This window comes from Hylemonella sp. P2_B10 (genome assembly GCF_056404875.1).
Genome location: NZ_JBFUDE010000003.1, coordinates 1,012,219 through 1,125,545 on the forward strand (window position 1 = coordinate 1,012,219; position 113,327 = coordinate 1,125,545).

A 113,327-nucleotide genomic window follows, 5' to 3' on the forward strand; every position below is an offset into this window, starting at 1 on the left:
GAGCGAGGCGGTGCGCTTCGTCGTTGCCTTTGCGGTGGTGTTCATCCTGGCCGCCTTTGCCGGCGGGCTGGTGGCCAGCCTGGTGAAGAAGCTGGTCGAGGCGGTGGGCATGCGGCCTGTGGACCGCAGCATGGGAGCCTTGTTTGGCCTGGTGCGTGGCGTGGTGCTGCTGCTGGCTTTCACCGTGGTGGTGGGGCTGACGCCCATGAGAGAGAGCGCCTGGTGGCGCGAGTCGGTGGGTGCGGGCCTGCTGACCACGGTGTTGAAGGATCTGCGGCCCCTGCTGCCTGACAGCATGGGCCGGTTTTTGGCTTAGGGCCTGTTCACACGATGGTGAAACTATGTGCGGAATCGTAGGGGTCGTCAGTGGCGCCCCGGTCAATCAGCTGATTTATGACGCTTTGCTGCTGTTGCAGCACCGGGGGCAGGATGCGGCCGGCATCGTCACCCAGCAGGAGCGCAAGTTCTTCATGCAAAAGGCCAAGGGCCTGGTGCGTGATGTGTTCCGCACCCGCAACATGCGCGCGCTGCCGGGCAACTGCGGCTTGGGCCAGGTGCGCTACCCCACCGCCGGCAACGCCTACAGCGAGGAAGAGGCCCAGCCCTTTTACGTCAACGCGCCGTTTGGCATCGTGCTGGTGCACAACGGCAACCTGACCAACGCCCAGGCCCTGAAGGCCGAGCTGTTCACCACCGACCACCGCCACATCAACACCGAGAGCGACTCCGAGGTGCTGCTCAACGTGCTGGCGCACGAGCTGGAGCGCACCACGCGCGGCCTGCCGCTGCAGCCGGCCGACGTGTTTGCCGCCGTGCGCAACGTGCATGCGCGCATCAAGGGTTCTTATGCCGTCATCTGCCTGATCGCCGGCCACGGCGTGCTGGCTTTCCGCGACCCGTTTGGCATCCGCCCGCTGTGCCTGGGCAAAAGCGCCGACGGCACCGTGATGGTGGCCAGCGAGTCGGTCACGCTGGAGGGCACCGGCCACACGTTCGACCGCAACGTCGCCCCCGGCGAGGCGGTCTTCATCACGCTGGACGGCCAGGTGCATACCCAGCAGTGCGCCGACGCACCGGTGCTGAACCCCTGCATCTTCGAATACGTGTACCTGGCGCGGCCGGACTCGGTGATGGACGGCATCTCGGTCTACCAGGCGCGGCTGAACCTGGGCCAGACGCTGGCCAAGCGGGTGGTCTCCACCGTGCCGCCGAGTGAGATCGATGTCGTCATCCCCATCCCCGAAAGCAGCCGCCCCAGTGCTGCCCAGTTGGCACAGCTGCTGGGCCTGCCGTACCGCGAAGGTTTCGTGAAGAACCGCTATGTGGGCCGCACCTTCATCATGCCCGGTCAGGCGGTGCGCAAGAAATCGGTGCGCCAGAAGCTGAATGTGATCGCCAGCGAGTTCAAGGGTCGCAACGTGCTGCTGGTGGACGATTCCATCGTGCGCGGCACCACCAGCCGCGAGATCGTGCAGATGGCGCGCGATGCCGGCGCCAAGAAGGTCTACCTGGCCAGCGCCGCGCCGCCGGTGCGCTTTCCCAATGTGTACGGCATCGACATGCCCACCGCTGACGAGCTGGTGGCGCACGACCGCACGGTGGAAGAGGTGCGCGAGATCATCGGTGCCGACGCGCTGATCTACCAGGACGTGGACGGCATGAAGAAGGCCATTGGCGCGCTGAACCCGGCCATCCAGGGCTTCGACGCCTCGTGTTTTGACGGCATCTACGTCACCGGCGACATCACCGCCGCCGACATTGTGCGCCTGAACGAACGGCGCGTGGTGGCCAACGAGGGCGCCGAAGAAGACAGCTCGCGCCTGGCCCTGCCCAACCTGGCCGATTGATTTTCAAGAAGAAGAATGAAGAAACCCGTACGCACCCGCATCGCACCATCGCCCACCGGCTTCCTGCACCTGGGCACGGCGCGCACCGCGCTGTATTCGTGGGCCTATGCGCGCCACCATGGCGGCGAGTTCGTGCTGCGCATCGAAGACACCGACGTGGCTCGCTCCACCCAGGAATCGGTGGAGCAGATCCTGGCCTCCATGCGCTGGCTGGGCCTGGACTACGACGAAGGCCCCATCTACCAGATGAAGCGTCTGGACCGCTACCAGGCGGTGGTGGACCAGCTGATTGCGCAGGGCAAGGCCTACCACTGCTACAGCACCCCCGAGGAGCTGGATGCGGTGCGCGAGGCCAAAAAGGCGCGCGGCGAAAAGGCGCTGTATGACGGCCGCTGGCGGCCCGAGCCGGGCAAGGTGTTGCCACCCGTGCCCGAGGGAGTGAAACCGGTGGTGCGCTTTCGCAACCCCGCAGACGGCGACGTCACCTGGGACGACCTGGTCAAAGGCCCCATCACCATCAGCAACCGCGAGATCGATGACCTGATCATCGTCCGCACGGATGGCATACCGACCTACAACTTCGCCGTCGTGGTGGACGACTGGGACATGGCCATCACCCATGTGTTCCGCGGTGATGAGCACATCAACAACACGCCGTGGCAGATCAACATCTTCCACGCGCTGGGTGCGCCACTGCCGCTGTTCGGCCACTGCCCCGTGATCCTGGGCGACGATGGGCAAAAGCTGTCCAAGCGGCGTGGCGCGGTCAGCGTGACGGCCTATGAAGAGGGCGGTTACCTGCCCGAGGCCATGCTGAACTACCTGGCCCGCCTGGGCTGGAGCCATGGCGACGACGAGCTGTTCGAGCGCCGCCAACTGGTGGAATGGTTCGACGGCAGCCACCTGAACAAGAGCCCCGCCCAATGGGACCCGGCCAAACTGTTGTGGGTGAATGCCCACTACATCAAGGCCGCCGACAACACGCGGCTGGCCCGACTGGTGGCCGATCAACTGGCCAAGCGCGGTGTGGACGTGGGCAGTGGTGCCAGCGACGCGCGCTTGACGGCCCTCTGCGGCCTGCTGAAGGACCGCTGCGACACCACGGTGGCGCTGGCGGACTGGGTGCAGCGCTTTTACGCGCCGGTGACACCCGACGCCACCGAGCTGGCCACGCATGTGACTGACGCCGTGAAACCCGCCATCGCCCAGCTGGCCGACAAGCTGGCTGCGCTGGCCACGTGGGACAAGGCGGCCATAGCCGCCGCCATCAAGGAAGTGCTGGCCGCCACCGGCATGAAGATGCCGCAACTGGCCATGCCGGTGCGGGTGCTGGTGGTGGGCACGGCCCAGACGCCATCGCTGGACGCGGTGCTGGAACTGGCCGGAAAAGAAAAAGTCATCACCCGGTTGAAAGCGGCGTGAATTTCGGGCTATAATTTGAGGCTCAGAACATGACAATGCAGTAAAACGAGGTGGTCGTTGGGCAGTGTCAGTTTGCGAAACATGTGGGGGTATAGCTCAGCTGGGAGAGCGCTTGCATGGCATGCAAGAGGTCAGCAGTTCGATCCTGCTTACCTCCACCAAGTTTTCGCAAATGGTTGAGGATGCGCTACGCAGAGTAGTCCACAGGTTTTGACCCTATCGTCTAGAGGCCTAGGACATCACCCTTTCACGGTGAGTACCGGGGTTCGAATCCCCGTAGGGTCGCCAGTTTTGCCCAACCGGGCTGACGGCACAAGTTGGCAGCACTTGGCTTGCGCAAGCAGGCGAACGCAGCCTACCAGGAGTGGTAGTTCAGTTGGTTAGAATACCGGCCTGTCACGCCGGGGGTCGCGGGTTCGAGTCCCGTCCACTCCGCCAGAATTGCGAACGCCATCAAGCACTTAACGGTCTTGATGGCGTTTTGCTTTGGAAGTTTGGAATATGTTTTCCGAACTTTGGATGATGTTTTTCACTTGGTCACGTCGATGGCCAATTCCAGCCCTGCTACATAGCCCACTTCACCAAAAGGTGGGAGCCGTACCCCGCCTTTGCGCTGCGGTCCGACGGTGCGGAGCCCTGGCGGGGGTGTCAGGCGCTCACGCTCGCGTCTCGCTCGTCGAGCATGGGGCTGGTGCAGGAGGGCCAGCGCGAGGCGGTTTGGCGTAAGCCGTGCTTGGCGCATAATCCCCCGCCATGCCCTGGTGCAGGGTGCCGTTGGGACAAGACCAAATGAAGTCGCGTATCCGCTTCGTGGTGTGCATGATTGCCTGTTGGGCGGCTGGCCTTGCCCATGCCGCGGAGCCGCTGCAGTGGCTTTCTGGCGGCCTGCCGCCTTTTGCATGGCAAGAGGGGGCTGAGGCCAAGGGCTTTGCCAATGATCTGGTAAAGGCCATGGCGCAAAAGCTGGGGCGCGACAGCCAGGTGGTCTTCTACCCCTGGGCACGCGCTGTGAAGTTGACCACTGAGAAGTCCAATTTCGGCATCTTTCCGCTGGCGCGCACGCCGGACCGGGAGCACGACTTTGTGTGGCTGATCCCGTTGGTGAAGGTGGACTATGTCTTTCTTGAAACCAACACGAACGCTGTCGCCCGCGCGGTGGAAGGAGAAGCCCGGCTTGCACAACTGCGCACGCGCCGGGTGGGTGTGCTGCGGGGCTCGCCCATCATCAACAACCTGCAGGCGCGGCACTTTGAGCACATCACTGAAGGCAAGGACTATGAAGAGCTGCTGCGCATGCTGTCCAGTGGCCTGGTGGACGCGGTGTATGCGGGCCGGCCGATGATTTTGGCCTCCATCGTCCCGGCGGGTTATGGCCAGGGCGCGTTCCGCGTCAACGGCGTGCTGGGCGATGCCACGTTGTACATGGCTGCATCCAAGGGTGTGGCGGCTGAGGAAGCCAGCCTGTGGCGGGGCGCCTACACCACCCTGGTGAAGGATGGCACCGTGTTGAAGCTGCAAAAGAAATACGGCTTGGCCAAGGCACCCGGGGCCAGTGTGCAATAGAACGCGTCTGGTAGACAAAGGCGCTCATCAGCAGCCATTGAAACGAAGTCTGTAAGACAAGAAGCCGTACGCGTATTCAAAGGCGTGAGGTTATAGGCACACCCGATTCGCGTGCTAATTTCATAACACCACAAAGCACCTCACCACGCTTGCAGAGCGCGTGGCGCAACATTAGACTCGCCACGGGAGGCCCTGCATGCGAGTTTCTTTTTCAACAAGTCTTGCCCTGCAATTTGTTGCGTTGCAGACCGTGCAATGCGGTGCATTGGGCAACCGATCTTGACCGTATGCAGGCGCGCCCATGATGGCTGAGACAACGCAGGCGCTGCCTCAGGCCCCACGCACATTGCCACGCTGGCCCTGGCGCCGCCTGTTGTGGGGTGTCGCCGCGCTACTGGCCACCTGGCATGCGGGTCATTGCGCGGCGCAGTCAGACCCGCAAGACACCGAATACAAGGTCAAGGCCGCCTACCTCTACAAGTTCGTCAACTATGTGCAATGGCCGCCGTCGGCCTTGGCCGATGCTGACGCCAGCCTGGTGATTGGTGTGGTGGGCGCAGACCGTCTGGGCGACGAGCTGGCGCAAATGGTGGCCGAGCGCCGCAACGACACCCGCCCGGTGCGCGTGCGCAAGCTGCGCCGCGACGAGGTGGCCACCGGACTGCACATCGTCTTCATAGGCCGGGCGGAGAACTCGCATGCGGCCCAGGTGCTGGCCGGTCTGCGCGGCAAGCCGGTGCTGACGGTGACCGAGTCTGACGCGGGCTTTAACGCGGGCAGTGTCATCAACTTTGTCATCGACGACGACAAGGTGCGTTTTGACGTTGCGCCGCGCCAGAGTGAGGCGGCCAGCCTGAAGATCAGCGCCCGCCTGCTGGCGGTGGCGCGCAAGGTGGTGGGGGGTGGGTCATGAGACTGCTGCCACTGAAGTCGCTGAGGACCAAGTTTCTGGTGGTCATGCTGCTCACTGCGCTGGTGGCCGTGATCTCGGCGCTGCTGGCCATGATCATCTATGACCTGCACGAGTACCACCAGAGCTGGGTGGCCGACATGAACACCCAGGCCGAGCTGCTGGGCCAGACCAGTGCGCCCGCGCTGGAGTTTGACGACGCCAAGCTGGCCCGCGAAAACCTGGGCCTGCTTCGGCTGCGCAAGCAGGTGCGCGCCGCGGCGATCTACAACGCGCGCGGCACCGTCTTTGCCAGCTACGCCATCAGCGGCGCCGTGGCCCAATTGCCCGCGCTGCCGGGCACGGAGGGCGCCATCATTGAAGGCCGCACGCTGGTGGTGTTCAAGCGCATCGTGCAGCATGGTGAGATTCTGGGCACCGTGTACCTGCGCACGGACTACCTGCTGTTTGACCGGCTGCTGAACTACGCCGGCATTGCGGCCGTGGTGACCGTGGTGGCCATGCTGATTGCCTTCTTCATGTCTGCGTTGCTGCGCAACACCGTCACCCGGCCAATACTGGCCATACGCGAGGTGGCGCGCGAGGTGGAGGAGCAGCGCGACTATTCCCGCCGCGCCCCCAAGACCAGTGACGACGAGGTGGGCGAGCTGGTGGATTCGTTCAACCGCATGCTGGCGGAGATTGAGGCGCGTTCGTTGGAGGGCCAGCGCGGGGCCGAGGCCTTGGCGCAGGAAGTGGCCGAGCGGCGCCGCAGCGAAGAAGAGGTGGTGCGCTTGAACGCCCAACTGGAGGACCGCGTGCGCCAGCGTACCGCCGAGCTGGAGGCCAGCAACCAGCAACTGGTGGTGGCGAGGCAGGAGGCTGAGAGCGCCAACCAAGCCAAATCGGAATTCCTGTCACGCATGAGCCACGAGCTGCGCACGCCACTCAATGCCATCCTGGGTTTTGGCGAAATCATGGCTTCGCCGCACATACCCTCAACGCCTGAGCAGAAAGTGGAGTTCACCGGCCACATCCTGAAGGCTGGACGCCACCTGTTGGCGCTGATCAATGAGATATTGGACCTGGCGCATGTGGAATCGGGCCGCGTCACGCTGTCGTTGGAGCCGGTGGCTGTGGCCGAGGTGCTGCAGGAATGCCAGACCATGACCGAGCCCATGGGCAAGCAAAGCGGCATACGCCTGGTGTTCCCGGCCGACAGCGGCTTGCACGTGTGGGCAGACCGGCTGCGCTTCAAGCAGGTGCTGCTGAACCTGGTGTCCAACGCCATCAAATACAACCGCCAGGGCGGCTCGGTGACCGTGGAGGTTAGCGCGCCGGCCGCTGACACCGTGCGCCTGACGGTGCGCGACACCGGCATGGGCCTGAGCCCGGCGCAACTGGGCGAGCTGTTCCAGCCCTTCAACCGCCTGGGCCAGGAGCGCGGCACCACGGAGGGCACGGGCATAGGCCTGTTCCTCACCCGCCGACTGCTGGGCCTGATGGGGGGCAAGATAGGCGTGGACAGCGAAGTGGGCGTGGGCTCGGCCTTCTGGTTTGAGCTGAAATCCGCCGCACCGACTGCGATGGTCGGCCCCGGGTTGCAGACCAAGTCGGCACCGGTGCCGGTGCCCGCCAACAGCGGCGCACAGCCCACGCTGCTGTATGTGGAAGACAACCCAGCCAACCTGAAGCTGGTGCAGGAAATCATAGGTTTTCGCTCCGACCTGCGGCTGCTCTCGGCGCCGGACGGCAAGCTTGGCATCGAGCTGGCGCGCGCGCACCGGCCCCAGGTGATCCTGCTGGACATCAACCTGCCGGGCATGGACGGCCACAAGGTGCTGCAGGTGCTGCGCAGCGACCCGGGTACGGCGCACATCCCTGTCATCGCGCTGACGGCCAACGCCATGCAGCGCGACCTGGAGCGCGGCCTGGCGGCCGGCTTTTTCAGATACCTCACCAAACCCATCAACCTCACTGAATTCGGGGACGCGATAGACAGCGCGCTGCAGGCCGGCCTGCCCGCCGCCGCGGACCCCGACCAGCCAAGAAACGACACCTGATGCCCATTCCCTCAACCAGCCCTTCAGACTCTGAAATATTCAACGCCAGGATCTTGATCGTTGACGACCAGGATGCCAACGTGGTGTTGCTCAAGCATATCCTCATCAGCGCAGGCTACACGGCAGTTGCCAGCACCACCGACCCGCGCGCGGTGGTGCCGCTGCAGCTTGCGCAGGACTTCGACGCCATCCTGCTGGACCTGAACATGCCGCAGATGGATGGTTTTGAGGTGATGCGGGCGCTGAAAGAGGTGGATCCCCAGGGCTACGTGCCGGTGCTGGTGCTGACCGCTCAGCCCGACCATAAGCTGCGCGCGCTGCAGGCCGGTGCCAAGGACTTTGTCTCCAAGCCGTTTGACCACCTGGAGGTGCTGACGCGCCTGCGCAACCTGCTGGAGGTACGCCTGCTGAACCGCAGGCTGCGCGAGCACAACGACCTGCTGGAGCACAGGGTGCTGGAGCGCACCGCCGAGCTGCGCGACAGCTACCGCGAAACCATACACACCATCGCCCGCGCCGCCGAACACAAGGACGAAGAAACCGGGCTGCACATCCAGCGCATTGCCTACTACAGCCGCGAGCTGGCCACGCGCCTGGGCATGGGGGAGGCTTTTTGCGACGAGATTTTCTACGCCAGCCCGCTGCACGACATCGGCAAGATCAGCATCCCGGACCACATCCTGCTCAAGCCCGGGGGTTTCACGCCTGAAGAGTGGGCCGTCATGAAGACCCATGTGCTCGCGGGCGAAGCCATCTTGTCCGGTGGCAAGTCACCCTACCTGGCCATGGGGGCCGAGATTGCATTGAACCACCACGAGCGCTGGGATGGCGGCGGCTACCCCAATGGCCGCGCCGGCGAGGACATACCGCTGGCCGCCCGCATCATGAACATCTGCGACATCTACGACGCATTGCGCAGCAAGCGTCCTTATAAGCCTGCGTTTGACCACGGCAAGGCGATGGACATCATCACCCGGGGTGATGGCCGCACGGACCCCAGCCATTTCGACCCCATCATCCTGCAGGCCTTCTTGCGCCACCACCAGGCGTTTGAAGAGATCTTCGAAACCCGCAACGAGTGACGCGGCCGCCGCGCTACAGGCGCCAGCTGATTTTCACGGCCAGGTTGCGGTCGAATTCGCTGCGGCTGTCGGGGTTGCCAAACTCCACATGTGGCGCGCCGAACAGGTTTTGCGCGGTGACTGACACGTCCAGGCCCGGGTGCACGCGCCAGTTGAACCGCCCATCCACCGTGGTGTAGGCCGGCACGGCAGGGTTGGGCAGGGCGCTGACGCGGCGCAGCGTCAGGTCAAGCTGGTGGCGGGCGCTCAGGTTCCACGCCGAGCGCAGTTGCCACGTGCTTTCAGGGTCATTGCCGAGGGCGCTGGGGCCGGTGGGGTCGGGGCTGCCGGGCTTGATACGCAGGTCTTCGCGCAGCCCGGTCAGGCCCAGGCTCAGGCGCCAGTCTGGCGTGGCCTGGTAGTTGCCCCAGGCCTCCACACCGTGGGTGTTGCCGTCCATCATGTTCTGGATCGTGGCGGCCGGTGGAGGGGCGCCGCTGCGCAACTTGTCGTAGACGCCGTAAAAGCCGGTGATGGAATAGGACAACGAGCGGGTGGGCTGCGCGCGGTAACCCAGTTCCAGCACCGTGGCCACTTCAGACTGAAAGTTTGGGCCCCCCGCGATCACGGAAATCAGCGGCCGTCCGGGCAAGGACAGGTAGACGTAGAAATCACGGTCCAGCCGCGCTGGCGCGCGTACTGCGCGCGACAGCGCGCCCCACAGCAGCCGGTCCTTGTCCAGCTGCCAGGCAAAACGCGCGCTGGGCAGGTATTCCACACCGGTGTAGTCGTTGCGCTCCACCTTCAGCCCCATGGTGACCTTCAGCGTGGGGGTGATGGCCATCTCGTCCTGCACGAACAGGTTGGCCCAGTGCAGCGTGCGGTCGGCCGGCATGAAGACCTGGGGCAGTGGGTAGATGTTGTTGAAGTGGGTTTGCGTGCTGTCTTGCGCGCCCCGGTAGCCGGCGCCCCACAGAAGCTTGTGCGCCGCGCCCAGCTGCAACGCAAGCTGGAACTGGATGTCCAGGATGGTGGTGCGGTCGCGGTAGGTCAGCGGGTTGTCGCGCTCGGTGTGGTCGTAGTAGGCCTGCAACTCGAAACTGGAGCCGTCCGACAATTGCTCATTCCAGCGCGCCAGCAGGTTGGCGCCGGAGAGTTCGGGCGCGCCCAGTGCGCCGGCGGCCATGTTCACGTGGTAGGCATCACCTTGCAGCGTGAGGCCGCGTGGCCTGCTGCCCCAGTCAGCGCGGAAGCCGATTTGTGCGTTCTGCACGCTGTCCACGGCGCTGCGGCCATTGGGCAGCATGGTGCTGTCCTGGTTCATCCGCTGGCCGTAGATGCGGTAGCTGCCGGTCGCGCCATCGGCACTGTCCGAGCCCAATTGGCCGCCGTGACGTACCGCCAGCATGGCCTCCCGTTTGCCGGCGCTGGCCAACACCAGCTCGCCCTGGGTGTCGCGCGCCGCACGCGTGATGACGTTGATGACGCCGTTCACAGCATTGGCACCCCACAGCGTGCCGCCCGGCCCGCTGATGACCTCAATGCGTTCCACATCCTCCAGCAGCACCAGCTGCGAATCCCAGTTGACGGTGGAAAACAAGGGCGTGTAGACCGCCCGCCCGTCGATCAGCACCAGCAGCTTGTTGCCTATGCCGTTGTTGAAGCCACGGGCGCTGATGGCGTAGTCGTGCGCATTCACGCGGGCCACCTGCAGGTTGGGCGCCAGGCGCAGGGCCTCGGGCAGTGTGGCCGCGCCAGAGCGGCGGATGTCTTCACCGGTGATGACGTAGACCGAGGCGGGCGCTTCTGACAGCTTTTCCGCCCGGCGAGACACAGAGGTGATGCTGATGTTGCCCAGCTCTTCAATGCTCAGTTCGTTCAGGTACTGCGCGGTGACCCTGTCGTCGGTATAGGCTGTGCTGGCAGCTGCCGGTGCGGCCAAGGAACATAGACACAGAAGTGCGCGTGTGTTGAGCATGCAATAGTCCTCCCGGCCTCCTGCGCTTGCATACGAGCTTTATTCCACATGATCGTATGCAGGCAAGGAGCTTGACCTTCGGGGCGATTGAACCACAAAACGCGCTGCTGCGCAGGTCATATGAGAGAGTGTTGGCAGCATCACACAATCACCGCTCGGCGCCGTATTTGTGCGTACACATACAGACTGCGGTGAGCTTGTTGTGGCGTGTGTTGCTCGGTACTGTTCCGTTCCATGGCCTGGCCAACGAAGCAGCAATTGCCGGGCTCGTGGGTCGCGCGCTTGGCCTGAGCCAATGAGGCCCACGGCGCTCAAGGCGCCGGCCTGGACGTGGGTCCAGGCCGCAACAGGCTGACATTACGGGATCAGCGCGCGTTTGCGCGCCTCCATGATGGCATTCTCCCGCGTGCGCACGCCCAGCTTGGAAAAAATCGCCTTCAAGTGGTGTTTCACGGTTTCGGGTGACAGGTGCAGGTTCTTGGCGATCAGCTTGGTGGTGTGGTCCAGCGCCAGCTCGCACAGCACGTCCACCTCGCGCGGTGTCAGCGTGCTGGCGTTGGCGCCGTGCACGCGGGTGCGAAAGCGCTCTTCCCAGGTCCGCAGCAGTGACTGCGCCCATGGCACTTCAGCGGGGTGCTCGACGCTGTCCGTACAGGCCAGCCACTTGCGCACCTGGGCCAACAGCTCAGGCCCGAAATCCATGAACATCTGCACGGCCCCGGTCTGAGCGCCGATGCTCAGGCCTTGCAGCAAAGCCTGTTTGGCGCCAGCGCTGTTGCCGCGCAGTTCTTGCGCGCGCGCGGCCATCAGGTGCGCGCAGAGTTCAGACAGCCGGTGGCCGGAACGGCGCGCCGCCGCCAGCAGCGTGCCGGCCACGGTGTCAGCCGCCGATGCATCCCCCAGCGTGATGTGGGTGAAGAACACTGCCCTGGCCAAGGTTTCCACCGACACCCAGGGCAGGGCAAACGGCTCTTGCGCCAACGTCCACATGTCACGCAGCTTGACCTGCTCGGCCAGTGCCTGCATGCCGGCGGTGTCTGCCAGGCGCGCCAGCAGCTCGACCTGGCTGGCGCTGGCCAGCAGCTCCAGGTGCGGCAGCCCTTCTTCAAAGCCCACGTGCCGCGCCACCTCCAGCAATGCCATGGCGCGTTCTGTGTTGCCCAGTGCGAATTCGCACAGCGCGGTCTCCACATGGCCGCTGTGGATCACCTCCAGCAGCCGGATGGGCGCCACCGGTGCCAGCGTGGAGAAATGCTCCAATGCCGTCTCGATGTCGCCGCGCAGATAGGCAATATGTCCTTGCAAGCTGTTGACCAGGCGGTTCAACGAATCCTGCCGGAAGTTCAGGAAGTTGGCATCCTGCTGCACCGACTGCCGTATGCTGCGCTCGGCCAGCGCCAGGTCGCCGCGCGCCAGCGCGCTGCGCGCGTGGTAGGTCCAGACCCAGGGGCTGTTGTAGGTGTAGGCGCCATGGGCGAACACCTCTTCGACCTCGCGGATGCGGCGGTCGCAGCGCTCCACCGGCCCGTAGCGGTGCAGGAAGAAGATCTCGATGGGCACCGTGCAGCCCAATGGCCGCAGGTCCTTGCCAACGTGCTTGCGCGCCAGGCGTCGCGCCTGGTCCAGCACTGACCAGGGCGAGAAGCGCAAGGTCTGCTCCGACGGCGTCATCAGCATGGTGCAGCGTGATATCTCCAGGTCAAAGCGGGCCGGGTCGTCGGCGGGGGTGTCGCTTTCACGTATGTGTTGCTCCAGGCGCTCAAACTCCACCATGGCACCGGAGGGGTCGCCTTCCAGCACCTGCTGCATCAACTGCAGCAGGCGCAGGCGCGGGCGCCGGCTGATGGTGGCCTCGGGCAATTGCTGCAGCAGCAGCCGCGAGCGCACCGCGCCTTCGGTGGCCACCAGCAAGAAGCCGCCCGCCTGCTCGATGATGTCGGCACCCATGTCCAGCCGCCCGCCGGCCACCGCGTGGGTCACCGCTTCGTGCAGTTGGCCGCGCTCGGCCAGCAGCCTGGCGGCGCGCTGGTGCAAACCGGCCATGCGGCCGGGCGTGGCCAGTTCGGCGGCGTCAATCAGGTAGTCGCGCAACAAGGGGTGCAGGCGCGCCGACCACGGTGTTTCGTCCACCACCACGATGGGTTTGATGCGGGCCAGCTGCTGTATCAGCGCCAGGCTGTCGTCGCGCTCGCGCAGGGCATTGGCGCCGGCCACGTCCACCGAATCCAGCACCGCCACATCGGTCAGAAAATCGATCATTGGCGCCGGCAGCGTGGCCAGCACCTCTTCCGCCAGGTAGTCAAAAATCTGGCGCCGGGGGATCTTGGTGCGCACGTCCACGGTCCAGTCGTTGCTGGCCGAGCCGCTGCCGGCACGCAGCCGCGCCAGTTGCAGCGCAAAGGGCCAGCCGTCGATGTAGGCGGAAATCTGCTGCACCGCGCGCTCGGGCAGCGTGTCGCGCAGCAGCAGCGCCGATTCGTCGCGCGTGAAGCGCAGCAGGTCGGCATCGATCAGCCGTACCTTGCCGGCCAGCTGCAGGCGGGTCAGGTGCTGGTGAGGTGCTTCCCGGCTGGCCAGCACCAGGTTGACGTTGGCTGGCGCCGCCAGCGCCAGCTTCTCCAGCACAGCATCCACCGCCACGCTGGAGGCGCATTCGTAGTCGTCTATGCAGACCAGCAGCGGCCCCTGCAGCTCGGCCAGGCGCAGCATGGGCATGGCTGAGGGGGAGGCCCCGCCCTGCATCGCCCCCCGGCTCAGCGCGGTCATCAGGTTCTCCACGAAGATGCCCGGGTCCTTGTCGCGCTCGTCGCAATTCAGCCAGGCCACCTGGGAGCCGGCGGCACGGGCTTGTTGCGCCAGCTGTGCCAGCACCGTGGTCTTGCCAAAGCCGGCCGGGGCGCTGAGCAGCGTCAGGCGGGCTGAACTGGGGGCCGCTGTCAGCAGCCGGTCCATCACCCGCTGGCGCCACAAGGCATCGTCCACGTGGACGATGGGCTCAAAGCGCAGCGCTGGATCGGCGGGCAGGGTCACGTGGGAACAGCGTGGAAGGGTGGGCAGTTCATTGTGCATGACAGCCGCCGGCACAGGGGTGGGGGAGGCCTGGGTGTTGCACCCATCCCCCATTTTTGCCGGCCATCTCCCCCGCCGTTTTGATTGCCCGGACCAGGGCGCACCCCTAGACTGAGCCCACAACATCTCGCACAAAAAAGGACGTTCGCATGACCCGATACGCTTCAGCCCGCCCCCTGATGAAACCAGTCGCCCTGGCCGCCTTGAGCCTGGTGGCGCTGTCCAGCGCACCGGCCTGGTGCCAGGCCAGCGCACAGCCCGCCCCGGCCTCTGCGGACAGCGCGCCGCAGCTGGAAACGGTGGTGGTCAGCGCGCAGCGGCGGCTGGAGCGCTTGCAGGATGTGCCGGTGGCCGTGAAGGCGTTTTCCGCCAAGCAGATCGACAACATGGGCATCGCCAGCACCCAGGACTTCATCAACCTGACGCCTAACATGTCGTTCGACAACTCGTTCACCTACGGCAACTCGTTCGTGGTGTTGCGCGGCGTGACCCAGATCAACAACGCCGACTCTCCGGTGGCTGTGGTGGTGGACGGCGTGCCGCAGAACAACCAGAAGCAGCTGAAGATGAACCTGTTCGACGTCGAGCGCATCGAGGTGCTGAAAGGTCCGCAAGGCGCGCTGTACGGTCGCAACGCCATTGGCGGCGCCATCAATATTGAGACCAAGGCGCCCAGCAACAAGCTGGAAGGCTTTGCGCAACTGGGGCTGGGCAATGGCAACACGCGTGAGTTGACGGGCGGCTTCAGCGGCGCGCTGGTGGATGACGTGGCGCTGTTCCGCGTGGTCGGACAGACCAAGCGCGCGGATGGCTTGATCACCAACACCTTCAACGGCGCCCAGGTGGACGCGGTGGACCACGACAACTCGGTTCGCGCCAAGCTGCTGCTCAAACCCAATGCCAGCACGCAGGTCGACTTGCGCCTCAGCACCACGGACTTTCGCGCCGGCGCGACCTGGGACGCCATCGTGGTGGACCGCAACCCCGCCACCCTCTATGCGCCCCGCTCCAACCTGCTGGGCTACACCACCGGCCGCACGGATGACTTCAGCGCCAAAATCCAGGCCGATTTCAAGTTCGGCACCCTCACCGCCATCACCGGCTACACCAACCTGACTGAGGCCTACCGCGGCGACGTGGACTTCACCAACGCCAAGGACACCCCCGGTGGCTTCCTGGGCCTGGGCTTTCAAGCCGGCCAGGGCCAGAACCTGGGTGTGCGCATGGTCAGCCAGGAACTGCGCCTGACCTCGCCCGACGACCAGCCCGTGCGCTGGATCGGCGGCGTCTACTACCTGGACACCAAGCGCGACCTCGAGACGCGCGTGTTTGTGGATGCCAATGGCTCCAACAACCAGTGGGACGACATGGCCAAGAACATGGTGCGCCTGAGTGAGGCCAACCACAACAAGGCCTCGGCGGTGTTCGGGCAGGTGGACGTTGACCTGGGTCAGCAGTTGAGCTTCTCCGGCGCGCTGCGCTATGACAACGACGACCGCGAGCAGACCGACACCTTGAGTGGCGCAAAACGTTCGGCCAGCTATTCGAAATGGCAGCCCAAACTCACGCTGACGCAGAAGTACGACAAGGACACGCTGGCCTATGCCACCGTCAGCACGGGCTTTCGCTCGGGCGGCTTCAACGCGCCGGGGGTGCCGGACTTCAAGGCCGAAACCCTGACCAACATGGAGGTCGGCACCAAGTCCACCTGGCTGCAGGGGCGGCTGTTGCTGAACGCGGCGCTGTTCTACTCACGCTCGGACAATTTCCAGTTCTTCAAGGTCGACATCGCCAGCGGCTCGCAGATCATCACCAACATCGATGCGGTGGATTTGAAGGGCCTGGACCTGGATTTCCGCTTCCTGCCCATGCGCGGGCTGGAGTTTGACGGCGGCCTGGGCATCACCGACAGCAGCATCGTGCGCGACAGCGCTGAGCCGGGTGCCGTGGGCCACCACACGCCCAAGACCGTGCCGTTCAAGCTCAACCTGGGTGCGCAGTACAGCGCGCCGCTGGGCAACGGACTGGAAGGCACATTGCGCTTCGATGTCGAGTACCGCGACCAGAAATACTGGCATCCGGACAACGTGGCCGTGTCGCCGGCGCTGACCCTGTTCGGCCTGCGCGTGGGTGTGCGCGACGCCAAGGACCGCTGGAGCGTCAACCTGGTGGGCCGCAACCTGGGTGACAAGCGCTACTACGCCGACTACAACGCCTCGCGCTACAGCGGGTTGCCGTATGACATCGGCTCGCTGGCCACCGGGCGCACGGTCAGTCTCGAGGCCAAGGCACGGTTCTGAGTGAGGCAGCAGGGAACGACATGATCAGAGTAGGTATTGACGTCGGTGGCACCAACACCGACGCCGTGGTGATGCGCGGCCGCGAGGTCTTGCACGGCATCAAGACCGCCACCACCGCGGACGTAATCAGCGGCGTGGTGAAGGCGCTGGAGCAGGTGGTGGCGGGGGCCGGCATTGCGCGCAGCAGCATTGGCGCGGTGATGATAGGCACCACCCAGTTCACCAACGCGCTGGTGGAGCGCAAGCCGCTGGCGCCGGTGGGCGTCATACGGCTGGGGTTGCCGGCCACCAGCGGGCTGCCGCCGACGTCGGCCTGGCCGGACGACCTGATCGCGGCCATCCCGCTGCAGTGCCGGCTGGCGCAGGGCGGCTACGAGTTCGATGGCCGCGAGCTGGGTGTGCTGCAGCCGCCGCAGATACGGGCGATGGCGGCGGAGTTCGCCGCGCTGGCCATAGACGATGTGGCGATCTCCGGCGCCTTCTCCTTCATCAACGATGCGCAGGAGCTGGCGGCGGCCGAGCTGGTGCGCGAGGTGATGCCGCAGGCGCGCATCACGCTGTCGTCGCAGATCGGCAGGCTGGGCTTGCTGGAACGCGAGAACGCAGCCATCCTGAACGCCTGCCTGGGGCCTTTGGGCTTGCGGGTGGTGGCGGCTTTTGAGCAGGCGCTGAAGGACAGCGGCATTGCCGCGCCGTTTTACCTGACGCAAAACGACGGCACACTGATGTCGGCGCAGCAGGCGGCCCGCTTTCCCATCCTGACGGTGGCTTCCGGGCCGACCAACTCCATGCGCGGCGCTGCCTTCCTGTCCGGCCTGACCGATGCCATCGTGGTGGACATTGGCGGCACCACCACCGATGTGGGCGTGCTGCAGTCCGGCTTTCCGCGCCAGGCCGGCATGGCGGTGGAGGTGGGCGGCGTGCGCACCAACTTCCGCATGCCGGACGTCTACAGCATAGGCCTGGGTGGTGGCTCGGTGGTGACGGCAGACATGGGCCGGTTGGGCCCTGGCAGCGTGGGCTACAACATCCACACCGAAGCGCTGGTGTTTGGCGGTCGCACGCTGACGGCCACCGACATTGCCGTGGCGGCCGGCGTGGCGCAGCTGGGCGACGCCACCAAGGTCAGCCACCTGGCGGCCGGTGCGGTCAGCGCCTGCCATGCCCGGCTGCAAAAAATGGTGTTCGATGCGGTGGAGCGCATGCGCACCTCGGCCCAGGTGCTGCCGGTGGTGGTGGTGGGCGGCGGCAGCATCCTGCTGCGCGGCCAGGTGGGCGATGCCGCCGTGATCATCCCGCCGCACTTCGGTGTGGCCAATGCGGTGGGCGCGGCCATGGCCCAGGTCAGCGGCGAGGTGGACCGCATCCTGCGGCTGGAAGGGGGGCTGACGCGGGAAGACGCGATTGCGCAGGTGCGCGCCGATGCCGAAAGCCGTGCCGTGCAGGGTGGCGCCAACCCGGCCAGCCTGAAGCTGCTGGATGTGGAGGACGTGCCGCTGGCCTATGTGGGCGGCAACGCCACCCGCATCCGCGTGCGCGTGGTCGGCGATTTGAACGAAGCAGGATTTGCCAAATGAGATTGATAGACGCGCAAGGCATGGAAGCGATTGCGGTGGGCGGCGCCGTCTACGGCACCGGTGGCGGTGGCGACCCCTACCTGGGCAAGCTGCTGGCGCAACGCACCATCCGCGAATGCGGGCCGGCGAAGCTGATTGACATTGACGAACTGGACGATGACGACCTGATCGTGCCGGTGGCCATGGCCGGCGCACCGGCCGTACTGCTGGAAAAGCTGCCGGAAGTCGGCCCCATGGTGGCGGCGCTGCGCAGCCTGGAAAAAATGCTGGGCCGGCCGGCGAAAGCCTTGATGTCGATCGAGGTGGGCGGCCTGAACTCCACCATCCCCTTCAGCGTGGCCAGCGCCACCGGCCTGCCGGTGGTGGACGGCGACACCATGGGCCGGGCCTTTCCCGAAATCCAGATGACCCTGGCCACGCTGCAGGGCATTGCGGCCTGTCCGCTGGCGCTGGCCGACGAAAAAGGCAACGCGCTGACCGTGCAGGCGGTGGACAACCGCTTCACCGAGCGCTTTGTGCGCAGCATCACGATGGACATGGGTGGTGCCTGTTGCATGGCGATCTACCCCATGACGGCCAAACAGGCGCGTGGCGCCATCGTGCAGGGCTCCATCAGCCTGACGCGGGATGCCGGCCTGGCCCTGTTCAACGCCCGCGCGCGCCACCTGGACCCGGTGGCTGAACTGGTGCGCGCGGTGGGTGGGTTTTGCCTGTTCAAGGGCAAAATGAGCGACGTGCAGCGCACCACGGACGGCCGCTTTGGCCGCGGCGTGGCCCAGCTGCAGGGCTTGGACGAGTACCAGCAGCAGCGCCTGTCGCTGTTGTTCCAGAACGAATTCCTGCTGGCGCGTACCGACAGCACGGTGCTGTGCACCACGCCCGACCTGATCGTGCTGGTGGACCTGGAGACCGGCGAGCCCATCACCGCCGAGCAGGCCCGCTACGGCCTGCGCGCCGCCGTGCTGGGCATCCCCTGCGTGCCGGCCTGGCGCACGCCCGAGGCGATCGCGCTGGTGGGGCCGCGCTACTTTGGCTACGACCATGCCTACCGGCCGGTGGAGCAGATCCTGATGGACCTGTGAGCCCCGCCATGCCAACAGACACCACCGTACCGGCCGCAGCAGCCACCGCCGCGCCGCGCGTCAGCGCCTGGCGCATCGTGTTGATCCTGCTGGCGGTGATGATTGCGTTGCCAGCCTTTGTGATGGGTGCAGAACTGAGCCACGCGCTGGGCGCCGTGCGGGCCACCTGGGCCAGCCTGGCCGGTGCGGCGGTGCTGGCGGCCATCGCTGCAGCCGCAGGGGGTGCCGGTGCCCGCACGCGCAAGACGACGTACGAGCTGATCGTGGACGCCTTCGGGCCGCACGGCGCCAAGCTGGCCAACGGCGTGCTGGGCTTGAGCATCCTGGGGTGGTACGGTGTGGTGGCCATGATGTTTGGCCGCGCTCTGGGCTCCGTCAGCCCCGTGCTGGCCAGCATGCCGGTGTGGTGGCTGGCACTGATCGGCTGTGTGTTGACCACGCTGACCGCCATGGCGGGCTTTCGCGCGCTGGATGCACTGTCCGCAGTGACCACACCGCTGAAGCTGCTGTTGCTGCTGTGGACGTTCTTTGCCGCCTTGCGCGGCGGCGCGGACCCGGTGTGGGCATATGTGCCCACGGCACCCATGCCGCTGGGCACCGGCATTTCCATGGTGGCGGGCGGCCTGATGGTGGGCGCCGTGCTGTCGCCCGACATCTGCCGCTTCGCCCGTTCGCCGGGCCATGCCGCGCTGGCCTGTGCATTGGCCTATGGCCTGGGGTTTCCGCTGGTGCTGATGCTGGCCGGTTTTCCCAGCCTGGCGGCCGGGGACAAAGACCTGGTCAAGATCATGCTGGCCCTGGGGCTGGGGTTGCCGGCCCTGTTGATCGTGGCGTTGACGGCCTGGTCCACCAATTCATTCAACCTGTATGCGGCCACCCTGGTAGGCGCCACGCTGCGGCCCAGGCAGCCGCCGTGGCAGTTGACGTTGGTGGCCGGCGTGGCCGGCACCGTGCTGGGGCTGGCGGGCATCAGTGATCTGCTGGTGCCTTACCTGCTGGGGCTGGGCATCTGCATCCCGCCGATTGCCGGCGTCTACCTGGTGCACCTGGTGATGCGCGCACCGGACAAGGGTGCGGCCACGGGTTGGCGCTTTGGCGCGCTGCTGGCGTGGGCGGTCGGCAGCGGCTGGGCTGCATTGGCACCAGCCCGGGGGCTGGCGTTGACGCCGGTGCCGGCGCTGGACTCGATCCTGGTGTGCGGCCTGGTGTTTGCATTGCTGCGGCTGGGCAGCAGGGGCAAGTAGCCGTCTACACCCCTGCGTCCCGCACCACCAGCACCGGGATCGTCACGTTGCTCAGCACGCGCTGCGTGGTGCTGCCCAACACCAGCTTTTCCAGCCCGCTGCGGCCGTGCGAGCCCATGATGATCAGGTCCACAGCCTGCTGCTGCGCATACTCGACGATGCCGCGCCAGGGCGTGTGCGACTCCAGGATCTCCGCGGTGCTCTTCACGCCTGCCGCATCCAGGCTGGCCGTGGCGGTGGCAATGGCCTGCTTGGCCTCCGCGTTGGCGGCTTGCAGGTACTCGGTCTGGCCATAGGCGAACTCGGTGCCGACACCGGTGAACGGGTAGGGGTCGATGACGAAGACCGTGCTGACCCGGCTTCCAAACACCTTGGCCAGCGCCGCAGCTTTCTGCACGGCTTGAACGGAGGTGGACGAGCCGTCCACCGGAACCAGAATGTGCTTGAACATGACGGCAGTCCTCCTTGTCGGTTGGCGTGCGGTGGGGCCGGCTGCCCGCACTGCTGCAAACCATTGTGCGCCGCCGTGTCGGGGCACGTCTTGACCAGGGTCAAGCCCCGGGCCGATGTAGGGCGAAGTCAGCCGCCCTGGAAGCCGCCAGCGCGGTAGGTCAGCACCAGCGTGTCGCGGTGGGCGTCGGCGCCGGTGGGCTGTATCGGTGTGGACTCGTGGATCACCTTGCCATCGTCCAGCAGCAGCAGCGCCCACGGCTCGGTCAGCGTGAAGCGCTGGCCGTTGGGGCCGGCAGCGTCAAACACCCGGGTCTCGCCGCCCTTGATGTGGTGGCGGTTGATCAGGAACACGGCGACGAAATCCACACCATCGCGGTGCGCGCCCTCGGGCGTGGGGCGGCCTATGCCATCGGTGGTGTCGATGCGGAACTGGTGTGCTTCCACATACCAGGGCTGTTCACCCTTGATGGCCGAGCACACCTGGCCCAGCCACAGCAACACCCGTTGCCAGGCCGGTTGCGCCAGGGTGCCGGGCAGCATGGGCTCGAACCAGCGCTGCATGCCGCCGTGCAGGGCGTTGTATTCCACCGGTTGCCAGTGCGGCCTGTGCGGCACCTGCTGCACCGCGCCCGCACCGACGACGAAGCAGGAATGGCGCCGCCGCCGGTAGCGGCCGCCGTCCTTCAGGTAATTGTCGGGCGGCAGGTCTTGCCAGTCGGCACGCAGCGCCAGCAAGTCGTCCAGCGCACAGCCGGCCAGTTGCGCCACCGCCTGCGGGCTCAGCACCACGTGGCCGTGTTGCCGCAGTTGCGGCACCACATGTTGGGGAGAGGCGAAGGTGGGTGCGAGCAGACCGGTACTCATGCGCCGAAGTGTATTACGCCTGGACCTGCACACCTTTCCAGAACGCCACCCGGTCTTTCACCATGCTGGCTTCGGGTTTCGGTTCGGCGTAGTACCACACCGCGTCCGGGTTCATCTCGCCATTGACCATCAGCGAATAGTAGTTGGCCTGGCCCTTCCACGGGCAGGTGCTCCGGTGGTTGCTGAAGGTCACGTACTCCTGCTTCAGTGAATCCTTGGGGAAGTAGTGGTTGCCTTCCACCATCACGGTGTCGTTGCTTTCGGCGATGGTGACGCCGTTCCAGGTGGCTTTCATGCGAGGTGCTCTTGCCTTCGGAGGTTGACTTGTTATTGTGGCGCATTCAGCCAATGCAGGCTGAACAGCTGATTTGGGTCAGTCCACACCGGCCCCGGTGTGAATCCGGCCCGCGTGGCCAGCGCGCGCAGGCCGGCCACGGTGAACTTGTACGAGTTCTCGGTGTGCAGCGTCTGTCCGGCCTGGAACTCGAAGCGCTGGCCGCACAGCTGCACGCTCTGGCGCTGGCGGCTGGCCAGGTGCATCTCTATGCGCTGCTGCTGCGGGTTGAAGAAGGCGTAGTGCGAGAAGGCGTCCAGGTCGAAGTCGGTGTCCAGCTCGCGGTTGGCGCGCGCCAGCAGGTTCAGGTTGAAGGCGGCGGTGACGCCCTGGGCGTCGTTGTAGGCGGCGTGCAGCACGGCCGGGTCTTTCAGCAGGTCGGCGCCCAACAGCAGCGCGCCGCCGCGCAGCACCTGGGCAGCCGTCTCCAGGAAGTGCAGCGCTTCGGCCGGCGTGAAGTTGCCCAGCGTGGAGCCGGGGAAGAAGCCCACCCGCTGGCCCGCACCCGGCGCCTGCGCCGGCAGCAGCAGGCGGCGCGTGTAGTCGGCGGCAATCGGCGTCACTTCCAGCCCGGGGTAATCGTGGCGCAGCGTGGTGGCCGATGCGGCCAGGTGCTCGCCCGAGATGTCTATCGGCAGGTAGCGGTGCGGTTGCACCAGCGCGTCCAGAAGGATGCGCACCTTGCGCAGCGAGCCGGCGCCGAATTCCACGATGTCGGCGCTGGGCCCCATGCGTTGGGCGATCTCGTCGGCGCAGCGCTCCAGGATGGCGATCTCGGTGCGCGTGGGGTAGTACTCGGGCAGCTCGCAGATCTGGTCGAACAGGCGGGAGCCCTCGGCGTCGTAAAAGTACTTGGGCGAGATGGTGCGCGGGCTAGCCTTCAGGCCGGCCAGCAAATCATGCGCGAACTCGGTGCCGCCGTGCCCTTGCGCGGGCGCCGCCGGATGCGGATGCGGCATGGACCGCGACGGATGGTAGGTGGCGGCTGCGGTGGCCGCGTTGGATTGGGGCATCGTCATCATGTGGGGGCGTCCTTGGCCAGGCGCAGGCCTGAAAACTGCCAGCGCGCGGCCGGCGGGAAGAAGTTGCGGTAGCTGGCGCGGGCATGGCCCGGCGGTGTGGCACTGCTGCTGCCGCGCAGCACCAGCTGGCCCACCATGAACTTGCCGTTGTACTCGCTGACAGCGCCTGAGAGAGGCTTGAAGCCGGGGTAAGGGTCGTAGGAGGAGCGCGTCCACTGCCACACCTGGCCCAGCATCTGCTGCATGGCCGGGTGGCCGCTGGCCGCTTCCCATTCAAATTCGGTGGGCAGGCGCGCACCGGCCCAGGCGGCATAGGCGGCGGCCTCAAAAAAGCTGATCTGGCTGACCGGCGCGGCCGCATCCAGCGGCTGCAGGCCATGCAGGCCATAGACCTGCCAGCGCGTGCCGGTGGGGCTGCTTTGCTCGTGCCAGTACAGCGGTGCCTGCCAGCCTTGTGCCTGCACCACCGCCCAGCCGTCGGACAACCAGAACTCGGGCCGGCGGTAGCCGCCATCGGCGACGAAGCGCGCATACTCGCCGCAGCTCACCAGGCGGCTGGCCAGTTGGTAAGGCGCCAGCAGCGCCGCATGGCGCGGGGTTTCGTTGTCGAAGGCAAAGCCGCCCAATGCGTCGGCGTCGGCGTCGGCGCCGGGCGCCACGGCGTGGCCAACCTGCACCGTGCCGCCGGCAAAGCTGACCCATTCGCCGACCGGTGTGGCTGCGGCGACGTGCAACTGCGGCGCGGCCAGTGGCTGGTAGGCCGGCAACAGGGGGTTGCTGTGCAGGGCGTGCAGGATGTCGGTGAGTAACAACTCCTGATGCTGCTGCTCATGGTGCAAGCCCAGCACCAGCAAGGGCTCGGCCTGTGACCACACCGCGTCGTCGCAATGCGCGATGAACCGGCGTACCGCTGCTTCCACATGCGCGCGGTAGGCCTGCACCTGCACCTGCGACGGCCGGCTCAACAGGCCGCGCTGCGGGCGCGGATGGCGCGGGCCCAGCGCCTCATAGTACGAATTGAACAGGTAGAAGAATTGCTCGTCAAACGGCTGGTAGCTGGGCTGCAAGGCCTTCAGCACCACCGCCTCGAAGAACCAGCTGGTGTGCGCCAGGTGCCACTTGGTGGGGCTGGCGTCGGGCATCGACTGCAGGCACTGGTCCTCCGCCGACAGCGGCGCGGCCAGCGCCAGGCTGTGCGCGCGCACGGCGTCAAAACGTTGCGCCAGGGCTTGCCGATGCGCCGGCAGGCTGGCGCCTTGCATGAGCGTCGTTGCTGTCAAACCTCCACCTCCAGCGTCATGCCCGCGTTGCGCAGGCGTTGTACCAACACGTTGCCCAAGCCGCTGGCCGGGGTCAAGATGCCACTTGTGTCCTTGTCTTGGGGCAATTTAGAGGCTTGCAGCGCCAGGCACAGTGCGGCCTCGCACACAAAGCGGGTGGTGGCGCGGTTGCCAGGGTCGCCCTGGCCGGCAATGCGGGCGCGCACTTCGTTGCCGGTGGCGCTCTTTCCCACCAGTTCACAACGGAATGAGCCCTGGTCCATGCTGCGCTCGGACGGCCCGGTGCCCGGCCCCGGTGCCAACCGCCGTGCGGCCTTCAGCAAGGGGCCGAAGCTCAGCGCCAACTGCGATGCCAGCATGCCCGCGCTCAGGCCGGTGGCCACGGCACCAGCCACGGGGCCACGGCCCATACGCAGGTACTCCAGGTAATGGAAGCGCGGTCCATAACCCAGCAGCGCAGCGCTGCGGCGCACCACCCGGGTGTTGACGGGGCCCATGAAGAAGGGCGCCATCCAGGCACCGAAATCGGGGTCCAACTGCGGGCCTTGCGGATCCCGGTGGTGGTTGACGTGTTTGGGGCGGCTGCCTTCGGGGTTCAGCAGGAAAGGATCGGCCATGGCCTTGGCTTGCGGCGTGCCCAGCAGGTTCAACGCCGAGGCCAAGGTACCGCCGTTGACGCCACCGCGAATCGAGAAGCTGGCCTTGACGCTGACGCAGTCTTCGCCATGGTGCTCGCGCATGGCCTGCACCAGCAGCCAGGCGCCCAGGTCAGACGGCACGGAGTCGAAGCCGCACATCGGGATGATGCGCGCACCGCTGCGCTGCGCCTGCGCATGGTGTTGCACGATCATGTCATGCACCCAGGGTGTTTCGCCGGTGATGTCCACATAGTGGGTGCCATGGCGCGCGCAGGCAGCCAGCAGCGCGCTGCCATACAGCGCGAACGGGCCGGCGGTGCTGAGCACCACGGCCGTGCTGCGCGCCAGGGCGTCCAGCGCAGCTTCGTCTTGCGCGTCGGCCACCACCACACCAGCCCGATCGGCGCCACAGGCATCCTTCACCTCTTGCAATTTGTCGGCATTGCGCCCGGCCAGGGCCCAGCGCAGACGGCGTCGGCCTTGTGGTGGCAGCGCGGCGAAATACGCCACCGTCTGCCGGCCCACGAAGCCGCTGGCGCCATACAGCACCACGTCGTACTCCCGCTTGGTCGCGGCGGCTGCCATGGTCTTACAGCGCCTGGCGCCCCACGATGCCGCCCAGCCGGCGCACCAGCCATTTGGGCGTGCCGCGCGAGGCGATCATGGCGGCGCGGTTCAGCACGCCGGGCACGCAGATGGCGTGGCCCTTCATGCAGGCCTCGAAGCCCTGTCGTGCCACATCCTGCACGTCTCCCACCAGGAAACCGGGCAGTTGGCCCAGCCGCCCATTGGCGTCGGCGGCGTTGCTGAGCATGGGTGTGGCGGTGATGCCGGGGCACAGCGCGGTGACGGTGACGCCGCTGTCGCGCAGCTCCTCAGCCAGCGATTCGCTCAGCGATAGCACATAGGCCTTGCTGGCGGCATAGGTGGCCAGCATGGGCACCGGCTGGAAGGCGGCGATGGAGGCCACGTTCAGGATGCGCCCCTCGCCACGCTGCGCCATGGCCGGCGCGAACTGGGCCAGCATGGCCGTGAGGCCCGAGATGTTGAGGTCAATGATCTGCTGGTGCTGGGCAACCGTCATGCGGATGAAAGCGTTTTGCTCAAGCACACCGGCGCAGTTGACCAGCACGTCCACGGTGACACGCCTGCGTCGCAGTGTGGCGTCCAGGCGCTCGGCGGCACCGCGTTGTGCCAGGTCGGCCGGCTCCACCCGCACGGTGACGCCATGCTGGTCGTGCAAGGCCTCGGCCAGCGCCTGCAGCTTGGCGACGCTGCGTGCCACCAGCACCAGGTCGTGGCCAGCTTCGGCGAAGCAGTGGGCCAGCGCCTCGCCTATGCCGGAAGAAGCCCCGGTGACCAGGGTGCTGGCGCGGGCTGAGGGTTTGCCGGTGGCCATGCGCGTCTCCTGCGTTGTTGTTTTGGGCAAAGCGCCATTCAAGCATAGAAGCGCCGGCTTGTGTAGCGCAGGGGTTTGGGCCCCTGGTGCGATGGCGCGGCCGGGTGCTTGCCCCGGCCAGCGTTCAGCAGCCTGACGTGTCGATGGTGACGGTGGCTGCCGTGCCGGCCGCGGCACCGGTGTAGGTGATCAGGCAGTTCGTCGGCGTGCTGGCGCCCACGGCAGTGAAGGTGATGGGGTTGCTGCCGGTGATGATCAGCCCGTCACTGGCCGCCACGATGCTGGAGGCTGCTGTGATGCCGGTGGTGGTGGCGGCAGGGTAGCGGAACAGCATGGTCACTGTGGTGCCATCCATGTTGACCGAGCCGCCGGTGCTGGTGCAGTTGCCTGGCGGGTTGGCCGCCAGATCCAGTTCGCAGCGCGCCTTGGCCAGTGCCGCGGCCGTGCGTATGGAGCCGAAGATGCTCTGCATCTTGGCGATGCGGGCGTCGCGCTGCGCATCGACGAACTTGGGCAGCGCGATGGCGGCCAGTATGCCAATGATGACGATGACGATGACCAGTTCTATCAGCGTGAAGCCGCTCCGCAGGCGGCGTCTTGTGGTTGTCGTCATGGTGTGACCCAACGGGTGGACATGAGGCAATTTTGCAGTAAATCGCACAGCTTGGGCAGCTCCCCACTCAAGCATGTTGCTGGCGTGCCAACGCCGCCCCCTGTGCCAGTGCGGCCAGCTTCTTCAGCGCGACTTCGCGGCTCATCGGTGCCAGGCCGCAGTTGGTGCACGGAAACAGCTTGTCCTTGGCCACATACTGCAAGGCTTTGCCGATGGTGTCGGCCACCTGTTCAGGCGTCTCGATCTCGTCGCTGGCGACGTCGATCACGCCCACCATCACATCCTTGCCCTTCAGCAAGGCCATCAGGTCCATGGGCACGTGCGAGTGGTAACACTCCAGACTGACCTGCTGGATGCTGCTTTTGGCCAGCGCGGGGAACACCGTTTCGTATTGGCGCCATTGCTCGCCCAGCGTCTTCTTCCAATCGTTGTTGGCCTTGATGCCGTAGCCATAGCAGATGTGCACGGCGGTGGTGCAGGTCAGGCCTTGCGCGGCGCGCTCCAGCGCCTCGACGCCCCAGTCGGCTGCCTCGGCCAGGTAGACGTTGAAGGCCGGCTCGTCGAACTGGATGATGTCCACGCCATCGGCCTGCAGCGCCAGCGCCTCCTGGTTCAGCAGCTCGGCAAAGGCCATGGCCATCTTCACGCGGTCGCCGTAGAAGCGGTCGGCCACCGTGTCCACAATGGTCATCGGGCCGGGCAGCGTGAATTTCAACTTTTTGCGCGTGTGGGCGCGCGCCAGCTGCGCCTCGAAGGCGTGCACGCGGCCCTTGAGCTTCAGCGGCGCGATCACCTGCGGCACCTGGGCGTCATAGCGGTTGTTGCGTATGCCCATGGTGACCTTGTGCTCGAAATCGATGCCGTCCACCTGCTCCAGGAAGCCGTGCACGAAGTGCTGGCGCGACTGCTCGCCGTCGCCCACGATGTCCAGGCCGGCGTCCTCTTGCGCCTTGATCCACAGCAGCGTGGCATCCGCCTTGGCCTGCAGCAGCTCAGGCCCCTGGGCCTTCCACTGCGGCCATAGTTTTTCGGTTTCGGCCAGCCAGGATGGCTTGGGCAGGCTGCCGGCGATGGCGGTTTCGAACATGCTGGGGTCTCCTCGGTGGTTTTTACCGGTGTGGTTTGTCTGTGCCTTGCTCCACATAGCCAATGTGGCGCTTGCGCATAATGCCAGCATGTCCGAGCCTCAGCAATCCGCATCTGCATCTGCACCTGACCCTGTACCTGATTCCGAAGCTGTTGCGCCGCCGGCCGCCTCAGCGGCGCCCAGCGCCCAGTTGCGGCCACGCGTGCTCATCATTGGCAGCGGCTTTGGCGGGCTGGAAGCGGCGCGCGCACTGGCCGGCGCCGCCGTGGAGGTGACGCTGGTGGACAAGACCAACCACCACCTGTTCCAGCCGCTGCTGTACCAGGTGGCCACGGCCGGCTTGTCGGCGCCGGCCATCGCCGCGCCGGTGCGCCAGCTGTTTCGCAAGCAGGCCAACCTGTTGTGCCTGATGGGCGAGGTGGTGGACATCGATGCCGGCGCCTGCCAGGTGCAGCTGGCCGATGGTGCTTGGCTGGCGTATGACCACCTGATCGTGGCCGCCGGTGCCAGCCACAGCTACTTTGGCCACGACGAATGGGCGCCCTTCGCGCCGGGGTTGAAGACGCTGGAAGACGCTTTCACCATACGCCGGCGCATTCTGTTTGCCTTCGAGGCGGCCGAGCGCGAGCCCGACCCGGTGCGGCGCGCCCAGTTGCTCAATTTCGTCGTTGTCGGTGGCGGTCCCACCGGGGTGGAGATGGCTGGCACCATGGCTGAGATTGCGCGCCAGACACTGCAAGGCGAGTTCCGCCGCATCGACCCCGCCACGGCCCGCGTGATGCTGCTGGAAGGCGGCACGCGCGTGCTGCAGTCCATGCCCGAGTCCCTGAGCGAGAAGGCGCGCCAGCAGCTGATGCGCCTGGGCGTGGAGGTGCGGTTGAACACACGGGTCACGCACATCGACGCCAGCGGGCTGCAGGCCGAGTCGCCTTCCAGTTTCAACAACGGCGCCCTGCACAGCTACCGGCTGGACAGCCCTTGCATCATCTGGGCCGCCGGCGTGGCTGCGTCGCCGCTGGGCAAGGTGCTGAGCGCGCGCACCGGCTGCGTGCTGGACCGCGCCGGCCGCGTGCAGGTGCAGCCGGACCTGAGCCTGGAAGGCTTTGCCAGCATCAGCGTCATCGGCGATCTGGCAGCCGCCAAGAGCCACCGCATTGGGCAGGAGCCCAAGCCGGTGCCGGGTGTGTCGCCAGCCGCCAAGCAGATGGGCCGGCTGGCGGCGGCCAACGTGCTGCGCCGCGTGGCCGGCCACAAGGCCAGGGCCTTCAAGTACAGCGACTACGGCAACCTGGCCACCATAGGCCGCAACTCCGCCGTGGTGGACCTGGCCTCACCGCTGGGTGGATTGCGTTTTGGGGGCTACTTTGCCTGGTTGTTCTGGCTGTTTGCGCACATCTACTTCCTGATCGGTTTTCGCAACCGCCTGGTGGTGTTGATCGATTGGGCCTGGGCCTACTGGAGCTTCCAGCGCTATGCGCGCGTGGTGGCCGGCGGCGCGCGGCCGGACGATGGCGCGTGAATATGGCCCCCACGGTCGTTCACTGCGTGTAACTCCCTGCCCCCCGGAGGGGCCGCAAATTCCCTTGGGGCGGCCCGGCGGGAATTTAAGCCGCATGGTCGCTCAGGCGCCGCGGCCTTTCTGGCTCTCGAAGTACACCACTTTGCGTGCGCGCTGCACTTCGCCCAAAGGCCGGTGCTCGGCCAAGGCTTGCCAGGGGTCGAACACGCCCGCCTCAATGCTGGTTTGCAGCGCCTGCCCCTGGGCAGAGCCGGTGTGCTGCTGCGGCAGTGTGAGCCGCGCCACGCTGGTGTAGGGTGTGGGCCAGTTGACCGAGGCGTCTTCTATCGGCGTCAGGGTCTCGCTGACGAAGGGCTGCAGTTGCAGGTCCCATTGCAGCGCACCTTGGGCTAGCCGGGCGCTGAAGTCGGCACCCCAGTCGGCAGCGGCCTCAGGCGGCGATGGCTCCTGGCTGTCGACCGGGCGCAGCCGCACGCGCACCGCATAGCGGCCACAGGCCATGGGCACGGCGCTGAAAAAATTCTCGCTGGCAAAGCCGCTGAAGGGCTTCTTCACCGTGGCCAGCATGGACAGCAGGCGCTTGGGGCCGCCCAGCAGGCCGTAGCGCTTCAGCAGAAAACCCAGCAGCGCGCCATTGCCATGCGAGGCCGCCGCCACGAAGGCGACAAATTCATGGCTGGTGGGAAAGGCAAACTGCTCCTGGTTGATCAGCGTGAAGTCCTGGCTTTTGGCCGGGCCGTTGCCCAAAGCGGCATTGCCCTGCACGCCCTTGACGCTGAGGGCCAGGCCGCGGATGTCGGGCATGCGGTCGCTGAGCTTGTCCATGCCGCCATTGGACAGGCGCACCCAGACCTCGTAGCTGCCCGGCACCGCGAACAGGCCGGCGCGGGCGAACTCCGGCAAATCGCCAAGCACCTCCAGGCGGCCAAGGGCTCCCGTCAGTTGCTTGCGGTGCAGCGCACGGCCGCTGCCGTATTTTTTGGACTTGCGCGCCTGGATATCGGCAAACACCTTGGCGTAACCCGCATAGCGCTGGGCCTCGTCTGGCGCTGGCGCCTCCTTCCACTGGGTGCTGGGCGGGTGTGCGTTGGCCATTGGAGGGCTCCTGGAAGGGCTTTGGGAAATGGGGGCTCAGGCCTTGGCTTCAGCCTCTTGCAGCGTGCGCCACATCACCTTGCCGCTGCCGCTCTTGGGCAGCGCGTCGACAAACTGCACCACGCGCGGCACCTTGTAGACCGCCATGTTGTCGCGGCACCAGGCCACGATGTCTTCTTCGCTGACCTGGCCCTTGTGCGTCTGGCGCAGCACCACCACCGCCTTCACCGATTCACCGCGGTAGCTGTCTTTGGTGGAGATGATGCAGGCCTCCTGGATGGCCGGGTGGCGGAACATCAGCGCCTCCACCTCGGCCGGCCAGACCTTGAAGCCGGAGGCATTGATCATGCGCTTCAAGCGGTCGGTCAGGAAGAAGTAACCGTCTTCGTCCACGCGGCCGAGGTCGCCGGAGCGGAAAAACCTTTTGCCCTCGAACTCGATGAAAGCCGCTGCCGTGGCGTCCGGGCGTTTCCAGTAACCCTGGAACACCTCGGGCCCGTGGATGATGATCTCGCCCTGCTCGCCCTGCGCCACTTCCTGCAGCGTGTCGGGGTCGATCACGCGCGCATCGGTGCTCATGAAGGGGATGCCCAGGCACTGCTGCTTGGGCGCGTCCGGCGGGTTGGAATGCGAAGGCGCGGCGGTTTCGGTCAAGCCATAGCCTTCGGCGTACTTCAGGCCATACAGCTCCAGCAGGCGCTGCGCCACCGCCTGTGGCATGGCGGCGCCGCCGCCGCCTATCCACACCATGCTGGAGAGGTCGTACTTGTCGAAATGGGGGCTGGCCAGCAGGTCGATCACCATGGTGGGGATGTTGGTCCAGTGGGTCACGCGCCACGTGGAGATCAGCCGTCCAGCCAGGTCGCGGTCCCAGCGCGGCATGATGATCAGCGCGGCGCCGCCGCGTATGCTGGTGTGCATCAGGCTGACCATGCCGGTGATGTGGAACATGGGTACCACCGCCAGCGTGACGTTCTCGGCGCTGCCATTGCCCCAGATGCCGCTGGCGACAGCGTTGTGCATGATGCTGGCGTGGGTGTGCATGCAGCCCTTGGGCAGGCCGGTGGTGCCGCTGGTATAGGGCAGCAGCGCCAGGTCGGCTGGGCCCACGGTCAATTCCGGCAGCTCTGCCGTGCTGGCCAGCGCGGTGTCCCAGGCGTGCACCTGGCCGCCGGCCAGTTCGGGCAGCGGGTGGCGCGTCAGCAGCCAGTCGCGCCAGGCCGGCGGCGGGGCCGAGTCGCCTTCCACGGCAGCGTCGAATTCGTCGGTGAAGTGGGTCACCAGCAGGTGCGCCAGCCGTTGCCCGGGCGGCAACGCGGCGCTGGCCTTGGCCAGTTCAGGCGCCAGGTCAGAAGTGGTGATGGCGACCTTGGTGTCCGGGTCGGTGATGTAGTGCTTCAGCTCCTCCATGCGGTTCATGGGGTTCACCGGCACCACCACCGCGTTGGCGCGCAGGATGGCGAAATGCGCGATCACCAATTGCGGGCAGTTCTGCATGTTCAGCACCACGCGGTCGCCCTTCTTCACGCCCAGGCTGTGCAGGTAGGCGGCCAGGCGCTCGGCCTTGCGCACCACCTCGGCATAACCCAGCACGCGGCCGAAGAACACCAGCGCCGCCTTGTCCGGGTAGCGCCGGCCATTGGTCTCCAGGTTGTCCCACAGCGAGGTGGCCGGCGCGGTGATGCTGTAGGGCACCCGCCTGGGCCAGAAGCGGTGGTGGGCACGGGGCGCCATGGTGGGGGCGGCGGGGAACGGGCTGGTCATCTGCAAACTCCGGGAAGGGCGGCTCAGGGTGGCCCTGGGGGAAAAATGGCAGCATAAGGGAGGCCGGCAAACGCCTGGTCAACGCCTGTCACGCGCGGGACGGTGTGCCGTCCCGACGCTGCGCACTGCGCGCTTTTGGCGGCTGGGCCGCAGCCTTTGCTTGGATCAGATGATGTCATGCTTTTTTCGCATAAACTGCCAGCGTAAACCCCGAGCCTGCGTTTTCTGCGGAAGCGTTAGAGTTTGGTTTTTGCAGAAATTGCGTGCGCGAGCGAGTTGTCGGCCCAGGTTGGACCGAATCTTGCATCTGCATTCAACAGGTTTTCAAGCGCCGGCTGACGGCCAGAAACATTCATTCACAGGAGAAGTTCATGAAGAAGCACATATTGGCCCTGGCCCTGACGGCGTTGGCGGCCGGCGGCGCGTTCGCCCAGGCCAACGACACCATCGCCAAGGTCAAGGCATCCGGCTCGGTGACCATGGGCGTGCGCGATTCGTCCGGCGCACTGTCGTACACGCTGGGTGACGGCAAATACGCCGGTTTCCACTACGAGGTGTGCCAGAACATCATCGCCAACCTGGAAAAGGCCGCCGGCAAGAAGCTGGAGATCAAGTACCTGCCGGTGACCTCGCAAAACCGCATTCCGCTGGTGCAAAACGGCACGGTGGACATCGAGTGCGGCTCCACCACCAACAACGCCACCCGCCAGAAGGACGTGGCCTTCGTGGTGACCACCTATGTGGAAGAGGTGCGCATCGCGGTGAAGGCCAACTCGGGCATCACCTCCATCGGTCAGCTGGCCGGCAAGAGCGTGGCCACCACCACCGGCACCACCTCGGTGCAGTTGCTGCGCAAGCATGAGCGCGCCACCGGCGTGGACTTCAAGGAAGTCTTCGGCAAGGACCACGCCGACAGCTTCCTGCTGCTGGAATCCGGCCGCGCCGACGCCTTCGTGATGGATGGCCAGATCCTGGCCGGCAACATCGCCACCGCCAAGAACCCGGCTGATTTCAAGATCGTCGGCGAAGTACTGAGCGTGGAGCCCATCGCCATCATGATCCGCAAGGATGACCCCGCCTTCAAGAAGCTGGCCGACGACACCGTGAAAGAGATGATCAAGAAGGGCGAGCTGGCCAAGGTCTACGACAAGTGGTTCGTGCAGCCCATCCCGCCGAAGAACACCAAGGTGGGCCTGCCTGCCAGCGATGCCACCAAGGCCGCCTGGGCCAACCCGAACGACAAGCCGGTGGAAGAGTACGCCAAGAAGTAAGCCCATCGCAATCCATGCAGCCCGCCCGGGATTCCTTCTTGGCGGGCTTTTTCGTTCCGGAGTGCATGGAACTTGCTAGCACGACAGCCCATCGACGAGGAGCAGCCTGAATGAACTGGCATTGGGAAATATTTCTGCAGGACCCCGGCGGCAAGATCCCCACCTATTGGCAGTGGATGCTGTCGGCCTGGGGTTGGACGGTGTCCGTGGCCGTGCTGTCGTTGATCATCGCCTTGTCGCTGGGTTCCCTCATCGGCATCATCCGCACCTTGCCCGACAGCCCCTGGTTGGTGCGCTTTGGCAATGTCTGGGTGGAGCTGTTCCGCAACATTCCGCTGCTGGTGCAGATCTTCCTGTGGTACCACGTGGTGCCGGCGCTGATTCCCCCCATGAAAGACGTGCACGGCTTCTTCCTGGTGATTTGCGCCCTGGGCTTCTTCACCTCGGCGCGCATTGCCGAGCAGGTGCGTGCCGGCATACAGGCCTTGCCCAAGGGCCAGCGCTATGCCGGCATGGCCATGGGTTTCACCACGGTGCAGTACTACCGCTACGTGATCCTGCCCATGGCCTACCGCATCATCATCCCGCCGCTGACCAGCGAGTCGATGAACATCTTCAAGAACTCATCGGTGGCCTTTGCCGTGTCGATCTCGGAGCTGACCATGTTCGCCATGCAGGCGCAAGAGGAAACATCGCGCGGCGTGGAGATCTACCTGGCGGTGACCGGCTTGTATGTGATCTCGGCCTTTGCCATCAACCGCATCATGGCCTTCATCGAGAAAAAGACGCGGGTGCCCGGCTTCATCGTCCAGGCGGGCGGGGGAGGGCATTGACATGAACTTGGACTTTTCGTTCTACAACTGGGAAATCGTCCGCGCTTTCCTGCTGAAGGGCTTTTACTTCAGCGTGCTGCTGACCATCGTGGCCACCGTGGGCGGGGTGCTGTTCGGCACGCTGCTGGCGCTGATGCGGCTGTCGGGCCGCAAGGTGCTGGATTTCCCGGCCACTTTCTACGTCAACGGCATGCGCAGCGTGCCGCTGGTGATGGTGATCCTGTGGTTTTACCTGCTGGTGCCGCTGCTGATAGGCCGGCCCATCGGGGCAGAGCTGTCGGCGGTGATCACCTTCATCGCCTTCGAGGCCGCCTATTTCAGCGAAATCATGCGCGCGGGCATCATGTCCATCCCGCGCGGCCAGGTGTTCGCCGGCCAGGCCGTGGGCATGACCTATGGCCAGAACATGAAGCTGGTGATCCTGCCGCAGGCCTTTCGCAACATGCTGCCCATCTTGCTGACGCAAACCATCATCCTGTTCCAGGACACCTCACTGGTCTATGCCATCGGTGCCTACGATCTGCTGAAAGGTTTTGACTCGGCGGGCAAGAATTTCGGCCGGCCGATCGAATCAACGCTGCTGGCCGCCGTGGTGTATTTCGTCATCTGCTACAGCCTGTCGTACGCGGTCAAGCAGTTGCACAAGAAGATCGCCATCATCCGCTGAATTGAACATCCAGGAACAAAAGAGGTCGCGAACATGATTGAGATGAAGAATGTCTCCAAGTGGTATGGCCCCGTGCAGGTGCTGACCAACTGCTCGGTCAACATCAACAAGGGCGATGTGGTGGTGGTGTGCGGGCCGTCGGGGTCGGGCAAGTCCACGCTGATCAAGACGGTCAATGCGCTGGAGCCGATACAGCAGGGCGATATCACGGTGGACGGCACCAAGGTCAACGACCCGACCACCGATTTGCCCAAGCTGCGCAGCCGTGTCGGCATGGTGTTCCAGCACTTCGAGCTGTTCCCGCACCTGAGCGTGACCGAGAACCTGACCATCGCGCAGATCAAGGTGCTGGGCCGCAGCCCGGACGACGCCATGGCGCGCGGCCTGAAGATGCTGGACCGCGTGGGCCTGATGAAGCACAAGGACAAGTACCCCGGCCAGCTGTCCGGCGGCCAGCAGCAGCGCGTGGCCATCGCCCGCGCGCTGAGCATGGACCCCATCGTGATGCTGTTTGACGAGCCGACGTCAGCGCTGGACCCGGAAATGGTGGGCGAGGTGCTGGACGTGATGGTGGGCCTGGCCAAGGAAGGCATGACCATGATGGTGGTCACGCACGAGATGGGCTTTGCGCGCAAGGTGGCCAGCCGGGTGATCTTCATCGACGTTGGCGGCAACATCCTGGAAGACTGCTCCAAGGACGAGTTCTTTGCCCACCCGGAAAACCGCCAGGCCCGCACCAAGGACTTCCTGAACAAGATCCTGCAGCATTGATTCAGAAGGCCATTGCCTTTCGCCGTCCTTGGGCGCGGCACTGAGCCTGTGTCAGCGGCAGACAATGAAGGGGGGCACACGCCCCACTGGAGAGAACCATGGCCACGCAAACTCTACGGTCCATGTCCCTGGCGCGCCGGCTGGCGTTGGGTTTCATCAGCGTGCTGGTGCTGCTGCTGGCAGTGGCGCTCACCAGTGCCTATGCCATGCGCCTGCTGGGAGAGCAGGTGCAGCGCATCGTGCAGGTCAACAACCGCAAGACCGAACTGGCCAACAACCTGATGGCCTCGCTCGCCACCGTGGCCACCCAGGTGCGCTCCGTGGCCTTGTTCACCGAGCTGGACAAGAAGCAGCTGGACACGGAGATCAAGGCTGCCCAGGCTGCCGACGCGGCCTATGTGAAAGCCGAGCAGGATCTGACGGCGCTGCTGGCCGGCGACAACGCCAGCGAGACCGAACGCAAGCTGATGGGCGACATCAGCCAGGCCGGCAAGAAAGCGATACCGGAAGCGCGCGACGCCTTGAACCAGGCCGCGGACGGTGACACCGTGGCGGCCGTGTTGACCTTGATGAACCGCGTGCGTCCGGCCGAGGTGGTGCTGCGCGGCAAGGTGGCGGAGTTGATCGAGCTGCAGCGCAAGCAGACCGAGCAGGCCAGCGCGGCGGCCGCTTCGTTGCAGCAGAAGGCCTTGCTGGTGGAGGGCGTGCTGGTGCTGATCGCGTTGGCCGCCGGCGGGCTGATTGCCTGGCGCATCACCACCAGCGTCACCGCGCCCATAGGCCGCGCCATGGTGGTGGCCGAGCGCATTGCCACCGGCGACCTGTCGTCCCAGGTGGAGGTGCGCATCTTTGACGAGACCGGCCGCCTGTTGCAGGCCATCAGCGCCATGCAGGACCGGCTCAGGACCTTGGTGGGTGGCATACGCCAGGCCACCGATTCCATCCAGGTGGCCAGCAGCGAGGTGGCCATGGGCAACCAGGACCTGAGCCAACGCACCGAGCAGACCGCCGCTAACCTGCAGCAGACTGCGCATTCCATGGAGGCGCTGACCGGCATCGTGATGCAAAGCGCAGACGCCGCGCGCCAGGCCAACCAGCTGGCCGGCTCGGCCGCCACTGTGGCGGCGCGCGGTGGCAGCGTGGTGGCGGAGGTGGTCAGCACCATGGGCGAGATCAACGCCAGCTCCAGCAGGATCGCCGACATCATCAGCGTCATCGACGGCATTGCCTTCCAGACCAACATCCTGGCGCTGAACGCTGCCGTGGAGGCGGCACGTGCCGGCGAGCAGGGCCGGGGCTTTGCTGTGGTGGCTTCCGAGGTGCGCAGCCTGGCCGGTCGCTCGGCCGAGGCGGCCAAGGAGATCAAGCTGCTGATCAGTGCCAGCGTGGAGCGGGTGGGGCGTGGCAGCCAGCTGGTGGCTGATGCCGGCCAGACCATGAACGAGATCGTCAGCTCGGTGCAACGCGTCACCGACACCATTGCCGAGATCACCGCCGCCGCGGGCGAGCAGCGCGAGGGCATCGCGCGCATCAACAGCGCCATAGGCGATCTGGATCAGATGACGCAGCAGAACTCGGCGCTGGTGGAGCAAAGCGCCGCCGCGGCCGAGAGCCTGAAGGACCAGGCGATGCAACTGGCTGCTGCGGTCAGCACCTTCAAGCTGGACCGCTCGGGCGACGTCCTGCCGGGCCATGGCATCACCGCCCATCCGGGCATGCCCCGCCTGCCGGCCTGAGCGACAGGCCCCTGCGCTACGATGCGAACCAACCGCCCTTTTCTGGAGAAGCCCATGACCTTGAAATCCACCACCTCTGCTGCCCTGACCGCTGGCCTGCTGGCTGCCGCCACCGTGTTCAGCCTGCCAGCCCATGCCGGCAAGACGCTGACCGACATCAAGACCCGGGGCCAGGTGGTCTGCGGCGTCAACACCGGGCTGGCGGGCTTTTCGCAGGCCGACTCCAACGGCAAATGGTCCGGGCTGGACGTGGACGTGTGCCGCGCCGTCGCGGCCGCCGTGCTGGGCGACGCGGAAAAGGTCAAGTACGTGCCGCTGGTGGCGCAGGCGCGTTTCACCGCGCTGCAGTCGGGCGAGATCGACGTGCTGTCGCGCAACACCACCTTCTCGATGACGCGTGACGCCTCGCTGGGCCTGCACATGACGGCCGTCACCTACTACGACGGCCAGGGTTTCATGGTGCCGGTGAAGAGCAAGATCAAGAGCACCAAGCAGCTCAAGGGTCAGAGCGTGTGCGTGCAGTCCGGCACCACCACCGAGAAGAACCTGACCGATTTCTCCAAGGCCAATGACCTGAGGATCAAGCCCATCGTGTTCGAGAAGCTGGAGGCCGCCACCGGCGCCTATTTCGCCGGCCGTTGCGTGGCCTACACCACCGACGCCTCCGGCCTGGCCTCGACCCGCAACAAGGAAGCCAAGGTGCCTGATGACCACTTGATATTGCCCGAGCTGATCTCCAAGGAGCCGCTGGGCCCGATGGTGCGCCGTGGTGACGACGAGTGGTTCGCCATCGTCAAATGGGTGATCTATGGGCTGATCGAGTCCGAGGAATACGGCATCACCCAGGCCAATGTGGAGCAGATGAAGACCAGCAGCACCAACCCGGTTGTGCAGCGCATCCTGGGCACCTCGGAAGACATGGGCAAGCTGTTGGGGCTGGACAAGGACTGGATGGCCCGGGCACTGAAGGCCACCGGCAACTATGGCGAGATTTTCGAGCGCAACGTCGGCCCCAAGTCCGCGCTGAAGCTGCCGCGCTCGGCCAACAGTTTGTGGAACAAGGGTGGGCAGATGTATGCCTTCCCGATTCGTTGAGGCGGTTGCCGAAACCTTCATACCCTTCGCCAGCGCAGGTCCCGTAGCCCATGCAGCCGCGTCGCCCACCCGCAACCCGGCGGGGCTTCTCCTGGCGCAGCCGGGCCTGGCGCGGCGTGGTGTACCAGGTGCTGGCGGTGGGGGTGATTGCCGGCGCCGTCGGCTGGCTGGTGCACAACACGCTGCTCAACATGCGGCTGCGTGGCATACAGAGCGGCTTTGACTTCCTGCTGCAGACAGCGGGCTTCGACATCTCTGAGAGCCTGGTCCCCTTCGATTCCAGCGAGCCTTATTGGCATGCCTTCCTGATCGGCGTCAGCAACACCCTGCGCGTGGCGGTGCTGGGCATCCTGATGGCCACCGTCATCGGCACTCTGCTGGGCGTGGGGAGGTTCTCGCGCAATGCGCTGGTGCGCGCGTTGTGCAGCGCCTATGTGGAGTGCTTTCGCAACATCCCCATCCTGCTGCAGTTGCTGATGTGGTACCTGCTGTTCACGCAGGTGCTGCCCGACGTGGATGGCGCCTGGCACTGGGGGCCGGCGTTCCTGAGCAAGAGCGGGCTGAACTTCCCGGTGCCGGTGTGGCAGGCCTCGCACGCCTGGGTGCTGGCCGGGCTGTTGCTGGGCGTTGCGCTGGGCTGGGCCTGGCGGCGCTGGGTGCGCCAGCGTTTTGAGGCCACCGGCGTGCCGCGCAGCATGGTGCTGGTGCCCTTGATGTGGGTGGTGGCGGGGCTGTTGCTGGGTTTGGCGCTGGGCGGGCCGGGCACGCAGTTTGACGTTCCCGTCAAGGGCGAGCTGGCGGTGGAAAACGGTGGTGCGCTGACGCCGGAGTTCCTGGCCGTGCTGCTGGGCCTGTCGGTGTACACGGCGGCCTTCATCGCCGAGGTGGTGCGCGCGGGCGTGCAGTCGGTGTCGCGCGGCCAGGGCGAGGCCGCCGCCGCGCTGGGCTTGAGCAATGGGCAGCAGATGCGGCTGGTGCGCCTGCCGCAGGCCTTGCGCGTCATCATCCCGCCGCTGACCAACCAGTACCTGAACCTGACCAAGAATTCCTCGCTGGCGGTGGCCATAGGCTACCCCGACGTGGTGTCCATCGCCAACACCGCCTTGAACCAGACCGGCCGGGCGGTGGAATGCATAGCCGTCATCATGGCGGTGTATTTGTGCACCTCGCTGGGCACCTCGGCGCTGATGGGTTGGTACAACCGGCGCGCCGCCATCCGGGAGCGCTGAACCATGTCCAGCACGGCCCAGGTGTTCCAACCCATTGCGGCACGTCCGGCGCCGGCCGGGCGCGCGGGTGCGCTGGCCTGGCTGCGCGCCAACCTGTTTGGCGACTGGCCCACCGGCATCGCCACCGTGTTGCTGGTGGCGGGCCTGCTGTGGGCTGGCAAGCACCTGGTGGGCTGGGCGCTGCTGGATGCGCACTGGCTGCCGGACGCCGCCGCCTGCCACGCGGCCCACGGTGCCTGCTGGGGTGTGGTGGCCGAGAAGTACCGGCTGATCCTGTTCGGCCGCTACCCGTTTGAGCAGCAGTGGCGGCCGCTGGTGGCCAGCACATTGCTGCTGGCTTTGCTGGTGCTGAGCTGCGTGCGCTGGTTCTGGAAGCCCTGGCTGGCCGCGCTGTGGCTGGCGGTGTGGGCGGTGTTTTTTCCGCTGATGCGCGGCGGTGTGCTGGGTCTGGAGAGGGTGGACACCGACGGCTGGGGCGGCCTGCCGCTGACGCTGTTGTTGTCGTCGCTGTCCATGGTGCTGGCCTTCCCCATTGCGCTGGCGGTGGCACTGGGGCGGCGCTCCAGCATGCCGGCGATACGCAGCCTGTGCACCGTCTATGTGGAGTTGGTGCGCGGCGTGCCGCTGATCTCGGTGTTGTTCATGGCCTCCTTCATGTTCCCGCTGTTGCTGCCGCAGGGCATGAGCATCGACGTGCTGGTGCGCGTGCTGGTGGGCATCACGCTGTTTGCCGCCGCCTACATGGCCGAGGTGATACGTGGCGGCCTGCAGGCGGTTTCCCGTGGCCAGCAGGAGGCCGCCGCCACGCTGGGCCTGAGCTGGTGGCAGTGCCAGCGCAAGATCGTGCTGCCGCAGGCGCTGGCCATCGTGGTGCCGGGCATCATGAACAGCTTCATCTCCACCTTCAAGGACACCTCGCTGGTCACCATCGTCAGCCTGTATGAGTTGACCGGCGCCCTCGGGCTGGCGCTCAATTCAGACGCCGACTGGCGGCCCTACAAGATCGAGGGCTACTTGTTCATCGCTGCCATCTACTTCGTCTTCTGCTTTGCCATGTCGCGCTACAGCCGCTGGGTGGAGCGCCAGACGCTGCACGGCCAGCTGCGCTGAGCCGCCCACCCTTTCCAACACCCGCCGCATGAGTGCCTCCCCCATCATCCAGTTCGACAAGGTCAACAAGTGGTATGGCGACGACTTCCACGTGTTGCGCGACATCGACCTGTCGGTCGCTGCGGGTGAGCGCATCGTCATCTGCGGGCCTTCGGGTTCGGGCAAGTCCACGCTGATACGCTGCATCAACCGGCTGGAAGAGCACCAGGAAGGGCGCCTGCTGGTGGATGGCGTGGAGATGACCGACGACGTGAAAGTCATCGACGAGGTGCGCAAGAAGGTGGGCATGGTGTTCCAGCAGTTCAACCTGTTCCCGCACCTGACGGTGCTGGACAACCTGACGCTGGCGCCCATGTGGGTGGGCAAGCTGCCAAAGAAGGAAGCCGAGGCGCGCGCCATGCACCAGCTCGAGCGCGTGCGCATTGCCGAGCAGGCGCTGAAGTACCCGCTGCAGCTCTCCGGCGGCCAGCAGCAGCGCGTGGCCATTGCCCGCGCGCTGTGCCTGACGCCCCGAATCATGCTGTTCGACGAGCCCACCTCGGCACTGGATCCGGAGATGATCAAGGAGGTGCTGGACGTGATGCTGGAGCTGGCTGGCCAGGGCATGACCATGCTGTGCGTGACCCATGAAATGGGCTTTGCCAAGGCGGCGGCGGACCGCGTGATTTTCATGGACCAGGGCCAGATCGTCGAGCAGAACACCCCGCACGAGTTCTTCAACCACCCGCAGACCGAGCGCGGGCGGGATTTCTTATCGAAGGTGCTGGGGCACTGAGTCCGCCGTCGCCGACCACCCGGCATTCGCCATCCGAAGCGTTGCCGCGCTCATCCTCATCTTCCGCCACTCATCCCAAAGCGCTGGTGGTCAGTCGGGCCGCTGCCTAGCATCCGGCCCATTGACAACCCGTTTTTTGGAGGACCGAGACCATGCTGATGCCGAGATTCAACCGATTCCTGAAACACGCCGCTGCCGGCCTGGCGTTGGCTGGTGCCGCGCTGGCGGCCGGGGCCGCCCAGGCTGCTGAGCCGGTTTCTTTCCGCGTGACGGTCACCGGCCAAGGGCAGCCCATGATCCTGATTCCCGGCCTGGCCTCTTCCGCTGCCACCTGGGACACCACGGTGGCCCGCTACGCCCAGCGTTACCAGTGCCATGTGCTGAACCTGGCCGGTTTTGCCGGTGTGCCGGCGGCAGCCGGCGCGAACCTGAAGCAGGTGGAACAGGAGCTGGTCCGGTACATCCGTGACAAGCGCCTGGACCACCCGGTGGTGGTGGGCCACAGCCTGGGTGGCTTCCTGGCGCTGCAGTTGGCGGCCGACTACCCGGGCTTGACCGGCAAGCTGGTCATCGTCGATTCGCTGCCGGCGCTGGGTGCACTGCAAATGCCGGACCTGACGCCCGATCAATTGAAGAGCGCGGCCGGCCGCCTGCGCGACAGCATGTTGCAAGGCGACCCCGCCACCCAGGAGGCGGGGCGCCAGCGCATGGTGGCGGCCATGGTGACCAAGCCTGAGGACGTGGCACGCGTGGTGGCTTGGGGCGTGCAGTCTGACCGGCTGGCGGTCGCCAACGCCATGCACGACCTGATGGCCACTGACCTGCGCCAGGACGTGGCCCGCATCACGTCGCCCACGCTGGTGCTGGGGGCCTTTGGCGCCTACAAAGCCTTTGTGCCGCGTACTGCCTTCGAGGCCAACTACCGCACGCAATACGCCAGATTGCCGGGCGTGCAACTGGAGATCGCCGAGAATGCGCGACATTTCATCATGTACGATGACCCGCAATGGATGTTCGAGCGCATGGATGCGTTCCTGAAGTGAATCACCCGGCGCAACCCTTGACTATCTGGCCATGAGCGTCACTGCCCCCTTGGTTGCGACTTCTGTCGGTGCCGCGCCCACCCAAGCCCGGCAATGGCCTTGGTACTGGCTGAGCCAGCTGGCCGGCTGGGGCTTGGTGGCGCTGCTGAACACCACGTTTTCGCTCGGCGCAGAGGGGCCGGCGCGGACCAACTTCATCATGCTGTCGATCTGGGGCGGCTGCACCGGCCTGCTGTTGTCCCATGCCTGGCGCCACCACCTGCGCAGCCGGCGGGTGTTTGATCTGGGCCGGCCGCTGCCGCTGCGCCACCTGTTGTTGGGCAATTTGCTGCTGACGTTCATGCAGACTCTGCTGGTGGCCAGCGGCTTCGCGGTCTGGCGCGGCCTGCGGGTGTTTCACGAGCTGGCCTGGGCGCCGCCGGCCGCCGCCTTCTGGTTCTTCATGTTCCTGACCTGGACGGTGTTCTACGGCGCCGTGTCCGCCGCGCGTCGCGCCAAGCGTTTCGAGCTGGAGAAGCTGCAACTGGAGGTGCAGGTGAAGGATGCCGAGCTGCGCGCCTTGCAAGCCCAGGTCAACCCGCATTTCTTCTTCAACAGCCTGAACAGCATACGCGCGCTGATGTACCTCGATGTGCCTGCTGCCGCTGGTGTGGTCGACCGCCTGGCCGACGTCATGCGCTACACCTTGCAGATGGGCCAGTCTGACGTGGTGGCGCTGGCGCGCGAGCTGGACGCGGTGCGCGCCTACCTGGCCATCGAGGCGGTGCGTTTTGACGAGCGGCTGCGTGTCAGCGAAGCGTTGGAGCCTGGCCTGGAACGTACCGCCGTGCCGCCGATGGCCGTGCAGACGCTGGTGGAGAATGCCGTCAAGTACGGCGTGGAGACCAGTGCGGCCGGCAGCGAGATACGCATCACCGCCCGGCGCGAGGGGGACCAGGTGCTGGTTGCCGTGGCCAACCAGGGCGCTTTGCGAACCTTGAGCGGCTCCACCCGGCTGGGGCTGGACAACACCAGCCGGCGCCTTGCGCTGCTGTTCGGGCCGCGCGCCAGCCTGGAGATCGCCGAAGCCGGGGGCTGGGTCACCGCCACGCTGCGACTGCCGCAGGAGCGCACATGCGCGCCGTGATCGTCGACGACGAGCGCCTGGCACGCATGGAGATGCGCCGCCTGTTGGGCGCGCATGCCGAGGTCGAGATCGTGGGCGAGGCCGCCAACGTGGCCGAGGCCAAGGCGCTGGTGGACAAGCTCACGCCCGACCTGCTGTTCCTGGACATACAAATGCCCGATGGCAGCGGTTTCGATCTGCTGCAGGACCTGGACGATCCGCCGGACGTGGTCTTCACCACCGCCTTCGACCACTACGCCGTCAACGCCTTCACCGCCAACGCGCTGGACTACCTGCTCAAACCCATCGCGCCTGAGCGGCTGGCCGCCGCCTTGCAAAAGGTCGGTGCGCGCGCCGCTGGCAGCGAGCCGGCGCTGCAGCGCGGCAGCCGCATCTTCATCAAGGACGGTGAGCGCTGCTGGTTCGTCAAGCTGGACAGCATCCGCCTGTTCGAGTCCGAAGGCAACTACACCCGCGTGCATTTCGACTGCCAGCGTCCGCTGCTGCTGCGCTCGCTGAACCAGCTGGAGCAGCGGCTGGACCCCGGCCAGTTCGTGCGTGCCAGCAGGCGGTATATTGTCAACCTGGATGTTGTCACCGATGTCAGCCCCTCGGCCACCGGCGGGCTGACCTTGAAACTGAGCGACGGCGTGTCGGTGGAGATGTCGCGCCGCCGCTCGGCCGAATTCAGGAACCTGACCCGTTTGTGACCCCTTTGTGAGCCTATTGCCGAAGCCATGACTGACGCACCGCCGGACGCCTTGGACCAGTTGCACGCGCTGCAACAGGCTTTCACCGCCTTGCAGGCTGGCAGCCTGGGCGCAGCCCACTTCAGCATGCAGGCACGCGGTCTGGCGCAGTTGCGCCAGGGCCTGCCGCCGCGCTACGGCGAGGTGCTGGACCAGTTGCTGGACCGCCTGGAGTCCAGCGCACTGTTCAGCGAAGACAGTTGTTCCTTCAGCCAGAGCGATCTGCAGGCCAGCCTGGCGCTGTGGCTGGACAAAGCCCAGGCGCAATTCCAAAACACCCCCTTGAAAACCTGACGTTGGCGAGACCTTGCGATGACGAACCACGAACCGCCTTCCGCTTCATCCTCGCATTGGTCGCAAGTCAAGCAACTGTTTGACCAGGTGGTGGAGTTGCCGCCCGATCAGCGCGCCGCCGCGTTGGCGCAGGTCGGGCTGGACCCCACGGTGCAGGCTGAAGTGCTGTCGCTGCTGGCGCATCATGACGGTGCCGACGCCAGCGGCGGCTTCATGGACCTGCCGGCCGCAGCCCAGGTGCTGAGCGCGCCGCGCAAAGGCGAGCGCTTCGGGCCCTGGGAGGTGGTGGCCACCGTGGGGGCCGGCGGCATGGGCGAGGTGTATGAGGCGCGCCGCGCCGATGGCCAGTTCGAAGGGCGTGCCGCCATCAAGCTGCTCAAGCGCGGCATGGACAGTGCCAGCGTGCTGCAGCGTTTTGCGCACGAGCGCCAGGCCCTGGCGCGGCTGAACCATCCGCACATCGCGCGGCTGTACGACGCCGGCCTGAGCGCCGATGGGCTGCCGTACTTCGTCATGGAGTACGTGGACGGTGTGCCCATGGACCAGGCGGTGCGCGACAGGCCGCTGCGCGAGCGCCTGGCGCTGTTCCTGCAACTGGGTGACGCGGTGGCCTATGCCCACCGCAACCTGCTGGTTCACCGCGATCTGAAGCCCGGCAATGTGCTGGTGACGCCGCAAGGCGAGGTCAAGCTGCTGGATTTCGGCATTGCCAAGGCGCTGGACCCTGTGGAGGGCAACGGTGGCGACACCACCATGGGGGCAGCGCGCCCTTTCACCCCCAATTACGCCAGCCCCGAGCAGGTGCGCGGCGAACCGGTCACCACCGCCACCGACATCTATTCGCTGGGCGTGCTGCTGTACCAATTGCTGACCGGGCTGCGCCCCACCGGCCGCGGTGCCACCACCCCGGCCCAGGCGGCGCGCAGTGTGCTGGAGGAAACCCCCAGCAAACCCAGCAGCCTGTCGCCCGACCTGGTCAACGACCCGCAATGGCTGAGCCAGCGCAAGCACCTGCAGGGTGACCTGGACAACATCCTGCTCAAGGCGCTGGAAAAACCAGTGGAGCGCCGCTACGCCAGCGTGGACGCACTGGTGCAGGACGTGCGCAACTACCTGGACGGCTACCCGGTGGCGGCGCGTGCCCCCAGCATGGGCTACCTGGTGGGCAAGTTCGTGGCGCGCAACAAGGTGCCGGTGGCCGCCGCCGCACTGGCCTTGTTGGCCATCGTGGTCGGTGCCGGGGCCACCGCCTGGAACGCGCACCAGGCCGAACTGGCCCGCGCCAGCGCCGAGCGCCGCCTGAAGGACATACGCTCCATCACCGGCGAGGTGGTGATGCAGTATGGCGACGCCATCACCCACCTGCCCGGCGGCATGAAGCTGAAGGAGAAGTTGCTGACCGACACCTTGCGTTACCTGGACCGCCTGTTGCCTGAAGCCGATGCCGATTCGCAGTTCAAAGGCGAAATCGCCATGGCCTATGCCCGGCTGGCCGATATCCAGGTCACCAATGGGTTGAAGTCGCTGGACAACAATGCAGCCGGGGACAAGAGCGCGGCCAAGGCGCTGGCGCTGTTTGAGCAGTCGCAGGCCAACCCGCCGGCTGACCCGCTGTACTACCTGTGGTGGTCGCGCGCCTTGGGTTCCAAGGCTTTCCTGCTGCGCGACGAGGGCAAGGTGGATGAGGCCATGGCCCTGTTGAGCAAGGGGCAGGCGGCTTTGCGGCGCGGTTTGGCGCTGTACCCGAAAGAGAAAAACCTGCTTTCCGACCTCGGGTCGGTGGTGTTCCGGTTAGGGCAGATGCGCTACACCGTGGTGCTGGCCAACAAGGGCCAGCCGGACCAGGCGTTGCGCGACTTCAACGAGGCGCTTGCCATCTACACCGCGTTGCCCAGCAAGGACGACAAGAAGGAGGATGCCGCCATCTACGCCTTCCAGTTGGGCACGGTGGAGGGTGCGCGGGCGCTGGTGTATGCCGGCATCGGCAACTTGCCGGAATCCATCGCCCATTCACGCTCGGCGGTGGCGTTCAAGAAGCAGGCGATGGCGCTGGACCCCGACAACGCCAGCATGCGCAGCGGGCTGACCTCCGAGGCCAACAACCTGGCCGTGGCCTGCCTGGACGCGGGCGATGTGCCCTGTGCGATGGATGCCATCACGCTGGGCTGGACTGAAATGCAGCGTCTGCTGCACGACGAACCGCAGAACGCGGGCTGGTCGGCCGGCTTGAACGCCATGGCCCTGCACCATGGCCGGGCGCACCTGGCCTCGGGCAACGCCAGCAAGGCGTTGGAGCTGTTGAAGATGTCCGAGGACTCGCTGGTGGCGCGTGTCGCCAGCGGCAAGGCCGGGCCGCCGCAGCTGCGCCGCCTGGCCTGGACGCGCATTGACCAGGCCAATGCGCTGCACCAACTGGGGCGCCACGCGCAGGCGCGCACGCAGGCCGACGCGGCACAACAGATGCTGGAGACCCTGGTGGCCAAGACACCCGGCGACCGCGACGCCTGGCTGCTGCTGGGCGAACTGGGCGCGCGGCGCAGCCAGTGGGGCGCCGCTGACCGCGCAGACGGTCTGGCGCTGGCGCGCAGCGCTTACGCCAAGGCGGCGGCCATCGCGCCGCTGTCCGGCCGGCACGTGGGCTACTGGAACCTAACGCAGACGTAACAGCCCGGGTTTTGGGTTGACTTTGGGGATGGCCTGAAAAAAAATCAGGCAGCGTGAGCCTTTTGGTGTACCTTGCATGCGTACACCTATAAGGCTCCTCGTTGGGGGCAAAACCTGGAGAAAACCATGCAGTTCACATCATCTTGGATTCGAGCGGCTGGGGGTATTGCCCTGGTAGCCGTGTTGTCAGCTTGCGGGGGGGGCGGCAGCGATGCCGTTGCCGACAACCCCATTGCGGCGCAAATCAGGCACGCCGTGGTTCCGGTGGCCGACAGCGCCTTGTGCGCCAGCGGCGCCAGCGGCTATGCGGAGCTGGACGGCCAATGCCGGGCCGTCTCCGAAGTGCTGGGCATCACGCCCAAGATCAAGACCACCGCCACCGCCACCATCACGGCAGACCAGTTCTTCGCCTGGGCGCAAACCAATTTCGCGGCCTTCTTCCCCGGCAGCCCGGCCACCACCACCAGCACCGGCTTTGTCTTCCGCGCCTACAGCTCGGGTAATGCCATCGCGGTGACCACCTCCGTGCTCAGCGGCCTGCCCGCCGGTACCATTCTCATATTGGGTCCGGTGACCGGAAACGCCCTGGTGCCGCTGGGCACGCTGAGCGGCTTTAACTGCACGGTGGCCCCCGCCAATTGCACGCCCACCAATCCCAACCCCGGCGGCGGTGGCGGCAACTACGCGGATTGCCTGAGCACTGAATTGCTGAAGACCGGTAACACCTACCAGATCGACCTGACGGCGACGGCACCCAATGGCAGCCTGTCCACCACCAACAAGTACACGGTGAACGGCCAAGTGGCTTTCAAGGGCAATACCGCCACGGAACTGGTCATTGACACCACGGTAACGGCTTCCAGCATTTCCGTTCTGGGCGTGGTGGGAACCACCACCCGGGTCAAGAACTACACCGCCTTGACGGGTTCTACGTACTCCACCTACGGGCAGACGATTGCGGCCACGGTGTCGGGTTTCACGGTGGACGCCGTGACGTCTTTCACCCCGCCGCTGCAGACACCCACCAACCTGACGTCTGGCCAGGTCTACACGGTGTCTTCCACCATGAAGATCGAGACCGTGGGCATACCGTTCCCGATCCCGGCACAAGAGTTCTCTTACTCCTACAAATTCACCTACGTGGGCAAGGAGTCGCTGACAGTGCCGGCCGGTACCTTCCAGGCCTGCAAGGTGCAGACCACCTCCACCAGCAATGGCACCACCTCCAACACCACCCAGTGGCTGGTGGCTGAAGGCCGCCTGAAGGGTATGCCGCTGAAGACCGATGACGGCGCCGGCACCACCTCTGTGGCCACCAAGCTGCTGCTCAACGGTTCCTGAAGCGCCAGCCAGCCCTGGGGGCTGGCTGAGCACACGCCCAAGCCCCGCCACCTGTCAGGTGGCGGGGCTTTTTCGTGGCCGGTTGTGGAGGGCTTTGGAACGTTCAACCCCCAAAAATGTCAATTCGTCGCATTTCTGCGGGTTTTCACCACCCCGCAAAGCGATAATGCCCGCTACCAAAACAGTGGGCGTCGCCGCGTTACCGCGCGGGTCTTGCCGCACGTCAAATCCACCGCTGATATCCGGAGTTCAACCACATGCTGCGCCCAACCCTTCTGGTCATTTGCCTGGCAACCCTGCTGACGGCCTGCGGCAAAGGACCTGACAAGGCCGACAAAGACGCCAAAAAGAGCGACCAGCCGCTGGCGCTGTCCGCCGAGGACCTGGTCACCGTGCAAAACGCGGCCATGAGCTCCGGCCCCTCCATCACCGGCACCATCCAGCCCGAGCGCCGCGCTGACCTGCGCGCCGAGGTGGGTGCCGTGGTGCTGCAGGTGTTGAAGGAAAACGGCGACGCCGTCAAGCGTGGCGACCTCCTGGTGCGCCTGGACGACACCTCCATCCGCGACACTCTGGCTTCGGCCCAGGAAGCCGAACGCGTGGCCGGCCAGGCCTACGACCAGGCCGAGCGCCAACTGGCGCGGCTGAAGACGCTGCGCGAGTCCGGCATGGCCTCGGCCCAGGGGCTGGAAGACGCCGAAATTCGCCGCAACGCCACGCAAAGCGACCTGTCGGCCTCCAAGACCCGCACCGTGCAGGCGCGCCAGCAACTGCAGCGCACCGAGGCCCGGGCACCATTTGATGGCATCGTCAGCGAGCGAAAAGTCTCGGCCGGCGACACCGCCCAGATCGGCAAGGAACTGCTGAAGGTGATCGATCCCGCCAGCATGCGCTTCGAGGGCCTGGTGTCGGCTGACGCGCTGACTGCGGTCAAGGTGGGCCAGCCGGTCACCTTCCGCGTCAACGGCTATGGCAACCAGGATTTCACCGGCAAGGTCAAGCGTGTCAACCCGGCCGCCAACCCCACCACCCGGCAGGCCGAGGTGCTGGTGGAGTTCGCCGGTGAAACCCAGCCCAAGCTGTCGGGCCTGTACGCAGAAGGCCGTGTCGAGGCCGCCAACACCCAGGTGCTGGTGGTGCCCGAAGGCTCACTGGTGCGGGATGGCGACAAGGCCTTTGTCTGGCGCGTGGCCGACAACAAGCTGCAAAAGGTCAGCCTGGTGCTGGGGCCGCGCGACGCCCGTCGTGGCACTTACGGGGTGGTCGGTGGTCTGACGGATGGCGACCGCCTGATCCGTGTGCCGTCATCGGCACTGAAAGACGGTCAGCGTGCGGACATGGCCACCAAGGCCGCCAGTGCCCCGGCCAGCGCACCCGCCGCGCCAGCGCTGGCAGCAGCCTCCAAGGAGTGACGCACCATGTTCCTGTCTGATTTCAGCATCAAGCGCCCGATCGCCACCATCGTCATCATCATCGGCTTGATGGCGCTGGGACTGCTGGCCCTGAACAAGCTGCGCGTCAACCAGATCCCCGACGTCGAGCAGCCGGTGATGGTGGTCAACGTGCCCTACCCCGGCGCCTCGCCCGAGACGGTGGAGCGTGAAATCATCAACCGGGTGGAAAAGGCGCTGCAAAGCATCACCGGTGTCTACCAGATCCGCTCCACTGCCAACAACGGCAGCGCGCAGATCGTCATCATCTTCAACTTCCGCAAGAACATGGTGGAGGCGTCGGACGAAATCCGCAACGCCATCGCCTCGGTGCGCTACAAGCTGCCGGTGGAAATGCGCGAGCCGGTGCTGCAGCGCATCGACCCGGCTGCCCAGCCCATCATGCAGCTGGCGCTGTCGTCCACCGCGCTCACCCACGCCGAGATCTCGCGCCTGGCCGAGGACGACCTGTCCGACAAATTCCGCAGCGTAGACGGCGTGGCGGTGGTCAGCGTCAACGGTTCGTTGCGGCGCGAGCTGAGCGTGCTGCTGCGCGCCGAGAAGCTGCGCGAGTACAACATTTCGGTCAGTGACGTGGTCAACGCGCTGCGCGCCCAAAACACCACGGCCCCCGTGGGCCGCGTCATCGGCACGCTGGAAGAACAAAGCATACGGCTGATAGGCCGCATCGAGTCGCCGGCTGACTTCACCAAGGTGGTGCTCAAGCGCAACGGCAACCAGGTGGTGCGCCTGGGTGACGTCGCGACCTCGCAGGACGGTTTTGGCGAGCTGACCAGTTTCTCGGTGCGCAACGGCAACCCCAATGTGGGCATTTCCGTCACCCGGGCGCGTGATGCGTCAACGGTGTCGGTGGCCAACAAGGTGCGCAAGATGGTCGAGGACATCAACAAAACCCTGCCCAAGGGCACCAAGCTGGAAGTCACGCAGGACGGCGGCAAGGACGCGCAGAACAGCCTGAACAACGTCATCGACTCCCTGGTCCTCGGCGCCGGGCTGACCATCTTCGTGGTCTACGTGTTCCTCAATTCCTGGCGCTCCACGCTGATCACCGCCACCAGCCTGCCCACGTCGGTCATCGCCGCCTTCATCGCCGTCTGGCTGTGCGGCTTCACGCTGAACTTCATGACGCTGCTGGCGCTGTCCTTGGCCATCGGTGTGCTGATTGACGACGCCATCGTGGTGCGCGAGAACATCGTGCGCCACATGGAACGCGGCGAGGACCGCCGCACCGCCGCCATGAACGGCACGGCCGAGATCGGCCTGGCCGTGGCCGCCACCACCTTCTCCATCATCGCCGTGTTCATCCCGGTGGCCTTCATGCAGGGCGGCGCTGGCGAGTGGTTCCGGCCGTTCGCGCTGACAGTGGCGGCCTCGGTGCTGGTCAGCTTGGGCATCTCGTTCACGCTGGACCCCATGCTGTCGGCCTTCTGGGGCGATCCCCCGGGCCACCACGCGGCGGTGAAGACCGGCATCAGCCTGTACTTGCAGCGCTTCAACCACTGGTTTGACCACCAGGCCGACCGCTACGGCAACGTCATCGCCTGGGCGCTGCACCACCGCAAGTGGATGTCGGCCATCGCGTTTGCCAGCTTCGTTGGCGCGCTGGTGCTGCATGGCACGTTCGGCGGCTCCAGCTTCCTGCCGGTGTCGGACGTCGGCACCATCGCCATCGACATCCGCACGCCGTCGAGCACCAGCCTGGAATACACGCGGCTGAAGATCGAGGCCTCTGCCGTGTTGGCGCGCACACTGCCCGAGACCAAGGCCACCAACAGCACCGTGAACGCCGGCGGCGGCCGCGTCTATGTGGACATCGGCAAGAGCACCGAGCGCAAGCGCTCGGGCATCCAGATCGCCGCCGAGCTGCGCAAGAAGCTGCAGACCCTGGTGGGCGCCGAGTACGTGGTGCTGGACGACCTGACCAACGGCGCCAGAAAGCCGGTGCAGGTGCAGTTCTCCGGCCCCGACGCGCGCCGCCTGCTGGCGCTGACCGGTGACTTCATGGACAAGCTGCGCAAGGTGCCGGGCGCGGTGGATGTGGGCCTGTCCGAACAAGACCCGAAGGACGAACTGCAGATCGAACTGAACCGCGGCCTGGCCAACAACCTGGGCATTTCGGTGGGCGACACCGCCAACGCGCTGCGCGTGGCGTTTGCGGGCGTGGAAGTGGGCGACTGGGTGGACCCCACAGGCGAGTCGCGCGATGTCGCGGTGCGCCTGCACCCCGACGACCGTGTGGACGCCAAGAACATCGAGCGCTTGCCGATCGCGGTGGGCAACACCGGCATGATGGTGCCGCTGGATCAGATCGCCACCATCACCATGGGCAAGGGCCCGGCGCAGATTCAGCACATGGACGGCAAGCGCACCATCACGGTGTCGGCCAACGCCCAGGGGCGCTCGTCGGGTGAGATCACCTCCGACGCCATGAAGCTGGCCAAGTCCATGGACTTCCCGCCCGGCTATGAGGTGGTGCTGGGCGGCGCCAGCCGCGACCAGAAGGAACTGTTCAGCGAGATGTTCATTGCGCTGATCATGGGCATCGGCCTGATGTACCTGATCCTGGTGATGCAGTTCGGCTCATTCACGGCGCCGATCGCGGTGATGCTGTCGCTGCCCTTGAGCCTGATCGGCGTTGTGGTGGCCCTGCTGCTCACCGGTGGCACGTTGAACCTGATGAGCTTCATCGGCATCATCATGCTGATGGGGCTGGTGGCCAAGAACGCCATCCTGCTGCTGGACCGCGCCCGCGGCCTGGAGGCCGAGGGCATGGACCGCGAGGACGCGCTGATGGACGCGGGTCGCCAGCGGCTGCGCCCCATCCTGATGACCACCTTCGCGCTGATCGCCGGCATGATGCCGGTGGCCATCGGCATGGGCGAGGGCGGCGAGTTCTACCGCCCGCTGGCCATCGCCATCATCGGCGGCACCATCACCTCCACCGTGCTGACGCTGCTGGTGGTACCCACCTTCTACGACAGCATCGAGATCGCGCACGACCGCATGCTGGCCAAGTTCCACCGCCGCAGCGAGCGCTGGAACTTTGCCGTCGGCTTCGTGCTGACCTTCATCGAGGCCATTCTGGCGCTGACCTTCGTGCGCTTCATCTACCGGCTGGTCATGCGGCTGTTCAGGCGCGGCAAGCCCACCGACGTGGTGAAGGTGGCGCTGGGCGTGCCGCCTCTGACGCGCTGACAACGCGCGGCGACCTCCGCTTGGCGTACCATGGCGCCATAACAATCAAGGGGGTTGCCATGCGCGGTTTTCGTGACGTGCGTTTTTTGGCAGGGGCCGCATCGCTGGCCTGTTGCCTGTGTGCTGCTGTTGGCATCGCGCATGCCGCCGATCCGCCAGTCGCTGCTGCCTCGGCGCCGGCCAGGCCGGTGCCGCCACCGTGGCGCCAGGCCATTCCTGTGGTGACGTTGATCGGGGCTGATGTGCAGACCGGCGCCACCGCGCTGGCGGTGCCGGCCCACCTGGTGTTGCGCGTGGCCGAGTTGGGGCGTTTGCCGCAATGGGTGCCCGGCGCCGCCGAGTGCGTGTTCGATGCCGATGCCTGGGCCAACCTGTCGTCCGAGCGGGTGCAGTTGCGCCTGCGCGCGCTGCGCTGCTTCGACGCTTTGGGCAAGGAGGTGGTCAGCCGCTCCGTCAACGGTTTTGCGGTCGACAAGGACAGCCGTGCCGGCATCAAGAGCCCTGTGGCCTGGAGCCCCACCGCCAAGGACTTGCTGCTGCTGGGCGTCGGCGCCCAGGCGCGCTCCAGCGGTGGCCTGGGCGGGTTCATGAGTTCTGCGTTGGGCCGCGCCTCGTTCGGCCTGACCGACAGCCTGCTGCGCGAAGACGACAGCAACAAGGGTCCCAGTGCGGACGCCGTGCGCGAGCTGCGCAGCATGGACACGCTGTTGCCCACGCTGGGGCTGGAGCCGGGGCGCGAATTTGCTGTGGTGCTGCAGGAAGCGCCGGCGCCGGCCACGCCCACGGCCAAGTGAAGCGTGGCGGGAATTGCCGGACAACTGACAAAGTGTTGAGAACAGAGCTTCGCTGCGCGAAGGTCTGTCCCGCAAAGTTTCAGGATTGCCGCGTGCGGCCCAGGCGCAGCAGCCCGGTGGACAGCGTGGTGCCGGCCACGATGACCAGGCCGCAGCCCACCATCCATGGCGTCACCGTCTCATGGAGCAGCACGGTGCCATACAGCACCGCGAACAGCGGCACCACGAAGGTCACGGCCAGTGCGCGGGCCGGCCCGGCGCGCTCTATCAGGCGGAAATACAGCACATAGGCCACACCGGTGCACAGCACGCCCAAGGCCAGCAAGGCCAGCCAGGCGGTGCTGCTGGGCGTCTTGGCCGGCCACAGCCACCAGGCCGGCAGCGCCAGGCCCAGCATGGCGCCGATCTGGCTGCCGGTGGCCGTCACCAGCGAGGGCAGGCCGGTCAGGTAGCGCTTGGTGAAGCTGGCCGCGATGCCATAGCACAGGCAGGCCAGCAGGCAGGCCAACACGGCCCAGCCGGTGGTCACGCCCGAGGCATCGGGCTTGAAGCTGGCCTTGTTCCAGGCCAATGCCGCCACGCCCACGAAGCCTATGGCCAGGCCCAGGATGCGCGAGCCATTGGGCCGGTCGTTCAGCCAGGCCCAGGCGATCACGGCGCCAAACAGCGGCACGGTGGCGTTCAGGATGGCCGACAGCCCGGTGCTGATGGACAGCAGCGCGAAGGCAAAGCAGGCGAACGGGATGCCCGAGTTCAGCACGCCGATGAAGAAGGTGGCCTTCCAGTGCTGGCGCAGTTGCCCGCTCAAGCCCCGCCCCAGCAGCAAGGGCAGCAGGAACAGCGTGGCAATGGTGACGCGCACGCCGGCCGTGGGCACGGCGCCAAATTCCACCGCGCCCAGGCGCATGAACAAAAAGGACGAGCCCCAGATGGCGGCCAGCAGCACAAAGTCGATCAGCCACGGCGGGGCAGCGGGTTTCTTCAAGGTCAAAGCGCGCCTTCCAATTGCAACAGCGCTGATTTTCGCTGCAAGCCGCCGGCGTAGCCGGTCAGCGAGCCATCACTGCCCAGCACGCGGTGGCAGGGCACCACGATGCTCAAGGGATTGCGGCCCACCGCCGCGCCCACCGCCCGCACCGCGCGCGGCTTGCCCAGGCCCTGGCTGAGGGCACCGTAGCTGGTGGTGCCGCCAGCCGGTATGCCCAGCAGGGCCTGCCACACCGATTGCTGAAAGGAGGTGCCGCGCGACAGGTCCAGCGGCAGCTCAAAACGCTGGCGTTTGCCGGTGAAGTAGTCGTTCAGTTGCTCGCCGGCCTGCAGCAGCAAAGGGTGGTCGGATGCGGGCAGCCAGCCGGTCATGTCGGGCAGGTAGCGCTGGTTGTGGAACCAGATGCCGATCAGCCCGCGCGGGCTGGCCGCCAGGATGATGTCGCCCAGCGGGCTGGTCACGGTGGTGGTGACGATGGTGTGCATGGTGTTCTCTCCAAAACGTTTCAGCGCTTCAATTCGGGTTCGCTGGTTGGCTCACTTGGGTGAGCCGGGTGCTAGCGTGGCCCAGGCGCGCACCACGGCATAGCTGCGCCAGGGCTTGCAGACCTGTGACTTGGCCTCGGCCTCGCGTGCTGGATGCTTGCTGCCCTGCACCCCCATGGCCTTGTGCAGCGCCACGTCGCCAGCCGGGAAGGCGTCCGGCCAGCGCAGCGCCCGCATGGCGATGTACTGGGCCGTCCAGTCGCCAATGCCGGGCAGTTCTTTCAGGGCGGTCAGCGTGGCGTTCAGGTCGGCCCCCGGTTCCAGCCGCAGCCGCTGCTCGGCCACCGCCTGGGCGATCGCCACGATGGCGGCCTGGCGCTGCTTGACGATGCCCAGTTGGCCCAAGGCATCGCCGCTGGCCTGGGCCAGCACCTCGGGTGCCGGGAACAGCCGGTTCAGCTCCGGCACCGGCGTTTCCAAGGGCTCGCCAAAGCGCGCCACCATGCGCTGCGCCAGTGTGCGCGCTGCCGCCACGGTGATCTGCTGGCCCAACACGGCGCGCACCGCCAACTCATAACCGTCCATGGTGCCAGGCACGCGCAGGCCGCTGCCGTTGGGGAACAGCGGGTCCAGCACGGCGTTGATGGCCAGCGGGTCGGCGTCCAGGTCCAGCGTGGCGCGCAGCCGGTTGGTGACCAGCGGCAGCACGTCCAGCAGGCTGTCTGCCAATTGCACCTCGACCTGCAGGCGTTCCTCGTTGAAGCGGCCCAGCAGCCAGCCGGTGTAGGTCTTGCCCGCATGCGTCAGCCGCAGCGTGCGGCCGAAGCGAGGCCCGGGGGGCTCCAGCAGCAGGCATTCCACGCCCACCAGTTGTCGTGCATGCAGAAAGTTCAGCATGGCCGCCACATCGTAGGGCGGCCGGTAGCCGGCCCGCATGGTGATGCCCGGCGTGCCGGCACGCGCCTGCCCGCCGGCGGTGCTGTTGCGCCGCAGCTGCGTCGGGTTCAAACCATAGTGCTGCGCAAAGGCAGCGTTGAAGCGGCGCAGGCTGGCAAAGCCGGCCACATGGGCCACCTGGGTGACGGCCAGGTCGGTGTCGGTCAGCAACTGCTTGGCCGTCAGCAGCCGGCGGGTCTGCAGGTATTGCAGCGGCGATACGCCGAACTCGGTCTCGAAGATGCGCCGCACATGGCGGTCGCTGACGCCCAGCCGCTGGGCCAGCAGCGTCAGCGAGGGCGCGCTGTCCGGCCAGTGCTCCGGCGCGTCCAGCAGCGCCGCCGCCTGGCGCGCCAGGATGGCCGAGGCGTCGGTGGACGACCAGGCCGCGCCGGCGGCGCCGCTGCCCAGCGTGGGCGAGCGCGGCGCCAGCTCCGGCCGGCAGCGCAGGCAGGGGCGAAAGCCGGCGGTTTCGGCCTGGGCGGCGAACTGGAAGAAGCGGCAGTTTTCGCGCTTGGGCGTCTTCACCCGGCACACCGGCCGGCAATAGATGCCGGTGGAGGTGACGCCGGTGAAAAAATGGCCGTCGAAGCGGGCGTCCTTGGATTTAAGGGCGCTGTAGCAGGCATCGTCGGCGGGGCGGGCGGTGGTGTCCATGGGGGAAATGATACGCGGCCATCCGGTTCAGACTCGCCGTTTTCGGACATGTCCCCCGGTCTCGATCCTCAGGATGCGCACCCTACAATCGGCCAACCCTTTCAACCCCCTTTTGCAAGGCTGACTTCATGCAATTGACCCCGGCCATCTTCAAAGCCTATGACATCCGCGGCGTGGTGCCGAGCACGCTGAATGCCGACGTTGCCCGCGCCCTGGGCAAGGCCTTCGGCACCCGGGCGCTGGCCGAGGGCGAGACCAGCGTGGCGGTGGGCCGTGACGGCCGCCTGAGCGGCCCCGACCTGAGCACCGCGCTGGTGGAGGGTCTGGTGGCGGCCGGCGTGGACGTGATCGACGTTGGCAAGGTCACCACCCCCATGCTGTACTTTGCTGCCAACACGCTGTGCACCAGCGGCATCCAGGTCACCGGCAGCCACAACCCCAAGGATTACAACGGCTTCAAGATGGTGATGGGTGGGCGCGCCATCTATGGCGACGAGATCCAGGCGCTGCGCCGCATGATGACGGACGAGAACTGGACGCTGAAAGCCGGCGGCCGGGTGCGCAATGTGAATGTTTACGCCCCCTACCGCGACCGCATCGTCAGCGACATCAAGCTCAAGCGCCCCATGAAGGTCGTCATCGACTCCGGCAACGGCATTGCCGGCGCCTCGGCGCCAGCCATCTTCCGCGCGCTGGGCTGCGAGGTGACCGAGCTGTTCAGCGACGTCGATGGCAACTTCCCCAACCACCACCCCGACCCCAGCAAGCCCGAGAACCTGCGCGACCTGATCGCTGCGCTGAAAGCCGGCGACGCTGAGCTGGGCCTGGCCTTTGACGGCGATGGCGACCGCCTGGGCATCATCACCAAGGACGGCGTCAACATCTACCCGGACCGCCAGATGATGCTGTTCGCCCGCGACGTGCTGTCGCGCGTGCCCGGTGGCACCATCGTCTACGACGTCAAGTGCTCGCAGCAATTGGCGCCGGAAATCACGGCGGCCGGCGGCACGCCGCTGATGTTCAAGACCGGGCACTCGCTGATCAAGACCAAGATGAAGGAGATCGCCTCGCCGCTGGGTGGCGAGATGAGCGGCCACATCTTCTTCAAGGAGCGCTGGTTTGGCTTCGATGACGGCACCTACGCCGGTTGCCGGCTGCTGGAAATCCTCAGCGCCTCTGCAGACCCCAGCGCCGTGCTGAACGCCTTGCCCACCAGTTTCTCCACGCCGGAACTCAATGTCGCCTGCGCCGAAGGCGAGACCCACGCGCTGGTGGACAAGATGGTGGCGCTGGCCAATTTCCCGGCACCGGCCGTGCTCAACACCATCGACGGCCTGCGGGTGGACTGGCCGGACGGCTTTGGGTTGATCCGCTCGTCCAACACCACGCCGGTGCTGGTGCTGCGCTTCGAGGGCCAGACGGAAGGCGCGCTGCACCGCATCCAGGATGCCATGCTGGCGCTGCTGCGCTCGGTCAAGCCGGATGCGGCTTTCCAAGAGGCAGCGCATTGAGGACGCAGTGAGAATACTGGTCGTCAAGCTGTCGTCGTTGGGCGATGTGGTCCACACGATGCCGGCTGTGCAGGACCTGCGCCGCGCGCTGCCGCAGGCGCGCATCGATTGGGTGGTGGAACGCGCCTTTGCGCCGCTGGTGCGGCGCTGCGTGGGGGTGGAGCGCGTCATCGAATGCGAACTGCGCCGCTGGCGCAAAAGTCCCTTGTCTGCCGACACGCGCACCGCCTGGCGCGCCTTCACCAACGAGTTGCAGGAACAGGCCTACGACGCCGTGCTGGACCTGCAGGGCCTGACCAAGTCTGCGTTGGTGGCGTGGCTAGCGCGCCTGGCCCCGGGTGGCCAGCGCTATGCCATGGCCAACCGCACCGATGGCTCGGGGTACGAGGCACCCACCCGCTGGGTGGCCGACGTGGCGGTGGCGCTGCCGCCGCACATCCACGCTGTACGCCGGGGGCGCGAACTGTGCGCCCGTGCGCTGGCCTACGCCGTGCCGGATGAAGAACGCTATGGCTTGACCGGGCAGCACGTGCAGCCCACGCAGCCTACGGTGGCCTTTGTGCACGGCACCTCACGCGCCGACAAGGAATGGCCGCTGGCGCACTGGTTGCAGTTGGGCCAACGCCTGAACGACAGCGGCTATGCCGTCGCCCTGGCTCACGGCAGCGATGCCGAGCAGCGGCGCAGCGAGCAGATCGCCGCCGGGCTGCAGCAAGCCCAGGTGTGGCCGCGCCTGGCGCTGGATGCGTTGACGGACCGGCTGGCCGCTTGCGCCGGCGTGGTGGGCGTGGACAGCGGGCTGAGTCACATTGCCGTGGCGCTGGACCTGCCGCATGTGCAGATCTACAACTTCGACACCGCCTGGCGTACCGGCCCGGTGCCGGCCGCGACCGGTGTGGCGCGCCAGTGCAGCGTATTTGCGCAGCCCAGCCCCACCGTGGACGCGGTATGGCAGGCGTGGCAGCAGGTGGGTGTTGTCCCGCAGGCTGGGATTGCCCCCATATGATGCTGGCCCTGTATTCGCTGCTGATGGGCCTGGCCCAGCCGCTGCTGCGCCGCAAGCTGGCGCGCCGCGCGCGCGCCGAGCCGCGCTATGCGCACGCGGTCGATGAGCGCTTTGGCCGCTACGCCGGCGCGTCGGCCACGGGCAGCGAACGCTACATCTGGGTGCACGCGGTATCGCTGGGTGAAACGCGGGCCGCCGCCGTGCTGCTGGCGCACTTGCGCGAGCAGTTGCCCGGCATGCGCCTGCTGCTGACGCATGGCACCGCCACCGGCTGGGAAGAGGGCACCAAGCTGCTGCGCGACGGCGACGTGCAGACCTGGCAGCCGTGGGACACGCCGGCTGCCACCTGTCGTTTCCTCGCGCATTTCAAGCCGGTGTTGGGTGTGCTGATGGAAACCGAGATCTGGCCCAACCTGGTGGCGCAGTGCCGGCGGATGGGCGTGCCGCTGGTGCTGGCCAATGCGCGCATGAGCGAGGCGTCGATGCACAGCGCCCAACGCCTGGCCTGGTTGTCACGGCCGGCCTATCGGAGTTTGAGCCTGGTGCTGGCGCAGTCAGAGGACGATGCCCGGCGCCTGCAAGCCCTGGGTGCCCAGGTGCAGGGCGTGGTGGGCAATTTGAAGTTCGACGCCCGGCCCGACCCGGCTCAGGTGCAGGCAGGCCGCAGCCTGCGGCAAAGCCTGGGGCCGCGCCCGGTGGTGATGCTGGCGGTGTCGCGCGAGGGCGAGGAGGCGCTGTTCCTGCAGGCCGTGCGCGCCTTGGGTGACGCCGGCCAGGCGGTGCAATGGCTGCTGGTGCCGCGCCATCCGCAACGCTTTGACGAGGTGGCGGCACTGGCGCTGGCCGCGGGCTTCAGCCTGTCGCGTCGCAGCCAATGGGCGCAGCGACCGGACGCCGCCGAGCTGTGGCTGGGTGACACGCTGGGTGAGATGACGTTCTATTACAGCCTGAGCGACGTGGCCTTGCTGGGTGGCAGCTTTGAGCCGCTGGGTGGCCAGAACCTGATCGAGGCGACGGCCTGTGCCTGCCCGGTGGTGATGGGGCCGCACACCTTCAACTTTGCCGAGGCGGCTGCACTGGCGCAGCAGGCGCAGGCGGCCCTTCGGATGCAAGACATGCGCGCCGGCGTCCAGGCGGCTCTGGACCTGCTGGCTGATGCGCCGCGCTTGCAGGCCATGCGGGCGAATGCCCAAGCCTTTTCTGCCGCGCACGGCGGTGCGGCCGACAAGACCGCCCGCACTGTGGCAACGCTATTTACTTGATCAACAACGCGTTGATGCCTTGCAGGTCAGCCGCGGTCAGCGAGCCGGAAGCCTGGCGCAGCCGCAGGTCACCGATCAGCACGGCGTAGCGGGCCTGGGCCAGGTCACGCTTGGTCTGGTAGAGCTGGCTTTGCGAGTTCAGCACATCGATGTTGATGCGCACGCCCACCTGGTAGCCCAGCTTGTTGGCGTCCAGCGCGCTTTGGCTGGAGGTCTCGGCGGCTTCCAGCGCCTTCACCTGGCCCTGGCCCGACAGCACGCCCAGGTAGGCGGTGCGGGTGGCCAGGCTGACAGAACGGCGGGCATTGTCCAGGTCGCTGCGGGCCTTGTCTTCCAGCGAAATGGTTTCGCGTATGCGGTTTTGCACCGCGAAGCCGGCGAACAAGGGCAGGTTGAAGTTCAGGCCGATGCTGGCACCGCCGCTGTGCAGGTTGTAGGGGCCGCTGGTGCTGGGGCCGGGGGTGTAGGTGGACGAATAGCCGGCCGTCAGGTCCAGCGTGGGCTTGTGCCCGTCCCGGGCCTTGTCGGTCTCCAGCTTGGCCACGTCCAGGCCCAGCTGTGCGATCTTGACCTGGGGATGCGTCTCTTCAGAGCGCTTCACCCACACGCCCATGTCGGTGGGGACCACCGGCGGCAGCATCACGGGCGCTGCCAGGGGCTTCGGCGCGGTGTCGTTCTTGCCGACCAGCTGGTCCAGCGTGATCTTCTTCACGCGCAGGTCGTTTTCGGTCGCGATTTCCTGCGCGATCACCAGGTCATAGCGGGCCTGGGCTTCGCGTGTGTCGGTGATGGTGGAGGTGCCGACTTCGAAGTTGCGCTTGGCCGAGGCCAGTTGCTCGGCCACGGCGGCCTTTTGCGCGCGCACGAAGGTCAGGCTGTCCTGCGCACCCAGCACGTCGAAATAGGCCTGGCTGACACGCACCACCAGGTCCTGTTCGGCCAGGCTCAGCGTTTCGCGGGCGATGTCCATGGACCGCTTGGCCTGCTCCCAGGCCTTGACGTTGGCGGGGCGGTACAGCGGTTGCGAGGCGCCCAGGGTGGTGGTGGCGGTGTTGTACGTCACATCGCCCGAGCCGGCGGCGGTGGCCGGTGCGCCACTGCTGGTGGCGGAGATGCGCTGGGCATTCACGGTCAGGCTGGCGGCGGGCAGCAGGCCGGCCTTGGCCTGCTCGGCACGCGCCAGGTTGGCGTCGTACTGCGATTTGGCGGATTGGAAGACGGCATCGAACCCGCGGGCCGATTCGTACAGCTCCACCAGGCTCTGGGCGCGCACCGGCGCGGCAAAGGCCAGGCCCAGGGCGAGGGACAGAGGGAGCAGGCGCTTGATGTGGTTAGGAGTCATGTCGTTGTGCTCGTCGTGTGAAGGTTGTTCTTGGTGGTGACAGTCTGTGCAAGTAGCGAGAATGAGCGGCAAGGGTCAGTATTGCGGAACGCGCGGGTCCAGCTCTTCGGACCACGCCTGGATGCCGCCGGCGATGTTGGCCACCCGCTCATAGCCCCGGCTTTGCAGGAAAGCGGCCACCCGCATGCTGCGCGCGCCATGATGACACAGGCAGGCCACCGGTTGGCCGGTCTGCAGCTCGTCCAGGCGCGAGGGGATGTCGCCCATGGGAATGGTCAGCAGCCGAAAGCCGTCGGCCTGCACGCTGGCGGCCTGCAACTCGGCCGGCTCGCGCACGTCCAGCACCACTGGTTCGCCGTGCCGGCTCATGCCGGCCAGCCATTGGGACAACTCGCTGGGGCGTATCTGGTCGATCATCGGTGGTCAGAAACTGAAGCGCGAGGGCTCGGGGAAATTCACCAGCCGCTGGGCCACGGTGTCCCAGGGTTGGGCGGTGCGGAATTGGGTGTCGTCCACGCGGGTCACGATGGTGGCGCGCATGGTGGGCTCCTCGCCCACGATGGTGGCCAGGCGGCCGCCCACCTTCAGGTGGGTCAGCAGCGTCACCGGCACTTCGGCCACCGAGCCGCTGAGGAGAATGACGTCAAAGGGGCCTTCCACCGGCACACCCTTGGCGCCGTCAGCCTGGCGCACGTCAGCATTGTGCACGCCGGCCTTTTGCAGGTTGGCGCGGGCCATCTGGGCCAATTCGTCATGGATTTCCAGTGAGATCACGCGCTGCGCGCTGTGCGCCAGCAGGGCCGCCATGAAGCCGGAGCCGGCACCCACTTCCAGCACCTTCTCGTGCTTTTGTACCGCCAGGTCCTGCAGCAGGCGGGCTTCCACGCGCGGGGCCAGCATGCACTGGCCGCAGGGCAGCGGCACCTCCAGGTCGGCGAAGGCCAGCGCCTTGTGCGCGGCGGGCACGAAGTCCTCACGGCGCACCACCGACAGCAGGTGCAGCACGTTAGCATCCAGCACATCCCAGGGGCGGATCTGCTGTTCGATCATGTTGAAGCGTGCTTGTTCGATATTCATGTCATCCACTCCACTACCTACTTCACCGCGCACTCGCGGCGATCCAGGGGGATTCTACCGGGGGTCCCCCGTTGGCCCAACGCGGCCATCCCCCATTCATGACGCAAATCCTGCGCTCCGTCGCATACCACCCGGGTTTGGCCCCGGCGGCCTGGCCCGTCACGCCGCGTTGGTGGTGCCGGGACGCACGCACAGCCCGTTCAGGATGTTGTCCACCTGCGCCTGTATATAGGCCAGCGGGTCGAGTTCCTTGCCGCCCGGCGCGCATATGCCCAGCGAATGCTGCCAGGTGGTCAGGAACAGCATGGGCGCCAGCACCAGGTAAACACCTTGCTCCAGGTCCACGACGCGGAATTCGCCCCGTTCCATGCCGCGTTGCAGGATGCGCTGTATCAGCAAGTGGCCGGGCTCTATCACCTCTTGTCGGTAAAAGGCCGCCAGCTCGGGGAAATTGGCCGCCTCGCCCAGCATCAGCTTGCTGATGCCGGCCGCCTTGGTGGCGCCCACGCGCTCCCACCACACCGTCATGCAGTAGCGCAGCAGTTCGGCGGTGGTACCGGGGTAGTTCTGCAGCTCGTTGCTCCAGTCCGGGTAGCGGGCGCTGATGTTCTCGCGCACCACCGCCTTGAACAGTTCTTCCTTGGAGGCAAAATACAGAAACAGCGTGCCCTTGGACACGCCGGCCCGCTTGGCCACTTCCTCAGCACGCGTGGCGGCATAGCCCTTCTCGACAAACAGCTCCAGCGCCGCGTTCAGCAGTTCGCCCGGCCGCGCCTCCTTGCGCCGCTCGCGCTTGGCAGCCGCCTGGGCCGAGGCGCCGCAGATCAGTTTAGATAGCACCATCTCTTAATGACCAATAGGTTAGTAAGTGTAGCTTTGTTGGGTGGCTTTCGTCAAACTTCCCTTTTCGTTGACGTGGCGGCACTGGGTGTGCGGTGCGGGGCTCGGAAGAAAAGTTCGCCGGTGTGGCAGCGCCGCCCAACAAAGTGGGTGAGGGGAGGGGTGCGCGCCAGCGCTTCTTCGTTGACCAAGCCGCCGCGTTGCGGAGTTCCGCCAACGCCAATGACGGCACGAACGACAGCATACCCGTGCCACGACACTTGTTTACTTGCCGCGCGTAAGATTGGCGCCCTGACGAGCGACCAACCCTGTTTGACTGGAGAGCAGACCATGACACAAACCATCACCCTGGGCGGCGGTTGCTTTTGGTGCACCGAGGCGGTGTACGTGCGCGTGCGCGGCGTGACCGACGTGGAAAGCGGGTACAGCAACGGCCATGCAGCCCGGCCCAGCTATGAGCAGGTGTGCACTGGCGACACCGGCTACAACGAGGTGGTGAAGCTGGAATTTGACGAGAGCCAGATCAGCCTGCGCGAGATTCTGGAAATCTTCTTTGTCATCCACGATCCGACCAGCCTGAACCGGCAGGGCAATGACGTGGGTACACAGTACCGTAGCGGCATCTATTTTTCCTCGCCCGAGCAGGAGCAGGTGGCGCGCGAGGTCATCGCCGAGATGGCGCGCGACAAGCAGTTCACCAAACCCGTCGTCACCGAGGTGCTGCCGCTGGCCAACTATTGGCCGGCCGAGGACTACCACCAGGACTATTTCGAGCGCAACCCCAACCAGGGCTACTGCGCCTTTGTTGTCGGCCCCAAGGTGGAGAAATTCCGCAAGACCTTCTCGTCCAAGCTGAAGAGCTGATGGCAGGCGCGGTAGCCCGGGGTTGACCAGATACCAGGACAAAAGGAAGCACCGCCGCCATGCTCGCCAGCCGCGACCTGCGCTACCAGCACGCTGACCAGGGTACGGCGTTGGCGTTTGCCGATGTGGACCTGCAGGCGCGCGGCGTGCTGCTGCTCGGCGGCGCGGCCGGCAGCGGCAAGTCCACCTGGCTGGCGCTGGCGGGCGGGCTGCTCGCGCCCACGGCCGGGCAGGTGACGGTGGCTGGCATTCAGCCAACGAGCCTGTCGCCGGCCGAGCGCAGTGCCTGGCGCCTGCGCACAACAGGCCTGCTGCCGCAGGCGGCGCCACTGCACCCGGCGCTGACGGCGCGGGCCAACCTGGCTTTGCCGTTCTTTGCCATGGGCGTGCGGGAAGACCGCTGGGCCATCAGCCATGTGATGACCGCGCTGCAGATAGAAGCCTGGGCCAAGGCGACGACCGCCAGTCTGCCGCCGGCGCGCGCGCGCCGCGTGGCGGTGGGGCGTGCCTTGTTGCTGGAGCCGCCCTTGCTGCTGCTCGACGAGCCGGTGGCCGGCTTGGCGCCGGATGAGGCGCAGGCCTTGCTGCAGGCGCTGCAGAGTTGGGTGGCCGGCAAGGGCAGCACGCTGGTGATGGCGGCGCGCGATATCGCACCCCTGCAAGCGGTGTTCACCGACGCGCAGACCCTGCAGATGCCAGCGCTGGCGCCCCTGGCCGCGCAGGAGGCGGTCACATGAGGCTGCTGTTGCTGTCCCTGCGCAGCCTGCGCGCCCGACCTGCCGGTGCCCTGCTGGCGGTGCTGTTGCTGGCCGCCGCGCTGGCCTGCGCCGTGCTGGCGGTGCTGGGCCACCAGCAGTTGCGCCAGGCCTTCGCGCGCGACCGCGCCGGCGTGGACAACGTGCTGGGCGCGCCAGGCGACGCCACCGCGCTGGTGATGGGTAGCCTGTTCCAGCTGGAGGTGCCACCGGGCAGCATGCCCATGGCACAGGTGCATGCACTGCGCCAGCAGGCCGGGGTGGGCCCCGTGCTGCCGCTGGCGCTGGGCGACAATTTTCGTGGCTACCGCATCGTGGGTGCCACACCGGACTACCTCAGCCACTATGGCGCCACCTTCGCCGATGGCCAGGCCTGGCGGCGCACCTTGCAGACCGTGGTGGGTGCAGAGGTGGCGCGCGCCACCGGCATCCAGGTCAACAACACCTTCATCGTCACCCATGGGCTGGAAACCGCAGGCACCGACAAGCACAAGCAGGCGCCGCTGCGGGTCATCGGTGTCTTGGCCCCGTGCGGCTGCGTGTTGGACCGGCTGATCATCACGCCGTTGGAATCGGTCTGGTACCTGCATGACGACAGCATGACAGCAGACGATTCGGAAAAGGATGGCCGGCAGGATGCCCACCGCAGCATTACCGCCGTGCTGCTGCCGGGTGCCACGCCACCCGCGCTGGCTGCGTGGGCGCAACAGGCCGGCCTGCAACTGGCGCCGGTGCGGCCAGCGCTAACGCAATGGCAACTCGGGCTGCGCCAGATCAGCCTGTGGCTGCACGTTGTAGCCGGGGTGTTGCTGTTGCTGGGCGCTGCCGTTTGTGCGCTGACGCTGAGCGCCGGTGTGCGTGGCGTAGACAGCGCCTACGCGCTGCTCGACCTGCTCGGCGCCAGCCCGGGCCGACGCGTCGCGCTGGTGCTGTGCCAGGTGGTGCTGCTGGCGCTGCTGGCCTGCTTGTTGGGTTTGGCCGGCGGCCATGCCGCCACCCATTGGCTCGGTCAGGCCTGGCAGGCCCAACTGCCGGTGCGTCTGAATGGCCTGGTGTGGCAGCAGGCCGAATGGCTGGGTCTGGCCGCGATACTGGGCGTGGCCTTGCTGGCCGCCGCGTGGCCGGCACGCCAGGCGGCGCGCGCCAGCGCGCTGGCACTGCTGCTGCCCCGGCCTTGATGCAGGCCGTCTGGTCGTCCCTGTTGCCGGTGGTGGCGTTGATCGCGCTGGGTTGTGGCATCGGGTGGCTGGGTTGGCTAGGGCCGGCGGCCACCCAGAAGCTGTCCAAGCTGGTGTTCCTGGTGCTGACCCCCGCACTGCTGTTTCGCACCATGAGCACGGTGCAACTGGGGCAATTGCAATTGCGCCCGGTGGCGGCCTATTTCCTTGGCGCCGGGCTGCTGTTCCTGGGCATCCTGGCCGTGTGGGGGCTGAACCGGCGCGCCACCATCCTGGCGCTGGCCAGCACCTACAGCAACCTGGTGATGATCGGCATTCCGCTGGTGGGCCTGGCCTATGGCCAGGCTGGCTTGGTGACGCTGTTCACGCTGATCTCGTTGCACGCGCTGGTGTTGTTGACGCTGGCCACCGTGGCGCTGGAACTGGCCGTGGCGCGCGAGCAGGTGCAACTGGGTGGCGCCGCTTCGCGCCACCCACTGGCCTCGGTGGGGTTGGCGGTGCGCAATGCGTTGATTCACCCGGTGCCGCTGCCCATCATCGCCGGGCTGCTGTTCGCGCACCTGGGCGGGCAACTGCCTGCCTGGGTGGACCAGCCGTTGCAGTGGCTGGGCCTGGCCTTCGGCCCGCTGGCGCTGCTGCTGGTGGGCCTGACGCTGGCCCATACCCGCATCGCCGGCCAGTGGCGTGCCGCGCTGAGCCTGGCGCTGGCCAAGAACCTGCTGTTGCCCGCGCTGGTGCTGGCCTTGGGCCGGCTGCTTGGCCTGTCGCCAGCGGCGCTGACGGTGATGGTGGTGGCGGCCGCGCTGCCCATAGGCGCCAACGTGTTCCTGTTCTCGCAGCGTTATGGCGTGGCCCAGCAGCTGACCACCGCCAGCGTGGCCGTCTCCAATGTGCTGGGCCTGGCCACGTTGTCGCTGGTGATGGGCCTGCTCAGCTGGCTGTATGGTTAGCGACGACTTCGCGCCGTGCGGGTAGGATGCACGGCAACTAGCATGGGGCTTGCCCCTTCCATGACATTTCCCGGAAAGAGTTTCGCCATGTTTCGCTCTCGCTTGGCGGCCTCGCTGATGCGCGGTCTGGTCCTGTTGTCACTCGCCACATGCTTTGCCGCGGCTGGCGGACAAGCGGTGGTCACTTCCAACCTGACGCCCGCCACCGCCACCGCTGCCACGGTTGCGCCTGCCACCGCATCACCGGCGTCGGATCCGGTGGCTGGCGAGCCGCGCCGTCCCAAGGTGGCGCTGGTGCTGTCGGGCGGCGGCGCGCGTGGCTTTGCCCACATCGGTGTGCTGCGCGCGCTGAAGGACATGCACGTGCCGGTCGACATCGTGGTGGGCACCAGCATGGGCTCGGTGGTGGGCGGCGCCTATGCCGCCGGCAGCTCGGTGCAGGAACTGGAGCACATGGTGCGCACCACCGACTGGGACGCCGTGCTGGCCGACCGCCCGGCGCGCGACGACCTGACCTTCCGCCGCAAGGAGGAGGATGTGATGCTGCCTTCGCGCATCGAGTTCGGCGTCAGTCTGAAAGGCGCCACGGCGCCGCCCGCCGCCGTCGGCAATGCCGCGCTGGAGGCGGCACTGCTGCGCCTGCTGCCCGACAACATGCAGAACCAGTCGGTGGACAAGCTGGCGCTGCCGTTTCGCAGCGTGGCCTCGGACCTGCTGACCGGCGACCTGGTGGAGTTGGCCGACACGCCGCTGTTCCTGTCCATGCGCGCGTCGCTGGCGCTGCCGGGTGTGTTTGCGCCGGTGCGGGTGAAACAGCGCCTGGTGGTGGACGGCGGCCTGGTGCGCAACCTGCCGGTGGACCTGGCGCGCGCCATGGGCGCCGATGTGGTGATCGCCGTCAATGTCGGCACGCCATTGGCCGGCGAAGAGACGCTGGGCAGCGCCTTTGGCGTGGCGCAGCAGATGCTGGCCATCCTGACCGAGCAGAACGTCAAGCGCTCACTGCAGGAGCTGAAAGCCGGCGACGTGCTGATCGCCCCGGAGTTGACCGGTATCAGCTTCCTGGACTTCCGCCAGCACGACAAGGCCATGCAGGCCGGCTTCAAGGCGGCGCAGGCGCTGGCCGAGCGGCTGCGCCCGCTGGCCGTGCCGCCACAGCAGTACGCGCTGCTGGAGGACCAGCGCCTGGCCATGCCGGTGCCGGCCAAGCGCACACTGCCGCTGGCCAAGCTGACAGTGGAGCCGGAGCCGGGCGCGCAGATACGCCCGCAGACGCTGCTGGCCCAGTCCGGCTTGAGGGTGGGCGACAAAGTCTCGCCCGAGCAGGTGCGCCTGGCCGGCGTGCGCCTGTATGGCCGGGGTGACCTGGAGCGGGTGGAGACCGAGATCAGCGACGACGACGGCCAACGCAGCGTGGTCATCAAGCCCACCGAGTCCGGCTGGGCGCACCGGCGCTTGCGCCTGGGGCTGCAACTGGCCAGCGATTTTTCCGACAGCAACAACTTCAGCATCGGCTTCCTGCACGTGGCCTCATCCATCAACGACTGGGGGGGCGAGGTGCGCACTGCCGGCCAGGTGGGCACCCAGCGCAGCCTGGGCCTGCAGCTGTGGCAGCCGCTGGGGGCCGGGTCCGACTGGTATGTGGAGCCGTCGGTGCAATACGGCGCCACCTCGCTGGACCTGTTCAACCAGGGTCGGCGGCTTAGCCGCTACGCCACTTCGGCGCTGGGCGGCAGCTTCGTGGTGGGGCGGCAGTTCTCCAACTGGGGCGATTTGCAGATTGGCGTCACGCGCCAGGCCACCGATGCCGGGCTGCTGATCCCCGAGGACCCCACTACCAGCATTCCGCGCACCTACCAGACCAACCAGTTTTTGCAGTTCCGCATCGACACGCTGGACACGCTGGCCTTCCCCACGCGCGGCCAGTTGCTGACCTTCCAGGCCGGACGCTCGCCCACCGATTTGCCGGATGGCGCCACCCTGGCCAGCACCTCGGTGATCGGCTTGCAGGCCTTCCAGTCTGGTGACTGGGCCGGCCATGTGTACGCCGAATGGTCGCGCGCCAAATCCGGCAACGCGCCGCTGGCGCTGGGCGGTTTCTTGCGGCTGTCGGGCACGACGCCGGAATCCATCCAGGGCCAGACCGTGATGCTGGGCCGGCTGGCCATGGCGCGGCGCATTGGCGAGCTGCCCAGCGCGCTGGGCGGCACCGTGCGTGCCGGTTTTTCCGCCGAAGTAGGGGGCGCCTTTGCACAGGACCAACCGGTGCGCCTGGGCGACATGAAGCAGGCCGTCAGTGCCTACTTCGCGGTGGACACGCGCTTTGGCCCGCTGTACCTGGGGGCAGGCGGCACGCGCGGCACCGGCTCCACGCTCTACCTTTTCCTCGGCCCGGTGTGGTGAATGGTGCTGGTGTAGCCGGGTGAAGCAGCGGCGGCAGTGTCGGCTGCCTCGGGCGCGCGGCGCAGTGCGGTAAAGGYGCTCAGCTCCCAGGACTGGAAGCCCAGCAGCAGCGTGAAGCCATCGCGCTCCTGCGGCAGCAGGCGGCGGTCGTCCTGCTGCAGACGTGCCAGCTCGCCGGTCAGCTGCTGGATTTTTTTCACCATGTCCTGCGCGCTTTGTGCCGACAGGCGCGCCGGCACGCACATCAGCGTTTCGCCCGGGCCATCGAAGCGGCCGGTGAAGTAGTCCTGCACCACCGCATGGCGAAAGTACTGCTGCACCGGCCCATCGGCGCGCCAGCGGAAGGCGGCGGACACGCGCAGGCGGTAGCGGTTCATGGGCTTCAACTCGATCAGCTCCAGCCGGTCCAGCCGCACCAGCTTGCGTATGCATTCGGCTTCGCTCAGGTTGTAAGTCTCCACGATCTGCTCCAGGCTCCAGTGGCCCAGGCAGCAGATCGCCACCAGCAGCAGCATGGGGTCGGCCACCACCGATTTTTCTTGCGCCAGCGTCAGCGTGTCGGCCTGCGGCGTGGTGTCGGCGGCCTGGCGCAGCACGTCCTCCATCGCGACGCCGGCCGACTTGCAGATCTGGGCCAGCCGGGACAGCGACATGTCCTTCTGCGCAAAGATGCGCTTCACGCTGGATTCGCTCATGCGTATGCGCTGCGCCAGCACCTTGTACGTGATGCCAGCGGCCCGCAATTCGGCCCGCAGCACCTGCAACACCATTTCGGGTGAACTCATGATGGCTTGTAACTCCTGAGTGAACGCCGTGTACGCGGTACTGGATTCCGGTACCTGACAGGCCGAAACCCGCCGCTTCGTCGAAACGAATGGTACTACGGCGCGCTTGTCGGAATACTCCGTCTGTGTTTCAACTTTTAGTCGAGGTATTCATGCTGAATCGTCATTTCATTTCCGCTGCCGTGCTGGCCCTGGTGTCCGCTGCTGCCTCCGCGCAGACCAACTACGTGGGCGCCAGCGTGGGCATCGGCCACAACTACGATCTGGACTGCGTCAGCGGCGCCACCTGCGACCGCAGCGCCAACTCCACCGGCAAGATCACCTTTGGCCGTGAATTCGGCAGCACGCCGCTGTGGGGCGGCGACTTCTCCGGCGCCGTGGAGTTCATGGGCTTCCGTGCCGCCGAGGCCAAGGCCGGCTTCAACAACGGCACCGGCCTGGTGGCCGGCTCGGGCTACAGCACCGGTATCGGCGCCGCCTACGCCATGCACCTGGCCTATGGCGACTTCGCCGTCAAGACCAAGCTGGGCGTGGCCTACACCAAGGGCAGCGTGGACTACCTGGCCGGCGGCTCGTCGTCCAGCAGCATGTTCGTCCCCACCTTCGGTGTCGGCGCCAGCTACGCGCTGAACAAGAACGTCAGCCTGGACCTGGATTGGGACCGCGTCCCGACCCGTTTCCGCGATGGCACCGACAAGATCAACCTGAACATGTGGTCGCTGGGGGCGACGTACAAGTTCTGATCGACGCGATCAACTCTGTTGTTTCCTGGTGAGCGTTTGATTGGCGCGCGCCTTCGGGTGCTCGCCAATCTCTTTATTTGCGTTCCTGCCAGGTTTCGATGTCCATCTGTTGTGCTGGGGTGGGCATCAAGGAGCCTGCCCACGACGCACATTTCTTTGAAGCCTGGCACTCCCGAACGGTGGCCAGGTTCAGTTTGGCAAGACGGAGCAACACGTTTTCGGCCTCGGTGGACTGACCGACGCGCAAGCTCACCAAGGCCTTGTGCAAGATGAAGAGGTTCTTCGCGTTGTCGGCACCCACGATCGTGTCGATAGCTTCCGCCTGTTTCTTTTGCGCCTCCTGCGCAGCCCACCACTGGCCACCGTAAAAACCGACGATGCCTGTGATCAGTGAGGCAGCGTAGGCGAGCAAGAAACCGGGCCGCAGGCGCCAGCGCGCACTACTGTCCGGCAGTGTTTCGGATGATGCTGTCATTGTTGTTGACTCTCCCGGTTCTCTGTGAAATGCGGATTGCAAGTTGGTGGCGCCTTTTCTACACCGGCAAATCCGCCCGCTTCAACGTTCGCAGTACAAAGCTCGACTTGCTGTGCTGTATGCCCTTGATCTTGTAAATCTTCTCGCGTAACAGCCGCTCGTAGTCGCGCGTGTCTTTCACCGCTACGCGCAACAGGTAGTCATAGTCGCCCGATACCAAGTAGGCCTCCACCACCTCGGGGATGGCAGCCAGTGTCTCACCGAATTTTTCCAGCGTGTTGTCGGTGTGGCTGTCCAGCGTCAGCTGTACCAGCACGGTGTCGCTCAGGCCCAGTGCCTGGGCGTTCAGGCGCACGGTGAAGCCTTCGATCAGCCCGGCTTCTTCCATCTTGCGGATGCGCTCGTAGGTGGGCGAGGTGCTCAGGCCGGCGGAGCGGCCTATGTCTTGCAGGCTGGCGCGGGCGTCGTGCTGCAGGAAGCGCAGGATTTTCCGGTCAATGGCGTCGAGTTCGTACATATTTCCGTAAAATTCATGTTTGTCAGTAAAACATTCTGACACGGTGGGAAATCTTGGGAAGAACGGTAAGACATTCTGTACCTGTGGCGAGAAACTCCCTGCATCGGGGTCGCGATCATCCGCGCGATACCTTGAATGACGGGAGCCGGCGGGTTACCGCCCGCCGGCCTGCCGACACACCCGAGCTTGGTTATGCGGCCGCGTCGCGTTGGAAGCGCCACGTCGCCAGCGCGCCAAACAGCGCTGCAAACGCCAACTGCACGCCCATCGGCAGCAGCGCCGCGTCCAGCCCCAGGCCGCGCCAGGTCATGGCGTCCAGGCCGTCCATGGCCCAGCGTGTGGGCACCACCACGGTCACGCTTTGCAGCCACTGCGGGAAGATGAAGGTGGGCACCCAGGCGCCGCCCAGCATCACCAGCATCAGCGTGGCAAACACCGCCAGGCCGCGCGCGGCCTCGGGCGTCTTGCCGAAGGCGGCGATCAGCAGGCCAAAGGTGGCCGTCATCAGCGCGAAGGCCACAGCCACGCCGGCAAAGCCCAGCACGCTGCCGGCGATCTGCACGTCGAAGAACAGGATGGCCACCGCGAACACGAACAGCATCAGGCCCAGCGCGATCAGCGCCGATGACAGGACGCGCGCGCCCAGCACGGTGCGCAGGCTGATGGGCGCGGCCAGCAGGCGGCTCCACATGCCCATGCGTTGCGCCAGCAGGATGCTGATGCCGGTGTCTATGCCGAAGAACAGGATGAACTGCACCGCCATGCCGGCAAAGGCGTGGGCGTAGCCGTTGTACTTGGCGGGGCCGGAGGTCAGCGGCTGGTCTTGTGTGGCAAAGGGCATGGACAAGCCGCCCGCACCCCCCGCACCGCCCGGCTTGCTGGCTGTGGCTGCGCTGGCGTCGGCAGTCGGGCTGTTTTGCTGGAACTTCTTCACGCTCTGCAGCAGCTCGCGCAGGTCTTTCTTGGCCGGGTCGTCGGCGGCACTCTTTTCCAGGTCGGCAATACCCTGGGTGACGAATTTCTGCCCCCCGGCGCCGCCGAACATCTCGGCGCTGACGTTTTGCATCACATGCTGCGTCAGCATGCCCTTGACCATGGCCAGCACGGCGTCCTTGGAGGGGTCGTAGTAGATCGGCAGTTGGGGCTTGTCGCGCCCCCCAAACATGGCCGTGCCGGCCGCATCGCCAAAACCGGCCGGTATCACCACGGCGACGCTGAGCTTGCCCTTTTGCACCAAGGCCCTGGCTTCTTCCAGCGGCAGTTCCTTCACGTTCAGCGCCGTGTCGGCCTTCAGGCCGGCGACGATCTTCTTTGCCACGTCGCTGTTGTCCTGTGACACCACGGCAATGTCGATCTTGCCCTTGCTGGAGCCACCGCTGGCGCCGAACAAAAAGCCGAAGAAGGCGCCCAGCACCACCGGCATGGCCAGCGTCAGCAGCAGCGCGCGGCGGTTGCGCAGGAAGAGGGCGATGTCCTTGCGAACCAGGGCGAACAAAGCGGTCATGGGGTGCGTCCTTTTCTTGTTCAATCGCGCAGCGAGCGGCCGGTCAGCGCCAGGAACACGTCTTCCAGCTTGGCCTTGGCGGTGGCGAAGTTCAGTGGTTGCATGCCCTGGGCCTGCAACCATTGCAGCGTTGGCAGCGCGTCTTCATTGCTGCCCAGTGCCAGGTGCAGAGTGGCGCCATTGGCGCTGACGTCGGCCACGCCGGGGCGGGTCTTCAGCGCTGCAAGCGTGGCCTCGGACAGCGGTTGCGCCAGGTCCACCTGCAGCGCGGCTGCGGCCGGCAGGCGGCGAAACAGCGCCTGCGGGCTCTCGTCGGCGATCACCTTGCCGTGGTCGATGATGACGATGTGGTCGGCCAGCCGCTCCACCTCTTCCATGTAGTGGCTGGTGTAGATCAGCGAGCGGCCCTGGGCCTTCAGCGTTTCCAGGCTGTCGAAGATGGCGTTGCGGCTTTGCGGGTCCACACCCACCGTCGGCTCGTCCAGGATCAGCAGTTGCGGGTCGTGCAACAGCGCGCAGGCAATGTTCAGCCGGCGCTTCATGCCGCCGGAGAAGGTGCCGGCCAGGTCTTTGGCGCGGTCGGTCAGGTTGACCAGCGCCAGCGCCTCGTCGCAGCGCCCCTGCAGCGGTGCACCCTTCAGCCCGTACAGCGCGCCGAACACCTTCAGGTTGTCCAGCGCCGGCAACTCCTCGAACAGCGCCAGGTCCTGCGGCACCAGGCCGATCTGCTGCTTCACGGCGTTGTTGCCCAGGCCCATCGCGGCGCCTTCGAACAGCACTTCGCCGGCATCGGGCCTCAGCAACCCGCAGATGATGCTGACGGTGGTGGACTTGCCGGCGCCGTTGGGCCCCAGCAGGCCCAGGGTCTGGCCCTTGCTCAGGGCGAACGAGACGCCGTCAATGGCCTGGCGGCCGCCGAAGGCCTTGCTTAACCCCTTGACTTGCAACATGCTCATGGTGGCGGGCTCTGAAAAGCGGGGAACATGCCCCGGCCACCAATGTAGCGCCTGAGGCTAAGGCGCCAAGCGATTTTTCAGCCAACCGCCGCCGGGCGTCGGTGAATAGCGAATGCGGTCATGCAGCCGGCTCTTGCGGCCCTGCCAGAACTGCCATTGCTCCGGCTTCAAGCGGTAGCCGCCCCAGTGCGGCGGGCGCGGCGGGTTCAGCAAAAACTGCGCGCCGTATTTGGCGGCGTTGGCCAGCAGCACGCCCCGGCCGGAGATGACCTGGCTTTGCGGGCTGGCCCAGGCGCCGATGCGCGAATCCAGCGGCCGGCTGTTGAAATAGGCGTCGCTCTCCTCGGCGCTGACCTTTTCCACCACGCCCTCGATGCGCACCACGCGCTCCAGTTCCACCCAGTGGAATTGCAGCGCTGCATAGGGGTTGCCTGCCAACTCCTGGCCCTTGCGGCTGTCGTAGTTGGTGTACCAGACGATGCCGCGCTCGTCATAGCCCTTGATCAGCACGATGCGGGTGCTGGGTCGCAGGTCGTTGCCCACGGTGGCCAGGGTCATCGCGTTGGGTTCGGGCACCTGCGCGTCTATCGCCTCGTTCAGCCATTGGCCGAATTGCGCCAGCGGGTCGTTGCTGGATGCGTCTTCGCTCAACTCGGCGCGCTCGTAGCTCTTGCGCAGGCTGGCCAGGTCGGGGTGCGGGGTGCTCATGATGGCATTGTCGCGCAAGCGGGAAACGGTTTGGACCGAGGGGGGATTGGCCACGGCACCCGTGCGTCATATACCGCTGTATATCAAGCTGTGCACGCCCTGCAGACCTTGGCGAATTGCAGTACAGTGGCCTCGCTTTTTTGTCTGCCAACTCGTGCGGCAGACCGCCTTTTGAAAAGCAGAAAAAAGGACTCCCATCATGGTTCAGCTCACCATCAACGGCAAAGACACCCAAGTCGACGCCGACCCCTCCACCCCCATCCTCTGGGCCCTGCGCGACACGCTGGGCATGACCGGTACCAAGTTCGGTTGCGGCATGGCGCTGTGCGGTGCCTGCACCGTGCACATCGACGGTGCCGCCACGCGCTCGTGCATCACGCCGATCTCGGCGGCGGCGGGCAAGAAGATCACCACCATCGAGGCCGTGGCCAACGACAAGGTCGGAAAGGCCGTGCAGGACGCCTGGGTGGCGCACGACGTGGCGCAATGCGGCTACTGCCAGAGCGGCCAGATCATGAGCGCCACCGCGCTGTTGCGCACCAACAAGAAACCCAGCGACGCCGACATCGACGCCGCCATGTCCGGCAACGTCTGCCGCTGTGGCACCTATGTGCGCATACGCGGCGCCATCCACGCCGCTGCCGCCAAGCTGGCCTGATCGACAGACAAGGACACACACCATGAACTTCGATCCCACATTGGGCGACCTGACCCAACATTTGCCCAGGGGCCTGCTGGCCCGGGCCTTGAACAACACCGAGCCGATGGGCGATGGTGCCGGCGACACCTCGCGCCGCAGCTTCCTGAAGCTGGGCGTGGCCTCCGGCTTCGCGCTGGGCCTGTTCCCGCTGGGCGCCTCGGCGCAGACGGCTGCTGCCGCACCGGCGGGGCTGAAGCCCTTCGAGCAACCGGACGCCTTTGTGCGGCTGGACAAGGACGGCACCGTCACCGTCACCATCAACCGGCTGGAATTCGGCCAGGGCGTGCTCACCGCGCTGCCCATGCTGCTGGCCGAGGAGCTGGATGTTCCCTGGGACAAGGTGCGTGCCGTGCACGGCGACGCCAACCCGGCCTATGTGGACCCGGCTTTCGGCATCCACCTCACCGGCGGCTCCGGTTCGGTGGCGCGCTCGTTCATGCAATACCGCGAGTTGGGCGCCCGTACCCGCGCCATGCTGGTGGCCGCCGCCGCGCAGCAGTGGGGCGGCGACGCCACCGGCCTGCGGGCGGAGAACGGTGCGGTGTACCGCACCGATGGCAAATCCATTCCCTACGGTGAGCTGGCCGAAACGGCGATGAAGATGCCGGTGCCTGACAAGGTCACACTGAAGAACGCCAAGGACTTCAAGCTGATCGGCAAACCCACTGGCAGGCTGGACGCGCGCGCCAAATCCAGCGGCATGCAGAGCTTTGGCATCGACATGGCCTTGCCCGGCATGTTGACCGCCGTGGTGGTGCGCCCGCCGGTGTTTGGCGGCAAGCTGAAATCGGTCAACGACGTGGCGGCCAAGAAGGTCAAGGGCGTGCGTGCGGTACTGCGGGTGCCGCTGGACCGCGGCGCCGAGGGCGTGGTCGTGATCGCCCAGGGCTACTGGGCAGCCAAGCAGGGCCGCGACGCGTTGAAACTGGAATGGGACACCAGCGCGGTGGAGAAAGTGGACAGCGTGGCCCAACTGGCCGCCTACCGCGAGCTGGCCGGCAAGACCGGCACGCCCACCGCCGTGAAGGCTGACGTCAGCAGATTGGCCAGCGCGCCGAAGAAGATCAGCGCCGAGTTCGTCTTCCCCTACTTGGCGCATGCGCCCATGGAGCCGCTGAACTGCACCGTGGCCCTCACCGGCCAGGGGGCAGACACCAAGGCCCAGTTGTGGATGGGCACGCAGATGCCGGGGCTGGACCTGATGGCTGCCTCCAAGGCGCTGGGTGTGGCGCCGCAGGCTATCAAGGTGAATGTGCAGATGGCCGGCGGTGGCTTTGGCCGGCGCGCCATTGCGACGTCGGATTATGTGGTGGAAGCCTGCAACGTGGCCAAGGCGGCGCGCGCTGCCGGCATCGATGCGCCGGTGCGCACGCTGTGGAGCCGCGAGGACGACATCAAGGGCGGCTACTACCGCCCCATGCACGTGCACCGCGCCGAGATCGGCTTTGACGCCAAAGGCAAGGTGCTGGCCTGGGACCACGTGATCGTGGGCCAGTCCATCCTGGGTGGCACACCGTTCGAACCCATGATGGTGAAGGACGGGGTGGACAGCACCATGACCGAGGGCATGCGCGAGCCGTACGAAGTGCCGATGCGCCTGACCATCCACCACCCGAAGCAGAACGTGCCGGTGCTGTGGTGGCGTAGCGTGGGCTCCACCCACACCGCCTATGTGATGGAGACGCTGGTGGACGAGATCGCCCGCGCCACCAAGCAGGACCCGGTGGCGTACCGCATGGCGCTGATGGGCGACAAGGCCCCGCGCCACAAGGCCGCCTTGCAGCTGGCGGTGGAGAAGTCCGGCTACGGCAAGCGCCAGCTGGCCAAGGGCCGCGCCTGGGGCGTGGCGGTGCACGAGTCGTTCAACACCGTGGTGGCTTATGTGGTGGAAGCCTCGGTCACCAAGGGGAGCCCGAAGCTGCACGCGGTGACGGCCGGCGTGCACTGCAACCTGGCAGTGAACCCGATGACGGTGGAAGCCCAGGTGCAGGGCGCCGCGCTGATGGGCCTGGGCACCTGCCTGCCCGGTGCTGCCATCACGCTGAAGGACGGCGTGGTGGAGCAGAGCAACTTTGGCGACTACACGGTGGCCCGCATCACCGACATGCCCACCATCACCGTGCACGTGGTGCCCAGTGCCGATCCGCCGACCGGCCTGGGCGAGCCCGGCCTGCCGCCGTTGGCGCCGGCCTTTGGCAACGCCATTGCCAAGCTGACGGGCAAGACGCCGCGCGAGCTGCCTTTCAAATTGGCGTGAGGCTGGAAAGTACGGGCTGAGGCGCTGCTGTCAGCGCGTCAGCGCCGCAGGAACCAGAACACGGCCAGCGCCAGGATCACGGCGCCGGCAACCCACAGCGCCCGCGCCGGCACGCCAGCAGGCGCCGGCGGCGTTGCCGCTGTGGCTGCCACCGCGCCGGCCGCCGCGTTGTCTGCCGCAGCGGCGGCCGGGTAGCGTTTCTGCATCTCAGCCTCAAAGCGCTTGAAGAAGTCATCCGCCATCGACTTGGCGGCCCCTTCCACGAGCCGCTGGCCCACCTGCGCCAGCTTGCCGCCGATTTGCGCCGAAACGCTGTACTGCAGTTCGCAACCGGTGTCCTGCGGCAGCAGCGTCACCTGGGCCTTGCCCTTGCCGAAGCCGGCGGCGCCACCCTGGCCGTCAAAGGCCAGCGTGTAGCTGTTGGGCGGGTTGATGTCTGACAGCGTGATCTTGCCGTTGAACTTGGCCGACACCGGGCCAATCTTCACCGCCATGCCCACCGCGTACTGGTTGTCGCCCGTCAGCTCCAGCCGTTCGCAGCCTGCGATGCAGGCCTTCAGCACCTCGGGGTCGTTCAGCGCGTCCCAGGCCTGCTGCTGGGTGATGGCGAGGGGGCGGCTTCCTTGGATGTCCATGGGGGTGTCTTCTTCAAAAATAAGGGTGGTGTTCAGCGCTGCATGCGCATCACGCGGGAGATGGCCTGCGCAAGATCTTCCAATCGGCTCAGATTGTGCACCGCCAGCATGGCGTCGGCGTGCCGGTGCAGCACGGCCGCGCCGCGCGCCAGCGGCGCATAGCCGTCAAAGCGCAGCAGCGGGTTCAGCCACAGCAGTTGGCGGCAGTGCAGGCGCAGCCAGGCGACCTGCGCATCCAGCAACTCGGGCTCGTCGGTGTCCAGGCCGTCGCTGATCAGCAGCACCAGCGTGCGCCGCCCGATCAGGCGCCGGCCGTGCTGCTGGCGCAGGCTGGCCAGCGCGTGGCCCAGCCGGGTGCCGCCGGCAAAGTCGGGGATGGCCGCGCTGGCGGCGGCCAGCATCTGGTCGGTGTCCGCCAGGTGGAAGGCTGGTGTCAGGTCGGTCAACGCGGTACCGAAAGCAAACACGTCGCTGCGCTGCCGGTGCGCGCGCGTGGCGGCGTGCAGGAAGGCCAGCAGCAGCCGGGCGTAGCGCTCCATGGAGCCGGACACGTCCACCAGCACCAGCAGTGGCAGCCGCTGTGGGCGCCTTGCCAGCAGCGGCAGGTCCATCAGCTCGCCGGTGCGGGTGGCGTTGCGCATCACGCCGCGCCAATCGATGCGGGTGCCGCGCGGGCCAGGCCGGGTGCGCCGTGACGGCAGCCTGGGCAGCGGCAGGCTGATGTCGCGCGCCAGGCGCTCCACCAGCAGGTATTCGCTGGCGCCCAGCGCGTTGAAGTCGGCCTGGTGCAGGCGCTGCGCCTGGCTGGCGGTCATGGCGGCGTCGAATTCCAGCTTTTTGTCGTCCGCTGCCGGCTGTGCCAGGCTGGCCGCCTGCTGGCGCGGCAACAAGGCCTCGCGCACGCGCGGGCGCCGCTTGCTCGGCTCGGCCTTGCCTTCGGCACTGGGCAGCATCTGCGCCAGCAGCTTGTGGGCCATGTCGGGGTCGCGGAAGTAGGCGTCGAACAGCTCGCGAAACACTAACCGGTCCTGCTCGCGGTTGACCATCACCGCCTCCAACGCGGCGCAGAGGTCGGCCTTGTCGCCCACCCCCAGCAACAGCGCCGCCTGCTGGGCCAGCGCGATGCGCTCGCTGTCGGTGCGCACGCCGGCGCGGCGCAACGCGCGGCCAAAGCCGGTGATGTTGTCGGCCAGCTTGCCGCGGCGCGCGTCACCCAGTTGCATGGTGCTGGCCGGTGGGTTGTGGCTGGCCGCTCAGGCCGGCTCGGCTTCGGGCTTCAGCAGCTCGTTGGCCAGCTCGGTGGTCAACGCCGCCACGTCCTCGCGCTGCTTGAACAGGATGCCGGCGGTGCTGGTCACCACTTCCGGGTCCACCACCAGCGTGTCCAGCGCCACCAGGGCCTTGGCCCATTCCACGCTCTCGGCGATGCCGGGCGCGCGGTGGAAGGCATTGGCAAACGGCTGGCTGCGCAGCCGGCCAACGAAGGCTGCCACCTGTTCGGCCAGTGCGGCGCTGGCCTGCGGCACCTGGGCGCGCACGATGGCCAGCTCGCGCTCGCGCTCGGGGTAGTCCAGCCAGTGGTACAGGCAGCGGCGCTTGACGGCGTCGTTCAGTTCGCGCGTGCGGTTGCTGGTCAGGATGGTCACCGGTGGCACCAGGGCATGCACGGTGCCCAGCTCGGGAATGCTGACCTGGTATTCGCCCAGGTACTCAAGCAAAAAGGCTTCGAACGGCTCGTCGGCGCGGTCCACCTCGTCCACCAGCAGCACCGCGCCGGGGGCCGGTGCCTGCAGCGCCTGCAACAGCGGGCGGCGGATCAGGTAGCGTTCCTGGTACACCTCGCGCTCGATGTGCGCCAGGTCGGCGCCGCCGGTGCCCGGGCGCGCTTCGGCGGCGCGCAAGTGCAGCAACTGGGCGGCGTAATTCCACTCATACAAGGCTTCGCGCTGCTCCAGGCCGTCGTAGCACTGCAGGCGCAGCAGCACGCGCTGCAAGGCCGTGGCCAGCGCCTTGGCCAGCACGGTCTTGCCGACGCCGGGTTCGCCTTCCAGCAGCAGCGGGCGCTGCAGCTTCAGCGCCAGGAACACCGCTGTGGCCAGCCGCCGGTCGGCATGGTAGCCGGCGCCCAGCAGGGCTTGTTGGACGGCGCCTATGCTGGCCAGACCAGGGGTCGAGGCGGAGGTGGGTGGCGCGTCAGGGCTCGCGGTCATCCACCAAGCTTACCCCAAGGCGGCGGCCACTGCCCGCTGCGTCTGCACACTGACCAGGTTGGCCCGGTAGGCGGCGCTGGCGTGGATGTCGCTGCTGTACTCGGCGGCGTCAATCTTCACCGCGGCCGCGGCGGCGGGCGTGAACGATTTGTTCAGCGCGTCTTCCAGGCCCTTGTGGCGGAACACGCCGTTGCCGCCACCGGTGACAGCCACGCGCACGCCGGCGTCAAGCTGCGCCACAAACACGCCGACCAGCGCGAAGCGCGAGGCCGGTTGCTTGAACTTCAGGTAGGCGGCCTTCTTCGGGATGGGGAAGCGGATGGCGGTGATCAGCTCGCCCTCGTTCAGCGCGGTGCCGAACAGGCCGGTGAAGAAGTCGTCCGCCGCGATCTGGCGCTGCGTGGTCTGCACCGTGGCGCCCAGCGCCAGCACGGCGCTGGGGTAGCAGGCGGCGGGGTCGTTGTTGGCCACCGAGCCGCCCAGCGTGCCCATGGCGCGCACCTGGCGGTCGCCAATGTGCGCGGCCAGGCCGGCCAGCGCGGGAATGGCGGCCTGCACCACCGGGCTGGCGGCGACGTCGGCGTGGCGCGTCATGGCGCCTATCACCAGCGCATTGCCGTCTTGCCGTATGCCGTCCAGCTCATTGATGGCGCCCAGGTCCACCAGCTTGTCGGGGTTGGCCAGGCGCAGCTTCATTGAGGCCAGCAGGGTCTGGCCACCGGCCAGCGGCTTGGCGCCGGCGGCAATGGCCTTGGTGGCGTCGGCGGTGGAGCCGGGGCGTTCCAGAGTGAATGGGTACATGGTGTTAGCCTCCTTGAATGTTCAGGCCTTGGCGGCCTGGATGGCGGCCCACACCCGGTTGGGCGAGGCGGGCATGTCGAAGTCCTTCACGCCCAGCGGGCGCAGCGCGTCCAGCAAGGCGTTGATGACGGCGGGGGGCGAGCCGATGGCGCCGGCCTCGCCGCAGCCCTTGGTGCCCAGCGGGTTGTGGGTGCAGGGTGTGCAAACGGTGCCCAGCTTGAAGGTCGGGAAGTCGTCGGCGCGCGGCATCGCGTAGTCCATGAAGGAGCCGGTCAGCAGCTGGCCGGATTCGGAGTCGTAGACGCAGTTTTCCAGCAGCGCCTGGCCTATGCCCTGCACCAGGCCGCCATGCACCTGGCCTTCAACGATCATCGGGTTGATGATGGTGCCGAAGTCGTCCACGGCGCTGAAGCGGTCCACCCGCACCGTGCCGGTGGCCGGATCCACCTCCACCTCGCAGATGTAGGTGCCGGCGGGGAAGGTGAAGTTGGTGGGGTCGTAGAACGCGGTTTCGTTCAGGCCGGGCTCCAACTTGTCCAGCGGGTAGTTGTGCGGCACGTAGGCGGTCAGCGCCACCTGGCCGAAAGGGATCTTCTTGTCGGTGCCCTTGATGGTGAACTCGCCGTTGGAGAAATCGACGTCGGCGTCGCTGGCCTCCATCAGGTGGGCGGCGATCTTCTTCGCCTTGGCCTCGATCTTGTCCAGCGCCTTCATGATGGCCGCGCCACCCACCGAGATGGAGCGCGAGCCATAAGTGCCCATGCCGAAGGGCACGCGGCCGGTGTCGCCGTGCACCACGTCCACGTTCTCCACCGGAATACCCAGGCGCGCCGCCACCACCTGCGCAAAGGTGGTCTCGTGCCCCTGGCCATGGCTGTGCGAGCCGGTGAACACGGTGACGCTGCCGGTCGGGTGGACGCGGATCTCGCCGCATTCGAACAGGCCGGCACGCGCGCCCAGGGCACCCGCAATGTTGCTGGGCGCGATGCCGCAGGCCTCGATGTAGCTGCTGTAGCCTATGCCGCGCTTCAGGCCCTTAGCCTCGCTGGCCTGGCGGCGGGCCGCAAAGCCATCCACCTCGGCCAGCGCCTGGGCCTTGTCCATGCAGGCGTGGTAGTCGCCCACGTCGTATTGCAGCGCCACCGGCGTCTGGTAGGGGAAGCTGGTGATGAAGTTGCGCTTGCGGATCTCATCCTGCCCCAGGCCCAGCTCCCAGGCGCAGCGCGTCACCAGCCGCTCCAGCAGGTAGGTGGCCTCGGGCCGTCCTGCGCCGCGGTAGGCGTCCACCGGCGCGGTGTTGGTGAACCAGGCGTCCACCTCCACATAGACCTGCGGTGTGGCGTATTGGCCGGCCAACAAGGTGGCGTACAGGATGGTGGGCACGCAGGTGGAGAAGGTGGACAGGTAGGCGCCCAGGTTGGCGTCGGTGTGCACGCGCAAGGCCAGGAACTTGCCATCCTTGTCCATCGCCATCTCGGCGTGGCTGACGTGGTCGCGGCCATGGGCGTCGCTCAAGAAGGCCTCGCTGCGGTCGGCCGTCCACTTGATGCTGCGGTTCAGTTGCTTGGCACCCCAGGTCAGCGCAACGTCTTCGGCATACAGGTAGATCTTGGAGCCAAAGCCTCCGCCTACATCAGGCGCGATCACGCGCACCTTGTGCTCAGGCAGGCCCAGCACAAAGGCGGTCATCAGCAGCCGCTCCACGTGCGGGTTCTGGTTGGACACATACAGCGTGTATTCCTCATTGGCGCGGCTGTAGGCGCCGATCGCGGCGCGCGGCTCCATCGCGTTGGGCACCAGGCGGTTGTTGATCAGGTCCAGCTTGGTCACGTGCGCGGCGCTGGCGAACGCCGCGTCCACCTGGGCCTTGTCGCCAATGGCCCACTTGTAGCAGTGGTTGTCGGGCGCGGCGTCGTGCAGCGCCGTGGCCTTGGCGGCGTCACTCACGTTGACCACCGCGCTGAGCACCTCGTAGTCCACCTCCACCGCCTCGGCGGCGTTCTTGGCCTGCTCCAGCGTCTCGGCCACCACCATGGCCACGTGGTCACCCACATAGCGCACCTTGCCCTGGGCCAGGATGGGATGGGGCGGCTCTTTCATCGGCTGGCCGTCGGTGCTGGTGATCAGCCAGCCGCAGGGCAGGCCGCCCATCTTGCCTTCCACGTCCTTGCCGGTGAAGACCTTCACCACACCGGGCATGGCCTCGGCCTTGGCGACGTTGATGCCGTTGATCTTGGCGTGCGCGTGCGGCGAGCGCACGAACACCGCCTGGCACTGGTTGGCCAGGTTGATGTCGTCGGTGTACTGGCCGGCGCCGGTGAGGAAGCGGTAGTCCTCCTTGCGGCGGACCGATTCGCCGATGTGCGGCAGCTTGGAGAAGTCGGATGCACCCATGATGTGTCTCCCTGTGTTCAGGCCTTGGCCATGGCGGCCTGGCCTTGCTGTACGGCCTTGATGATGTTCTGGTAGCCGGTGCAGCGGCACAGGTTGCCTTCCAGCAGTTCGCGGATTTCCGTCTCGCCGGCCTTGGGGTGGTGCTGGCACAGGTCCATCGCGCTCATCACCATGCCGGGGGTGCAGAAGCCGCATTGCAGGCCATGGCACTCCTTGAAAGCGGCCTGCATCGGGTGCATGGTGCCGTCGGGCTGGGCCAGGCCTTCGATGGTGCCCACGCTGGCGCCCTGTGCCTGCGCGGCCAGCATGTTGCACGACTTGACAGCCTTGCCGTTGAGCAGCACGGTGCAGGCGCCGCACTGCGCGGTGTCGCAACCCACGTGGGTGCCGGTCAGGTGCAGGTGCTCGCGCAGCGCCTGCACCAGCAGTGTGTTGGGGGGAACGTCAAGGGTGGTGGGTTTGCCGTTGACCGTGAACTGAACTTGCATACGGGGTCTCTCCTTGGGCGGGCTTTGTGATTGTGGGGACGAACTTTTCATTGTTCGCCGCTTCCGTGGTGGCGTGGCTAGGTTAAACCCTAGGGCTGCGCATGGTTTACCGGCAGCCTGTCATGCGGCTGTCATGCGCGAACTAGACTTGCCACAACTGTCGCCGAATAATGGCACAGTGAACAAATACACGGAGCGTTGACCCATGGAAAGTCTGGACTTGCAGGTGCTCAGCGATGCCCTGGCCTGGAAGAGCGCCGGCCATGGCGTCACGCTGGTCACCGTGGTGGAGACCTGGGGCAGCGCGCCGCGCCCGCCAGGCGCCTTGCTGGCGGTGCGCGACGATGGGCTGGTCAGCGGCTCGGTGTCCGGCGGTTGCGTGGAAGACGACCTGATCGCCCGCACCAAGGCGGCATTGGCTGAGCGTGATGCGGGCGGTGACCTCGCCGCACCGGCCAAGCCCTCGATGATTGCCTACGGCGTCAGCAAGGAAGAGGCCGCGCGTTTCGGCCTGCCCTGTGGCGGCACACTGCGTTTGGTGCAGGAGCCGCTGGCCGACGTGACCTGGGTGCGCGAGCTGCTGGCGCGCACAGCGCAGCACAAGCTGGTGGCGCGCACGCTGGTGCTGGCCAGCGGCGCCGTCACCCTGGGGGATGCGCCGCGTGGCACCGCCATGCAGTTTGACGGCAGCACCTTGACCACGGTGTTCGGCCCCAAGTGGCGGCTGCTGCTGATAGGCGCCGGCCAGTTGTCGCGCGCCGTGGCCCAGATGGCGCAGATGCTGGACTTTGAGGTGCTGGTGTGCGACCCGCGCGAGGAATATGCCGCCGCGCTGGAGTTGCCTGACGTGGTGCGCCTCTCCGGCATGCCCGACGACGTGGTGCGCGAGCTGCAGCCCGACGCCCACACCGCCATCGTGGCGCTGACGCACGACCCCAAGCTGGACGACATGGCGTTGCTGGAGGCGCTGAAGTCCAACGCCTTCTATGTCGGCGCCCTGGGCTCGCGGCGCAACCAGCAGGCGCGCAAGCAGCGCCTGGCTGAGCATTTCGACATGACTGAGGCCGAGTTGGCCCGGTTGCACGGCCCGGTGGGCCTGCGCCTGGGCGCCAAGACACCCGCCGAGATCGCGGTGTCCATCCTGGCCGAGATGGTGCAGGTCAAGAATGAGGGCGCCACGCAAGCGGCGGCGCTGTTGGCCGCCGTGGGTGAATCCACCGAACCCTCCGCTCTGTGCCCGGCGCTGGCCCCACAGTCCTGATCCTGGCCTCGGGGCGCGGCGAGCGTTTCCTGGCCTCGGGCGGCACCAGCCACAAACTGCGCGCGCTGCTGGCTGGCAAGCCGGTGCTGCAGCACACGCTGGACGCGGTGCGCGCCAGCGGTCTGCCCTGGCACCTGGAAGACGCTGGCCATCCCGGCATGGGTGACGCCATTGGCGCCGCTGTACGCGCCACACGCGCCAGCGCCGGCTGGCTGGTGCTGCCCGGCGACCTGCCGCTGGTGCAGCCGGCCACGCTGCTGGCCGTGGCGGCGCAACTGACCGCCCATGCGGTGGTGGTGCCGGTGTTTGAAGGCCGGCGTGGCCACCCGGTGGGTTTCTCGGCTGCCTGCGGTGATGCGTTGGCGGCCTTGCAGGGCGACAAGGGCGCCGCCGCCGTGGTGCGCGCGCACGGTGCCTGGGAGTTGCCGGTGACCGATGTGGGCAGCGTCACGGACATCGACACCGTGGACGACCTGCGGGCCGCCGAGCAGCTGCTGACAAGCTGATTGCAGGTTGGGTGGTATTGCAATCCTGCAATGAATGGCTGCCAGATTGCGTATTTTCATTGCACCAGGGAAACCTTAAATTCCACTCCTCTGATTTTTTCAATCCAAGGAGTGTCATCGTGCAAGCTGTTTCCTCTGTCTCGTTGTCTTCCGCCCGTTCCGCCACCGTCCCGGTGGACGCCGCCGCTCTGGGCGCCACGCTGCTGCGCGTCAGCCTGGGCGTGATGTGGATCGCCCATGCCTTGCTGAAGCTGCTGGTGTTCACGCTGCCGGGCACGGCCCAGTTTTTCGCCAGCGTCGGGTTCCCGGCGTTCATGGCCTATCCGGTGTTCGCGCTGGAAATCGCCGGTGGCGTGGCGCTGCTGCTGGGTGTCTACGCGCGCCAGGTCACCGTGCTGTTGCTGCCCATCCTGGCCGGTGCCGCCTGGGTGCACGGGGGCAACGGCTGGGTCTTCTCCAGCCCCAACGGTGGCTGGGAATACCCGGTGTTCCTGCTGGTGGCCTCGGTGGTGCAGTGGCTGCTGGGGGATGGCGCGTTTGCGCTGCGCCGCAGCAAGGCCTGGGTGCCCGGCATCTGACGGTGCAAACCGCTGGGTGCCTGAATTTTCAGCAACCGTTCGTCCAGAGGGCACGCAAACGGTGCCCCGTTTCCTGCAATCCGTCCCGCTGCCCCTGGTGGCGGGCAGAGCCAGCCCCTATTCTTGCGGCATGGGAAGATGCATTCGGGCCTTTTGGGGCCATGCGGCTTCCGGCCCTTTGCAGTGGAAAATCTGGCTCATCATGTTCAAGTCTCTCGGTAACCTGATTCACAAAGCCCCCTGGTGGGGCTTGCTCCTGGGCGGTCTGGCGGTGCTGGTGTCGCTGGTGCTGTTCACGCTGCCGATCCAGGTGATACGCCTGTCCGAGTCGGGCAGCACGCCGGAGGAACGCCGCGCCATCGAGCGTGAGATCAACCTGGCCTTTGGCGACAAGGCGCTGAATTTCGCCGAGGGCGTGGTGCAGCACATGCGCGAACGCGCCACCGACCCGGACCGCCAGCGCGAGCTGGACAAGGCGCTGACCGAGATGGCGCGGGCGCGTGACGAATTGTCGGCAGCGCAGGGCGAGATCAACCGCTCGGTGCGCGAATCGGCCAAGGAGATCGCCGACGCCGCCATGGAGACCGCGGTCGAGGCGGCCCAATCCGGTCTGGATGCGGCGGTGGAGGCACGCGAAGCCATTGACGAGGCCAAGACCGAAGCGCTGGACAAACTGCGCGACCGCAAGCTGGACATCAGTGCCACCGCCAAGTCCTTCGACGACATGCTGCGTTCGGCGCGCGAGAACGAGCAGACCGCCCGCGAGGCGCTGGAGTCGCTGCGCTCGGCGCAAAAGCAGGGTGTGGCCGTGCTGGCGGGCAAGGCCGGTGCTGGCGGTAGCGCCGGCATTCGCGTGCTGCCGCGCTTCCCCGACATGCCGCCGCTGCCCGAGCGCAACGCCAGCGGCCCCAGCATTCCCGATCTGCCGCAGCGCCCGGTGGCCCGCAGCCCGCAGGGGGCCGCGTCGTCGGCGGCGGTCACGCTGGCGGATGGCCATGGCCAGGGCCTGCAGTTCGGCATCAAGCTGCCCGGCATGCCATTGCCGGTGCTGTCCGAGGACATGCGCGACGACATCCGTGCCCGCGTGGCCGGCGACGTCTGGCGCGTGGGCGTGGGCTCGGTGCTGATCCTGATCTTCATCCCGCTGTTCATCGTGCTGATCATCTCCAAGTACTTCCTGGGCCGCTCGCGCCGTGCGCTGGCCTTTGCGGAAGAAAAGAAGCAGGAGGCGCAGATCAGCACCGTCAGCCGCCAGATCACCGAGGCGCGGCTGCAGGCGCTGCAGGCCCAGGTGGAGCCGCATTTCCTGTACAACACGCTGGCCAATGTGCAGGCGCTGACCGAGTTCGACCCGCCGGCGGCCAACCAGATGGTGGGCCACCTGATCCAGTACCTGCGTGCCTCGCTGCCCAAGATGCGTGAGAACACCTCGACCGTGGGGCAGGAGATCGAGCTGGTGCGCGCCTACCTGAACATCCTGAAGATGCGCATGGGTGAGCGGCTGGCGTTTGCCATCGAGGTGCCCGACGAGTTGCTGGGCAAGTCCTTCCCGCCCATGATGCTGCCTTCGCTGGTGGAAAACGCCATCAAGCACGGCCTGGAGCCGCAGCGCGAGGGTGGCCGCATCGACGTGCGGGTGCGCCGCACCGACACCGCGTTGGGCGAGCGCCTGTGCATCGAGGTGCGCGACACCGGCAAGGGCCTGTCGGACTCGCCCATCCAGGCCGGCGGCGGCGTGGGTCTGTCCAACCTGCGCGAGCGCTTGGTGGCGCTGTATGGTGGCAATGGCCGTTTCAGCATCGAGGCCAACACGCCCCAGGGTGTGGTGGCCACCATCGACATTCCGGCCGAAATGCCGGTGCAAAAGCCGCAGGAGACCAGCCAGGCCACGCCGGGGCAGTCCAGCACGCCGCACCTGGAGGTGCCCACCACCGGCTGGCGCCGCGCCTGGGCCGCCACCAGCAAGACGCACAGCCTGTGGGCCTGGATCGTCTCGCGCACCTTCCTGGTGTTGATGCTGGTGCTGTGCGTGACCTTCCTGCTCGGGCTGATCGGCCTGTACACCGGTTGGATGCCGGTGGACCTGGGCGGCCTGCGGCTGGACGGCATCGAGGGCAAGGCGGTGGGCTCACTGGGGCTGCTGGCGGCCTTCGGCGCGGTGGCGCTGGCCATACTGATCGTCGTGGCGGTGCTGTATGGGCTGGGCTTCCTGCTGGCAGGGCTGCTGATCTTCATCCCGGTGGTGATCATCATCTCGCTGTTCCCGGTGATGTCACCCTTCATCCTGATCGGGCTGGGCATCTACTGGCTGGCCAAAAAGCGGAAACGCGACGGCGTCTGAGATCGGTTTTTTGCTGACACAATGCACCTGATCACTTGAATCCGAGACTGTTGCCATGAGCATTGCCGCCACTGCCATCATTGCCGAAGACGAGCCCATCCTGCGTGCGCAGCTGAAGGCCAAGCTGGCCAAGCTGTGGCCCGAGCTGACCATCCTGGCCGACGTGGGGGATGGCGAGGCGGCGCTGGAGGCCATCGACGAACACCGCCCGCAGCTGGCCTTCCTGGACATCCAGATGCCCGAGATGACCGGCGTGGAGGTGGCCAAGAGCCTGGCCGCCAACCGCGAGCTGAAGTGCCATGTGGTGTTCGTCACCGCCTTTGACCAGTACGCGGTGGAGGCCTTCGAGACCGACGCCGTGGACTACGTGCTCAAGCCCTACACCGAGGAGCGGCTGCAGGCCGCAGTGGACCGCTTGCAAGCGCGCCTGGGCGCGGTCCCCGAGCCGCCGCCGCAGGACCTGGAAGGCATGTTGATGCGCCTGTCGGCCAAACTCAGCCCGCAAAACGAACAGCTGAAGTGGATCAAGGCCAGCGTGGGCCAGAACCTGCGGCTGATCCCCATCGAGGACGTGCTGTTCTTCCAGTCTGACGAGAAATACACGCTGGTGGCCACCAAGGAATTCGACGCGCTGATACGCACGCCCATCAAGGAAATCCTGGAAGGCATCGACGTCGCCCGTTACTGGCAGATCCACCGCTCCACCATCGTCAACGCCTCGGCCATCGAATCGGTGTCGCGCGACTTTCGCGGCCAGGCCACGGTGAAGATCAAGGGACGCAAGGAAAACCTGGCCGTCAGCCGGCCGTTTTCGCACCTGTTCAAGCAGATGTGAAGGGCGCGCGTCGCGCGCGCCTGCCCGCCCAGGGCGCTTTTCTACCGCCTGTTCCCGGCAATATGCATCCCGTCGCGTCCGGCTGGGCGCCGCCGCTTGCACGGCGCACACTGCAGCCATCGAACAACCTTTTCCGGAGCGTGTGATGCGTCAACTGATTGTCTGGGGCCTGCTGGGTAGCATTCTGACTGTGGCCCCCCTGTGCCAAGCCGCCGAGCAAACCCGCACCCTGCCGGATTTCAAGTCCATCAGCAGCAAGGGCGCCTTCAAGCTGGTGGTGGAGGTCGGCCCCAAGCAGTCCGTGACCATCCGGGGCGAGGACTGGATGCTGGCCCAGGTCACCACCGAGGTGGTGGGTGACGAGCTGGTGCTGAGCCAGCAGAAGGACAAGGACCGCCGCATCAGTATCGGCGACAACGGCGTGCGCGTCACCATCACCATGCCGCAGCTCAAACAGTTCCAGATGGAAGGTGCCGGCATGACCGAACTGAACCACGTCAGCGGCGAACGCTTCGAGCTGATCTACCGTGGCGTGGGTGCCCTGGGTGTCAACGGCAAGGTAGACAGCTTCACGCTGCGCGCCCAGGGCGTGGGCCTGCTGGATGCCAGAGAACTGTCCGCCCGCCGCGTCGACGCCGTTCTGGAGGGCGTGGGCTCCACCAGCGTGCGCGCCAGCGAGACGCTGAACGCCACCGTCAACGGCATTGGCTCCTTGACCTATTACGGCCGGCCGGCCCGCGTCAACAAGACGGTGGGCGGCATAGGCAGCGTCAGCGCCGGGGACTGATTTCGTATCAGCCTCGTATCAGGCCGGTCCCGCCGGCTTTGCAAACATGCAGAAATCGTTTACGCTGCGCGGCTTTGTCCCCGCTCGAAAGGTTTGTCTGCATGTTTGCCACTCCCCGCCCCCTGACGGTGCTCGCGGCCGCGCTGGCCGCGGCCCTGCCGCTGCTCGCCACCGCCCAGACACAGGTCACCAAGCCGCCCAAGGCCACGGCCTACATTGACCTGGCCACCAATTCCAGCGACATCCCCGGCATGGGCATGATGGCCGGCATGGCGCGCGGCGGGCAGTCCGGCGGCATGATGGGCGCCTTGGGCGGCATGTTGGGTGGCGGCGGCGCAGGTGGGGGTGGAGCATCCGGTGGCAACACCTTCGGCAGCACCCATGGCCAGGGCTTTGGCGCGCCGGGCAAGTATGTTGACATCTCGGTCGGCAACCTGAAGAACCCTGGGCTGCAAGAGGCCGGCCAGGCGGTGGTCACCACCTTCTTTGCCACGCCGCTGAAGCTGATTTCACCGCCGCCGCCGGAAAAGCCGCTGCCCCCGGGCGACACCGAGCCGCCGGTGGAGTACGAGAAGCCCAAGCCCAACGCCAAGATTTCGGTCTACTGGGGCTGCGGCGACACCATTCGTCCGGGCCAGCCGCGCACGCTGGACATGTCCAAGTCCAGCATGGAGGACTACACCAAGTTCTTCACCATGCGCTCCAGCAACAGCCGTGGCGCGCGTCTGCGTTATGGCGAGCCGTCCTGGCCCAACAAGCAGGACGACCGCCGCGTGCCCGAGTCGGCCCAGCTGGCCGGGGATCATCAGATCAGCGGCGCCGGCATGCCTGACAACTTCAAGTTCGTGCTGGACGACCGGCAGGATTTCCTGGCGCCGATTGCGTTGACGCAGCAAAAGCAGGGTCCGGGCGGCGCGGTGCAGCTGGAATGGCAGATGGTGACCTACGCACGCGGCTACTTCATCAGCGTGATGGGCGGCCAGGGCGGTGGCCGCCGCGGCGGTGGCAGCGACAGCGCCGAGATGGTGATCTGGACCTCCAGCGAGCTGCCCGAGATGGGTTACGCGCTGATGGATTACGCCACCAATGGCAGCATCGAGCAGTGGGTGAAAGACAAGGTGGTGCTGCCGCCCACCACCACCAAGTGCACGGTGCCCAAGGGCATCTTCGGCGAAGACGGCGCAGGCATGCTGCGCATGGTGGCCTATGGCGGCGAGTCGTTCCTGGCGTACCCGAAGCGGCCCACTGACCCCAAGGTGCCTTATGAGCCGGACTGGCAGGTGAAGGTGCGCAGCAAGTCCAGCCTGTTCTCCATGCTGGGCGGTATGCCTGGTGGCAACGAGCGCGGTGAGCGCGGCAACCCCAACCCGCAACAGCCCCAGCAGCCGCAGCAACAGGAGGCGCCCGGCGTGGGCACCTTGTTGAAGGGTTTGTTCGGTCGTTGAGCAGGGGCTTGGCTGGGGTGGCCCTGGCCGGGCCGCCCCACCCGTTGCGGGTACCGCAGGCTGTCCTGCAAGGCCTGTTTGGTACCGGGTTGGTAACCCGTGCCGCTTGCAAAGCCTGGTTTCGGGAGTACCATCGAGGTTGTAATTAAGTTACCAATTTTCGATGAAACCATGAAACTCCACACCACCATCGAAACCGTCACCCAGCGCCTGCGCGCGCGCAGCGCCGAAAGCCGCGGCGCCTACCTGGCCCGGCTGGACGCCGCCGCCGGCCGCAAGCCTGGGGCTGAGCGCATGGGCTGCGCCAATGTGGCCCATGCCTTTGCCGCGCTGCCGGCCAACGACAAGCTGCGTGTGGTGGCTGAAAAGGCCCCCAACATCGCCATCGTCACCGCCTACAACGACATGCTGTCGGCGCACGCACCGCTGCAGCACTACCCCGACATCGTCAAAACCGAAGCGCGCCGACTGGGCGCCACTGCCCAGGTGGCCGGCGGCGTGCCGGCCATGTGCGATGGCGTGACGCAGGGCACGCCGGGCATGGAGCTGAGCCTGTTCTCGCGCGACACCATCGCCATGGCCACTGCCGTGTCGCTGAGCCACGATGTGTTTGATTGCGCGCTGATGCTGGGCGTGTGCGACAAGATCGTGCCGGGCCTGCTGATCGGCGCGTTGCACTTTGGCCACCTGCCCACGGTGTTCGTGCCGGCCGGGCCCATGACCTCGGGCCTGCCCAACAACGAGAAGGCCAAGGTGCGCGAGCAGGCCGCGCAAGGCCTGGTGGGCCGCGAGGCGCTGCTGGCTGCCGAGAGCAAGGCCTACCACGGCGAGGGCACCTGCACCTTTTACGGCACCGCCAACAGCAACCAGATGCTGCTGGAAGCCATGGGCCTGCATGTGCCGGGCACCGCCTTCATCAACCCCGGCAACGCGGTGCGTGCCGAGCTGACGCGCGAGGCCGCCCGCACCGTGCTGGACATCACGTTGGCTAAGCGCTACGCGCCCATTGGCCGGGTGGTGGACGAGCGCTGCATCGTCAACGCCATGGTGGCGCTGCTGGCCACCGGCGGCTCCACCAACCACCTGATCCATTGGGTGGCGGTGGCGCGCTCGGCGGGCATCACCATCGACTGGGACGACTTTGCCGAACTCTCCGCCGTGGTGCCGCTGCTGGCCCGCGTCTACCCCAACGGTTCGGCCGACGTCAACCAGTTCCAGGCCGCAGGCGGGCCTGGCTACATCATCCGCGAGTTGCTGGACGCTGGCCTGATGCACGAGGACGTGCTGACCGTGCGGCCCGGCGGCCTGCGCGAATACACCGGCGTGCCCGAAGCGCAAGAGGGCGGCGCGCTGCGCTGGTCCACCGTGGGCGCCAGCAAGGACGAAGGCGTGGTGCGCCCAGCCGCTCAGCCCTTCAGCCCCACCGGCGGTCTGGCGCTGCTGCAGGGCAACCTGGGGCGCAGTGTGATCAAGGTGTCGGCCGTGCCGGATGACCGCCATGTGGTGGAGGCGCCGTGCCGCGTGTTCGATTCGCAGGAAGCGCTGCAAGCCGCCTTCAAGGCCGGCGAGCTGGACCGTGACGTTGTCTGTGTGGTGCGCTGGCAAGGCCCTCAGGCCAACGGCATGCCCGAGCTGCACAAGCTCACCCCCCCGCTGGCCGTGCTGCAAGGCAAGGGTTACAAGGTGGCGCTGGTGACAGACGGCCGCATGAGCGGGGCCTCCGGCAAGGTGCCGGCCGCCATCCACGTGTCGCCCGAGGCGGCCAGCGGCGGACCGTTGGCCAAAGTGAAGGATGGTGACGTGCTGCGGCTGGACGCGCCCGCCGGCACGCTGAGCGCGCTGGTGGATGACGCCGAATGGGCCGCGCGCGCGTTGGCGCAGATGCCGCAGGCGCTGCAAGACGCCAACGCCGTCGGCCTGGGCCGCGAGCTGTTCGCCGGCATGCGGCGCAGTGCGCTGGCGGCCGAGCAGGGTGCCTGCAGTTGGCTGTGACGCGAAGATTCAACGACAACAAGACATGGCCGACAACATGACCACACCCGCCAACACCCCGCTGACCGCCCTGCAAGTGATGCAGGACGCCGCCGTCATCCCCGTCATCGTGCTCAGCGACGTCGCCCACGCCGTGCCCCTGGCGCGCGCGCTGCTGGCCGGCGGCATACGCATGTTGGAGATCACGCTGCGCACGCCGCAGGCGCTGGCCTGCATGGAGGCCATCGCCAAACAGGTGCCCGAAGCCGTGGTGGGTGCTGGCACCGTGCGCACCCGCGCCGATGCACAGGCAGCGGCCGTGGCCGGCGCGCGCTTTGCCGTCAGCCCCGGCTACACCAACGAGGTGGGCCGCGCCTGCCGCGAAGTCAAACTGCCGCTGCTGCCCGGCGTGGCCACCGGCAGCGAGATCATGATGGCGCAGCAGGATGGTTTCAACGAGCTGAAATTCTTCCCCGCCATGCAAGCTGGCGGCACGGCGATGCTGAAGGCCTGGGGCGGCCCGTTTGGCGACGTGCGCTTCTGCCCCACCGGTGGCGTCACGCCCGCCAACGCCCGGGAACTGCTGGCGCTGCCCAACGTGGTGTGCGTGGGCGGCTCGTGGCTGGCGCCATTGGATTTGATGGCGAGCGGCAACTGGCAGCGCATCACCGAGCTGGCGCGCGAGGCCGTGGCATTGCGGCCATAACGGCCGAAAGCAGTCGGCCGGAAATAGCCGGTTTCTCCCCGCCCAAATCAACGCATTGCAGGCCCGCGCCCACGCCAGAATACCCCCCGAGGCCACCGCGTGCGCATAGCCGGTCATCACCAGCGCGGTGCCGCCTCCTTTTATTCAAGGGGCGCAGCCATGTTGCCGAGAATCGAGCCGCTGCGCATGTCGGGTGGCAGCTTCAACGTCATCAACCAGGACAAGTACCAGCAGGCGCTGAACCTGTTGCGCGAGGCCGTCTTCGACCAGGGCGCCACGATGTTCGCGGCCGACAACCTGATCACCTGGAACCGCAACCTGAGCTTTCTGCGCGAGCCGTTTTTCCTGAACCAGCTGACGGACGATGCCGACCTGAACTTGATCGAAAAGAGCACCGTGTGGCGCCGCTACCAGTTGCTGTACTTCGCCCAGTTCGCCACGCGTGCCGAAGGCGACTTCCTGGAGCTGGGCTGCTACACCGGCTTGACCGCCTCGCAGGTGGCGCAACGCATAGACTTCGCGGGGCTGGGCAAGCGCTACTACCTGTACGACTTGTTTCACTGGAATCCGGGCGACGAACACACCCGGCTGGAAGCGCATGCGAACGACCAGATGTACGAAGACGTGCTGCGGCGTTTTGCGGGCTACCCGTTCGTGCAGGTCATCAAGGGCTCGGTGCCGGAATCGTTTGCACAGGGCTTTCCCGAGACCATTGCGTTCGCCCACATCGACATGAACCACCCGGTCGCCGAGGCGGGTGCGCTCAGCCAGGTGCTGCCCAGGCTGTCGCGCGGCGGCGCCATCGTGTTCGACGATTACGGCTGGTGGTCCTATTCGGCGCAAAAGGCCGCGCTGGATCCGATCGTGGCCAGCCACGGGCTGGAGATTCTGGAGTTGCCTACCGGACAAGGGCTGCTGCTCAAGCCCTGAGCAGGGTGCCGGCGTGTCAGCGCAGCCCGCCGCCTGCCGCGTTTTCTGCCCGCTGTATTAGCTCCACCTTGTACCCATCCGGGTCGGTGATGAAGGCGATCACCGTGGTGCCGCCCTTCACCGGCCCTGGCTCGCGGGTGACATTGCCGCCATTGGCCTTGATGCGGACGCAGGCGTCGGCCACGTCGGGCACGCCCAGCGCAATGTGGCCATAGGCGGTGCCCAGCTCATAGCTGTCCACGCCGTAGTTGTAGGTCAGCTCCAGCTCGGCGTGCTCGGGGTTGTTGCCGTAACCGACGAAGGCCAGCGTGTACTTGTACTCGGGGTTGTCCGAGGTGCGCAGCAGCTTCATGCCCAGCACCTGGGTGTAGAAATCGATCGAGCGCTGAAGGTTGCCAACGCGCAGCATGGTGTGCAGTAGTCTCATGCACCGGATTGTGCATGCGCGCGCTGGAATCTGCCAGCCGGCACCAAGTTCCCGCCGGGCCGCCCCAAGGGAACTTGCGGCCCCCTCGGGGGGCAGGACGGACACGCAGTGCCGGACGTGGGGGCCAGGTCCTAGCTGTTGAAGGTGAATTTGATGAAGCTCTTGCTGGCCGGGTTGTAGTCGGCCTCAAAGTAGCACACGCCGCCGCCTGCAGCAGCCACGTTCCATTGCGCCGCCAGCTTGCGCATCATGGCCTCTTCGACTTTGCAGGCGCCCACGATGTGGATCAGTTTGTTGCTGCCCTGCATCACGCCCTGGTACTGCATGGTGTAGCTGTCCAATGGGACTGCCTTGGCATCGGCTGCGGGCTTGGGCGCCGTGTCGGCCGCTTTTTGCACCCGGCTGGCCATGTCCACATAGGTACCGGTGTCCACCGACCACGCACCGCCGCGCACCTCTATCCAGTCACCTGGGGTGGACTGGCCGTTGGCCGTGCCCATGGTCAAGGCCGCCGTGGTCAGAGCCAGCAGACCCATGGCCGTGCTTTTGAGACGGGGGTTGCTCGAAATGTGATGTTGTTTCATACCCTTTTCCTTCCATGCATTTTGTATGTGAAAACCATGGCACGCAGGGCTGGGTCACGCGTGCCACGCATCAAATGTAAAGCAACTTCCATGCCCTTGAAGGCGAGAAAGCGGGCATTGACCCCTGGACCAAGGGGCATTTGAGGTGTGGCGCCGTGTATGCGGGGGCTTACTTGGCGGCAGGCAGTTCAAACACCAGGCAGGTAGTGGTGGCGTGCGCGAACAGGGTGCCGTCCGGCGCGAATAGCCGCGCCTCGGCGGTGGCCAATTGCCGGCCGCAGTGGATCACCTTGCCCTCGGCGCGCACGCGCGGTGTCTTGGCGGGGTTGATGGCGCGCACCAGGTTGACGCTCAACTCGGCCGTGGTGTAGCCCCGGCCCGGCGGCATCATGGTGTGCACCGCGCAGCCCAGCGCCGAGTCCAGCAGCGTGGCATACCAGCCGCCGTGGATACCGCCCATGGGGTTCAGGTGGTCTGGCCCCGGCGAGCCCTGGAACACGGCGCGACCCTCGCTGACCTCGATCAGCTGAAAGCTCAGCGTCTTGGCGATGGGCGGGTAGGGCAGCTCGCCGCGCAGCATGGCCTGCATCATCTCCAGGCCGCTTTTACCGTCCACCTGGTCCCTTCGGGCCACGCCCACGCCGGCGGCGGCGTTCAGGCGCTGGGTGATGTCCTGCTCTTGGGCCAGCCAGGTGGCGTCCAGGGAAACGGCGGGGGCGTTGGTGCTCATGGTCGGGTCTTTCCAGAAATGCGTGAACGGTGGGTTGGCAATATGGCTATTCTAGCCAAAATAGTTGCATATGCAAAAATTGCAGATACAATCGTTTACCATGGACACCGCCACCCCGCAACCCGCTCAGGCGCAGCCCCAGGGCTGCACCAATCTGAAGCTGCGCCAACTGATGCGCCGCGTGGCGCAGCACTATGACCACGAGGTCGGCAAGACCGGTTTGCGCGGCACGCAGTATTCGCTGCTGTCCTATGTGGTCAAGCTGGGGCCCTTGCGGCCGGGCGAGCTGGCGCGTGTGATGAAGGTGGACGCCTCCACGCTGACGCGCAACCTGAAACCCCTGATCACCGCCGGCTGGGTCACCCTCACTGCGGGGTCGGACGGCCGCAGCCGGCTGGTGGCCATCACCGAGGCCGGGCGCGACAAGCGCACCGAAGCGCAGCGCCGCTGGAAAGTGGCGCAGCAAGACATCAACCAACTGCTGAGCCCGCAACGCGTGGTGGCCCTGCATGCACTGGTGGACGAGGCGCTGGCGCTGCTGTCCCCGGTGGAAGACGGAGAAATCGATGACTGAGGCAGGTAAGAAAAACGCCCGCACGGCACTGTGGCTGGTGCTGCTGGCCGCGGCCGGCACCTTCGCACTGACCATGGGCACGCGCCAGACCATGGGACTGTTCCTGGGCTCGCTGAACACCGCCACCGGGCTGGGTCTGGGCAGCATCAGCCTGGCGTTCGCCTTTGGCCAACTGTGGTGGGGGCTGACGCAGCCGTTTGCCGGCGCCATGGCCGACAAGGTGGGTGCCGGCCGCGTGCTGTTCACCGGCGTGGTGCTGGTGGCGCTGGGCACGTTCCTGACGCCGTTCATGACCAGCACCGCCGGCCTGATCTTTGCCATTGGCGTGCTGGCTGCAGGCGGTGCCGGCATGGCCGGCCCGGCGGTGCTGATGGCCGCCACCACGCGGCTGCTGCCGCCAGAAAAGCGTGGCCTGGCCACCGGCATCGTCAACGCCGGGGGCTCCTTCGGCCAGTTCGTCATGGCGCCGATTGCCGGCTTCCTGATGGTCAGCGTGGGCTGGGCCAACGCCATGCAGGTGATGGGCCTGCTGGTGCTGCTGGCGCTGCCGGCGGCTTATCTGCTGAAGGGCAATTCGCTGCAGGCCGCTGCGGCCAGCGGCGCTGCCGCCAAGCCGGTCAGCACCCGGGAGGCCATTCGCACCGCGCTGCGCAACCCCAGCTACCTGATGCTGGCCGGCGGCTTTTTCGTCTGCGGCTTTCACGTCGCCTTCCTGGCCACGCACCTGCCGGGTGTGGTGGCCTCGTGCGGGCTGCCGGTGCAGTTTGGCGCCTGGTCGCTGGCCATCCTGGGGCTGTTCAACATCGTGGGCAGTGTCGCCATGGGCTGGGCGGTGGGGCGCTGGCGCATGAAGTCGCTGCTGTCGCTGGTGTATGCCAGCCGTGCGCTGGCCATCGTCATCTTCCTGCTGGTGCCCAAGGACGGCACGGTGATGCTGGTGTTCGCCGCCGTGATGGGCCTGACCTTCCTGTCCACCGTGCCGCCCACGGCCGGCCTGGTGGCCAAGTTCTTCGGCACCGCCAACATGGCGACGCTGTTTGGCGTGGTGATGTTGACGCACCAGTTGGGCGGCTTCCTCGGCGCCTTCCTGGGCGGCAAGGTGTTTGAAGCCACGGGCAACTACAACTGGATCTGGTACATGGACGTGGTGCTGGCCATAGGCGCGGCGCTGATCCACCTTCCCATCAAGGAAGCCAAGCTGGCGCCAGCGTTGAAGGCCGCGTGAGCAAGCGGTGGGTGTCAGTAGTCCTGCAAGATGCCGGACAACAGCACCTGTTTGCCCGGCTTGCCGGCCTGCACATGGGCGATCAGCGCACGGGCTATTTTGTCGGGGCTGACGGATTTGTAATTGGCCGGAATCAGCGGCCGCCACAGCCGCATGCTCAGCATGGCCAGCGACTCGCCGCTGCGGCCCGGTTGGCCCAGGGCGTCGCGGTCGCCGTCGATCAATGACGGGCGGGCGATGACCACGGTGTCAAAGCCCAGGGCCGACACCGCCTCTTCCATCTGACCCTTGATGCGGTTGTAGAACACCATGGACTGCGCGTTGGCGCCCATGGCGCTGACCACGCCCAGCCGGGTGGCGCCTGCCGCACGCGCGGCCTTCGCCACGGCAACGACGGCATCCAGGTCCACCGCCCTGAAGGCGTCCTGGTTGCCCGCTATTTTGATGGTGGTGCCCAGCGCGATGTACACATGGTGCACGGAGCCGGTCAAGGTGGACAGGGCGGGTAATGCCGCCAGGTCCACCGTGTGCTGTGTCAGCTTGGCATGTTGCGTGGGCAGGCTGCGCCTGCCCAGCGTGTGAATGGCTCGGTAAGTCTTATCGGCCAGCAGGGCCGCGACCACCGCCCGACCCACGAGACCCGTTGCCCCGGCCACCACCGCCACCGCCGTATCCACCGCCGCCATAGCCGCCACCTCCGCTGCGCTGACCACCGTAACCGCCGCCGCCTCGGCGCGCGCCACGTTCAACCATCATATCCACGCCAGTGCGCATCGGATCGGGCTGGCCACCGGCACCGCCACCTTGCGGGGCGCGCGGCGCTTGCGCGCCGGCATGTGCGGGGTTGCCGTAGCCGCCACCACCGCTGCGCGGTGCGCTGCGGCCCTGGCCTTGGCCCGGCGGGCGGCTGGCGTGCGAGCGGGGTTGCTGGTCGCCAACAGGTTGGCTGCTGCGCTGGCCGCCACGGCCACCGCCACCATTGCCGCCGCCATGGCCACGGCCTGCGCCACCACCACCGCCTGCGCCACCCGTGGTGGCCTTCTTTTCGCGCACGCGCTGCAGCATTTCGGTGCGGGCGGCCTTGGCGGCCGCCGCCATCACCTCGCGGCTGGGCGGCTTGCCAGCGCCACCCCAGATGGTCTGGCGGCCCATGGCGATGGGCTCGGCGCGTTCGTTCTCTTCCGGGCCAAAGCCGTCAATCACCTGCGTCGGGATCTGCTGCTTGGTGAAGCGGGCGATCTCCTGCATGAAGCCTTCTTCGTCCAGGCACACCAGGTTGACGGCGGCACCCTCGGCGCCAGCGCGGCCGGTGCGGCCGATGCGGTGCACATAATCCTCGCAGACGTTGGGGATCTCGTAGTTCACCACGTGCGGCAGCTCGTCGATGTCGATGCCGCGGGCAGCGATGTCGGTGGCCACCAGCGCGCGGATTTCGCCGGTCTTGAAGCCGCTCAACGCCTGCGTGCGGGCCGACTGGCTCTTGTTGCCGTGCAAGGCCATGGCGGTGATGCCGTTCTTGCCCAGGAACTCGGCGACGTTGTTGGCGCCGAACTTGGTGCGGGTGAACACCAGCACCTGGCTCCAGTTGTACTCGTTGATGATGTGCGCGAGCAGCGCCTTCTTCTTGCCCCGGCCCACCGGGTGGATGACCTGGGTGATGCGCTGCACCGTGGTGTTGCGCGGCGTCACCTGCACGCTCTGCGGGTTGCGCAACAGGCCGGTGGCCAGGTCGCGGATTTCGTCGCTGAAGGTGGCGGAGAACAGCAGGCTCTGCTTGTCCTTCGGCAGCACGGCCAGCACTTTCTTGACGTCGTGGATGAAGCCCATGTCCAGCATGCGGTCGGCCTCGTCCAGCACCAGCATCTGCACCTGGCCCAGGTCGCACACGCCCTGGCCCATCAGGTCCAGCAGGCGGCCCGGTGTGGCCACCAGGATGTCCACGCCGGAGCGCAGCTTGCTGATCTGCGGGTTCATGCCGACGCCGCCGAAGATCACGGTGGAGCTCAGTTGCAGGAACTTGCCATACACGCGCACCGACTCTTCCACTTGGGCGGCCAGTTCACGGGTGGGGGTCAGCACGAGGGCACGGATGCCGGTGCCGCCGAATTTGCTTTGCGCACTGCGCGCCATGGACAGGCGGTGCAGCATGGGCAGCACGAAGGCAGCGGTCTTGCCGGTGCCGGTCTGGGCGCCGCCCAGAAGGTCGTGGCCTTCCAGCACCAGCGGGATAGCCTGGGCCTGGATCGCGGTGGGGGTTTCGTAGCCCTGCTCGCGCACAGCCCGGACAATGGCCGGAGCCAGTTTCAATTCTTCGAAAGTCATAGTTTGGCGCTCAATCCTGAGCGCTTGGGATATCGGCCTGTACCGCGCGTTGCCGCACGGTCCAGTGAGAGGCAGATGGATTTAAAAAATGGGCGCTGCGCGGGTTGCGCGGCCCTCAGCGAGTTGCTGACGTCGCGGGCAACTGGAGCACACGACAGGGCGTATTATCGCATGGATAGGCGCCGGCCTGCCGGCAGCCTGCTTTTTCCGCCTGGCACGGGCATTCGTGCAACAAGATGTTTCTGCGCCGGTCCAGGCCTGTTCAGAATGAGAAGCAGAGGTGACAATCTCTGGTCAAGCCCCAGGAAATCCGCCGAATGAGCAAATTTTCCATGCAATGGATGGGCGTGGCCGACGACCCCACGCAGGTGCGGCCGACGCTGCAAGGTTGCATCGAGGCCGTGCTGAGCCACGCCGAGGAGTTGATGAGCAACATCCTGGACGGGCTGGCCCTGTCGGCGACGCAGGTCAAGGGGGGCAAGAGCTCTCCACTGGGCCAGAACGCAGCCAGCAAGGCCGCCGTTGCCAGCCTGTGCGAGCAACCGTCAGCGGTGAAGAAGACCTTTGCCGCTCAGCTGCGCCAGGCGGTCTATTACAGCGGCGGCAGCGCCCAGGATGCCAAGCCGGTGGTGCGCTATGAAGAGCTGCAGCTGTTCGAGGAAAACCAGATCGACGCCAGCATCGAGTTCGCGCTGGCCCAGCAGGAGGTGGACCTGTCGGTCAATGACACCTTGCCCGCGCTCAACGGTTTCATCAGCAGCCTGATGGGCTGGGTGACGGTGCAGCCCCAGCTCAACCCGTTGAAACCCGAGGCGTTCGTGCGCGCACTGCGCGAAACGCTGACCGAGCACGTGCCCAGCGAAGAGGCACGTCGCGCCATCATCACGCCGGCCGCCGGGTTGCTGGGAGTCAGCCTGCGCCTGTTGTATGCCGAAATCACCTCCTGGCTGCGCACCCATGGCGTGGAGCCGGTGGGCCAGGCCGCCGGCCTGAGCCCGGTGGGCGGCACCCGCACGGACAACCCGGTCAGCCGCACACTGCTGACGCTGGACAAGCTGCGCCGCCTGCTGAACACCGAGATCGACCTCAGCTTTGTCGGCCTGGGCGGCGGCGAAGGCAAGGAGTTCAACCACACCGTGCCGGCCTCGCTGGTGGCGCTGGAAGACCTGAAGCTGCTGGAGCCGATGATGAAGCGGCTGGCACAAAAAGCCGCCAGTGCGGTCGCCCACCCGCCACTGAACGTGGTGCGCTCGTCCGGCACAGGCATCGCCGCCGACGAGCCGCCGGCCAAGCGCCTGGGCCAGCAACTGGGCGAAGAAGTGGTGCGCCTGATGCTGGAGAACCTGATGGCCGACCAGCGCCTGCCCAGCCGCGTGCGCGCGCAGATCGCCGCGCTGGAGCCGGTGCTGTTGCGGCTGTCGCAGGGCGACCCGCGGTTTTTCAGCGACCGCCAGCACCCGGCGCGCCAGTTCCTGGACCGGCTGACGCACCGCAGCCTGGCCTATTCCACCGAAAGTGCCGACGGCTACGACGGCTTCCTGCAGGTGATGACTGGCGCCGTGGCGGCGCTGGGGCAGGGCGCCGCCGATGCCGGCGCCTTTGCGCAGCAACTGGCGCAATTGGAGGCCGGCTGGGCGCACGAGGAAGCGGCCCAGCGCCACCGAAATGAGGAAGCCGCGCGCGCGCTGTTGCGCGCCGAGCAGCGCAACATGCTGGCGCAAAGCCTGGCCACCGAGTTTCGCGAGCGCTTGAAAAAGCAGAAGAGCGAGATGCCCGAGCTGATCAGCGCCTTCCTGCTGGGCCCCTGGGCCCAGGTGGTGGCCCAGGCACAACTGAACTGCACCGACGGCAATGCCGACAGCGACGGCTACATGGCGCTGGTGGACGACCTGATCTGGAGCGTGCAGCCGCGCCTGGCGCGGCGCAACCGCGCCCGCCTGGTGCAGCTGATCCCGCAGCTGCTGGTGAAAATTCGCCAGGGCCTGCAGCTGATCCGCTACCCGCAAGAGCGCATCCCGGTGTTTTTTGACGAGCTGATTGCGCTGCACGAAAAGGTGTTTGAGTACGTGCGCCAGTCGGCCGCGCGGCGCCAGGCCGACAAGGCGGCGCAGCCGGCCGAAGCACCTGCGCGCGAGGAACAGGCCGAGGAAGCCATCGAGTCGCGCTTTGCCGAAATGAGCGGCAGCGACGGCTTCTGGGTTGGCGAAGACGAGGCCCAGGAATCCGGCTACCTGGCCGAGGACGCGTTGGAAGAAGCCGCCGCCACGCCCCTGGTGGGCCGGCGCGCCAGCGACAACGCGCCCCGGGTCTGGTCCGTGTCCGACCTGAACACTGGCGCCTGGGTGGAGTTGATGGTGGAGGGCGCCTGGGTGCGCGCCCAGTTGACCTGGTCCAGCCCGCACCGCACGCTGTTCATGTTCGTCTCGCACGCCGGCAGCGCGCATTCCATGTCACGCCGCACCATGGAGCGGCTGCGCGCCCGCGAGCAGATCCGCATCGTCTCCGACGGCCGGCTGCTGGACAACGCGCTGGATGCGGTGGCCCAGCAAGCCATGCAGAACAAGCTGGAGCAGCCTGACGAAGGCGACTGAAGCCGGCAGAAGTGGGTTGAAAGGGGATTGAAATATCCCGCTGGGCCGTAACTGGGATAATGCAGGGTTGTTCCGGATATTTCCCGGAAATTTCCTACAGAAGACACCCCAAAGACACCATGGCCCAATACGTATTCACGATGAACCGCGTCGGCAAGATCGTGCCGCCGAAGCGCCACATCCTCAAAGACATTTCGCTGAGTTTCTTCCCCGGTGCCAAGATCGGCGTGCTGGGCACCAACGGTTCTGGCAAGTCCACGCTGCTGAAGATCATGGCCGGCCTGGACAAGGAGATCGAGGGCGAGGCCATGCCCATGCCCAACCTGCGCATCGGCTACCTGCCGCAGGAGCCGCAGTTGGACCCGACCCACACGGTGCGCGAGAGCATAGAGGCAGGCATGGGCGCGGTGTTTGCCGCCAAGGCCCGGCTGGAAGAGGTGTACACCGCCTACGGCGAGGAAAACGCCGACTTTGACGCGCTGGCCGCCGAACAGGCGGAGCTGGAAGCCATCATCGCCACCGCTGGCACCGATTCCGAGCACCAGCTGGAAATTGCCGCCGACGCGCTGCGCCTGCCGCCGTGGGATGCCGTGGTGGGCGTGCTCTCCGGTGGTGAAAAGCGTCGCGTGGCGCTCTGCCGCCTGCTGCTGTCCAAGCCCGACATGCTGTTGCTGGACGAGCCCACCAACCACTTGGACGCCGAATCGGTGGACTGGCTGGAGCAGTTCCTGCAGCGTTTCTCCGGCACCGTGGTGGCCATCACCCACGACCGTTACTTTTTGGACAACGCCGCCGAATGGATTCTGGAGCTGGACCGCGGCTCCGGCATCCCCTACAAGGGCAACTACAGCTCGTGGCTGGAGCAGAAGCAGGAACGCCTGGTGCAGGAGCAAAAGGGCGAGGAAGCGCGCGCCAAGGCCTTGAAGAAGGAACTGGAGTGGTCGCGCCAGAACCCCAAGGCCCGCCAGGCCAAGAGCAAAGCGCGCCTGGCCCGGTTTGAGGAACTGTCCGACTTCGAATACCAGAAGCGCAACGAAACCAACGAAATCTTCATCCCGGTGGCCGACCGCCTGGGCCAGGAGGTCATCGAGTTCGTCAACGTCACCAAGTCCTTTGGCGACCGCGTGCTGATCGACAACCTGAGCTTCAAGGTGCCGCCCGGCGCCATCGTGGGCATCATCGGCCCGAACGGTGCGGGTAAATCGACGCTGTTCCGAATGATTGCCGGCTCGCAGAAACCCGACAGCGGCGAGGTCAAGATCGGCTCCACCGTGAAGATGGCGTTTGTGGACCAGAGCCGCGACGACTTGTCGAACGACAAGACGGTGTGGGAAGACGTGTCGGACGGGCTGGATATCCTGAACGTGGGCAAGTTCCAGATGGCCAGCCGCGCCTATTGCGGTCGCTTCAACTTCAACGGCGCCGACCAGCAAAAGCGCGTTGGCACCTTGTCAGGCGGCGAACGCGGCCGCCTGCACCTGGCCAAGACGCTGATTGCCGGCGGCAACGTGCTGATGCTGGACGAGCCGTCCAACGACCTGGACGTGGAAACCTTGCGCGCGCTGGAAGACGCGCTGCTGGAGTTTGCCGGCTCGCTGATGGTGATCAGCCACGACCGCTGGTTCCTGGACCGCATCGCCACCCACATCCTGGCCTGCGAAGGCGACAGCCAGTGGACCTTCTACAGCGGCAACTACCAGGAGTACGAGGCCGACAAGAAGAAGCGCCTGGGTGAAGAAGGCGCCAAGCCGCACCGGGTGCGGTTCAAGTCGATCCACTGACCCGTTGTCTCCGGCTCCTCGCAAGGGCGGCGCGCTTTTGATGGCGTGTCGCCCTTTCTCTTTGCGGTGCGACAACGGCCGATTTGCGATGTTGGTTTGGCGATCAGGCCGACGCCGCACTCGGCTCTGCGCGCGACAACCGTTGCCGCACCATCTCAATATGGTTACGCAGCGAATACAGCTCGTCGTTGTACGACAGCGGCACGCTGATCTTGCCCACCCGTTGCTCCAGCTGGTTCAGCTCTTCCAGCAAGGCCGGTGCACTGGCCGGCGCCTGCTCATGGCGCTCCTCAATCTGGCGCAACTGCGCATACCAGCGAAAGATGCGCGAGCGTATGCGGAACTGGTACAGCGGCGGCACGATGCGGCTTAAGGGGAGCAGGATGGCGATGATGATGCCTAAGGCCAGCCACATGCGCTCCACCAGGTTGGCCAGCGAGAACGGCAGGTAGCGCTGCAGCAGCGGCACGCCGTTCTTGATGCTGCGCTCAGCTTCGGTGGCCAGTGGAAATTCGGCATTGGCCACGTTGGGGAACTCGTGCGCGCGGTTGAACCAGCCGGCGCTGCTGTGCAGCGCCAGCGAGGCTTGCGAGAACAGTTGCAGCAGGGCAGGGTGCACCTGCTCGCGCGCCAGCAGCGTGGTGGTGGTGGCGATCAAGCGCAGGTTTTGCGCCGGCACGTCGCCGGCCAGGTCCACCACGCCGCGCGGCAGCATCACCGGTGTCAGGAAAGCGAAGCGGCGCGAGTAGGCTTCGGCCTGGGCGAAGTTCATCAGCTTCACGCCCGGCGTGGCCAGCAGCATCTGCACCATCTGGGACTCGGGGGCCGAGGCGAACACGATGGCGTCCAGCTCCTTGTTCAGGAACGCCACGGTGGCCGGCGTCTGCTCCAGGTGGCTGAGGGTGATGCTGGCGGGGTCTATCCGGTTGGCTTCGAACAGCTTGGCCATCAGCGCCGGCACGCCGCTGCCGGCGGTGCCCACATTGACGCGCAGGCCTTGCAGTTGCGGCAGGGCGTCCAGCGCGGCGCTGGCGGCTTGGGCGGGTGCCGATGCGGCCCGCGCTTTGGCCGTCGGGCTGGCTGCAGGGGGCCTGTCCGCCGCCGGCCGGGGTGTCAGCCCCTGGTGGTAGAACAGCCAGACCGGCTCCACAAACAGGCTGCCCATGCTAAGCAGGCCGGCGTCTTCGCCCTCGGCCGTGCGGGTGTTGGCGCCGCTGCCGCCCTGCACGAAGCCGAGGTCGGCCTTGCCGTCCATCAGCATCTGCAGGTTTTGCGAGGCGCCCGCGCTGGGCAGCAGCTCGACCTGGATGCCGCTTTTGGCCAGCGCCTGGGCGTAGCGCTTGCCGAATTCGGCATACGCACTTTGCGCCGGGCCGGTGGCCAGGCGGATGTGGCGCGGTGGCATCGGGTCCAGCCACCAGTAGGCCAATGCCAGCAGCAGCACGGTCAGCACCGCAAAAGGCCCGGCCGACACCAGCAGGTCGCGCAGCGACAGCAAGGTGTACTGCAGGGCTTTGGGCATGGGGGGCAGCGGCGGGTGCTTCATCGCTTCAATGGGCCGGCAGGTCGGCAGCAGCCGGCCAGTGTTGCGCACCCACCGTGATGCCTTGCGCGTGGCGTATCGCGTTCACCACCGCCTGTGCGGTCACCTCGGCGGCCAGTGTGGCCAGCACCAGCGGGCTCAGGGTCTTGCCGCTGGCGCCGGTGGCCAGCGCGAACAGCGTGTCGCCGTCGAACTGCGTATGCACCGGGTTGATGGTGCGGGCCAACCCGTCGTGCGCCACCTGGGCCAGGCGCTGCGCTTGCGGCTTGCTCAACTGCGCATCGGTGGCCACCACGCCAATGGTGGTGTTGGTGGCTGGCAGCGGGGCCTGCGGCAGCTCGCCGGCCAGCACGGCACGGCGCACATCCAGCAGGTGTGCGCCGTCGGCACTGCGGGCGCCGGCCAGCACGCGGCCGCTGAAGGGCTCGTACACATCGCCCATGGCATTGCAGGCCACGATGGCCCCCACGGTGACGCCGTCCACCCGCACCGAGGCCATGCCAACGCCCCCTTTCATCGCCCGCTGCACGCCATACAGCTTGCCCACCAGCGCGCCGGCGCCTGCCCCCACATTGCCCTGTGCGGGCGCGGTGCGGCTGGCGGCCTGGCAAGCCTGGTAGCCGGCGGCGGCGTCAGGGCGTATGTGGGCGTCGCCCACCGGCAGGTCAAACAGCACGGCGGCTGGCACGATGGGCACCAGGCCGTGGCCGGTGGCCAGGCCAATGCCTTGCTCCTCCAGCCAGCGCATCACGCCGCTGGCGGCGTCCAGCCCCCAGGCGCTGCCGCCGCTGAGCAGCACCGCATGGGCCTGCTGCACCAGGTTGCTGGGGTGCAGCACATCGGTCTCGCGCGTGCCGGGTGCGGCGCCGCGCACATCCACACCAGCCACCGCACCGGCACGCGCCAGGATGACAGTGCAGCCGGTGGGGCGGCGGCTGTCGGTGAAGTGGCCGACCTCAATGCCGGCCACATCGGTGATGGCGCCGGTGTTGATGGGCTGCTCGCTGGCCATGCGGCTCAGGCCTCGCGCACGTCGGCCACCGGGGCGCTGCCGAAGTCGGGCCGCGCCAGGTAGGTCAGCACGCGGGCAGCGGCATCCTCCGGCGTGCTGAGCTGGCCTTTTTCCTTCAACTGGATGAAGTTGGCCTGGTCGGGGAAATGCTGGCCCGGGCTCTGGCGCAGGTGGGTTTGCATGTCGGTGTCGATGACGCCGGGGGCCAGCGAGCAGACCCGGGCGCCGTTGTCCAGCGGCGCCTCTTCCAGCGCCACGCAACGGGTGAAGTGGTCCATGCCGGCCTTGACCGCGCAGTAGGCCGCCTGCGACGCCATGGCACGCCGGCCCAGGCCGGACGAGATGTTCAGCAGCCGGCGCCGGCCTGGCCAGGCCTGGGTGGCGCCCAGAAAGATGGCACTGAGCAGCATGGGCGCCTCCAGCCCCACGCGCAGGGCACCGGAAAGGTCATGGCTGTCGCCCCGGCGCAGCGGGCCGATCTGCGGCAGCGCGGCGGCGTTGTTGATCAGCGTGGCGCTGGCGTAAGCGCGGCCGTCCTGCCCGGTCAGCCATTGGCCCAACTGCTGCACAGCGGTGTGGGGCTGTTCCAGGTCCAGCGGCCACTGATGCAGCGCGGCGCGCTGGTTGTCGGCCAGTATCTGCAGCTCGTTGTTGACGCGGCGCGAGATGCACACCAAGGTGTGCTCGGCCGCCAGCAATTGCCTGGCCATGGCCAGGCCCATGCCGCGCGAGGCGCCGGTGAGGATGTACAGGTGCTGGGGCATGAGGACTCCTGAGCCGTGGACGGATGGCCTATTGTGCGACAGCGCGCGAGCAGCGTGGCTGTCGCCGATGTTCAGAACGGCACCGGGCTGTGAAATTCCAGCGGTTGGCCGGTGACAGGGTGCGCCAACTTCAGGGCTGCCGCATGCAGCAACAGTCGGTCTGCCGCTGCCTGGCCGTCGGCCGTGCCATACAAGGCGTCCCCCAGGATGGGGTGGCCCAGCGCCTGCAAATGCACCCGCAGCTGGTGCGTGCGCCCGGTCAGTGGCTCCAGGTCCAACCGGGTGGCGCCTGGCGCGCCGCTGGGCGCTTGCGCAATGCGCCAGCGTGTCTGGCTGGGCTTGCCGTTGACCGGGTCGATGACCCGCAGCGGCCGGCGCGGCCAGTCGGCGGCGATGGGCCGGTCGATCAGGTCCCAGGCATCGCTGCTTTGCGGCGGCACACCTTGCACCACCGCCACATAGCGTTTGTCCACTTCGCGCTCAGCAAAGGCGCGGCTGAGCCGCTGCTGCATTTCGGAGCCGCGCGCCATCAGCACCAGGCCTGAGGTGGCCATGTCCAGCCGGTGCACCACCAGTGCGTCGGGGAACAGGCGTTGGGCGCGCGTGCTCAGGCAATCCTGCTTGTCGGCGCCGCGGCCGGGCACGCACAGCAGGCCGGCGGGCTTGTCCAGCACCAGCAACGCCTCGTCGGCATACAGCACGTCCAGTGCACAGCGGGCCGCTGCGGGCTCAGCGCCCATGGTCAGATGTGTTGTCGAGTTTGCCGCTGCTGTCTTGCAGCAGGCGCTGCACCACGGCGCAGAATTCGTTGACGTCGTTGGGTTTGTGGATCAGCGCGTTGGCGCCCTCGCGCAGTGCGGCCGCCTCGATCTCGGCCGTCACATAGCCCGAGGCCAGTGCCACTGGCAGGTCGGCGCGCAGCGCCTTGGCCTGGCGCAGCAGGTCCACGCCGCTGTAGCCGGGCATGTTGTAGTCGGTCACCAGCAGGTCGTAAGCCTGCGGGTCGGCGCGCAGCGCGGCCTCGGCCGCATGCGGGTCGGAAAAGGTGCTGATGCGGTAGCCCCTGCGGCTCAGCACCCGCTGCACCAGGAACACCAGCGCCTGGTCGTCGTCCACGTACATCACATGGTGCTGGCCAGCGGCAACGGGCAGCGCCGTCGTGGGCTGCTCCGGCGCCTCGGTGGCCGTTTGGGTGGTGGCCGGGAAATACAGGCTGAACTCACTGCCCTGGCCGCGCTGGCTGCTGACCTGCACCGTGCCCTGGTGGGCGCGCATGATGCCGTGCACCACCGACAGCCCCAGGCCGGTGCCCTGGCCCACCTGCTTGGTGGTGAAGAAAGGCTCGAAGATGCGCTGCAGCAGCTCGCCGTCCATGCCCTCGCCGGTGTCGCGCACCGCCAGCCGCGCATAGCGCCCCGGAACCAGGTCCAGGCTCTGCGCTTGCGCGCTGTCGAGGTCCACTGCGTGCAGCGTGATGCGCAGGCTGCCGCGCTGCGCGCCCATGGCCTGCAGGCCATTGGTGCACAGGTTCAACAGCGCCTGCTCCACCTGGGTGACATCGGCCAGCACGGCCGGTGCGGCGGCGTCCAGCGCCAGCTCCAGCGTGATGCCGGGCGGCAGGCTGGTTTTCAGCAGGCGGGTGGTCTCGTGCACCACCTGGTCCAGCTGCACCGGTGCGCGCTTGGGCGGGTCGTTGCGGCTGAAGGTCAGAATCTGGCGCACCAGATCGCGTGCGCGCCGGCCGGCTTTTTCGATCTCCAGCAGGCTGTCACCGGTGTTGCCACCGGCCGCGCTGTCCTGCTTGGCCAGCTCCACATTGCCCAGGATGGCGCTGAGGATGTTGTTGAAGTCGTGCGCGATGCCGCCGGCCATGGTGCCCATGGCCTGCATCTTTTGCGACTGGCGCAGTTGGCCTTCCAGCGCCGCGCGCTGCGCCTCGGCCTGGTTGCGCGCCGTCAGGTCGCGCGCAAACAGCGTGATGACGTCGCCGCGCGGCTGGCGCTCGCGCGAGGCGCTGACCTCTACCGCCAGCGCGCCGCCGCTGGCGGTGCGCGCCTGGATCTCACCCAGCTGGCCCGAGGGAGACTGCAGCGATTCGCGCGCCACGTCTGGCAGGAAGCGCTGCAGCGGCTGGCCCAGTGCCTGCCCGGCCGGACAGCCGAACAAAGTGGCTGCCGCAGGGTTGAAGACGGTGATGCGCAGCTCGCTGTCCACGCACAGGATGGCGTCCAGCGACGAATTGATGACGGCGGCCAGCCGGTTCTCGCTCAGGTGCAACTCTTCGTTGCGCTGGCGCAGCGCGTCAGCGCTTTGCTCCAGCTCGCGGCGCTGGGCCAGCAGCGGTGTCTGGTTAATGACGCCGCAGATGAATTGGGCCAGGTCGTCCTCGGCGTTGTCGATGCGGGCAATGTGCAGGTCGCCCACAAACGTACCTTGCGCACCGTGCAGAAAGGCCACCTCGGTGGCGGTGCTGCTGCCGTTGTCCTTGGCCTGGGCCACCGCCTGCGCCACGCGGTCGCTGTCCTGCGGCTGCACCGTGGGCAGCAGGAAGTTCAGCGGTCGGTCGTTTTCGGTCGGGCGGAACAGCACCAGCGCCATGGCGTTGCTCTCGATCACCTGGCCCAGCTCGTTGACCACCATCAGCGCGATGGGGACGCTGGAAAACAGCGTGATGAAGCGCTCGGAAGCGCCCTCGGCCACC

Annotated in this window: 97 protein-coding genes and 3 tRNA genes (2 of these 100 only partly in view); 58 read left to right on the top strand and 42 right to left on the bottom strand. The window is 66.7% G+C overall.

Features of this window, described 5'->3' with window-relative positions; translation table 11 throughout:
• The 10 genes from AC1DX2_RS17075 to AC1DX2_RS17120 form a co-directional block, all read left to right on the top strand.
• Window positions 1-316 carry the 3' portion of a CvpA family protein gene (locus AC1DX2_RS17075; RefSeq protein WP_477197549.1) on the top strand. 170 nt of this gene lie to the left of the window's left edge, so the window shows 316 of its 486 coding nt (coding positions 171-486); the start codon falls outside the window, past its left edge; it ends in the stop codon at window positions 314-316.
• A 25-nt stretch (window positions 317-341) separates the two neighbouring features.
• On the top strand, window positions 342-1,847 hold the full coding sequence (gene purF, locus AC1DX2_RS17080; protein ID WP_477197550.1) for an amidophosphoribosyltransferase: 1,506 nt from the start codon (window positions 342-344) through the stop codon (window positions 1,845-1,847).
• 15 nt (window positions 1,848-1,862) lie between these two features.
• On the top strand, window positions 1,863-3,269 hold the full coding sequence (gltX, locus tag AC1DX2_RS17085) for a glutamate--tRNA ligase (protein WP_477197551.1): 1,407 nt from the start codon (window positions 1,863-1,865) through the stop codon (window positions 3,267-3,269).
• A gap of 85 nt (window positions 3,270-3,354) precedes the next feature.
• A tRNA-Ala gene (locus tag AC1DX2_RS17090) sits at window positions 3,355-3,430 on the top strand.
• 51 nt (window positions 3,431-3,481) lie between these two features.
• Window positions 3,482-3,557, top strand: a tRNA-Glu gene (locus AC1DX2_RS17095).
• Window positions 3,558-3,630: 73 nt separating this feature from the next.
• Window positions 3,631-3,707 (top strand) — tRNA-Asp (locus AC1DX2_RS17100).
• A 351-nt stretch (window positions 3,708-4,058) separates the two neighbouring features.
• Window positions 4,059-4,832 (top strand): substrate-binding periplasmic protein, encoded by a 774-nt coding sequence (locus tag AC1DX2_RS17105; protein ID WP_477197552.1) that lies wholly within the window; start codon window positions 4,059-4,061, stop codon window positions 4,830-4,832.
• Window positions 4,833-5,133: 301 nt separating this feature from the next.
• Window positions 5,134-5,745: a TOL_0243 family YfiR-like periplasmic protein gene (locus AC1DX2_RS17110; RefSeq protein WP_477197553.1), complete on the top strand. Its 612-nt coding sequence runs from the start codon at window positions 5,134-5,136 to the stop codon at window positions 5,743-5,745.
• The gene (locus tag AC1DX2_RS17115) at window positions 5,742-7,784 is read left to right on the top strand and encodes a sensor histidine kinase, YfiR-like protein-associated (protein WP_477197554.1); all 2,043 of its coding nucleotides are present in this window, start codon (window positions 5,742-5,744) and stop codon (window positions 7,782-7,784) included. Before AC1DX2_RS17110 ends, AC1DX2_RS17115 begins: the two co-directional genes overlap by 4 nt.
• Entirely contained in the window at window positions 7,784-8,866 is a 1,083-nt protein-coding gene (locus AC1DX2_RS17120) for an HD domain-containing phosphohydrolase (RefSeq protein ID WP_477197555.1), read from the top strand. Before AC1DX2_RS17115 ends, AC1DX2_RS17120 begins: the two co-directional genes overlap by 1 nt.
• A 13-nt stretch (window positions 8,867-8,879) precedes the next feature.
• On the opposite strand, the gene AC1DX2_RS17125 is transcribed toward AC1DX2_RS17120, so the two are convergent.
• Together AC1DX2_RS17125 and AC1DX2_RS17130 are read right to left on the bottom strand one after the other, a co-directional pair.
• Entirely contained in the window at window positions 8,880-10,823 is a 1,944-nt protein-coding gene (locus tag AC1DX2_RS17125; protein WP_477197556.1) for a TOL_0244 family TonB-dependent receptor, read from the bottom strand.
• A 357-nt stretch (window positions 10,824-11,180) separates the two neighbouring features.
• On the bottom strand, window positions 11,181-13,853 hold the full coding sequence (locus tag AC1DX2_RS17130; RefSeq protein WP_477197557.1) for a winged helix-turn-helix domain-containing protein: 2,673 nt from the start codon (window positions 13,851-13,853) through the stop codon (window positions 11,181-11,183).
• Between the two features lie 218 nt (window positions 13,854-14,071).
• Here AC1DX2_RS17130 and AC1DX2_RS17135 point away from each other — a divergent pair, with 218 nt between their 5' ends.
• The 4 genes from AC1DX2_RS17135 to AC1DX2_RS17150 are packed head-to-tail and all read left to right on the top strand — an operon-like array spanning window position 14,072 to window position 20,095.
• Window positions 14,072-16,192: a TonB-dependent receptor gene (locus AC1DX2_RS17135; RefSeq protein ID WP_477197558.1), complete on the top strand. Its 2,121-nt coding sequence runs from the start codon at window positions 14,072-14,074 to the stop codon at window positions 16,190-16,192.
• 20 nt (window positions 16,193-16,212) lie between these two features.
• On the top strand, window positions 16,213-17,769 hold the full coding sequence (locus tag AC1DX2_RS17140) for a hydantoinase/oxoprolinase N-terminal domain-containing protein (protein ID WP_477197559.1): 1,557 nt from the start codon (window positions 16,213-16,215) through the stop codon (window positions 17,767-17,769).
• Entirely contained in the window at window positions 17,766-18,851 is a 1,086-nt protein-coding gene (locus AC1DX2_RS17145; RefSeq protein ID WP_477197560.1) for a DUF917 domain-containing protein, read from the top strand. Before AC1DX2_RS17140 ends, AC1DX2_RS17145 begins: the two co-directional genes overlap by 4 nt.
• Before the next feature lie 8 nt (window positions 18,852-18,859).
• A complete protein-coding gene (locus tag AC1DX2_RS17150) occupies window positions 18,860-20,095 on the top strand; it encodes an SLC5/6 family protein (RefSeq protein ID WP_477197561.1) in 1,236 nt (411 codons plus the stop codon).
• A 4-nt stretch (window positions 20,096-20,099) separates the two neighbouring features.
• On the opposite strand, the gene AC1DX2_RS17155 is transcribed toward AC1DX2_RS17150, so the two are convergent.
• From AC1DX2_RS17155 to AC1DX2_RS17195, 9 genes are all read right to left on the bottom strand, one after another.
• The gene (locus AC1DX2_RS17155; protein ID WP_477197562.1) at window positions 20,100-20,546 is read right to left on the bottom strand and encodes a universal stress protein; all 447 of its coding nucleotides are present in this window, start codon (window positions 20,544-20,546) and stop codon (window positions 20,100-20,102) included.
• Between the two features lie 128 nt (window positions 20,547-20,674).
• Window positions 20,675-21,412, bottom strand: a complete 738-nt coding sequence (locus tag AC1DX2_RS17160; protein ID WP_477197563.1) for a 2OG-Fe dioxygenase family protein — start codon at window positions 21,410-21,412, stop codon at window positions 20,675-20,677.
• Window positions 21,413-21,425: 13 nt separating this feature from the next.
• A complete protein-coding gene (locus tag AC1DX2_RS17165) occupies window positions 21,426-21,707 on the bottom strand; it encodes a DUF427 domain-containing protein (RefSeq protein WP_477197564.1) in 282 nt (93 codons plus the stop codon).
• 32 nt (window positions 21,708-21,739) lie between these two features.
• Window positions 21,740-22,705, bottom strand: a complete 966-nt coding sequence (gene egtD / locus AC1DX2_RS17170; RefSeq protein ID WP_477197717.1) for an L-histidine N(alpha)-methyltransferase — start codon at window positions 22,703-22,705, stop codon at window positions 21,740-21,742.
• A 59-nt stretch (window positions 22,706-22,764) separates the two neighbouring features.
• The gene (egtB, locus tag AC1DX2_RS17175) at window positions 22,765-24,030 is read right to left on the bottom strand and encodes an ergothioneine biosynthesis protein EgtB (protein WP_477197565.1); all 1,266 of its coding nucleotides are present in this window, start codon (window positions 24,028-24,030) and stop codon (window positions 22,765-22,767) included.
• A 14-nt stretch (window positions 24,031-24,044) separates the two neighbouring features.
• Entirely contained in the window at window positions 24,045-25,271 is a 1,227-nt protein-coding gene (locus AC1DX2_RS17180) for a saccharopine dehydrogenase family protein (RefSeq protein WP_477197566.1), read from the bottom strand.
• Between the two features lie 4 nt (window positions 25,272-25,275).
• Complete coding sequence (locus AC1DX2_RS17185; protein ID WP_477197567.1) at window positions 25,276-26,085, bottom strand: SDR family NAD(P)-dependent oxidoreductase; 810 nt, start codon at window positions 26,083-26,085, stop codon at window positions 25,276-25,278.
• Window positions 26,086-26,209: 124 nt separating this feature from the next.
• On the bottom strand, window positions 26,210-26,698 hold the full coding sequence (locus AC1DX2_RS17190; protein WP_477197568.1) for a prepilin-type N-terminal cleavage/methylation domain-containing protein: 489 nt from the start codon (window positions 26,696-26,698) through the stop codon (window positions 26,210-26,212).
• A gap of 67 nt (window positions 26,699-26,765) precedes the next feature.
• The gene (locus tag AC1DX2_RS17195) at window positions 26,766-27,785 is read right to left on the bottom strand and encodes a methionine synthase (protein ID WP_477197569.1); all 1,020 of its coding nucleotides are present in this window, start codon (window positions 27,783-27,785) and stop codon (window positions 26,766-26,768) included.
• A gap of 88 nt (window positions 27,786-27,873) precedes the next feature.
• Here AC1DX2_RS17195 and AC1DX2_RS17200 point away from each other — a divergent pair, with 88 nt between their 5' ends.
• The gene (locus AC1DX2_RS17200; RefSeq protein ID WP_477197570.1) at window positions 27,874-29,304 is read left to right on the top strand and encodes an NAD(P)/FAD-dependent oxidoreductase; all 1,431 of its coding nucleotides are present in this window, start codon (window positions 27,874-27,876) and stop codon (window positions 29,302-29,304) included.
• Between the two features lie 102 nt (window positions 29,305-29,406).
• Here the strand turns inward: AC1DX2_RS17200 and AC1DX2_RS17205 are convergent, their stop codons facing one another.
• On the bottom strand, window positions 29,407-30,399 hold the full coding sequence (locus AC1DX2_RS17205) for a catalase family protein (RefSeq protein WP_477197571.1): 993 nt from the start codon (window positions 30,397-30,399) through the stop codon (window positions 29,407-29,409).
• Window positions 30,400-30,435: 36 nt separating this feature from the next.
• Window positions 30,436-32,133 (bottom strand): long-chain fatty acid--CoA ligase, encoded by a 1,698-nt coding sequence (locus AC1DX2_RS17210; RefSeq protein ID WP_477197718.1) that lies wholly within the window; start codon window positions 32,131-32,133, stop codon window positions 30,436-30,438.
• A gap of 401 nt (window positions 32,134-32,534) precedes the next feature.
• On the opposite strand from AC1DX2_RS17210, the gene AC1DX2_RS17215 reads away from it, so the two are divergent.
• The 18 genes from AC1DX2_RS17215 (at window position 32,535) to AC1DX2_RS17300 (ending at window position 54,286) form a co-directional block, all read left to right on the top strand.
• On the top strand, window positions 32,535-33,434 hold the full coding sequence (locus AC1DX2_RS17215; RefSeq protein WP_477197572.1) for a transporter substrate-binding domain-containing protein: 900 nt from the start codon (window positions 32,535-32,537) through the stop codon (window positions 33,432-33,434).
• A gap of 110 nt (window positions 33,435-33,544) precedes the next feature.
• Complete coding sequence (locus tag AC1DX2_RS17220; protein ID WP_477197573.1) at window positions 33,545-34,267, top strand: amino acid ABC transporter permease; 723 nt, start codon at window positions 33,545-33,547, stop codon at window positions 34,265-34,267.
• A gap of 1 nt (window position 34,268) precedes the next feature.
• Complete coding sequence (locus tag AC1DX2_RS17225; protein ID WP_477197574.1) at window positions 34,269-34,934, top strand: amino acid ABC transporter permease; 666 nt, start codon at window positions 34,269-34,271, stop codon at window positions 34,932-34,934.
• A gap of 33 nt (window positions 34,935-34,967) precedes the next feature.
• On the top strand, window positions 34,968-35,705 hold the full coding sequence (locus AC1DX2_RS17230; protein ID WP_477197575.1) for an amino acid ABC transporter ATP-binding protein: 738 nt from the start codon (window positions 34,968-34,970) through the stop codon (window positions 35,703-35,705).
• 98 nt (window positions 35,706-35,803) lie between these two features.
• Window positions 35,804-37,441, top strand: a complete 1,638-nt coding sequence (locus AC1DX2_RS17235; protein ID WP_477197576.1) for a methyl-accepting chemotaxis protein — start codon at window positions 35,804-35,806, stop codon at window positions 37,439-37,441.
• Window positions 37,442-37,495: 54 nt separating this feature from the next.
• Window positions 37,496-38,536, top strand: coding sequence for an amino acid ABC transporter substrate-binding protein (locus AC1DX2_RS17240; protein WP_477197577.1), 1,041 nt, complete (start codon window positions 37,496-37,498; stop codon window positions 38,534-38,536).
• 50 nt (window positions 38,537-38,586) lie between these two features.
• Window positions 38,587-39,765 (top strand): amino acid ABC transporter permease, encoded by a 1,179-nt coding sequence (locus AC1DX2_RS17245; RefSeq protein WP_477197578.1) that lies wholly within the window; start codon window positions 38,587-38,589, stop codon window positions 39,763-39,765.
• 3 nt (window positions 39,766-39,768) lie between these two features.
• Window positions 39,769-40,875 carry an amino acid ABC transporter permease gene (locus AC1DX2_RS17250; protein ID WP_477197579.1) on the top strand — a complete coding sequence of 369 codons (1,107 nt, stop codon included), beginning with the start codon at window positions 39,769-39,771 and terminating at the stop codon, window positions 40,873-40,875.
• A 28-nt stretch (window positions 40,876-40,903) separates the two neighbouring features.
• Window positions 40,904-41,650, top strand: coding sequence for an amino acid ABC transporter ATP-binding protein (locus AC1DX2_RS17255; RefSeq protein WP_477197580.1), 747 nt, complete (start codon window positions 40,904-40,906; stop codon window positions 41,648-41,650).
• Window positions 41,651-41,802: 152 nt separating this feature from the next.
• Window positions 41,803-42,693 (top strand): alpha/beta fold hydrolase, encoded by an 891-nt coding sequence (locus AC1DX2_RS17260; RefSeq protein ID WP_477197581.1) that lies wholly within the window; start codon window positions 41,803-41,805, stop codon window positions 42,691-42,693.
• A gap of 31 nt (window positions 42,694-42,724) precedes the next feature.
• Window positions 42,725-43,819, top strand: coding sequence for a sensor histidine kinase (locus AC1DX2_RS17265; RefSeq protein ID WP_477197582.1), 1,095 nt, complete (start codon window positions 42,725-42,727; stop codon window positions 43,817-43,819).
• Window positions 43,807-44,508 (top strand): LytR/AlgR family response regulator transcription factor, encoded by a 702-nt coding sequence (locus AC1DX2_RS17270; protein ID WP_477197583.1) that lies wholly within the window; start codon window positions 43,807-43,809, stop codon window positions 44,506-44,508. Before AC1DX2_RS17265 ends, AC1DX2_RS17270 begins: the two co-directional genes overlap by 13 nt.
• 27 nt (window positions 44,509-44,535) lie before the next feature.
• Window positions 44,536-44,841: a hypothetical protein gene (locus tag AC1DX2_RS17275; protein ID WP_477197584.1), complete on the top strand. Its 306-nt coding sequence runs from the start codon at window positions 44,536-44,538 to the stop codon at window positions 44,839-44,841.
• An 18-nt stretch (window positions 44,842-44,859) separates the two neighbouring features.
• Window positions 44,860-47,505, top strand: coding sequence for a protein kinase domain-containing protein (locus AC1DX2_RS17280; protein WP_477197585.1), 2,646 nt, complete (start codon window positions 44,860-44,862; stop codon window positions 47,503-47,505).
• A gap of 255 nt (window positions 47,506-47,760) precedes the next feature.
• Window positions 47,761-48,846 carry a hypothetical protein gene (locus AC1DX2_RS17285; protein WP_477197586.1) on the top strand — a complete coding sequence of 362 codons (1,086 nt, stop codon included), beginning with the start codon at window positions 47,761-47,763 and terminating at the stop codon, window positions 48,844-48,846.
• Between the two features lie 257 nt (window positions 48,847-49,103).
• Complete coding sequence (locus tag AC1DX2_RS17290) at window positions 49,104-50,258, top strand: efflux RND transporter periplasmic adaptor subunit (protein ID WP_477197587.1); 1,155 nt, start codon at window positions 49,104-49,106, stop codon at window positions 50,256-50,258.
• Between the two features lie 6 nt (window positions 50,259-50,264).
• Window positions 50,265-53,492: an efflux RND transporter permease subunit gene (locus tag AC1DX2_RS17295; protein ID WP_477197588.1), complete on the top strand. Its 3,228-nt coding sequence runs from the start codon at window positions 50,265-50,267 to the stop codon at window positions 53,490-53,492.
• A 59-nt stretch (window positions 53,493-53,551) separates the two neighbouring features.
• The gene (locus AC1DX2_RS17300) at window positions 53,552-54,286 is read left to right on the top strand and encodes a TraB/TrbI/VirB10 family type IV secretion system protein (RefSeq protein ID WP_477197589.1); all 735 of its coding nucleotides are present in this window, start codon (window positions 53,552-53,554) and stop codon (window positions 54,284-54,286) included.
• A gap of 79 nt (window positions 54,287-54,365) precedes the next feature.
• Here AC1DX2_RS17300 and AC1DX2_RS17305 read toward each other — a convergent pair whose 3' ends face one another.
• Genes AC1DX2_RS17305 through AC1DX2_RS17315 form a run of 3 tightly spaced genes read right to left on the bottom strand, consistent with a single transcriptional unit; the run spans window position 54,366 to window position 57,352 of the window.
• Window positions 54,366-55,271: a DMT family transporter gene (locus AC1DX2_RS17305; protein WP_477197590.1), complete on the bottom strand. Its 906-nt coding sequence runs from the start codon at window positions 55,269-55,271 to the stop codon at window positions 54,366-54,368.
• A 2-nt stretch (window positions 55,272-55,273) separates the two neighbouring features.
• A complete protein-coding gene (locus tag AC1DX2_RS17310) occupies window positions 55,274-55,759 on the bottom strand; it encodes a methylated-DNA--[protein]-cysteine S-methyltransferase (RefSeq protein WP_477197591.1) in 486 nt (161 codons plus the stop codon).
• 51 nt (window positions 55,760-55,810) lie between these two features.
• On the bottom strand, window positions 55,811-57,352 hold the full coding sequence (locus AC1DX2_RS17315) for an Ada metal-binding domain-containing protein (RefSeq protein ID WP_477197592.1): 1,542 nt from the start codon (window positions 57,350-57,352) through the stop codon (window positions 55,811-55,813).
• A gap of 128 nt (window positions 57,353-57,480) precedes the next feature.
• On the opposite strand from AC1DX2_RS17315, the gene AC1DX2_RS17320 reads away from it, so the two are divergent.
• The 3 genes from AC1DX2_RS17320 to AC1DX2_RS17330 are packed head-to-tail and all read left to right on the top strand — an operon-like array spanning window position 57,481 to window position 61,131.
• A complete protein-coding gene (locus tag AC1DX2_RS17320; RefSeq protein WP_477197593.1) occupies window positions 57,481-58,863 on the top strand; it encodes a phosphomannomutase/phosphoglucomutase in 1,383 nt (460 codons plus the stop codon).
• A gap of 7 nt (window positions 58,864-58,870) precedes the next feature.
• Window positions 58,871-59,869: a lipopolysaccharide heptosyltransferase I gene (waaC, locus tag AC1DX2_RS17325; protein WP_477197594.1), complete on the top strand. Its 999-nt coding sequence runs from the start codon at window positions 58,871-58,873 to the stop codon at window positions 59,867-59,869.
• A complete protein-coding gene (locus tag AC1DX2_RS17330; protein ID WP_477197595.1) occupies window positions 59,866-61,131 on the top strand; it encodes a 3-deoxy-D-manno-octulosonic acid transferase in 1,266 nt (421 codons plus the stop codon). The genes waaC and AC1DX2_RS17330 overlap by 4 nt, the downstream gene beginning before the upstream one ends.
• Here AC1DX2_RS17330 and AC1DX2_RS17335 read toward each other — a convergent pair.
• The 4 genes from AC1DX2_RS17335 to AC1DX2_RS17350 all read right to left on the bottom strand — a co-directional run bounded on the left by AC1DX2_RS17335 (window position 61,124) and on the right by AC1DX2_RS17350 (window position 64,393).
• Window positions 61,124-62,473: a TolC family outer membrane protein gene (locus AC1DX2_RS17335; RefSeq protein ID WP_477197596.1), complete on the bottom strand. Its 1,350-nt coding sequence runs from the start codon at window positions 62,471-62,473 to the stop codon at window positions 61,124-61,126. The genes AC1DX2_RS17330 and AC1DX2_RS17335 overlap by 8 nt on opposite strands.
• Window positions 62,474-62,548: 75 nt before the next feature.
• Window positions 62,549-62,890: a rhodanese-like domain-containing protein gene (locus tag AC1DX2_RS17340; RefSeq protein WP_477197597.1), complete on the bottom strand. Its 342-nt coding sequence runs from the start codon at window positions 62,888-62,890 to the stop codon at window positions 62,549-62,551.
• A gap of 6 nt (window positions 62,891-62,896) precedes the next feature.
• Window positions 62,897-63,550, bottom strand: coding sequence for a protein-L-isoaspartate O-methyltransferase family protein (locus AC1DX2_RS17345; RefSeq protein WP_477197598.1), 654 nt, complete (start codon window positions 63,548-63,550; stop codon window positions 62,897-62,899).
• Between the two features lie 159 nt (window positions 63,551-63,709).
• Window positions 63,710-64,393 (bottom strand): TetR/AcrR family transcriptional regulator, encoded by a 684-nt coding sequence (locus AC1DX2_RS17350; protein ID WP_477197599.1) that lies wholly within the window; start codon window positions 64,391-64,393, stop codon window positions 63,710-63,712.
• Window positions 64,394-64,720: 327 nt separating this feature from the next.
• On the opposite strand from AC1DX2_RS17350, the gene msrA reads away from it, so the two are divergent.
• The 5 genes from msrA to AC1DX2_RS17375 all read left to right on the top strand — a co-directional run bounded on the left by msrA (window position 64,721) and on the right by AC1DX2_RS17375 (window position 70,540).
• Window positions 64,721-65,254 carry a peptide-methionine (S)-S-oxide reductase MsrA gene (msrA, locus tag AC1DX2_RS17355; protein ID WP_477197600.1) on the top strand — a complete coding sequence of 178 codons (534 nt, stop codon included), beginning with the start codon at window positions 64,721-64,723 and terminating at the stop codon, window positions 65,252-65,254.
• 59 nt (window positions 65,255-65,313) lie between these two features.
• Complete coding sequence (locus AC1DX2_RS17360; RefSeq protein ID WP_477197601.1) at window positions 65,314-65,991, top strand: ATP-binding cassette domain-containing protein; 678 nt, start codon at window positions 65,314-65,316, stop codon at window positions 65,989-65,991.
• Window positions 65,988-67,187: an FtsX-like permease family protein gene (locus AC1DX2_RS17365; protein WP_477197602.1), complete on the top strand. Its 1,200-nt coding sequence runs from the start codon at window positions 65,988-65,990 to the stop codon at window positions 67,185-67,187. The genes AC1DX2_RS17360 and AC1DX2_RS17365 overlap by 4 nt, the downstream gene beginning before the upstream one ends.
• Window positions 67,187-68,137 carry an AEC family transporter gene (locus tag AC1DX2_RS17370; protein ID WP_477197719.1) on the top strand — a complete coding sequence of 317 codons (951 nt, stop codon included), beginning with the start codon at window positions 67,187-67,189 and terminating at the stop codon, window positions 68,135-68,137. Before AC1DX2_RS17365 ends, AC1DX2_RS17370 begins: the two co-directional genes overlap by 1 nt.
• Before the next feature lie 87 nt (window positions 68,138-68,224).
• Window positions 68,225-70,540: a patatin-like phospholipase family protein gene (locus AC1DX2_RS17375; RefSeq protein WP_477197603.1), complete on the top strand. Its 2,316-nt coding sequence runs from the start codon at window positions 68,225-68,227 to the stop codon at window positions 70,538-70,540.
• On the opposite strand, the gene AC1DX2_RS17380 is transcribed toward AC1DX2_RS17375, so the two are convergent.
• Window positions 70,513-71,325 (bottom strand): helix-turn-helix domain-containing protein, encoded by an 813-nt coding sequence (locus AC1DX2_RS17380; RefSeq protein WP_477197604.1) that lies wholly within the window; start codon window positions 71,323-71,325, stop codon window positions 70,513-70,515. The genes AC1DX2_RS17375 and AC1DX2_RS17380 overlap by 28 nt on opposite strands.
• Before the next feature lie 152 nt (window positions 71,326-71,477).
• Between AC1DX2_RS17380 and AC1DX2_RS17385 the strand changes: the two genes are divergently transcribed.
• Window positions 71,478-72,068, top strand: a complete 591-nt coding sequence (locus AC1DX2_RS17385; protein ID WP_477197605.1) for an outer membrane protein — start codon at window positions 71,478-71,480, stop codon at window positions 72,066-72,068.
• A 73-nt stretch (window positions 72,069-72,141) separates the two neighbouring features.
• On the opposite strand, the gene AC1DX2_RS17390 is transcribed toward AC1DX2_RS17385, so the two are convergent.
• The 5 genes from AC1DX2_RS17390 to pdxH all read right to left on the bottom strand — a co-directional run bounded on the left by AC1DX2_RS17390 (window position 72,142) and on the right by pdxH (window position 76,228).
• A complete protein-coding gene (locus AC1DX2_RS17390; protein WP_477197606.1) occupies window positions 72,142-72,543 on the bottom strand; it encodes a hypothetical protein in 402 nt (133 codons plus the stop codon).
• A 58-nt stretch (window positions 72,544-72,601) separates the two neighbouring features.
• Window positions 72,602-73,060: an Lrp/AsnC family transcriptional regulator gene (locus tag AC1DX2_RS17395; protein ID WP_477197607.1), complete on the bottom strand. Its 459-nt coding sequence runs from the start codon at window positions 73,058-73,060 to the stop codon at window positions 72,602-72,604.
• A gap of 190 nt (window positions 73,061-73,250) precedes the next feature.
• Window positions 73,251-74,564 (bottom strand): ABC transporter permease, encoded by a 1,314-nt coding sequence (locus AC1DX2_RS17400; RefSeq protein WP_477197608.1) that lies wholly within the window; start codon window positions 74,562-74,564, stop codon window positions 73,251-73,253.
• Window positions 74,565-74,584: 20 nt separating this feature from the next.
• Window positions 74,585-75,520 carry an ABC transporter ATP-binding protein gene (locus AC1DX2_RS17405; RefSeq protein ID WP_477197609.1) on the bottom strand — a complete coding sequence of 312 codons (936 nt, stop codon included), beginning with the start codon at window positions 75,518-75,520 and terminating at the stop codon, window positions 74,585-74,587.
• 57 nt (window positions 75,521-75,577) lie between these two features.
• Window positions 75,578-76,228, bottom strand: coding sequence for a pyridoxamine 5'-phosphate oxidase (pdxH, locus tag AC1DX2_RS17410; RefSeq protein WP_477197610.1), 651 nt, complete (start codon window positions 76,226-76,228; stop codon window positions 75,578-75,580).
• A 199-nt stretch (window positions 76,229-76,427) separates the two neighbouring features.
• Here pdxH and AC1DX2_RS17415 point away from each other — a divergent pair, with 199 nt between their 5' ends.
• Together AC1DX2_RS17415 and AC1DX2_RS17420 are read left to right on the top strand one after the other, a co-directional pair.
• Window positions 76,428-76,886 carry a (2Fe-2S)-binding protein gene (locus tag AC1DX2_RS17415; RefSeq protein WP_477197611.1) on the top strand — a complete coding sequence of 153 codons (459 nt, stop codon included), beginning with the start codon at window positions 76,428-76,430 and terminating at the stop codon, window positions 76,884-76,886.
• 22 nt (window positions 76,887-76,908) lie between these two features.
• Window positions 76,909-79,185 carry a xanthine dehydrogenase family protein molybdopterin-binding subunit gene (locus AC1DX2_RS17420; protein WP_477197612.1) on the top strand — a complete coding sequence of 759 codons (2,277 nt, stop codon included), beginning with the start codon at window positions 76,909-76,911 and terminating at the stop codon, window positions 79,183-79,185.
• Window positions 79,186-79,223: 38 nt separating this feature from the next.
• Here AC1DX2_RS17420 and AC1DX2_RS17425 read toward each other — a convergent pair whose 3' ends face one another.
• Genes AC1DX2_RS17425 through AC1DX2_RS17450 form a run of 6 tightly spaced genes read right to left on the bottom strand, consistent with a single transcriptional unit; the run spans window position 79,224 to window position 85,713 of the window.
• On the bottom strand, window positions 79,224-79,820 hold the full coding sequence (locus tag AC1DX2_RS17425) for a CoxG family protein (RefSeq protein WP_477197613.1): 597 nt from the start codon (window positions 79,818-79,820) through the stop codon (window positions 79,224-79,226).
• A gap of 32 nt (window positions 79,821-79,852) precedes the next feature.
• Window positions 79,853-81,043 carry a vWA domain-containing protein gene (locus AC1DX2_RS17430; RefSeq protein ID WP_477197614.1) on the bottom strand — a complete coding sequence of 397 codons (1,191 nt, stop codon included), beginning with the start codon at window positions 81,041-81,043 and terminating at the stop codon, window positions 79,853-79,855.
• A gap of 30 nt (window positions 81,044-81,073) precedes the next feature.
• On the bottom strand, window positions 81,074-82,030 hold the full coding sequence (locus tag AC1DX2_RS17435; RefSeq protein ID WP_477197615.1) for an AAA family ATPase: 957 nt from the start codon (window positions 82,028-82,030) through the stop codon (window positions 81,074-81,076).
• 9 nt (window positions 82,031-82,039) lie between these two features.
• On the bottom strand, window positions 82,040-82,831 hold the full coding sequence (locus AC1DX2_RS17440) for an FAD binding domain-containing protein (protein ID WP_477197616.1): 792 nt from the start codon (window positions 82,829-82,831) through the stop codon (window positions 82,040-82,042).
• A gap of 21 nt (window positions 82,832-82,852) precedes the next feature.
• Window positions 82,853-85,225: a xanthine dehydrogenase family protein molybdopterin-binding subunit gene (locus AC1DX2_RS17445; protein ID WP_477197617.1), complete on the bottom strand. Its 2,373-nt coding sequence runs from the start codon at window positions 85,223-85,225 to the stop codon at window positions 82,853-82,855.
• A 17-nt stretch (window positions 85,226-85,242) separates the two neighbouring features.
• Complete coding sequence (locus AC1DX2_RS17450) at window positions 85,243-85,713, bottom strand: (2Fe-2S)-binding protein (RefSeq protein WP_477197618.1); 471 nt, start codon at window positions 85,711-85,713, stop codon at window positions 85,243-85,245.
• Window positions 85,714-85,918: 205 nt separating this feature from the next.
• Between AC1DX2_RS17450 and AC1DX2_RS17455 the strand changes: the two genes are divergently transcribed.
• The 10 genes from AC1DX2_RS17455 to AC1DX2_RS17500 all read left to right on the top strand — a co-directional run bounded on the left by AC1DX2_RS17455 (window position 85,919) and on the right by AC1DX2_RS17500 (window position 97,073).
• On the top strand, window positions 85,919-86,974 hold the full coding sequence (locus tag AC1DX2_RS17455; protein ID WP_477197619.1) for an XdhC family protein: 1,056 nt from the start codon (window positions 85,919-85,921) through the stop codon (window positions 86,972-86,974).
• Entirely contained in the window at window positions 86,947-87,480 is a 534-nt protein-coding gene (locus AC1DX2_RS17460; protein WP_477197620.1) for a nucleotidyltransferase family protein, read from the top strand. Before AC1DX2_RS17455 ends, AC1DX2_RS17460 begins: the two co-directional genes overlap by 28 nt.
• A 173-nt stretch (window positions 87,481-87,653) precedes the next feature.
• Window positions 87,654-88,058, top strand: coding sequence for a DoxX family protein (locus AC1DX2_RS17465; RefSeq protein WP_477197720.1), 405 nt, complete (start codon window positions 87,654-87,656; stop codon window positions 88,056-88,058).
• 202 nt (window positions 88,059-88,260) lie between these two features.
• Entirely contained in the window at window positions 88,261-90,399 is a 2,139-nt protein-coding gene (locus tag AC1DX2_RS17470; protein ID WP_477197621.1) for a sensor histidine kinase, read from the top strand.
• Between the two features lie 55 nt (window positions 90,400-90,454).
• Window positions 90,455-91,234 carry a LytR/AlgR family response regulator transcription factor gene (locus tag AC1DX2_RS17475; protein ID WP_477197622.1) on the top strand — a complete coding sequence of 260 codons (780 nt, stop codon included), beginning with the start codon at window positions 90,455-90,457 and terminating at the stop codon, window positions 91,232-91,234.
• Window positions 91,235-91,379: 145 nt separating this feature from the next.
• Window positions 91,380-92,021, top strand: coding sequence for a GIN domain-containing protein (locus AC1DX2_RS17480; RefSeq protein ID WP_477197623.1), 642 nt, complete (start codon window positions 91,380-91,382; stop codon window positions 92,019-92,021).
• 101 nt (window positions 92,022-92,122) lie between these two features.
• Window positions 92,123-93,466 carry a hypothetical protein gene (locus AC1DX2_RS17485; protein WP_477197624.1) on the top strand — a complete coding sequence of 448 codons (1,344 nt, stop codon included), beginning with the start codon at window positions 92,123-92,125 and terminating at the stop codon, window positions 93,464-93,466.
• A 171-nt stretch (window positions 93,467-93,637) separates the two neighbouring features.
• Window positions 93,638-95,458, top strand: coding sequence for a phosphogluconate dehydratase (gene edd, locus AC1DX2_RS17490; protein WP_477197625.1), 1,821 nt, complete (start codon window positions 93,638-93,640; stop codon window positions 95,456-95,458).
• 25 nt (window positions 95,459-95,483) lie between these two features.
• Window positions 95,484-96,143: a bifunctional 4-hydroxy-2-oxoglutarate aldolase/2-dehydro-3-deoxy-phosphogluconate aldolase gene (gene eda, locus AC1DX2_RS17495; protein ID WP_477197626.1), complete on the top strand. Its 660-nt coding sequence runs from the start codon at window positions 95,484-95,486 to the stop codon at window positions 96,141-96,143.
• 159 nt (window positions 96,144-96,302) lie between these two features.
• Complete coding sequence (locus tag AC1DX2_RS17500; RefSeq protein WP_477197627.1) at window positions 96,303-97,073, top strand: class I SAM-dependent methyltransferase; 771 nt, start codon at window positions 96,303-96,305, stop codon at window positions 97,071-97,073.
• A 16-nt stretch (window positions 97,074-97,089) separates the two neighbouring features.
• Here the strand turns inward: AC1DX2_RS17500 and gloA are convergent, their stop codons facing one another.
• From gloA to AC1DX2_RS17515, 3 genes are all read right to left on the bottom strand, one after another.
• Window positions 97,090-97,500, bottom strand: a complete 411-nt coding sequence (gene gloA, locus AC1DX2_RS17505; RefSeq protein ID WP_477197628.1) for a lactoylglutathione lyase — start codon at window positions 97,498-97,500, stop codon at window positions 97,090-97,092.
• Window positions 97,501-97,631: 131 nt separating this feature from the next.
• Window positions 97,632-98,084 (bottom strand): hypothetical protein, encoded by a 453-nt coding sequence (locus AC1DX2_RS17510; RefSeq protein ID WP_477197629.1) that lies wholly within the window; start codon window positions 98,082-98,084, stop codon window positions 97,632-97,634.
• 169 nt (window positions 98,085-98,253) lie between these two features.
• Window positions 98,254-98,814, bottom strand: coding sequence for a PaaI family thioesterase (locus AC1DX2_RS17515; RefSeq protein ID WP_477197630.1), 561 nt, complete (start codon window positions 98,812-98,814; stop codon window positions 98,254-98,256).
• Window positions 98,815-98,914: 100 nt separating this feature from the next.
• Here AC1DX2_RS17515 and AC1DX2_RS17520 point away from each other — a divergent pair, with 100 nt between their 5' ends.
• Together AC1DX2_RS17520 and AC1DX2_RS17525 are read left to right on the top strand one after the other, a co-directional pair.
• Entirely contained in the window at window positions 98,915-99,388 is a 474-nt protein-coding gene (locus AC1DX2_RS17520; RefSeq protein WP_477197631.1) for a MarR family winged helix-turn-helix transcriptional regulator, read from the top strand.
• A complete protein-coding gene (locus AC1DX2_RS17525) occupies window positions 99,381-100,613 on the top strand; it encodes an MFS transporter (RefSeq protein ID WP_477197632.1) in 1,233 nt (410 codons plus the stop codon). Before AC1DX2_RS17520 ends, AC1DX2_RS17525 begins: the two co-directional genes overlap by 8 nt.
• 14 nt (window positions 100,614-100,627) lie before the next feature.
• Here the strand turns inward: AC1DX2_RS17525 and AC1DX2_RS17530 are convergent, their stop codons facing one another.
• Window positions 100,628-101,236: a Rossmann-fold NAD(P)-binding domain-containing protein gene (locus tag AC1DX2_RS17530; RefSeq protein WP_477197633.1), complete on the bottom strand. Its 609-nt coding sequence runs from the start codon at window positions 101,234-101,236 to the stop codon at window positions 100,628-100,630.
• Window positions 101,211-102,935, bottom strand: a complete 1,725-nt coding sequence (locus tag AC1DX2_RS17535) for a DEAD/DEAH box helicase (RefSeq protein WP_477197634.1) — start codon at window positions 102,933-102,935, stop codon at window positions 101,211-101,213. The genes AC1DX2_RS17530 and AC1DX2_RS17535 overlap by 26 nt, the downstream gene beginning before the upstream one ends.
• A gap of 317 nt (window positions 102,936-103,252) precedes the next feature.
• On the opposite strand from AC1DX2_RS17535, the gene AC1DX2_RS17540 reads away from it, so the two are divergent.
• Window positions 103,253-105,526 (top strand): DUF1631 family protein, encoded by a 2,274-nt coding sequence (locus AC1DX2_RS17540; RefSeq protein ID WP_477197635.1) that lies wholly within the window; start codon window positions 103,253-103,255, stop codon window positions 105,524-105,526.
• Window positions 105,527-105,645: 119 nt separating this feature from the next.
• Window positions 105,646-107,307 carry an energy-dependent translational throttle protein EttA gene (ettA, locus tag AC1DX2_RS17545; protein WP_477197636.1) on the top strand — a complete coding sequence of 554 codons (1,662 nt, stop codon included), beginning with the start codon at window positions 105,646-105,648 and terminating at the stop codon, window positions 107,305-107,307.
• 103 nt (window positions 107,308-107,410) lie between these two features.
• On the opposite strand, the gene AC1DX2_RS17550 is transcribed toward ettA, so the two are convergent.
• From AC1DX2_RS17550 to AC1DX2_RS17570, 5 genes are all read right to left on the bottom strand, one after another.
• Window positions 107,411-108,829: a TAXI family TRAP transporter solute-binding subunit gene (locus AC1DX2_RS17550; RefSeq protein ID WP_477197637.1), complete on the bottom strand. Its 1,419-nt coding sequence runs from the start codon at window positions 108,827-108,829 to the stop codon at window positions 107,411-107,413.
• A 28-nt stretch (window positions 108,830-108,857) separates the two neighbouring features.
• Window positions 108,858-109,862, bottom strand: coding sequence for a P1 family peptidase (locus AC1DX2_RS17555; protein WP_477197638.1), 1,005 nt, complete (start codon window positions 109,860-109,862; stop codon window positions 108,858-108,860).
• 5 nt (window positions 109,863-109,867) lie between these two features.
• Window positions 109,868-110,626 (bottom strand): SDR family NAD(P)-dependent oxidoreductase, encoded by a 759-nt coding sequence (locus AC1DX2_RS17560; protein ID WP_477197639.1) that lies wholly within the window; start codon window positions 110,624-110,626, stop codon window positions 109,868-109,870.
• Between the two features lie 71 nt (window positions 110,627-110,697).
• A complete protein-coding gene (locus tag AC1DX2_RS17565; RefSeq protein WP_477197640.1) occupies window positions 110,698-111,366 on the bottom strand; it encodes an RluA family pseudouridine synthase in 669 nt (222 codons plus the stop codon).
• On the bottom strand, window positions 111,356-113,327 hold the 3' portion of the coding sequence (locus AC1DX2_RS17570) for a PAS domain-containing hybrid sensor histidine kinase/response regulator (protein WP_477197641.1). 203 nt of this gene lie beyond the right edge of the window; 1,972 of the gene's 2,175 nt are visible here — the last part of the coding sequence; the start codon falls outside the window, past its right edge; its stop codon occupies window positions 111,356-111,358. Before AC1DX2_RS17570 ends, AC1DX2_RS17565 begins: the two co-directional genes overlap by 11 nt.

Excerpts from the sequence above, each read along its gene's own strand:
- AC1DX2_RS17105 (WP_477197552.1), top strand. The coding sequence starts at position 4,059 with ATGAAGTCGCGTATCCGCTTCGTGGTGTGCATGATTGCCTGTTGGGCG.
- AC1DX2_RS17550 (WP_477197637.1), bottom strand. The coding sequence starts at position 108,829 with ATGCCCAAAGCCCTGCAGTACACCTTGCTGTCGCTGCGCGACCTGCTG.
- AC1DX2_RS17250 (WP_477197579.1), top strand. The coding sequence starts at position 39,769 with ATGTCCAGCACGGCCCAGGTGTTCCAACCCATTGCGGCACGTCCGGCG.
- AC1DX2_RS17140 (WP_477197559.1), top strand. The coding sequence starts at position 16,213 with ATGATCAGAGTAGGTATTGACGTCGGTGGCACCAACACCGACGCCGTG.
- AC1DX2_RS17205 (WP_477197571.1), bottom strand. The coding sequence starts at position 30,399 with ATGGCCAACGCACACCCGCCCAGCACCCAGTGGAAGGAGGCGCCAGCG.
- AC1DX2_RS17165 (WP_477197564.1), bottom strand. The coding sequence starts at position 21,707 with ATGAAAGCCACCTGGAACGGCGTCACCATCGCCGAAAGCAACGACACC.
- purF (WP_477197550.1), top strand. The coding sequence starts at position 342 with ATGTGCGGAATCGTAGGGGTCGTCAGTGGCGCCCCGGTCAATCAGCTG.
- AC1DX2_RS17405 (WP_477197609.1), bottom strand. The coding sequence starts at position 75,520 with ATGAGCATGTTGCAAGTCAAGGGGTTAAGCAAGGCCTTCGGCGGCCGC.
- AC1DX2_RS17425 (WP_477197613.1), bottom strand. The coding sequence starts at position 79,820 with ATGGACATCCAAGGAAGCCGCCCCCTCGCCATCACCCAGCAGCAGGCC.
- AC1DX2_RS17315 (WP_477197592.1), bottom strand. The coding sequence starts at position 57,352 with ATGGACACCACCGCCCGCCCCGCCGACGATGCCTGCTACAGCGCCCTT.
- eda (WP_477197626.1), top strand. The coding sequence starts at position 95,484 with ATGGCCGACAACATGACCACACCCGCCAACACCCCGCTGACCGCCCTG.
- AC1DX2_RS17160 (WP_477197563.1), bottom strand. The coding sequence starts at position 21,412 with ATGAGTACCGGTCTGCTCGCACCCACCTTCGCCTCTCCCCAACATGTG.
- AC1DX2_RS17430 (WP_477197614.1), bottom strand. The coding sequence starts at position 81,043 with ATGCAACTGGGTGACGCGCGCCGCGGCAAGCTGGCCGACAACATCACC.
- AC1DX2_RS17125 (WP_477197556.1), bottom strand. The coding sequence starts at position 10,823 with ATGCTCAACACACGCGCACTTCTGTGTCTATGTTCCTTGGCCGCACCG.
- AC1DX2_RS17120 (WP_477197555.1), top strand. The coding sequence starts at position 7,784 with ATGCCCATTCCCTCAACCAGCCCTTCAGACTCTGAAATATTCAACGCC.
- AC1DX2_RS17385 (WP_477197605.1), top strand. The coding sequence starts at position 71,478 with ATGCTGAATCGTCATTTCATTTCCGCTGCCGTGCTGGCCCTGGTGTCC.
- msrA (WP_477197600.1), top strand. The coding sequence starts at position 64,721 with ATGACACAAACCATCACCCTGGGCGGCGGTTGCTTTTGGTGCACCGAG.
- AC1DX2_RS17340 (WP_477197597.1), bottom strand. The coding sequence starts at position 62,890 with ATGATCGACCAGATACGCCCCAGCGAGTTGTCCCAATGGCTGGCCGGC.
- AC1DX2_RS17245 (WP_477197578.1), top strand. The coding sequence starts at position 38,587 with ATGCAGCCGCGTCGCCCACCCGCAACCCGGCGGGGCTTCTCCTGGCGC.
- AC1DX2_RS17235 (WP_477197576.1), top strand. The coding sequence starts at position 35,804 with ATGGCCACGCAAACTCTACGGTCCATGTCCCTGGCGCGCCGGCTGGCG.
- AC1DX2_RS17200 (WP_477197570.1), top strand. The coding sequence starts at position 27,874 with ATGTCCGAGCCTCAGCAATCCGCATCTGCATCTGCACCTGACCCTGTA.
- AC1DX2_RS17115 (WP_477197554.1), top strand. The coding sequence starts at position 5,742 with ATGAGACTGCTGCCACTGAAGTCGCTGAGGACCAAGTTTCTGGTGGTC.
- AC1DX2_RS17330 (WP_477197595.1), top strand. The coding sequence starts at position 59,866 with ATGATGCTGGCCCTGTATTCGCTGCTGATGGGCCTGGCCCAGCCGCTG.
- AC1DX2_RS17220 (WP_477197573.1), top strand. The coding sequence starts at position 33,545 with ATGAACTGGCATTGGGAAATATTTCTGCAGGACCCCGGCGGCAAGATC.
- AC1DX2_RS17450 (WP_477197618.1), bottom strand. The coding sequence starts at position 85,713 with ATGCAAGTTCAGTTCACGGTCAACGGCAAACCCACCACCCTTGACGTT.
- AC1DX2_RS17565 (WP_477197640.1), bottom strand. The coding sequence starts at position 111,366 with ATGGGCGCTGAGCCCGCAGCGGCCCGCTGTGCACTGGACGTGCTGTAT.
- AC1DX2_RS17420 (WP_477197612.1), top strand. The coding sequence starts at position 76,909 with ATGAACTTCGATCCCACATTGGGCGACCTGACCCAACATTTGCCCAGG.
- AC1DX2_RS17215 (WP_477197572.1), top strand. The coding sequence starts at position 32,535 with ATGAAGAAGCACATATTGGCCCTGGCCCTGACGGCGTTGGCGGCCGGC.
- AC1DX2_RS17290 (WP_477197587.1), top strand. The coding sequence starts at position 49,104 with ATGCTGCGCCCAACCCTTCTGGTCATTTGCCTGGCAACCCTGCTGACG.
- AC1DX2_RS17310 (WP_477197591.1), bottom strand. The coding sequence starts at position 55,759 with ATGCACACCATCGTCACCACCACCGTGACCAGCCCGCTGGGCGACATC.
- AC1DX2_RS17255 (WP_477197580.1), top strand. The coding sequence starts at position 40,904 with ATGAGTGCCTCCCCCATCATCCAGTTCGACAAGGTCAACAAGTGGTAT.
- AC1DX2_RS17415 (WP_477197611.1), top strand. The coding sequence starts at position 76,428 with ATGGTTCAGCTCACCATCAACGGCAAAGACACCCAAGTCGACGCCGAC.
- AC1DX2_RS17240 (WP_477197577.1), top strand. The coding sequence starts at position 37,496 with ATGACCTTGAAATCCACCACCTCTGCTGCCCTGACCGCTGGCCTGCTG.
- AC1DX2_RS17480 (WP_477197623.1), top strand. The coding sequence starts at position 91,380 with ATGCGTCAACTGATTGTCTGGGGCCTGCTGGGTAGCATTCTGACTGTG.
- AC1DX2_RS17455 (WP_477197619.1), top strand. The coding sequence starts at position 85,919 with ATGGAAAGTCTGGACTTGCAGGTGCTCAGCGATGCCCTGGCCTGGAAG.
- AC1DX2_RS17390 (WP_477197606.1), bottom strand. The coding sequence starts at position 72,543 with ATGACAGCATCATCCGAAACACTGCCGGACAGTAGTGCGCGCTGGCGC.
- AC1DX2_RS17510 (WP_477197629.1), bottom strand. The coding sequence starts at position 98,084 with ATGAAACAACATCACATTTCGAGCAACCCCCGTCTCAAAAGCACGGCC.
- gloA (WP_477197628.1), bottom strand. The coding sequence starts at position 97,500 with ATGAGACTACTGCACACCATGCTGCGCGTTGGCAACCTTCAGCGCTCG.
- AC1DX2_RS17535 (WP_477197634.1), bottom strand. The coding sequence starts at position 102,935 with ATGACTTTCGAAGAATTGAAACTGGCTCCGGCCATTGTCCGGGCTGTG.
- AC1DX2_RS17440 (WP_477197616.1), bottom strand. The coding sequence starts at position 82,831 with ATGTACCCATTCACTCTGGAACGCCCCGGCTCCACCGCCGACGCCACC.
- AC1DX2_RS17500 (WP_477197627.1), top strand. The coding sequence starts at position 96,303 with ATGTTGCCGAGAATCGAGCCGCTGCGCATGTCGGGTGGCAGCTTCAAC.
- ettA (WP_477197636.1), top strand. The coding sequence starts at position 105,646 with ATGGCCCAATACGTATTCACGATGAACCGCGTCGGCAAGATCGTGCCG.
- AC1DX2_RS17320 (WP_477197593.1), top strand. The coding sequence starts at position 57,481 with ATGCAATTGACCCCGGCCATCTTCAAAGCCTATGACATCCGCGGCGTG.
- AC1DX2_RS17345 (WP_477197598.1), bottom strand. The coding sequence starts at position 63,550 with ATGAATATCGAACAAGCACGCTTCAACATGATCGAACAGCAGATCCGC.
- AC1DX2_RS17185 (WP_477197567.1), bottom strand. The coding sequence starts at position 26,085 with ATGGCCACCGGCAAACCCTCAGCCCGCGCCAGCACCCTGGTCACCGGG.
- AC1DX2_RS17145 (WP_477197560.1), top strand. The coding sequence starts at position 17,766 with ATGAGATTGATAGACGCGCAAGGCATGGAAGCGATTGCGGTGGGCGGC.
- AC1DX2_RS17520 (WP_477197631.1), top strand. The coding sequence starts at position 98,915 with ATGGACACCGCCACCCCGCAACCCGCTCAGGCGCAGCCCCAGGGCTGC.
- pdxH (WP_477197610.1), bottom strand. The coding sequence starts at position 76,228 with ATGAGCACCCCGCACCCCGACCTGGCCAGCCTGCGCAAGAGCTACGAG.
- AC1DX2_RS17275 (WP_477197584.1), top strand. The coding sequence starts at position 44,536 with ATGACTGACGCACCGCCGGACGCCTTGGACCAGTTGCACGCGCTGCAA.
- egtB (WP_477197565.1), bottom strand. The coding sequence starts at position 24,030 with ATGCAAGGCGCCAGCCTGCCGGCGCATCGGCAAGCCCTGGCGCAACGT.
- AC1DX2_RS17225 (WP_477197574.1), top strand. The coding sequence starts at position 34,269 with ATGAACTTGGACTTTTCGTTCTACAACTGGGAAATCGTCCGCGCTTTC.
- AC1DX2_RS17155 (WP_477197562.1), bottom strand. The coding sequence starts at position 20,546 with ATGTTCAAGCACATTCTGGTTCCGGTGGACGGCTCGTCCACCTCCGTT.
- AC1DX2_RS17365 (WP_477197602.1), top strand. The coding sequence starts at position 65,988 with ATGAGGCTGCTGTTGCTGTCCCTGCGCAGCCTGCGCGCCCGACCTGCC.
- AC1DX2_RS17470 (WP_477197621.1), top strand. The coding sequence starts at position 88,261 with ATGTTCAAGTCTCTCGGTAACCTGATTCACAAAGCCCCCTGGTGGGGC.
- AC1DX2_RS17270 (WP_477197583.1), top strand. The coding sequence starts at position 43,807 with ATGCGCGCCGTGATCGTCGACGACGAGCGCCTGGCACGCATGGAGATG.
- AC1DX2_RS17445 (WP_477197617.1), bottom strand. The coding sequence starts at position 85,225 with ATGGGTGCATCCGACTTCTCCAAGCTGCCGCACATCGGCGAATCGGTC.
- AC1DX2_RS17300 (WP_477197589.1), top strand. The coding sequence starts at position 53,552 with ATGCGCGGTTTTCGTGACGTGCGTTTTTTGGCAGGGGCCGCATCGCTG.
- egtD (WP_477197717.1), bottom strand. The coding sequence starts at position 22,705 with ATGCCGCATCCGCATCCGGCGGCGCCCGCGCAAGGGCACGGCGGCACC.
- AC1DX2_RS17560 (WP_477197639.1), bottom strand. The coding sequence starts at position 110,626 with ATGCCCCAGCACCTGTACATCCTCACCGGCGCCTCGCGCGGCATGGGC.
- AC1DX2_RS17230 (WP_477197575.1), top strand. The coding sequence starts at position 34,968 with ATGATTGAGATGAAGAATGTCTCCAAGTGGTATGGCCCCGTGCAGGTG.
- edd (WP_477197625.1), top strand. The coding sequence starts at position 93,638 with ATGAAACTCCACACCACCATCGAAACCGTCACCCAGCGCCTGCGCGCG.
- AC1DX2_RS17135 (WP_477197558.1), top strand. The coding sequence starts at position 14,072 with ATGAAACCAGTCGCCCTGGCCGCCTTGAGCCTGGTGGCGCTGTCCAGC.
- AC1DX2_RS17350 (WP_477197599.1), bottom strand. The coding sequence starts at position 64,393 with ATGGTGCTATCTAAACTGATCTGCGGCGCCTCGGCCCAGGCGGCTGCC.
- AC1DX2_RS17190 (WP_477197568.1), bottom strand. The coding sequence starts at position 26,698 with ATGACGACAACCACAAGACGCCGCCTGCGGAGCGGCTTCACGCTGATA.
- AC1DX2_RS17375 (WP_477197603.1), top strand. The coding sequence starts at position 68,225 with ATGTTTCGCTCTCGCTTGGCGGCCTCGCTGATGCGCGGTCTGGTCCTG.
- AC1DX2_RS17335 (WP_477197596.1), bottom strand. The coding sequence starts at position 62,473 with ATGACTCCTAACCACATCAAGCGCCTGCTCCCTCTGTCCCTCGCCCTG.
- AC1DX2_RS17395 (WP_477197607.1), bottom strand. The coding sequence starts at position 73,060 with ATGTACGAACTCGACGCCATTGACCGGAAAATCCTGCGCTTCCTGCAG.
- AC1DX2_RS17525 (WP_477197632.1), top strand. The coding sequence starts at position 99,381 with ATGACTGAGGCAGGTAAGAAAAACGCCCGCACGGCACTGTGGCTGGTG.
- AC1DX2_RS17150 (WP_477197561.1), top strand. The coding sequence starts at position 18,860 with ATGCCAACAGACACCACCGTACCGGCCGCAGCAGCCACCGCCGCGCCG.
- AC1DX2_RS17435 (WP_477197615.1), bottom strand. The coding sequence starts at position 82,030 with ATGACCGCGAGCCCTGACGCGCCACCCACCTCCGCCTCGACCCCTGGT.
- AC1DX2_RS17260 (WP_477197581.1), top strand. The coding sequence starts at position 41,803 with ATGCTGATGCCGAGATTCAACCGATTCCTGAAACACGCCGCTGCCGGC.
- AC1DX2_RS17485 (WP_477197624.1), top strand. The coding sequence starts at position 92,123 with ATGTTTGCCACTCCCCGCCCCCTGACGGTGCTCGCGGCCGCGCTGGCC.
- AC1DX2_RS17360 (WP_477197601.1), top strand. The coding sequence starts at position 65,314 with ATGCTCGCCAGCCGCGACCTGCGCTACCAGCACGCTGACCAGGGTACG.
- AC1DX2_RS17295 (WP_477197588.1), top strand. The coding sequence starts at position 50,265 with ATGTTCCTGTCTGATTTCAGCATCAAGCGCCCGATCGCCACCATCGTC.
- AC1DX2_RS17280 (WP_477197585.1), top strand. The coding sequence starts at position 44,860 with ATGACGAACCACGAACCGCCTTCCGCTTCATCCTCGCATTGGTCGCAA.
- AC1DX2_RS17210 (WP_477197718.1), bottom strand. The coding sequence starts at position 32,133 with ATGGCGCCCCGTGCCCACCACCGCTTCTGGCCCAGGCGGGTGCCCTAC.
- gltX (WP_477197551.1), top strand. The coding sequence starts at position 1,863 with ATGAAGAAACCCGTACGCACCCGCATCGCACCATCGCCCACCGGCTTC.
- AC1DX2_RS17555 (WP_477197638.1), bottom strand. The coding sequence starts at position 109,862 with ATGGCCAGCGAGCAGCCCATCAACACCGGCGCCATCACCGATGTGGCC.
- AC1DX2_RS17370 (WP_477197719.1), top strand. The coding sequence starts at position 67,187 with ATGCAGGCCGTCTGGTCGTCCCTGTTGCCGGTGGTGGCGTTGATCGCG.
- AC1DX2_RS17475 (WP_477197622.1), top strand. The coding sequence starts at position 90,455 with ATGAGCATTGCCGCCACTGCCATCATTGCCGAAGACGAGCCCATCCTG.
- AC1DX2_RS17195 (WP_477197569.1), bottom strand. The coding sequence starts at position 27,785 with ATGTTCGAAACCGCCATCGCCGGCAGCCTGCCCAAGCCATCCTGGCTG.
- AC1DX2_RS17515 (WP_477197630.1), bottom strand. The coding sequence starts at position 98,814 with ATGAGCACCAACGCCCCCGCCGTTTCCCTGGACGCCACCTGGCTGGCC.
- AC1DX2_RS17540 (WP_477197635.1), top strand. The coding sequence starts at position 103,253 with ATGAGCAAATTTTCCATGCAATGGATGGGCGTGGCCGACGACCCCACG.
- AC1DX2_RS17265 (WP_477197582.1), top strand. The coding sequence starts at position 42,725 with ATGAGCGTCACTGCCCCCTTGGTTGCGACTTCTGTCGGTGCCGCGCCC.
- AC1DX2_RS17400 (WP_477197608.1), bottom strand. The coding sequence starts at position 74,564 with ATGACCGCTTTGTTCGCCCTGGTTCGCAAGGACATCGCCCTCTTCCTG.
- AC1DX2_RS17110 (WP_477197553.1), top strand. The coding sequence starts at position 5,134 with ATGATGGCTGAGACAACGCAGGCGCTGCCTCAGGCCCCACGCACATTG.
- AC1DX2_RS17180 (WP_477197566.1), bottom strand. The coding sequence starts at position 25,271 with ATGGCAGCCGCCGCGACCAAGCGGGAGTACGACGTGGTGCTGTATGGC.